Below are 113384 nucleotides of genomic sequence, written 5' to 3'. Positions count from 1 at the left end.
TCAGTCCGGTGAACATAACTACAGGGTATAGGAGTTGCAGGTTATCGGTTGCAGGTTGTGAGTTGAAAGACGACAACTGGCAACCTGCAACCTGTAACTGACAACTTATTTGCGGCTAGCTGAGCGTCTCCATCAGCTTGTTGATGGTGCGGTTGAGGTCCTTGTCGGCGCGGCGCTGCTCGTCGATCTTCGAGATCGAGTGCATGACCGTGGTGTGGTGCTTGCCGCCGAACTGACGCCCAATCTCCGGCAGCGAGGCCTCCGTCAGCTGCTTGGCCAGGTACATCGCGATCTGGCGCGGGACGACTATCTGGCGCGAGTTGTTTTTCTGCTTCAGCTCGCTGACGCGCATGCCGAATTGCTCAGCCACCGTGCGCTGGATGGCTTCGATCGTGATCTTGCGCACCTGCGTGTCGATGAACTGCTTGAGGCACTGCTGCGCCACGGCCAGCGTGATCTCGACGCCATGCATCGAGCACCAGGCGATGAGGCGGACAAGCGCGCCCTCAAGCTCGCGGACGTTGGTGCGGACGTTCGACGCGATGAAGAGCGCGACGTCGGTCGGGAGCTGCGTCTGCTCGTTCTCGGCCTTCTTCTGCAAAATGGCGACCTTGGTCTCAAGGTCGGGCGGCTGGATGTCGGCGATGAGGCCCCACTCGAAGCGCGAGCGCAGCCGGTCTTCGAAGTCGGGCAGCTCTTTCGGCGGCCGGTCGCTGGCGATGACAATCTGCTTCATGCTCTCGTGGAGCGTGTTGAAGGTGTGGAAGAACTCCTCCTGGGTACGCTCCTTGCCGGCCATGAACTGGATGTCGTCGATGAGCAGCACGTCCACATTGCGGAACCGGTCGCGAAAGCTGGTCATCTTCTGGTAGCGGACGCTGTCGACCATCTCGTTCATGAACTTTTCGCCGGAAACATAGCTGATCGAAGCATGGGGCATACGGCGCTTCACGTCGTGGCCGATGGCGTGCATCAGGTGGGTCTTGCCCATGCCGACGCCGCCGTAGAGGAAGAGCGGGTTGTAGGCCTTCGAGGGCCGTTCGGCGACAGCCTGCGCCGCTGCCATGGCGAACTGGTTGCCACTGCCGACGACGAAGGCGTCGAACTGATAGCGCGGATTGAGCTGCGAGGCGGTGTTCCAGTCGAAGCGCGACTGCTCGGGGCCGGGAGCTGCAGGAGCGGATGGAGACGCAAGGCGCGACTGCTGCGGCGCGTTCTGGCTGTGGCTGGGCAGAGGGGCGAAGCCGCCGTCCTCGCGAACCTTGGGCGCGCGGGGGTCCTGCTCAGGCGTGATGAGCACAACCGCTTCGACATCGAGCTCGAGATTTTCAATCGCTTCCTGAATCAAATCGGCGTAGCGATCACCGACATGCTGGAAGTCGGCGGAGGGGATGCGTACAAACAGCTTCTTTCCCTCAAGGTGGGAGAAGCGGGTCGGCTTGAGCCAGGTCTCATACGACTGACGGTTGATCTTCTTTTCGAGTGCCGCCAGGATGCGAACCCAGTAGTTCAATACGGCCGTTGCCGTTGGTACGAATGACATGCTTCCGATTCCTTCTATTGTTCTTTGTGCAGTTCCAGTGTTCAAAAAACCAGGCGCGCAACGCGCGTGTGGCGGCAGAAAAAATTCGCTGCCAAAACCAAATCGAGGGCCAAACGCCCACGGGTGAAAGAGCAAACAAAAGGCCGTCCCCGCCGGTCTGGCGAGTAGAGACAAACCTGGTGTCGCCGGAAAACTCTACGCAGGTGTTCGCTTGCAGCGCCCGCGAAGAGGAGGTTAGCTCAAAACCAAAGTCAGAGTGCAGAACAGTTGTTCTTCGGGAAAACGTCTTACTAAACGGAGTCGATGTTAGCACGGAATTCCGCGCGTTTTTCAAGCCCTTCTTCTAAAAAATTTTAGTTGCACCATCTGCGGTGAAGAACACAAAACCAGCGGCTGTAAGGGCAAAATTTTTCTGGTTTGTAGAATGCAAATGCTCTCCGCTACGCTTTCTCCTGTGGTATTGGAGGTGTGAACCGGAAAGCCATCGCAATCCTGTTCCACGCATTAATCGCGGCAACGGCAGAGGTGAGAAAAACAACCTCGTTCTCGGTGAACTCTTTTTTCACGGCTGCGTATGCATCATTTGAAACACCCTTAGACGTCACGCCTGTAAGCGTCTCCATCCATGCCAGCGCGGCCATCTCTTTTGCGCTGAAGATGCCTGCATCGCGCCATACTGCCACGAGGTCCAGCTTTGTCTGGACAACGCCGAGCCTGCGCGCATAGGTTAGGTGAAACTCCAGGCAGTAGGCGCAGCCGTTGATCTGGGAGGCGCGGATTTTAATCAGTTCGATGAGCTGGCGGTCGAGCCCCGAGGCACTGACTGCCTTGCTGAGCGCCGTCAAACCATCCCTTACTCCAGGTGCTATCTTCTCGAACTCCGCATACTCCATCCGTGCTTCGCTTGCCATTCCGCTCTCTCCTCATCTGTATGTGTAGCATGAAGGGTGTTCTGTGTTGAGATGCGCGTGAGGCGCCCTCTGCATCGGCTGTGAAAATCCCAGCCAATCAGGTATACTCAGAGATTGTTGCAACAGACCAAAAGATCGAGCAGGAGCGTTCTCCTGCCCAGGAGTTTTTTCCCATGCCGAAGCGTACCTTTCAACCCAACCGCCGTCACCGGTCGAAGACCCATGGTTTTCTGAGCCGTATGAAGACCAAGTCCGGTGCAGCCGTGCTGAGCCGCCGCCGCGCCAAGGGCCGCCACAAGATCGCCGTCAGCGCCGGTTATCGCGACTAGTTTACGAAAAAGTCGAGTTGCAGGTCACAGGTTACAAGTTGCCAGTTTCCAAAGCATTCCGCGGAACAGACTGACAACCTGTAACCTGCAACTGTCAACTATGCTTCCTTACTTCCATGACCTCCATCTCTTCGCCTGCGGCTGGCACCTCTTCAACCGATGCCCGGGCCTTCCGGCTTCGCAAACACGCTGATTATCAGCGTGTGTACAAGGCAAGCCGCAAGCAGTTCTCCAAGCAGATGACGTATTTCTTCATGCTGCGCGAGGGTGCGGAATCGCTGACGCCGCGCGTAGGCCTCACTGTCGGTAAGGTGATGGGCAAAGCCGTCGACCGCAACCGTATCAAGCGGCGCATGCGGGAAGCCGTCCGCAAGAACCTGTCGCTGCTGACACTTCCAGTCGATGTCGTACTGCATCCTCGCCGCAGCGTGATCGAGCTTGAGTTCAGGGTGCTCGACCGAGAGGTGGCGCTGGTCTTTCGTGCGATCCAGAAGGCTGGGGAAACTCAACAAAAATTCACCGACAACCGGCACCCTGCGACTGACAACTGACGTGCCTGATTCCGAACCCACGCTCGCCGTCCGCGTTATCTACCGCATTTACAAGTCATTTCTGTCTCCGGTGCTACATGTGTTCAGTCCGAGCCAGTGCGTGTATCTACCGACATGCTCGGAGTATGCGTATGTGGCACTGGTACGGTTTGGGCCCGTGCGCGGCTCGTGGCTTGCGTTGAAGCGGCTGGCGCGGTGCCATCCCTTCAGCAAGGGCGGACTGGACCCCGTTCCTGAACGAAACTCCCGCGCCGCGCCGTCCGTCACCAAAGCTGAAGACCATTTACCATAGAACGAGTGCTCGCCTGCGGGCGATTCAGGGCTGGGTCAACGCCCTCCACGTTTTTCGACGAAGAATAGGAAGCTTCTTTTGGCACAGTACACAAACCCTAATCAGCAGGGCGGCGGCGACAACAAGTCGTTCATGGTCATGATGCTCGCGCTGCTCGGCGTGCTGCTCGGCATGCAGTTCATCACCGCAAAGAAGAAGGCGGCCGAGCCGAAGCAGCCCACCGCCGTCACACAAAGCGCGAGCGCATCAAATCCTACGGAGGGCTCCCCGTCTGCGAACAGCGACCAGAATGCCTCTACGGTAGTACAACAGAGTGCGCCAGCCGCGGCTCCAGTTAAGACGAGCGTTCCGGTGGTCGAAGCCAAAGCCGCGTCGACTACGGTGATTGAGAACGAGCTCTACCGCATTACTTTTTCGAACAAAGGCGGACAGGTTACCAGCTGGATTCTCAAGAAGAAGCCCGCTGGCGGCGGCATCTTTGAGGACAACGATGGCAAGCCGCTGAACCTGGTGCATGAACAGGCCGCGGCAAAGTTCGGGTACCCGCTCTCACTGCACACCAGCGATGCTTCGCTGAATACGACACTGGCCAACGCAATGTATGTGCCCTCGGCCACGGGCAACCTCGCAGCACCTGCGACCTTGACCTTCAAGTATTCGAACGGTGACTTACAGGTCGTAAAGACCTTCAGCTTCGACGAGAGCTACGTGCTGCACTCCGATGTCGCGGTGACACGCAATGGCCAGCCCGTGCGCGCGTACATTATGTGGCCGGGCGGCTTTGGCGACCAGTATGATTCCTACGGCTACGCCAGCGCACAGATCGACACCAGCATCGACGGCAAGACCGACCACACGGCAGCCAAGAAGGTTGGCAACGATGCGACGATCAGCGGGCCGATCTCGTGGGGCGGGACGAGTGACTCATTCTTTGCCGCGGTGTTTCTGCCCGACTCACCCGACTCCTCTGTGCTGACGACGACGAAGAACGAACTCGACGTCAGCAAGACCATCAAGAAGTCGAGCTTCAGCGTGTCGAAGGGCCCGGTGATGGTGCCGATGGCCGGCGCCGGCCTGGCCGACACAAGCGGCCACACGCTGACGCGCATCTTCGTCGGACCGAAGGCGATCCGCGTACTCAAGGCCATTCACGCCTCGAACAATGGGCCAAACCTGGAGTCGCTGCTCGACTTCGGCTTCTTCGGTGTGATTGGCAAATACCTGTTCATCGTCCTCCAGTACATCCACTCGCACATGGCCTCGAACTGGGGCTGGGCGATTGTGCTGCTGACGATCTTCATCAACATTCTGATTCTGCCGTTCCGCATCTCGACCATGAAGAACGGGCTGAAGATGCAGCGCATTCAGCCGCAGATGAACGACATCAAGGCGAAGTACAAGAAGTACAAAGCGACTGATCCCCGCCGCAACGAGATGAACGCCGAGATCATGAAGCTGCAGAAGGACAACGGCGTAAACATGTTCGGCGGCTGCATTCCGACGCTGATTACACTGCCTCTCCTCTACGCCTTCTATGGCATGTTGCCGCGTGTCGTCGAGCTGCGCCACGCGCACTTCTTGTGGATGACCGACCTGCAGGCTCCGGACCCGCTGCACATTCTGCCGATCATCATGGTGGTGAGCCAGTTCCTGGTGCAGTTCTACACACCGTCTCCGGGCGTGGATGCGTCGCAGCAGAAGATGATGGCGTTTGTGATGCCGGCCATCTCGGGCTGGTTCACGTGGTACTATGGCGCTGGACTGGCTATCTACTGGGCGGTCGGCAACTTCATCGGGATCATCCAACAGGCAGTGATGAACCAGACGAGTCTCGGCAAAGAGATGCGCGCCGTCGCTCAAAAACGTTCACGCCGTAAGGCCGGGTTAGGCGCCGGCACAACTATCCAAGGGAGGCGTTGACAACCGCAGTGACCTCCCGGCAGGAAAGTAACATGACTACTCCGGGCTTAGCAGAAAAGAAGATTGCAGACTTTCTCGAAACGCTTACCACTACCGGTGGCCTGAGACTCAAGTCAAAAATCCTTGCCTGCAACGGCCAAGTGCAACCCAACCCCGGCGAATCCGCTGGGAAGGTTTCATCTGGCCCTGCGCCAGAGATCTCAGTCGAACTCTCTGGCCCTGATACTCCCCTCCTGCTGGCACGTAACGGTGAGCTCCTTCACGCCATCGAACACATCGCTGCCAAAATCCTCCGCTTTGAGCATGAAGAGCACGACCGCATCAGCTTCGACGCCGAGAACTTCAAGGTGCTTCGCCAGAGAGAGCTCGAGATGATGGCTGAGGTCGCGATTGATAAAGTCCGCACGACTGGACGCCCGCACGCCTTTCCTCCGATGAACTCGCGCGAACGCAGATTGCTGCATCTTGCGCTGAAGCCTTCGGGGCTGGCAACAGCCTCTACGAACGACGGACCACGCCGCTTTGTGGTGCTCTATCCAGAGGGCGAAGAGCCATCTGCACAGCCCTCAACCACCGATCGCTCGCAGGCCATTCGTAACGCATTTCGTCGACGCTAAACAAACGCTCTTCGATAACTGCGAAAGAGTTAAGTTGAAAGCCCCCGGCGCGGTCTGCTCGGGGGCTAAATTGTTATCGTGACAAAAAACTAGAGGGTGGGCTTGCGGTCGTTCACCAATGTTGTTGCACGCTCGATAAAAGATGCCAGCGGCGTGCTCCCTTCGTCGCCCTTGCCGCGTGTGCGGACGCTGACCGCTTCGCTCGCGGCCTCCTTGTCGCCCATCACCAGCACGAACGGCACCTTCTGCAGTGTGAACTCGCGGATCTTTGCGTTCATCTTTTCGTTGCGGGCGTCGAGCTCCACGCGCAACCCCGCAGCTTCGAGCTTCGCCTTCACAGCATTTGCGTAGTCCAGATGCTTTTCGCTGATGGGCACGATGCCGATCTGCATCGGCGCTAGCCACATGGGAAAGGCTCCGGCGTAGTGCTCAATCAGCACACCAAAGAAGCGTTCGACTGAGCCGAACAACGCGCGATGCACCATCACGGGGCGATGCTTCTCGCCGTCCTCGCCGGTGTATTCGAGCTCAAAGCGCTGCGGCAGGTTGAAGTCGAACTGCACCGTCGAGAGCTGCCACAGGCGCCCGAGCACGTCCACCAGCTTGATGTCGATCTTGGGCCCGTAAAAGGCAGCCTCGCCGGGAATCTCCCGGAATGCAATCCCCTTCGCGCTGAGCACTTTTTTGAGCGACGCGGCCGCGCCCTCCCAGTGCTCGGCCGAGCCGACGTAGCTTTTGCGGTCCTTCGGGTCCCACGTCGAAAGCTCGACCTTGAACTCGTTAAACCCGAAAGAGTGCAGCACACTCTCGGCAAACTCGACGCACGCTGCGATCTCGCTCTCAATCTGCTCAGGCGTGCAGAAGATGTGTGCATCGTCCTGGGTAAAGCCGCGCACGCGCAACAAACCATGCATCGTGCCCGAGCGCTCGTAGCGATAAACATTGCCCAGCTCCGCGTAGCGCTGCGGCAGGTCGCGGTAGCTCTTCGGCGAATTCTTGTAGATAAGGATGTGGCCGGGGCAGTTCATCGGCTTCAGCCGGTACTCGGCGTCGTCCAGCTCCATCGGAGGATACATGTTCTCGGCGTAGTAGCCGTCGTGGCCAGAGATCTTCCACAACTCGCGGCGCATAATGTGCGGCGTGAAGACCATCTGATAGCCGCGCCGGATGCACTCCTCGCGCATCCAGTCTTCCATCGTCTTGCGAATCAACCCGCCCTTCGGGTGCCAGAAGATGAGGCCTGCGCCGGCGACCTCTTGAATCGAGAACAGATCAAGCTGCTTGCCCAGCACGCGGTGGTCGCGCGCCTTGATCTCTTCAAGCCGCTTGAAGTGCGCGTCCATGTCTTTGGTGTTGAAGAACGCCGTGCCGTAGACGCGCTGCAGCTGCTGGTTCTTCTCGTTGCCGAGCCAGTACGCGCCCGCGACGCTCGTCACCTTGAACGCCTTCACGCGCCCGGTTGAAGGCACGTGCGGACCGCGGCAAAAGTCAGTGAAGTTGCCGTTCTTATACAGCGATATCTCTTCGCCCGGCTTGGTGAATCGCTCGATGAAGTGGACCTTCATGAAGTCGCCATTCTTCTCGTACTCAGCAAGGCCCTTCTCGCGCGGCTCTTCTTCGCGCGTGAACTTCTCATCACGCGCAACCACGTCGGCCATGCGCTTCTCGATCTCGGCCAGGTCGGCTTCGCTGAACGGAGTCTCGCGGTAGACATCGTAGAAGAAGCCTGAATCCGTCGCAGGACCGTGACCCAGTTTCGTCTCCGGAAACAGCTCAAGGATAGCCGTCGCCATGACGTGCGCGGCAGAGTGGCGCACTACGCGCAGCGCGGCTTCGTCAGACTCTTTGAGCAGCTCCAGTGCAACGTCCTCATTCAACGGAGCGGCCAAATCGACCAGACGTTCGCCGTTCGACGAGGCACTGTACATCGAGGCCTCCGATGCCTGCTCCTCAGCCGCTGCCTGTTCGGTGTTGGCCGTTGCCCGAAGCGGGCGAATCCTCGCCACCACAACCGCCGCTGCCAGCCGCGGTGAGATGCTCGTTGCCACATCGAATGCTGTTGTGCCGCGCGGCACCTCGCGCACGGAGCCATCGGGAAGCTGAATCTTGATCATCTGCTCACTCATATCGGTCTTACCAGCATATTTCCTTTGCCCCGGTCGCACCAAACCGCATCCCCCGCACGTTGTAGCGGCACTCCCCGCGATGGCCATTTCGCTGTCCGCCTCAGACGCTGAAAATATCTTCAGTTGTTCGTATGGAAGCGAAGGCGTAGCAACGCTCCCGACCGATGGCACCGATCAAGATGCGGCTCATCAATTGGCCGAACGGAACAAGCCAAAGCTAAACGGCACTCAGGTCTTGGTTCTCTTGTCATTGAAATCCGCGTTTCCTGAAATCGCGGTTGTTCTCCATCGGTGCCATCGGTTCGGATTGATGCCACGCCTTCGTGCTTCCAATACAGCGGAATTTCAGCGCAGCGGAAAGCAGGTCTCCCCATGCATCTCGTCGCACACCAGCCCAAACTCTCCGGCGAAATCCGCTGCCCCATCTGCGGCCAGGGTTTTCTGATCTTCGAAGAGCTGGCCGCGCACGCGAGCCTGTTCGAGAGCCGCCGCATTATCCAGCAGACGCTTCGCAGCCAGCACACCTCCCAGGGCAGGCTCGCCAATGCGCACCCGGAGAATACCTTCGACATCCCAAGCTGGCAGGGTGAACCACCATTCTCCGCTTCCGCCTCGCTCAGCGACCTGATCGACAACTCGATCTAGGCGCAGTTCCTTCGACGGCTCAGCCAGATTCAGGTAACATCCTGAGTAGGATTGAATCCTATTCGAGGATCGTCATGCGTTCCACACAACAGCTCAGCATCACACTGCCAATCGAGATGGCCAACCTTGTCCGGGCAAAGGTCGAAGCGGGCGAATACGCGACCGAAAGTGAAGTAATCCGCGACGGCCTACGGGCGCTCGCCGCGCGCGATCGCGCCGTAGAAAGCTGGCTGCGCCACGAGGTGGCCCCAGCCTATGATGCACTGAAGGCGAATCCCTCCCACGCCGTCTCCGTCAGAAAAGTCCGCGCTACACTCGCAGCCGAGCACAGAAAGGCAACAAAAAAACACTGATGGCCGCGACCGTCGTCTTTTCTCCCGAAGCGGAGAAGCAGTTGGCCGAACTCTATCGCTATATTGCAGAGGTCTCTTCTTCTGATACAGCAGCGCGCTACACCGAAGCTATCGTTGTCTATTGTGAAAGCCTGCGAACACTGCCGCGGCGGGGAACCAGACGCGACGACATCCGTTCCGGATTGCGCATCACGAACTTCCGCAAGCGCGTTGTCATCGCTTTCAGCGTCGATCAGGAACAGATTGCCATCCTCGGCATCTTCTATGGCGGACGCAACTACGAAATAGCCATGCAGGACGAAGCTGAACTCTAATGCTTCACGGCCTCGCGGTAAGCCTGCACCTGCTGCGCGTGTTCAGCCAGCGTGGCCGAAAAACGGCTGTGGCCTGAAGCATCGCTGACAAAGTAGAGATAGTCCGTCTGCGCCGGAGCAATCGCCGCGCGCAGAGAAGCAATCCCCGGATTGCAGATCGGTCCCGGCGGCAGCCCTGTGTGCTTATAAGTGTTGTACGGCGAAGGCGAGGCCAGGTCTGAGGCGTAGATCGTCCCGCGCCAGCGGTTATTGAGCAACGCTGCATAGATCACCGTCGGGTCGGTGGCCAGCGGCATCCCCTTTGCCAGGCGGTTCATGAAGACTCCCGCCACCAGCGGGCGCTCATTCGGCTGGCTGACCTCCTTTTCAACCAATGAGGCCAAAATCACAGTCCGGTTGACATCCCCGGTCATGCCAAGCTGCGTTGAGACCTGCCTGAAGCGCCGCACCATCGCCGTAAGAATCTGGAGCGGCGTCGCCTTACGCGGGAAGTAGTAGGTGTCGGGGAAGAGATAACCTTCGAGCGAAACGGGTTGCGGCCCGTCCTTCGGCGCCCACGCAGCAATCAGCTCGGTATGCTCGCGTTCGGCTGCCAGAAAAGCCTCGCGTGTGCCGAAGCCCTGGTCCTGAACCGCCTGCGCGATATCGAAGATGTTGTAACCCTCTGGGATGGTAAGTGCTTTGGTATAGATATCGCCACGGGCGATGCGCTCGTAGACCTCGGCCATTGGCACCGGGTGGTCGAAGCGGTACTCGCCAGCCTGAAGCCGGCCGCGCAGCAGAACACGAAGCAGCTCGAAGCCATAGCGGCTACGGATAACTCCAGCATGCTCAAGCTGGGCGGCGATGGCGGGCGTGCCAGTGTGCGGGGCGATCTCGACGAAGGTCTCCTGCGAGGGCCCGTAGGGCGTCCGAAGGACAAAGGCGACCGCGCCCAGAAGAAGGAGACCGAGAAGCAGCAATGTCAGGAAAAACTTCAAGGGGGACACACCTCCGCCAGGATCGTCCGGCGCTTTCTTCGGTGTCTATTCTACGGTGTCGCCGGGGGTCTCCCCAGTACCCCACAGGGCACCACCCAGGCTGCTGAAAACCATTGATTTATCAAGCAACGAGCAGGCTCCACGCAGTCTCCGGACCACCCGCATCGTATAATAGTGTTTTCACCCCAACGCACCTCGGATGGCCGTCTGCGCACTGGCCGCGGAGGTCCTGGAAGGTTCCATGCCCGAACAAGTCATGAAACGGCTGCAGGAAGAGATCAAGCTGCTCGAATACGAGCTGACGACCGAACTTCCCGCCGAAATCAAAAAAGCCGTCGCCCTGGGCGACCTCAGCGAGAACGCCGAGTACCACATGGCCAAGCAGCGGCAGGAGTTCGTCAACGCCCGCCTTGGTCAGCTAAAAAGGCGCATGGGCGAGCTCGCCATGGTGAACCTGGTCAACATCCCGGCCGACAAAGTCGGCTTCGGCTCAACCGTCACCGTATACGACACGAGCAAGGACGAGGAGCTGAAGTACCAGCTCGTCACCAGCGAAGAGTCCGACGTGGCCAAGGGATTGATCTCGACCACTTCACCCATCGGCCGCGCCCTGCTCGGCAAAAAGATTGGCGACACCGCCACCGTGGTGACGCCGAATGGGAAGCGCGAGCTCGAGGTCCTAAAGCTCGTGACGATTCACGATTCTCCGGAGTAGGATTCTCCAGAGCAATTGCAGCAGTTCTTCGACACAGAGACGAGAAACAGAAGTGGGGACCACCGGGTCCCTGAGGGTTGGTTGTGACCTGGACAAGAGCATTCGGTAAGGGCAGTGGGTGGCTGTTGCAGAAGATCGTCAATGGCCTTGCGCTGACCCGCATCTCGCCGAACGCGCTGACCTTCATCGGCCTGATTATCAACATCGTAGCGGCCTGCTTCTTCGGCTTTGCCCGCGTCTCGAACGCCAACCGCATGTTCCTTTACGCCGGACTGATTATCATCGGCGCCGGCATCTTCGACATGGTCGACGGCCGCGTGGCCCGTCAGACCAACCAGGTCTCGGTCTTCGGCGCGTTCTTCGACTCGGTGATGGACCGCTACTCCGACGTGGCCATCTTCTTCGGCCTGATGATCTTCTACGCGCGCGGCAATCGCCTCTTCTATGTCGGCCTCGTGGCCTTCGTGATGACGGCCTGCGTGATGGTCAGCTATACCCGCGCCCGCGCCGAGGCGTTGATCGGCACCTGCAAGGTCGGCTTCATGGAGCGGCCCGAGCGCATCGTCTGCGTCATTCTCGGCGCGCTGTGCAATCGCTGGGGCGTGATGGGACCAGCGCTGTGGGTACTGGCTGTCTTCTCCACCCTGACCGTCATTCACCGCATCCGCTACACCTACCTCGAAACCGAGCGCCGCAGGCTGGCCGAGCTGCAGCAATCCAGCTCCGTCCGGTAGACTCGGTTGCGATGCAGAGGACTCCTACTCTTCTGATTCATGGCGGCGCCTGGGCTATGCCCGACGATGCCGTTGCCGCGAACGAGGCAGGCATTCGCAACGCGCTCGCCGCCGGCTATCGCCTGCTTGAACAAGGCGCGAGTGCGGTGGATGCCGTGGAAGCCGCCGTCGCCGTCATGGAAGACGACGAGACCTTCGACGCCGGACGTGGCTCCTTTCTGACCAGCGACGGCCGCGTCCAGATGGACGCCCTGCTGATGAATGGAGAAAACCTGCGCACCGGCGGTGTGGCCTGCGTCGAGCGGCTGCGCAACCCGATTCGTGCGGCCCGGCTTGTGCTCGATCGCAGCCCGCACGTCTACTTCGTCGCGCAAGGAGCGGAGCAGTTCGCCAAAGAGCAGGGAATGGCGCTCTGTGACAACTCCGAGCTGGTCGTTCCACGCGAACGCGAGCGCCTGCTGAAGGCCCAGGCTGCCGCGCTGGCAGGCCACGGTGATACCACCTTTTCAGGCCCGCCCACTTCGCATGACACCGTAGGCGCAGTCGCGATGGACGCGCACGGCAATCTTGCCGCAGGAACCAGCACCGGCGGCACCTTGAACAAAGCTCCCGGCCGCGTCGGCGACTCCTCTCTTATCGGCTGTGGCTGCTACGCCGACAACCACTCCGCCGCCGTCTCGCTCACCGGCTGGGGCGAGCCCATCATGAAGCTGGTGCTGGGCAAGTGGGCCGTAGACCGCGTCGCTGCCGGGGCAAGTCCGGACGAAGCGGCGCACGCTGCGATTGGCTACCTCTTCGACCGCCTCGGAGGCCACGGCGGAATCATCCTCCTCGGACCCGATGGCCGCATCGGCATGGCGCACAACACGCCGCGCATGGCCTGGGGGCTGAGGACCCCGATGGGCGTTCAAGTTGGCGTCACCTGTAAATAACGGGCTTTTCTCTTGCGCACTGAATCTCTATTCATGTAGAACATCGCGGTGGAACAATTGCCCTCCCCGCCTTCATCCACCGCGCGCCGGAGGGTCCAAGGGAGCTCCCTATGCTGCTGCGTACCAGGCGCCCTCCTTCCTGTGCCGGCTTTGCGCTTGTGCTGGCCTTAGCCTTTTCCCCAACCTGCCTGCCCGCGCAAAACATCGCCACCGCACAGCTTCACGGCACGGTCCAGGACCAGACCGGCGCGGTCGTGCCTAACGCCGCCATCACCATTACAGATGCCTCGAAGGGCTTCTCGCGTGAGACCGTCAGCGACGCCGAAGGCAACTATCAGCTTCTACTGCTGCCCCCGGGCCGATACACCGTCACGGCAACCGCACCCGGCTTCGCCACGCTGACTGAGACCAACATCGTCCTCACGGTCGGCGAGCAGGCCACGCTGGCGCTTCCACTCACAGCAGGCGCCGTACAGGCCGTCACCGTCAGCACCGGCACGGACATCGTCGAGACACAGCGCAGCTCGCAGTCCACCACCGTCGATCAGGAGCGCATCAACAACCTGCCCATCAACGGCCGCAACTATATCAACTTCACCTTGACCAACTCGCAGATCGCTCGCGACGCCGCGCCTTCCATCGGCGCCATCCCCACCTCAGGGCTGAACTTCGGCGGCGCACGCGCGCGCTCAAACTCGATCAACGTCGATGGCGCCGATGCAGGCGACTACATCTCCGGCGGTACCCGCTCCACCGTCTCGCAGGACGCGGTCGAAGAGTTCCAGATCATCACCAACGGCTTCGACGCCGAGTACGGACGCGCCTCGGGTGGTGTCGTCAATATCGTAACCAAATCAGGCACAAATAAAACCCACGCCAGCGCCTTTGGTTTTCTGCGCAACCGCTACATTCAGGCAACGAACCCGTTTTCGACCGTCCACCAGCCCGCGTACACGCGCGTCGAGGCAGGGTTCACCGTCGGCGGCGCAATCGTTCCTGACAAAACCTTCTACTTCTTCTCGACCGAGATCACGCGCCGCCAGGAGACAGGCTTCTCCGACATCGGCGCAGCCAACTTCGGCCTCACCGGCATCGACGTCAGCAGGTTCTACGGCGCGCCCACAGGCACGCTCAGCATCGAAGGCACTCCGCAGCAGGCAGGGTTCCTTAGCGCCGTACCCGCCGCAACACCCGGCATCCAGCAATACATCGCGCTGGTCGGCTCCAGCTCGTCGCTCGCAACCACCGGCCAGAACCCTCTCTTCCTGCAACCCACAATCGGCGCGAATCGCTTCGTGACCTCGGGCGCGCCCACGCCCGCGTCGTTCGTGCCGCTCAACAGCCTGATCGGCAACTTCCCCGTCACCGAGAAGACCGAGATCTACTCGCTGCGCCTCGACCACAAGCTCACCGCGAACCAGCAGCTCTTCGTGCGTGCCAGCGTCAGCCCCAGCTTCGTCAGCGGCATCGAAGAGAGCGCGGCCAACCAGAATCTCGGCGAGAACTCCTTCTCCCGCACAGCCACGCAGACTTATCACGACGTCACCATCACGGGTCAGCACACGCTTTTGATCGGCAGCAACAAGGTCAACGAGCTGCGCGTACAGTTCGCACGCCACCCGGTCAACTTTTCGCCAACAACATCAGCCGGAGGCAGCGGTGTAGCCGTCAACATCCCCGGCTTCGCCTACTTCGGCAAGACGCCGTTCTCCGTCGTCGACCGAATCGAAGACCAGAGCCAGTTGCAGGACAACTTCACCTATACGCGCGGACGCCATACCTTCAAGACCGGCATCGACCTGCGCTACATCCCCATCAACCTCAAGCAGGGCCAGCTCTACGGCGGCGGCGACTACACCTTCGCCGCATTGAACTCGACCGACGTCTCGGCGCAGCTCGTGGGCCTGCCTGGTTTTTCGCCGATTCAAGCCTACGGACTTGGCATCCCGCAATCGTTCGTGCAGGGCGTCGGCCTGACGAAGTACAAGTACGACCTCAAAGTGCTGGGCGCGTTTCTCGAAGACAGTTGGCGCATGACCAACCGCCTCACACTCAACGCAGGCGTGCGCTACGACATCGAAGCTTACCCAACGCAGGGCGCGCTGAACGCTGACACCTACGCGGCGGAGCGCGCGTTCGGCATCCGCGAAGGCATCCGCTTGCAGGACAGCAACTGGGCCCCGCGCATCGGCCTCGCCTACGACGTGTTCGGCAATGCCAAAACCGTGCTGCGGGCAAACTACGGCATCTTCTACGACCGCGCGCCAGGCAATCTCGATGCGCAATCGAACGTCTTCAACTCGGCCACCGTGCCGCTGGTCATTCTTGCCGGAGGCTCACCCTGCACGGCGGCAAGCTCCATCAGTCCGCTGAACCTGAATGCAACCAACACCTTTCAGGGCACGCTCGGCGACGCGAACTGCCTGCCTCTGGCAGGGCTCAACTACGAGGCAAACCAACAACGCTTCGACCAGAACAACTCCGCATCGGTCTTCGTGAACCAGAACTTCCTTGCCTCGGGCTTTCCGCTGGCAATTCTGCCGTCGGGTCTGCCTGCCGACCTGCACTACACAACGCCCTACGCGCAGCAGATCTCCTTCGGCATCGAGCAGGACCTCGGCCACAACCTCTCCATCAACATAGCCTTCAACTCCACCGGTGGCCGTCACCTCAACCGCCCCATCAACGTCAATCCGGTGAACCCACAACTACTCGTGGCCAACTGGCGCAATGCTGTCGCCGCTGTGAACGCGGGCACAGCGGGCGTCTTTCCCGGAACGCCCGTCACCGCCGTCGCCAGTGCCACATCGAACCCGCTCACCGTGGCCACAGCGAGCGGCACCATCCCCTGCGGTGTTGGTCCGGCTGGGCCGTACGTCGCGCCACCGCTCTTGAACTTCTTCCGCCGCTCAGGGTTGAATGAATCGCTCGCGCCGTTCCTCGTCAGCCAGGGAGCAGGGCAGTGCGTCGCACTCGCCAGCGAGATCGCCGCGACCGAGGGCCTTGGCGTCGGCGTACCCGTTCCCTTCGGCGACATGACGCCCAACTTCACCACCGGCACCTCCAGCTACAACGGCCTCAGCGTGAATCTGCGCAAACGCCTGTCGGCCAACTATGAATTTCTCGTGAGCTACACCTGGTCGCACGCCATCGACGACTCGACCGACCTGGTCTCGAACTCCGACGCGCCGCAGTCGAACTTCGCGCCCAACGCCGAGCGCAGCGTCTCCTCCTTCGACCAGCGCCATCGCTTCGTGCTCTCCGGCGTCTACAACTCGGGACAGGTTGGCGGCAGCGACTTCAGGCGCGCCGTCTTTTCCAACATCACCTTCGCACCCATCTTCGAGGTCTCGTCTGGCCGACCGTTCAACATCCTCACCGGCACCGACACCAACTTCGACTTCGACCCCCTGACCGACCGACCGAACGCCGTCGCACCCGGCAGCGGCGCAACCGGCTGCGGCACCACGCCTGTCGTGTCGAAGTACTCGCCCACCGGCGCACTGAATCTGCCCTGCTATATCGACGCCCCCCTCAGCGCTGGACCAGCGAGCAGCTTCTACGCAGGTTCGCTCGGCCGCAACGCTGGCATCAGACCTTTCGTCGCCTTCACCGACATGCGCCTCGGGAAGGACTTTCACTTCTCGCATGAAATGATCCTCCAGACGACGATGGATGTATTCAACCTCATCAACAAGAACAACGTCCTCGACGTCAACCTGCTCTACACCGCAGCGGGCACGCCAACAGCGTCGTACGATCCGCGCCAGTTCCAATTCGGCGCGCGCCTCTCCTTCTAGTGCAAAGACCAACGGCGGATTACGGGATCAGAACGGATTTTTTTGCCGTTCGCACGATTCTGCCGAAACTACGGGTAGACATTTTTAAAATTCGCGGCCATCCGCGTAATCCGTGGTCGGTTTTTATAGCGGTCCCAACTGACATATAGAATGGAGCTATGCCCATTGATCTGAACGCCTCTCTGTCCGCCGCGGACCCGGATGTTGCCGCGCAGATTGCCCTCGAAGTGAACCGTCAGCACGAGGGCCTCGAGATGATTGCCAGCGAGAACTTCGTCAGCCGCGCCGTTCTTGAAGCCGCAGGTACCGTCTTCACTAACAAGTACGCCGAAGGCTATCCCGGCAAGCGCTACTACGGCGGCTGCGAGCACGCCGACGTGGTTGAAAACATTGCGCGCGACCGCTCCAAACAGCTCTTCGGCTCCGAGCACGTCAACGTGCAGCCGCACTCCGGCTCGCAGGCCAACGCCGCCGCGTACATGACGCTGCTCCAGCCCGGCGACTGCATCCTCGGCCTCGATCTCGCACACGGCGGCCACCTGACGCACGGACACAAGCTCAACTTCTCCGGCAAGCTCTACCGCATCGTCGGCTACCAGGTGCGCAAGGACACCGAGGTCGTCGATTACGACGAGCTCGAAAGCATCGCCCTGCGCGAGAAGCCCAAGGTCATCGTCGGCGGAGGCAGCGCCTACCCGCGCCAGTTCGACTTCGCCCGGATGCGCGAGATCGCCGACAAGGTGGGCGCGTACCTGATGATCGACATGGCCCACTTCGCCGGACTGGTCGCCGGTGGCGTGCATCCGTCGCCCGTACCGCACGCGCACGTCGTCACCACCACCACGCACAAGACCCTGCGCGGCCCGCGCGCCGGCATGATCCTCTCCAAGCAGGAGTTCGCCGCCGGCATCGACCGCAGCGTCTTCCCCGGACAGCAGGGTGGCCCGCTTGTCCACATCGTCGCGGCCAAGGCCGTCGCCTTCAAAGAGGCCCTGCAGCCTGAATTCGCCACCTACGCGAAGCAGATCGTCGCCAACGCGAAGGTGCTGGCAGACGAGCTGGCGGGCCACGGCTACCGCATCATCTCCGGCGGCACCGATACCCACCTGATGCTGGTCGATGTCTTCCAGAAGGGCATCCTCGGCTCCGAAGCCGAGTCCGCTCTGGGCGAGGCTGGCATCACCGTCAACAAGAACGCCATCCCCTACGACACCAACCCGCCCATGAAGCCGAGCGGCATCCGCATCGGCACTCCGGCCCTGACCACGCGCGGCATGAAAGAGGCCGAGATGCGCGTCATCGCCGCCTGGATCGCCCAGGCGCTCGAACATCGCAACGATCCGGGCAAAATTAAGCAGATTCGCGCTGAAGTTTTGGCGCTGGCTGAAAAATTTCCGTTGTATAGTTGGCTGCGCAAGTAGTTTAGAGCGTCTCTGTAGTCAGGGACGCTCTTTGTTCCACCTGCGAAGTGCGCTATGGCAATGGAGGTCATCTCGTGGCTGATTGCGCTGCCCCTGCTGGGCACCGTGACCGGCCTGCGCACGTTCACGCCATTGGCCGTCCTCTCGTGGTTCGCTTACTCCGGTGCGCTCCAGGTCCAATACGGGTGGGACCTCTGGATGGCGAAGCTGCCGGTGGCTATCTTCTTCACAGTAATCGCTATCTGCGAGCTGATTGCCGACAAGCAGCCCTGGATGCTCGACCGCATCATCCTGCCGTCGGTGCTGTTCAAGGTAGTTCTGGGCGCGTTTGTCGGCGCGGTCGTTGCCGACGGGCTGAACGGTCCGGAGCTAGAAGGAATCATCCTCGGCGTACTCAGCGTCTTGGTCGGCACCTACGGCGGATACCTGATCCGTAAAGAGCTCGTGGTGCGGCTGCGTTATGCCGACTGCAATGTCGCCCTGGTGGAAGACGCGGTGGCTGTGCTCTGCGCGATCTTCGCCTTGCGCGTCGTTACGGGATAGATTCTTCCGGCCTGGCCAACGCTCATCTCCACGCTGAAAGCATCCGCCCAGCCGTGCCCATCAGTCTCAACGCATCGGGTCGTCCGGTAAAGAAGCGGGCATTCAACTCAGCGGAGCCCAGGTCTTCGATGCTCGAGAACCCGCGCAACTCGTGCGCGATCTCCTCTGGCGTGAAGAAGAGCTGAAACGGCTCGCCGGCCAACTGCACGCGCGAGGCCAGCGAGTCGAAGCCCAGCCGCTCGAGCGGAGACAGCGCGTGACGCGGCAGGGAGTAGTCCAGCGCGAGGCCTGTACCAACAGGCAGGGAAGACACAAAGCCAATCGTCGAGCGAAAAGCTTCAAGCGTGAGATACGGCACGACGCCCAGCCAGGAGAAGAATGCGGGCCGGGCAACATTAAAGCCTGCGCCAGCGAGCTGCTCGGCAAGCGTCTGGCTCTCGAAGTTCACCGGCACATACGTGTGGCGATCCGGCTCGGGCAGGCTGCTTGCCGCAAGCAGCTCGCGCTTCCACTCCTGCGTCGCGGGGTGGTCCACTTCAAAGACATGCAGCGCAGGAAAGTGGTTGCGGTGCGCAAACGTGTCGAGTCCGGCTCCCAGCAGAACATATTGCTCAACACCATCGGCAACCGCGCGGGCAAGATTGTCCTCCGCATAGCGGCTGCGCGCCACCATGAACGCACGCAGTCCCACCGACCAGGGGCGATCCGGACGCTGCGGCGTGCGACGAACTTCTTCGGCGTAAGTATCGCCGAGAATGGGCACGGCAATGGGATCTTCAAAAACGAGCGGCTGCGCGTCGTAGAGCTGATGCGCGGCGCGGCGCATGGCGACGCGAAGTGCAGTGCGGGATGGCGTGGCGTGTTGCATCGGTAAGATACAAGACCAGGGTAGCGCCAGGGCCAAAGGCGCTTACTACCTTGAAATTTCAACTGTTTGAATCATGCAGCCAGCAAGATGCTGTTCAGCCGGTAGAAGTCATCCAGCTGATTGCTTCCCAGATGTACTGCTTCATGTCCTTGCGCGAGACGATCGCGTCGAGGAACCCGTGCTCCAGCAGAAACTCCGAGCGCTGGAAGCCCGCAGGCAGCTTCTGGCGAATGGTCTGCTCAATCACCCGCGGCCCGGCAAAGCCAATCAGCGCACCCGGTTCGGCGATGTTCAGGTCGCCCAGCATGGCAAAGCTGGCGGTAACGCCGCCCGTGGTCGGATCAGTCATGACCGAGATGTAGGGAATCTTTTCCGCCTCAAGCTTCGCGATGCCAGCCGAGACCTTTGCAAGCTGCATCAGGCTGGCGATGCCCTCCATCATGCGCGCGCCGCCCGAGGCCGAGATGATAATCAGCGGACGCCGCGACTCAAGCGAGCGGTCCACCGCGCGCGCGATCGTCTCGCCGACCACCGCGCCCATGCTGCCGCCGATGAAGCTGTACTCCATCACGCTCAGCACCACATCGTGCGGACCGATCCTGCCAACTGCATTGATGATGGCGTCGTTCAGCCCGGTCTTCTTCCGTGCCTCGGCCAGCCGCTTTTTGTAAGGCTTCAGATCGGTAAACTGGAGCGGATCAGTCGAGACCAGGTTCAGATCAACCAGCTCGTAGCCCGGTTCCAGCAGGCTTTCAATACGCGAGCGCGCGTCGATGCGGAAGTGATGGCCGCACTTGGGACATACCCGCAGGTTGGCTTCAAGGTCTGCCTTAAAAATGACCTGGCCGCAACCTTCGCAGCGCACCCACAGTCCCTCTGTACGGACGGTCTTGCGGTCATCGTTGACGATCTCGTTGTCTTCGCGCTTAAACCAGCTCATGAGTATGCCCTGCCTATTGTACCGGTTAGAGCGGGCAAAGGCGTACTGAGAGGACTAAGCAAACCGTCTCTCTAAGATTTACCTTTCGGTCAGGTGATGCCGCGAAAAAAGATGCATCAAAAATGTCGAATGACAGAAAACTCGTTCGACGTATAGGCAGAAGCAGGAATTTTAGCCGCGGCAAGCCTCCGGCAAACCCTGCCCTACTACTGAATCAACAGGAGATGTGCAATGCGCGTAATGGTAATCGTAAAAGCGGACAAGAGCTCTGAAGCAGGCGTGCTTCCCAACACTGAGATCCTCGCTGCAATGACGAAGTACAACGAAGAGCTGGTGAAGGCCGGCATCATGCAGGCTGGTGAAGGCCTGAAAGCCAGCTCACACGGAAAGCGTGTCAAGTTTTCCGGCGGCAAGCGGACAGTGACCGACGGACCCTTTGCCGAGGCGAAGGAGCTGATTGCGGGTTTCTGGCTCTGGAAGGTGAAATCGATGGAAGAGGCAGTCGAGTGGCTCAAACGCGCTCCGTTCGATGGAGGCACAGAGATCGAGTTGCGCGAGATCTTCGATCCCGCCGACTTCGGCGAAGTGCTGACCCCGGAACTCAAGGAGAAAGACAAGAAGCTGCGCGAGCAGTTAGCCAACCAATAGGCTACATGTCATCTGTCGACCCATGTCGCAACAACTCGCGGCATGGGTCTATTCATTTTTCACAAGCTTCAAAACATTCGACTTGGCAAAAATCAGGAACCTGATTGTTCTTAATTTCCCGTCGAAGCAACCATTTTCGCCGTATGAAAATTGCTTTCGCACCACAACATTTCCTCTCGCCCGCTGCTCTAACCAGGTATGTGCATTTCGACCAAGAGTCTGCGGGCTGTCCTGATTGTCTTTGCTCTATTGAGCATCGCAGCAGGAGGAACTCACGCAGTGGCCGATGCCGCGCTGCTGATGGAGCAGCCCTACGGGCAGTTTGGCGCCATGAACCCCACCGGGCACGCCGCCATCTATCTCGACCGCATCTGCGCACAATCGCCGACTGAGCTGCGCATGTGCGCGCCCGACGAAGACGGTGTCGTCATCAGCCGCTACCATCGCGTAGGAGGCTACGACTGGATTGCCATTCCTATCGTCCCCTATCTTTACTCGGTCGAGCGCGTAGAGGACATCCCCTCCGAAGCAACGCCCGCGCTCGAAGCGCAACTCCGCGACGACTACCGCCGCCAGTACCTGCTCAATATTGCGCCCAACACCACGGCAGCCGAAGCGGCTGGCGAGCCGCCGCCGGGTGACTGGACACAACTCGTCGGCGCCTCCTACGACCGCAAAATATACGGCTTCCAGATCGAGACCACGCGCGAGCAGGACGAGCGCCTGGTCGCGCTGCTGAATGACCGGCGCAACATTGCCGGCTTCAACCTGCTCTACCGCAACTGCGCCGACTTCTCGCGCAACGTGCTCAATATGTATTACCCGCACGCCGTCCGGCGCAACTTCCTCGTCGATCTCGGCATCACGACGCCGAAGCAGGTAGCCCGCTCGCTTACCAGGTACGCGCACCGTAACCCTGGCCTCGAGTTCACCACCTTTGTGATCCCGCAGGTTCCCGGCACCATTCCGCGCAGTCATCCTGTGTATGGGGTGGTCGAATCGATGATGAAGTCGAAAAAATATGTGGTGCCGCTGGCCGTGCTCAGCCCCCACGTGACAGCAGGTATGGCAATTGCTTACTTCACCGATGGTCGCTTCAAGATTCCGAAGAACGCCGAGCGCGTCCTTGTGCCGGGCGAGCCTGCGGAGAAGCCTTCGGCTCCCGTACTTGTGCCCGCTGCCGAATAGAGTCAGTCCACGTTCAGGTCCCCATCTGCATCCATCACCAGCGCATCGCCCTCAACCAACAGTGAATGCATCTTGAGCGTGCCGAGCGTGCAGCTATAGCCTGTGACTTCTTTTGAACGCGCCAGGACTTGCCGCACCAGGTCCGCAGCGTTCACCTTCATCTGCGCGGGCAGCTTGCCGCTGAGGAAGGGAACCAGAAGGAAGTTAAGCTCGCGGGACTCACTCATGTGCTCGATGCGCGCGTCGCGAAAGCCGATCGACTCTTCCTCCGCATCGGGGACCAGCGACACCCGCGCGTTGGTCGAGAGCGAGACGCCCAGGCACCTGCCCATCACCGACGCACCGAGCCTCGACCGCGTGTGTACATCAACCACGATGCGGTCATCAGCGAAGCTCACGTGTGGCGAATCCGCATACACATAGCAACTCGAATGTGGATTGCCCCGCAGATAATATCGCCCATCCGGCCCATTGAAGAGCTGCGTGACGAGCGTGCGCTCAAGCGCGCTGGCGGAGATCTTCACTTCAACCGCCGCAGCCGGGCGCGCAGCCGCAAGCAGGATCAGGAGCAATGCAAAGACGAACAGCAGGCTATTCAGAGTGCGGCGCATGTCGAGTTTAAGCATAACGGCTGTCGCCCTCGTCTACACTGGTCAGCATGGACCTCGCCCAGCTCGTTGAACACTTTGCCATCCCCGGCGTGCTCGCCTTCAACCAGACCCCCACCGGCCTTATCTACGCTTCGATCACCACGCCCGCTGCCAGCGCCACTATCTATCTGCTGGGAGCGCACGTCGCGCACTGGCAGCCCGTCGGCGAGCGGCCCGTCATCTTCCTCGGCCACAAGAGCGACTTCGCTCCCGGCAAGCCCATCCGTGGCGGTGTACCTCTCGCCTTTCCCTGGTTCGCCACGCGGCACGACGGCAAAACCGGCCCCTCGCACGGATTCGCCCGCATCCAGCCCTGGACGCTCGCCTTCGCCGCGCTCACCGGCGACGAGCTGCACCTGACCTTCACCCTCGGGCCCACGCAGATGAGCCGCGACCTCGGCTTCGACAACTTCCGTCTCGCCTACAAAGTCACCGTTGGCCGCACACTCACATTGCAGCTCACCGTGGCCAACGAAGCCAGCACCCCACTCGTCTTTGAAGAAGCCATGCACACCTACTACGCCATGGCCGATGTGCGCGAAGCCACCATCACCGGTCTCGACGGTGTGACCTACCTCGATAAGAACGACCACTTCGCGCCCAAAGTGCAGCACGGCCCCGTCATCATGGCGGGTATGACCGACCGCGTCTACCAGAACACCGCAGCCACCTGCGTGCTGCACGACGCAGCAGGGAAGCGCCGCATCACAGTCGAGAAGACCGGCTCAAATACTACCGTCGTCTGGAATCCATGGGACAACGGTTCGTCCGCCTTCACCGACCTCGAACCGACCGAGTGGCGCGAGTTTCTCTGCTGCGAAACCGTCAATGCAGGCGTCAACACAATCACCCTCGCTCCAGGCGCAGTTCACTCCATGCAGGCGCACATCTCCGTCGAGAAGGTCTAGAACGGCCGCTCATCTGCGCCGCACATAGATCCGATAGCTGTACGGGACTGCAGAATTATCCGCCCAGCGAACCGGCCCGGGTGGAGTGACTTGCTTCACCAGAACATAGTCATCTTGGATAAACTGCTCAAGCGCAGGCCAGCGATCGATGTCGCCAAAACTATCTGGATGGCCGCAGTCCTGATCGCTCAAAACGATGACCTCAGGCGGACGCGCCAGCAATGCCGCGTGAAACTCCTCGCGGTACTCGCGCACGACAGCATTCGCAGCCGGCTGGAAAGCATAGCAGTCATAGAGAAATCCGGTGCTTTCTCGAAGCCTCATGCGATAGAGCGTCGTCGCGCATCCGGCGGTAAAGTCGATGCACTGCACCTGCCCATCAAGCGAAGCTCCGCCGAAAGACGCGCCTTCAAGATGCGTGAGGTCGCCCTGGAGCAGTGTGCTGAAGTCGTCAGCACTGGCGCGAAGCCGCAGCGTGCGCGCAAGCGACTGCGGCGCAATGACAAGCGAGGCAAACAGCAGCCCAGCCGCTCCGGTAAACACCAGTGCCTTCGATACCTGCCGCTCATTGACGGCGTGAAAGAAGATCAGGCACAGGAGCAGAATCAGAAACGCATCGGCAGGATAACGATGATACGGCAGCGCCTTGCGCTGAATAAAAAACGAGAACAGCCCACAGAGAAAATTGATCCCAACCAGCGCCTCAATCGCACTGAAGAGCCTACTGCCCTCGTGCCGCCGAAGCGCAACGGCAACCACACCAATCACCGTAAGCGGTAGCAGCGTCGATGGTAGCGGGTGCGCCAGAAAATACCGGCCTGGCACACGCAGCAGCGTGTTGTGCAGCGGATCAAGCCTCGCCACAACAAACCAGAACCTGCTCCACGCTCCTTCGCGATCAATTACCAGCAGCTCTACCACAGGAGCAATCAAAAACGGCGCAAGTCCCATACCCCAAAGCCACACGCGCCGCCACATCCGCGCCGTCGGCGAGAGCGCCACAAAAATCAACGTAACCAGCCAGAAGACCGCAGCCGTTGGCTTCACCGTTGCCGCAAATCCAGCAAGCACAGCCGCGACAGCAACGAAAGCAATCCGTCCACGCTGCATCGCCGCCAGCACAAGCGCCACCGCCCACAGCAGCAGCACAGCCATCAGCAGATCGCGCTGACCCAACTCTGCAATGCCATCGCGTCCATGAATCAGAAAAAAGAGCGCACCAGCAAGCGGCCCTGCCAGCCGGTCCACTGGCCACGCAATCCAGGTCATCGCGCCAGCCGCAGCCAACCCAAGCGCAATATCGTACAAACGCCACGCCAGCGCGCCCGTGCCGAAGATATGCATCACCAACCAATTCACAGCGTACGTGCCTGGAAGGTTCACATCGACGATGTCCTTATAAGGCGTCAGCCCACGCCCAGCGAGGAAAACAACGTAGTGCATCAGCGAAGCGTCACCCACCAGCGGCCAGTGCAGCGACATAACTGCAAACACTACGGCACAGGCCACAGTGATGAGCGCGGCAGATCGGCGAAGGAGCAGAAGCAAAAGTTCTTCCTCAGTGACTGTGCTGAACAGACTATCGCACGCTCAGTCGCGAAGAACTTCAAATATTCAGCTTCCTAATATAGCTATAGCTCTCCTTCAAACTGTCGAGCACAGGAATCGCCGTCTCATCCTGATCGACAAACGCATAGCGAATGCCCTGCCGCTTCGCCTGATTAAGAATGGCTGGCCAGTCGATCGTGCCCTTGCCCAGCTCGATGAAGTGGTCTGCATCGGGGTCAGGCGTGTAGCTGATAGGAACGTTCGGAAGCCGATCCTTCAAGTGAATCAGCCGCACACGCGCCGCATGCCGCTTCAGCATCTCCAGCGGATTCTGCCCCGCCTGCGTCAGCCAGTACATATCAAATTCGAGCTTGACCAGCGCCGGGTCTGTGTTCTTCATCAGGACTTCAAAGCCGGTGGTCGAGCCCTGCGGTTTGAACTCGTAATCGTGATTGTGAAACGCAAAGGTCAGCCCAGAGTCCTTCGCCAGCTTGCCCCACTGATTGAACTTGCGCGCTGCCTCCTCAAATCCCTCCACCGAGTTCCACTGCGCGCGCGGCAGCATGGGGCACACCATATACTTCAGCCCAAGCTCGCGCGCGTAGCTCACCTTCGTCTCAAAACCGTCATAGTCGAAGTGGCCCGAGACCGCACCCAGCCCCGCATCCGCGACGATGCGCCGCAACTCCGCCGCAGGATGGTTGTACACAATGGGATACAGCTCAATCTGCGTATAGCCAATCTGATGAATCGCCTTCAGAATCCCGGCAAGGTCCTTCACTGCTTGTCGCCGCACCATGAAGAGCTGCACCCCATAAATCAGGTGGCCCTCATCGGCAAACGCGCGAGGTGCACGCAGCGTGCATCCAGCAGCAGCAGCAAGCGCAGAGAGGCGGAGAAATTTGCGGCGCGTCGTCATCTATCGAACTCCTATCGGTCTTCAACATCGCCGGGTTGCTTGCCGGTAAACGGCGAGCAGCAGGTAGTACCCGAGGGCTTGAACTCCATAAACTCAACGCGCGTCAGGTCGGGATCGAACAGGTTGAGCTGCACTTTGCCATCGCGTCCCATCTGCGTCTTCGTGCAATTTGGGCCTTCGCAGTGGTTGCGTGCGAGCGCGGCAACAGCGTCAGACATGTGGTCAATGCCAAGCGAGAAGTGATAGTCGCTGCCAAGCTGATGCGCGTTCGGCGCAGGTGCCTTCGGGTCGCGCATCATGTACTCAATCCAGTCCGTACCATCGGGCACCTGGCTGGAGACATAATCAAGCTCGCCATTGACGCGGCCCCCGTACCAGTATGGCTTGAAGCCAAGAATGTCGCGCCAGAAGCGGTCTTCCGCCGTGCGGTCGTGAACCATGAAGCCCGTGTGGATGATGCGATGCGACGCCCCACGCGGTGAGATCGTCTTCGTCGAACCAGCCCGCTGCTGCACGAAATAAACCAGGTGACCTTCCGGATCGCGCACAGCGAAGTCCCCATGCCTGAGCGGCTCGACGATCTTGACCGAGTGCGCCTCCAGATACTTCTCCAACCCGCCCGCATCGCGCGTTGTAAAACCGATAGCTGCCACACGCGCTTCAGGCGCAGGCGTAGGCAGCGGCACTAACTCCAGCGACTGCTGATCGTTGACCGGATAGGTCAGGATGCCGTTCTGCATGGTGTGGTCGAAGCCCAGCGTCTGGCCGTAGAAGGCCTCTGACGCAGCCATGTTCGACGCATACATCCGCACGAACGCAATACCGGTGATGGCAGGCCGCTTTGTTTGCGCAAAGCACGTGGCCGCCATTAGAAGGAGGAGAAATCCAACTCTTCGCATAGGCGGCCACTTTAGCGCAGGTCAAGGCCGAAGTCAAAACTAAAACGTTATAGGACGAGAAAGCTGCTAGCTACAGATTTTTAAGTTGAGATGACACAGCTTCAACTGACGACCTGCAAACTATCAACCCGCAAGTGATTTATTGACGATCTCCAGGTGCATCACGAGATAATCCTGCGGTAGCTTGTGACTGATACCGTGCTGCCGCACCAGCGTCGTAAGCTGCGCATAGTGCCGAATGCCGTGCGTCAGAGCATGAAACAGCACCGCCTTGCGCGTAGACCGCGCCTGGCCAAATGAGCGTGTCGTAAACTCAAACTTCGCATCCCAATCGATGGTGTCCGAAGCGAGAAGCTCGCGGAAGAGCGTCATGGCATGCTCGTGCGTTGCATAGATCGCATCAACCGAATCGTACGGAATATCCTTGTAGTCGGCGATGGGCAGGCCGGAAAGCTGCTGCGCGTAGCGAATCTCTGGCGCAATGATGTGCTGCATCAGCTCCGCAACGTTCTTCGTCCCTGTAATATCGCAGGGAATCGCCAATGCCTCAGGGTGTTCGGTGAAAAGCTTGCGCCACTCAGCGTGCGTGCGCTCGTTCCAGGCCATCACATCTTCGACAGTCAATACAGGCTGCGTCATGAACGTCTCCTTGAATGATTTGCAGATTCGATGACAGCGCTGTGGATGAAGGCGCAAAATTTGCGCGACCTCGTCCAAGCCATCCGGCCACGGATTTGTGGATTGGGCACAAATTTAAAAACGGAAGAGAGCATGTTGGTGTGCTTCTTATCCGTGTTGATCCTCGAAATCCGCGGCCTGCCTTACCTCAGCGCCCTATGACCGATGTCGCGGCGGAAGTGCATCCCATCGAAGCTGATCTTCCCCATCTCTGCATAGCATTTGTCCAGCGCAGCGCGCAGATCCGCAGCCACAGCAGTCACAGCAAGCACGCGGCCTCCGGCAGTAACGATCTGCCCATCCTTCGCCGCCGTGCCCGCATGAAACACGACGAGGTCCTCGCGCGAGCCATTCGGCCGAAGCCCTTCAATCACCTTGCCCGGGACATACTTCCCCGGATACCCACCGCTCGCCGCAATCACACACGCACTCGCGCCGGGTTTCATCTTCACGGCAAGCTGGCTGGCTGTGCCATCGATCGAGGCATTGACGAGATCAACGATGTCCGTCTCCATGCGCAGCAAAATGGCCTCCGTCTCAGGATCGCCAAAGCGCGTGTTGAACTCCAGCACCATCGGCCCATGCTGCGACATCATCAGCCCGCAGAAGAGAATCCCGCGAAATGGCGTACCCTCCGACGCCATGCCATCGACCACCTTCTGCGCAACATTCTTGAGCAGCCACTCGCGCATTGCAGGCGTCGCCAGCCCATCGGTCGAATACGCGCCCATGCCGCCCGTGTTCGGCCCGGCGTCGCCTTCGCCGACGCGCTTATGGTCCTGCGCCGAAGCGATCTCCACAGCCCGCTTGCCATCGCACAGCGCGAAGAACGAGAGCTCGTCGCCAGTCAGAAACTCTTCAATCACAACCTCGCGCTCGTGCGTGCCCAGCAGCGCGCCCGAAAACATCTCCGCCGCAGCCTGCTCGGCCTCCAGGTGCGTATTCGCAATCACGACGCCCTTGCCCGCGGCCAGCCCATCCGCCTTCACCACCACCGGCGCGGCAAAGCGGCGAAGCTGCTCCCGCACCTCATCCAGCGTCGAGCACACCGCATACGCAGCTGTAGGAATCCCCTGGCGCTGCATGAACGACTTCGCAAACGCCTTACTCGACTCCAGCCGCGCAGCCGCCTTCGTGGGCCCAAAGACACGCAGCCCGCGCCGCTCCAGCTCATCGACCAGCCCAAGCGCCAGCGGAACCTCAGGCCCAATCACGGTCAGCTCCGGCCGCTCAGCTTCGACCAACGCAACCATCGCCGCAAGACTGTTCACATCCACAGGCAGGCAGCGCGCAATCTCAGCGATGCCGCCGTTACCGGGCGCGCACAGCACCTCCGTAACCGCAGGCGACTTCTTAAGCGACCAGACCAGCGCATGTTCGCGGCCACCGCCGCCGATGACAAGTACCTTCATTGAGTAACGTTGCTCCCGTATGCCGTATCTCTCTGATTATCGCTTGTTTCAGCGAAGCGCGGCGTCGGAACGCCGTTCCAGCGCCTGCGCAGCCAGCGGTTGATCGGTTCGGAGTAAAAGCGCGCGACCACCTCGCCAAGCACGCCAGAGAAGACAATCGATCCAATGAACAGAACAGGAACATAGCGCACGGATTTGCCCGCCGCAAGAAACAGAGAGAAGAGCCCCAGAACCACAAGCAAGTGTGTGAGGTACGTCTCATAGCTGCGCCTGCCAAGCACCAGCAGAGGCGCAAACGCGCGCGGCGCCTTCCATTCACTCTGCGCAAACACCGCGATGAGCATACAGGTACCCACAGCAAGCACCGTCATATTCAGCCCGTTGCGTCCCAGGCCCCAGGCATAAGCGCGAACCGAGAAGCACAGGCTGAAGATCGTCAGCACTGCGCCGCCAGCTCCACATATCCAAAGCGCCGCCCGCGACACGCGCCGCCCCGCCAAAACCAGCGCGGTAAGACAGCCGAGCGCAATCGCATCCATCCCACCCAGATACGAGTACTCGCGCCAGACCGGGTTGTGGTTAAAGGCATGAGACCGCGCAAACGGCCCCAGCACAACAAACAGCAGTAACGGTGCAACCAGAAATCGTGTTCGCCGAAAAAGCAGACAGGCCAGCGGGAAGAAAAGATAGAACACCTCTTCCACCGAGAGCGACCAGAGAATGTCCCACCCCGCCGGAAGATATCCTCGACGCGCCTCCAGCAGATTGACGTGAAATGTGAGCGCGGCAAAAAGCGCTCTACCCAGGCCACCGGTCTTCGACGAAACGACAAAGTCCCGCACATGAGCAAGGTGCAGCGCACTCAAAACCGCGAGCAGCAATAGCAGCAGCGGAACGATACGCGCAAAACGCAGCCAATAGAAGCCGCGCAGATTCACAGTGGCGGGCGAACCCCAGCGCCGCAACGTCATCGCTGTAATCAAAAATCCGGAGACCGCAAAGAACATCTGCACGCCAAACTGCCCGTTCCAGAACAGCGAATAGACAACCTGAAGCCGCAGGCCATGCATATACGGAACATGCGCACCCAGCAGCCGCATGTTCACGTGGTTCATCAGCACAAAGAAGATGGCGAAGCCACGGAGAAGATCGACACCATCAAGCCGTGTCCAGCCGTGGGAGGGATTTGTCATTTCCTTGAAGGCCACGCCCCATTATGAACGAAGCCCGGAATCCCCCACCTGCCTCCGCCATCTCTCCGTCATCTACCGCGACCGATCCAAATGCACCAGAATCGGCCCCAGCAGATACGCGACGAAGAATCCCGCGCTCCATACCACCGCCGACACCCACAATAGGACCTTGCTCAAACGGCTCACCTCGACGCACGTTGCCGGATCGTCCGCATCACAGACCGTTCCCTGCCGTAATCGCGGCGCGACAACATACGTCACAACAAAGCTCGCTGCAATCAGTGCCCCGGCGATGCTGAACGTCCACACCTTGTGCCTGGAAAAGCCCACCAGCCATGGCGCGGCCGAGAGCAGCGAAGCCACCGCCGTCCCCATGCCCAGCAGCACCAGCACCGAAGGCAGCGCACAGCAGATCAACGTGCTGAACGAGCCAAACAACGAGAAGTAATTCAACAGCGCCGCCCTGCGCGCACGCCGCTTCACGTCCGGCAACAAAGGTCTCGTGCTCATTGCGCCTCCTTAATCGCCGTGTAGCGCAGCGTGCCCGACACCTTGCCCCGCCCCGACTGCGGCACCGTTCCCTCCACCGTCACCGTTTTGCCGAGCAGGCCCGAGATATCCGCGCTCGCGCCAAGCGGACTCAGCGCATAGCGGTCCTTCGTTCCCGAAATCTCCAGATACGGCGCAGCAGCAGTGCCCGAAATCGTGCCACGAACCACCACCTTCGCGTCCCTGTGCGTGAACCCGTTCTCCTCGACGGCCTTGTTGAACTGGCGCATGTCCGCCCCGTTGCCCGGCGCCAGCGTAATGTCCACCAGTCCCGTATTCAGATCGACCGTGACCGCCGTCACACCCTGAATTCCCATCATCGATACGTGAATGGCATGAGCGCACGGCGCGCAGTCCATGCCAAAGACGGTCATATTCACCTGCCTGTACTCCGCCCGCCCCGCGGCAGCGGACACGGCAAACAGCAAAACGGCAATCATCTTGATAGCTTTCATAACATCGCTCCTTTCAGCGAAAAACGTGTCAGCAAAAGAATTGTCAGCGAGAACTCGCATGGGAGGAATACTTCAGGTAGCTGATATTGATCGCGAAGCGAATCCGCTCGTGCCCGTACAGCGATGTCGAAACATCGCGATACAGCGGCCCCTGCACGCCGCCTTCAATTGCCACATCCTTGAAGATGGCGAGCACCGAAGGCCCCAGCCAAAGCGTCGTCGTGCTGCTGTCGGGAACCGAGCTGCCGCCACGAAGCACGCCGCCGGTATGCTCTCCCGTCAGCTCGGCGAAGCCGCGATAGTCCCACTGGTCAACACCGCGCCTCAGCCGCGCCGGACGATATCCATAAACCGCGCTCCACGAGACCGTCGAAGGTCTGCGGTCCTGGTCCGCCTCGGCAAACCGCGTATAGCCGCCGCCCAGCCACAGGTACTGGCTCCGCGAAGCCAGCCCCGAAGCCACCGTAGCAGCAACCCCCGGCGCGCGATGCAGCCCCGCCAGCACGCCCGAATCACTTTGCGGCCCCGGCACCACCAGGCCCAGCGACGCCGTCGATTCCAGCCGCTTGCCCACCGACGTCACCGAGTGCAGAAAGCGCCACGACGCACCCGCCTCCCACTCGCCACCGCCCGCCATGCGCGTCTCCGGCAACGACCCGCTCCCAATCGTTCCCGGCAACACCGCCGTCACCGTAATCTGCGGCGTAATTCCGTATCCAATCTGCGACACCGAAGTCGCCTGCGTCCCCAGCGACCCATACCGGCCAATCACTCCCGTATCAAAGCTGAACTCACGCGCCGAATTCACCGGCGTCGCATAGCTGAAGACCGGCCCATGATCGGCAGCCAGCGCCGCTCCGGGCAAAGCCAGCGCCCAGAGAACTACCATCAGTGATTTCATAAAAAACTCCTTCAATCCAATCAAGCGTGAACAGCGTCAGGCGCACACAAACATGCGCCCCGTCAGTCTTGGGATCGAAGGAGAATCAGATTCGGAGTACGGTACTTTGCGCCGCCAGCAACCCAGGCGGCGAATGCGACATCGGCGCTTCACTCACGGTAACCGTCACCGGTGTCGGCACACCAGAAGCTACGCGCAGAGCGACAAACCAGTGGATCGGTAAAGCTGCCGTTGCAGTAGCAAGCTGCTGGAGGTCATGCCGAACCACCTTCCGGCAACACCCCATACTGGCCATCTCGCCGCACTGGTGATGCATGGCCCGGCAACACGCGCTCTCCTGCTGGCTCATAGCCTGACCCGTCACACAGGCCATAATCGGCCCCGTCGCGCCCAAAAGCACAAGCAAAGCGACGATGCCGGCAAGCCTTCGCATAGGCGTCAGTATACTCTCCGTTCTGGGTCATTTCCGGGTGCTGGTGTCCTGCCTCTGAACTTCGTAACCTAAATCAAGTTGTCATCCTGAGCGGAGCTAGCCGCGTTTTTTGCGGGTTGCGGAGTCGAAGGATCTGCGGTTGTTTTTCGCAAAGGATGTCACGAACTTCACATTCATCCCGCTCGTGCTACTTCACCGCAACCGAGATCGCCTCAGCCAGCGGATGGCTCAGCAGCGCAGTTTTTTTCTGCGTGCCGATGCGAACGTGGAACGCGCCCTGAAAGGGGAGTTGCTCAGTGAGCGTGAGCTTCACACCCGGCCGAATCCCCTGCGCCGCCAGATACCGCAGCATCTCCGGGTCTTTGTCCGACACGCTCGCCACCTTCGCCGACTGCCCCGGCTTCAGATGCACCAGCGACCTCCTCTCCGCCATCGGCAGCGAGCCATCAAGCGCCGGAATCGCGTGCCCATGCGGGTCGAACTCCGGATTGCCAAGCTTCGCCGCGATGCGTTCTTCAAATCTCTCCGAGATGAAGTGCTCCAGCCGCTCGGCCTCCTCATGCACCTCGTCCCACGGATACCCCAGCACCAGATGCAGAAACGTCTCAATCAGCCGATGATGCCGCACAATCTCAAGCGCGCGCTTCCTGCCAGCCTTCGACAGATACACACCATGATGTTTTTTGTAGACGACCAACGCAGGATCAAGTCCAGCCAGCTTTTGCAGCATGTTCGTAGCTGAAGCTCCGCTAATTTCCAGATGCGCCGCAATCTCAGTCGACGAGACCTGCCGTTCCTCCGCGCCGCCAAGCGTGAAGATTGCCTTCAGGTAGTCGTCCATCGCCTCGCTGCCGCCCTTCGTCTCCGGCGGCGCCGAGAGCTTGTTCGCTCGCTTTGTCATGGCTCTCTCTTGACTTAGCCTACCACTCCGATATTATTTAGGTGTGGCTAATTTATTAATTGGCGAAGAGAAGAAGTTCTGGAAGAGCTTCCGGAGCAATGAAATCTGGGCCTACTTCGGTCCCGCCTTCGTCGCCTCGGTCGCCTACATCGATCCAGGCAACTTCGCCACCAACATCGAAGGCGGCAGCCGTTTCGGCTATCGGCTGCTCTGGGTGCTGCTGTGGTCGAACGTCATGGCCATCCTGATCCAATATCTTTCGGCGAAGCTCGGCATCGTCACCGGCCTCACCCTGCCGCAAAACTGCCGCAAGCACTTCTCGCGTCCCGTGAATCTCTTTCTCTGGATCACGGCCGAAATCGCCGCCGTCGCCACCGACCTCGCCGAATTCCTCGGCGCAGCACTTGGCCTCTATCTGCTCTTCGGCCCCGCGATGATGGCTCACGGCTGGTCACGCACCGAGACGATGGTCATCGCCGCGCTTATCTCCGCCGTGCTCGTCTTCGTCATCCTCGCGCTCGATCTCGCCGGATACCAGTGGCTTGAGCGCGGCATCATGGTCTTCGTCGGCGCCATCGGCATCTGCTACGCCTTCGAAATATTCCTCGTTCACCCCGACTGGAAGCAGACCGCACTCTACACGCTCCTGCCCACGCTCGACCCCAAGCACATCCACGCAAGCCTCTACGTCGCTGTTGGCATGCTGGGAGCGACGGTGATGCCGCATGTCGTCTATCTTCACTCCGCGCTGGTGCAGCCGCGACGCAGCGAGGTCCTCAAGCAGCCCCTGATCGAGGGCGGCTCGCGCCGGCGCAACTACCTGCACTTCGAACTCATCGACGTCTTCGCCGCCATGAACGGAGCCTGGCTCATCAACTCCGCCATGATCGTCATGGCCGCTGTCGCCTTCGGCCACCTCGCCAACCCGGTCACGACCATCGAAGGTGCGCACCAGACACTCGGCCCACTACTCGGCGAAGCCTCAGCCACCGTCTTTGCCGTAGCGCTGCTCTGCTCGGGGCTGTCATCGTCCACCGTCGGCGTCATGGCGGGCCAGGTCATCATCGAAGGCTTTCTCGACATTAAGTTCTCCATCTTCCTCCGCCGCCTCATCACCATCATCCCCGCGCTCATCGTGATCGCTGTCGGCCTCGACCCTCTAAAGATCCTCATCCTCTCGCAAGTCGTGCTGAGCTTCGCCCTGCCATTCGCCCTGGTGCCGCTGCTCATCCTCACCAACCGCACCTCCGTCATGCACAGCTTCGCCAGCGCCCGCCGCACCCGCATCGCCGGATGGGTCACAGTCGCCATCATCGTTGTGCTCAACGTTGTCCTGCTGGGCCAGATCGCCCTGGGGCAGTAAGGACAGAAGACAGCAGCCACAGACTCTGCGGATCGACATGGATGAGAAGCACACACCGTTCTCTCCCTCGTTTCTGAATGCATACAAATCCGTGTAATCCGCGGTCGCTATATCCTCAAAGCATGCCGCCCGATCGCAACCCAGAGCAAGACGAGCGCTTCATGCTCCGAGCGCTTGAGCTTGCGCGCGAAACGACGGCGCTTGCCAGCCCCAACCCGCAAGTCGGCTGCGTGCTCGTCCGCGAAGGCAGCATCCTCACCGAAGGCGCGCACCGTTACGAAACCCGCGACCACGCCGAGATCGTCGCTCTCAAACAAGCAGGAGACGCGGCGCGAGGAGCCACCGCTTACGTCACGCTCGAGCCCTGCGCCCACCACGGCCGCACCGGCCCCTGCGCCGACGCGCTCATCGCAGCAGGAGTCGCCCGCGTCGTCGCGGCAACCGAAGACCCCAACCCGCTCGTCAGCGGTCAGGGCTTCGCCAAAATCCGCGCAGCAAACATCGAAGTCGAAGTGGGCATCCTGCAGCAAGAGGCACACAACCTCAACGACGCCTTCGCGCACTTCATCCAGCACCGCACGCCATTCGTCACGCTTAAGGCCGCGCTCTCCGCCGACGGCTATCTCGCGCCCCCGCCCGCATCCCGCACCGCCACCGAGCCGTACTGGCTCACCGGCCCCGCCGCGCGCGCCGAGGTGCAGCAGCTTCGTCACGCATCCGACGCCATCCTCACCGGCATCGGCACCGTGCTCGCCGACAACCCCGCCCTCACCGACCGCACTGGCCAGCCACGCCGCCGACCTCTGCTCCGCGCCATACTCGACACCCGCCTCCGCATCCCGCTCGACTCCGCGCTCGTCGCATCGGCAGCAGACGACCTCGTTCTCTTCACCACCAGCGCCGCCCCGCAGGAGAAAGTCCAGGCGCTCCAGCGAAAAGGCGCCGCCGTCGAGATCATCGCACCAAACCGCATTGATCTTCGCGTTGTACTCAGCTCACTCGCCGCGCGCAACATCATCAGCGTTCTCGTCGAGGCGGGCCAGCGCCTCAACTCCACACTGCTTCGCGAAGACCTCGTAGACAAAGCCGTCCTCTTCCACTCATCAACAAAACTAGGCCCAGGCTCCATCCCCTTCGCTGACGAAACCTCGCAAGCCCTCGAAGCGCGTCTGATCCGCACCACGCGCGCGCAATATGCACCCGACACCTGCACCACCGGCTACCTGCACGATCCATGGCCCGCAAGTTCCGTGCGCTAGCCGGAGCAGCAAGCAATCGATATTCTGCAACTGTTTTCATACTGCCCAGCCCACGAGCACACAGCGTAGAATTGCTCGCCAGTCCAAATCAATAAATCGATTCAACCAAGGAGCCGCTATGAGCACACCCGCTCAACCTGTCACACCTGAACGCATCATGCAATTTGCCTGGGGATATGTTCCGCCTCTGGCGCTCGAGAGCGCCATCCGCCTTCGCGTCTTCGACGTGCTCGACTCCGGTCCCAAAACCCTCGACGAAACCGCAGCCGTCACCGGAGCATCCGTGCGCGGCCTGCGCTCCATCATGAACGTGCTCGTCGGCCTGGGCTTTCTTGCCCGCGAAGGCGACAAATACGCGCTCACGCCGGAGAGCAGCGCATTCCTCGTCAGCACAAAGCCCAGCTTCCAGGGCGGCCTGCTCCGGCACACCAGCTCGCAGTTGCTGCCCAAGTGGCTTGGCCTGACCGAGATCGTCCGCACCGGCAAGCCATCCGCGTCCGTCAACCAGGAGAGCACCGGCACAGCTTTCTTCGAGGAGTTCGTCACCGACATCTTTCCCATGAGCTACCCTGCGGCAACTGCGCTGGGCAAACATCTGGCCATCGGCGACACCGGCGCGCCCTTCCGCGTGCTCGACCTCGCCGCCGGCTCCGGTGTCTGGGGCATCGCCATTGCGCAAAGCTCTCCTCGCGTCACGGTCACGGCCGTCGACTGGCCCGGCGTCCTACCCACCACCAAGAAGACCGTCGCCCGCTTCGGCCTCTCCGACCGCTACAACTTCGTCGCCGGAGACCTGCTCACCGCCGACTTCGGCTCCGGCCAGAACCTCGCCACACTCGGCCACATCCTGCACAGCGAAGGCGAAACGCGCAGCCGCAAGTTGCTCCAGAAGACCGCTGCCGCCTTGGCCTCAGGCGGCACCATCGCCATCCAGGAGTTCCTCGTCAATCAGGACCGCACCGGCCCGGTCGGCGGCCTGATCTTCGGCGCCAACATGCTGGTCAACACCGATGACGGCGACACCTACTCATTCGAGGAGATCTCCACCTGGCTCAAAGAGGCCGGTTTCACCAACCCGCGCCTGCTCGACTCGCCTGGCCCGTCCCCGCTCGTGCTTGCCACCAAAGCGTAGGTTCACCCGTCACAGATCGAATCTGCGGGTTGTCGGCATGAAAGCCCAAACTGACAACCCGCACATCCGGACGACTTTTCCTTCGCCTCAATCCACATCTGTGAAAAATGCGGACTCGCTAAGCTCCTTCAATCTCACAAACTTGGCCACTATTCCCACGAAACACAGCTAGTCTTCTCGCCGTCAGAACCTGGGCAGTTGTGAAGAAGTTGGAGAACCTGGGACCGAAAGCCTCGCCGCTCACATCTCTTCCCACTTCTCAGTTTCTCCACAACCCACTTTTCTAAATCCCGTCACCCACTCAACTCCGTTTCCTGCAAGCACATCCACCCTTTATCCACTTTTCCAGCGACAACGACTACTGCTACTAGTTTTTTGTTCTTTTAAGTCTTAATACTTAGAAGCAGTATTCGCACTCTGACCATCACCCACCGCAACATTGTCTAAAGACTCCAGTCCCCATGTCTCACACAAGGTACAAACTTTCCACAGACAATTCATTCGCAGGAAACCACGCCTGACCCCTAGAATCAACCTGAAGACCTACGTGCACTGAAACGCCCATTCGGTGTACAGTTTGGCAACAGCCCAATTCTGGAGTGAACCGTGACGACAGCGACCCAGGAGTCCCAGATGACCGAGACCGCAGCCCCCACCGGCAACCTTGAAATCTCTGTTTCGCGCGCGGAACTGCTCCGGGAGCTGACCGCCGCGCAGAGCGTTGTCGAACGCAAAACCACGATTCCCATCCTGTCGAACTTTCTCTTCGAAGCCAGTGACGATCAGCTCACCATCACCGCAACCGATCTCGACCAGAGCATGAAGACAAGCTGCTCGGCGAAGGTCAAGAAGCCCGGCGCCTGCACCATTCCTGCACGCAAGCTCTACGACTACATCAAGCTGCTGCCCGACGGCGATATCTCCATCAAGCTGATGGACAACCACTGGGTCCAGATTCGCGCCGGTCGCTCCAACACCAAGATGGTCGGCATGGCCCGCGCCAACTTCCCGCAGGTCCCCGAATTTCCCGCCTCAGGCGCAGTCAAGCTCTCCGTCGCATCGCTAAAAAACATGGTCGCCAAGACCACCTTCGCCATCTCGAACGAAGAGAGCCGCTACACGCTCAACGGCGCGCTGCTCGTCCTCAAGGCCGAGTCGATGACGATGGTCGCCACCGACGGCCATCGCTTGGCGCACATCGAAAAACTCGGCGAGACGCTCGACGGCATCTCCGGCGAGAAGAAGACGCTCATCCCGCGCAAGGCCCTCAACGAGCTTGCCTCGCTGCTCGGCGCAACCGACGCCGAGACCATCGACTTCGCAGACGATGAGCAGACGCTCTACTTCCGCGTCGGCGGCCGGGTCCTCACCAGCCGCAAGCTCACCGGCCAGTTCCCCAACTACGAAGCCGTGCTCCCGCGCGACAACAACAAGTTCGTCATCGTCCGCTCGGAAGACCTCATGGGCTCCATCCAGCGCGTCGCCCAGTTCGCCGACGAACGCTCCGGCGCCATCAAGATCCGTCTCGAACAGAACGAGCTGAAGTTGTCGTCGTCATCGACCGACTCAGGTGAATCAGAAGACTCCATCGAGACGCCATACAACTACGACCCGCTCGTCGTCGGCTTCAACAGCCAGTACCTGATCGACTTCCTGAAGGCCATCGGCAACAGCGGCGAAGTGCGCCTCGAATTCAAGGACGCCCAGAGCGCCGGCCAGATGCGTCCCGAAGACTCGAACGAAGACATCAAGTACCGTTACATCCTCATGCCCATGCGCATCTGACTCCTTCGCGGAGGGCGAGACGCGCCTCCGGCGCAAAGACAAACACAAAGGCCCGGCAATCACGCCGGGCCTCTTCATTGAATTTTCACTCTGAACCCCGAGCGCTCTCCCTTTTGCATTTCCATTCCGTAGCGTAGCGAAGGAATCTGCTTTTCTCCCAATCCGCCACCATAGCTCGGGTGGGAATGTACACACTCACCAGCCATCGTCCCTACACAAGCTGCACATACGTGCTGTACTTCTCCTCTTTGATCGCCGTGAACGGCCGCAGGTGAACATCCCCAGCAGGCGCATGAACAAGCCACTCCGCCGGAGCAGTCTGTTCCGCGCCCAGCAGCGTCTTCTCCGGCAGCTTCTGCAATCCGCCACCCAGCACAAACAGCACCAGCGGCCCATGCATCAGGGCCACCATGTTCGGCGTCTCCGGATCGACCTGCTCGAGTCGTGTCGTCAACGGCAACGTAAGTTCAACGCGATCATTCGCGCCCCACGTGCGATCGATCACGGCAAACCTTCCCGCTGTCACCCCGCGCACATGTTTGCCATTGACGGTGACGCGCGCACCTTTAGCCCACGCCGGAATCCTCAACCGCAGCGCAAACCGCGCAGGCCCAGCCGCCCGCACATCGATCGACACGCGCTCATCGAACGGATAGCTCCCCGTCTGCCGCAGCAAAACCTCGTGGCCCGCGTGCTTCCACTTGAGCGTCGAAGGAATATAGAGGTTCACATACACGCCATCTGAATCCCGCAGATACGTGCTGATGCGATAGTCCGCGGCGATCTGCGTAATCGTCCCCGAGCAGCAAGGCCACTTGTCCGGGTGGTACACCTTCTGCCCCTCAGGGTTGTAGTCCGAGTAGTAAAACGCCTGCCCGCTTGTCTGCAATGGCTTGGCTCCGAGAATGGTGTTGTACATCACCGTCTCCATCGCGTCGCCGTAGCTCGCGTCACCTGTGATGCGCAGCAGATACCTGGTCAGCTTGAACTCGCCATACGCACCACAAGGGGTCTCGAAGCTCGCATGCGTCTTCGTCAAGCTCGTCGCCAGCTCACCCTTGCCCGGTGTGACGAACGCCTCCTGCGGTCCCCAGCCGCCGGTCGCATAGCTCTGCTGCTGCACAAAGTTGAAGCCGTTCACCGCGGCCTTCAAGTACGTTGGGTCCTTCAACACGATGTAAGCCATCGCCGCCGAATTCATCGAGTTCAGGTGGCTGTACGCATGGTTCCCCGGCAGCACGTTATCGCCCGCCGCCAGCGGCTTGAAGAACTCGTCATACAGATAAGCCACCGCCATCTCCCGATAGCGCTTGTCGCCCGTGCGCTGCCACGCCAGAAAAAGGTTCTCGCCCAGCGTGTAGCTCTCGTCCCACGTGTACGAGACGTCTTTATGCGGACGCGCCGCCTGCTCAGGTCGCGTCAACGCCTTGCCCGGTAGCGAAGGCTGCGCCGACCGAAGCACATAGTCCAGCGTATCGGCTGCCTCATGGCAGTCTCCAAACGTGTACGCATCGCTCAGCCCGCAGTTCAGCTTGTCGAAGATGTACGCCGGGAAGCGATTGCCAAAACCATTCCCCTTGAAGAACACGTCCAGGTCTTTGACCTGCCTGAGCCCCTGCACCATGCTCCTAATCTTTGCCTTCGTGCTCGCATCTCCGCTGATCGCGTAAGAACGTGAGAGCGCCGAGAGCCACTGGCCATAGGTGTGTCCAGGGCAGAAGGCATCGGCGTCATACCAACCGCCCAGGTTCGCCCCTGGAGCAGGCTGGCCTGCGCGCACGCGGTACGGCTTCAATAACTCGTCCATCCCCAGGCTCATCAGCACAGCCTGCGTCTCCAGAAGCTGCGTCTCATGGACGCCCGGCTCGAAGGAGACCTCACCGTAGCCGAACGTCTCGAGCAGCTCGGGAGCGGTATTCGCTGCGGGCTCGGCCGCAAGCGCGGAAGGAACCATCCGTGCTCCGACACCCGCCGCTGCTGCAACGGCAGAGGCGCGAAGAAATTCGCGGCGATCAAGGCGGAAACTATTCTGCTGGAACGACATCGTGCTGTGTCCTTACCGGGATGAGACCCATGAATATGGCTGAAGTCTAAAGCGCAGACAGCAGGCAACTCCGTGTGAGTAAACGATTTCACAACCGGAAATCCTGCTCCGCTCCTCGCGGCCAAAGTATAGCAGTCCAGCCTTCCCACCCGCTTTGGGGCAAGTACCGGCCCCTCTCGATACCCCCTTTGACACTTCAGTTGTATCCGTTTCGGCACATTCCTCTGTTATCCCAGTGGTAGCCCTCAGTTTTGGGTGGCATTGCATTGGATTCTTCCTCGGAGAGCTCCTCCCGATGCAAGGTTCGTATAACTACTATCTCGTCGCTCTCTCGCTGCTGGTGGCGATGTTCGCCTCCTACACGGCGCTCGACCTAGCTGGCCGCATCGGCTCGCTGCACGGCTCCCGAAAGCGATTTTTCTGGCTCTGCGGCGGCGCCGTGGCAATGGGCATGGGCATTTGGTCGATGCACTTCATCGGCATGCTCGCCTTTCGGATGCCGATCCAGCTCGGCTACGATGCGCCCATCACCATCTGCTCAATGCTGATCGCCATTGTCGTCTCGGGTTTCGCGCTCTTTGTGGTCACGCGCGACGAACTCAGCCGGACACGACTCGCTATCGGTGGCGTGATCATGGGTCTCGGCGTTGCCGCCATGCACTACACCGGCATGGCCGCGCTCCGCATGAGTCCTGCCATCGTCTACACGCCTGTTCTCCTGTGGGCATCCATCGGTGTCGCTATCGTCGCATCCTGGGTCGCGCTTTGGATCGCCTTCCAGCTGCGTGACGGCCAACAGTCTTATGTTTTGTTGAAACGCTGTGCTGCTGGCCTCGTCATGGGACTAGCCATTGCCGGCATGCACTATCTGGGCATGGCCGCGGCGAACTTTCCCATGGGGTCTGTCTGTGATGCAGCCAACGGCGTCAGTACAGGCTGGCTGGCATTCACAGTCGCAGGCGCAACCTTGCTCGTCCTGCCCATGACGCTGATGTACTCCATGCTCGACGCACGCTACGACCTGCAGGAGTTTCAACTCAATGCCTCACTCGAAAAGGCCCGCCTCAATGCTTCGCTGGCTGAAGCCAATGAACGTCTTCTCGCCATGGCCACCGAAGACGCCCTGACCGGCCTGCCCAACCGCAACTCCCTGATCGAACGCATCGAGATAGCGATTGGCGAGGCCCGACGCACCAACAGCAGTTTCACCCTGCTGTTCATCGACCTTGACGGCTTCAAGACCGTCAACGACTCACTCGGCCACCCCGCAGGCGACAAGCTGCTCCGCAAATTCTCCCGCCGCCTCATCCGCTGCGTGCGCGAAGAAGACACCGTGGCCCGCCTTAGCGGAGATGAGTTCGTCATCCTGCTCGAAAGACTCAACCAGCGCAGCGACATCGAGCAGATTACCGAAAGTATTCTCGAGCGGACCCGGCAGGACTTCCTCATCAACGGCTCGCCCCTCCGGCTCACCGCGTCCCTCGGCAGCGCAACCTATCCGCAAGACGGCGCCACAGTGGATGATCTGCTCAAGAACGCCGACACCGCCATGTACGATGCCAAGCAGAGCGGGCGCAACGCATGCAGCTTCTTCGACATCAAGATGAGCGAAGCGCTCAGCAGGACCCTCATGATCCAGCGCGGGCTCTCCGAAGCGCTCGAGTACAACCAGCTCTCCCTCCGTTTCCAGCCAAAGTTTGGCATGAGGCGCGAGATGCTCGGTGCCGAAGCGCTCATCCGCTGGCGTCATCCCGTCCTGGGCGAGATCTCGCCGCTCGAGTTCATCTCCATCGCTGAGCGCACAGGCCAGATCATTCCCATCGGCAACTGGGTCATCGCCGAAGTCTGCCGCTATATCGGCCGCTGGAAGCAGGCGCGCGTGCCCGTCATGAAGATCGCCATCAACCTCTCTCGCGAGCAGCTTCGCCAGCCCGATTACGTCCGTCAGGTCCTCGACATCACCAACCCCGCGGGAGTCGACCCCAGTTGGATCATGTTTGAGATGACGGAGACCGTAGCCATGCGCGACGCCGAGCTGACCTCTGAAGTCGTGCGCCAGTTCCAGAAAGCTGGCTTCGACGTGGCTATCGACGACTTTGGCAAAGGCTACTCCAGCCTCGCCCACCTCCAGCAGTTCCGCGTCAAGCAATTGAAGATCGACCGCTTCTTTATCGACGGCCTCGACCGCCACGGCGAAGAGGGCTACGCGATGGTCTCGGCCATCATCTCACTCGCGCACGCACTCGACATGGTTGTTGTAGCCGAAGGCGTCGAGACCAACAGCCAGCTCGAGCAGTTGCGCCGTCTCAGGTGCGACGAGCTGCAAGGCTTCCTTCTCGCCAAACCGCTCAGCGCCTCGAAGTTTGAAGAGATACTCCACAGTCCAGCGAAGACCGAAAGCCGCATCACCGAGCGCCTCACCTCGCGTTGGTACGTCTCCCGCTGGCGCCAGCAGGAATAGCCTCTGTTGCAATCGTCTTTTGTATTTCCATTCCGCAGCGCAGTGGAGGAATCTGTTGTTCCTTTTGCGGAGGCAAACGCACCTCGCGCCGGATGTTACTTCAATCTCGTCTCGCGCCCCATCTTCCCATCCGCCCACATGATGAAGTACTTCACATTCGGCGCATCCGTGTGTCCGCCGGCATCCTGACGCCACGCCAGCTCGCCATCCAGCAGTCCATCGAGCACCGGAGGCATCTTCGCCGTCTTGTAGTCATCGCCAAGACTCTGACCGTTTGAGCTGAGTCCCTTCACACCCAGCAGCCGGAACACCGGCCCCGCCGCCACCGCAGCCATGTAGCTGCCCTCGTGATCGAGCCACTTCGCATCACCTTGCTCCGGCACGCCATAGCTGACAAACACCAGCCGCGGCGCGCACAGCGCAATCAGCTCATGCGAATCCACCGGCAGATCGCCCGGATTCAGCGGCCGCGCGCCCGACTTCAAGCTCGCCGCCGCATATTTAATGAAGTTCCCCGCCATCCAGTGATACTCGCCCGAACTGGCCAGGTTCTCGACCGCCTCGCCGAAGTTCCTCCTCAGCAGCGTCGTCCCGCCCTTGCCCGACGAGCCGATCAGCCCCATGTAAAACCGCGGTTCAAACGCCAGCGTCACCAGCGCAGCCTTCCCGTAGCGCGACACGCCCTCGATCCCCACATGCTTCGCATCCACCGCCGGATCGGTCTCCAGATAATCCAACCCGCGCGCCGCTCCCCACTCCCAAGCCCGCAGCGAGCCCCAGTCATCCGGCCTGCGCGGCTGCCCATGGTTCACCAGCCCGATAATCCCGCGCGTCAGCCCCGCGCCATTGTCCGCCTGAATACTGGCCGGATCGATCATCGCGTAGCCCCAGCCATCGGCCAGCAGCTCTTCGTGCGGCGGACGGTCCTCACCCGGATTCAGCCGCGTCGGAAAGCTCAACAGCTTCGCAGGCACCGGATCATACCCCGGATACTTCTTGAAGATCTCCGCAATCTCAGGATCGTCCTTCGCCAGCAGCTCCTTCAACTTCGCATTAATCTTCTCCACATCTTCCACCGGAGGCTGTGTCGGATTCGGCAGCACACTCTGGCCAAACATCATCAACACCGGCACCGGGCCCTTTGCATTCGCCGGCACAACCAGCGTCATCTGAATATCGACATGAATCTGCGGACACGATGAGTTGTCCACATGTCCCACCAGCCGCTTCGCAATCACCGGCGTGAACCCTACATACTCGTGGTCCGTCACAGCTACTGTCCACGTCACCTTCGGCGTGTGCTTCGGAATCCGCCCATACACCTCGCGCTCGAAGTCCTCCACAATCTCCGGCCGTCGCAGCTTCCACCACATCTCCGCCGTCGTCACCTTCCTGCCGTCGTTAAGCGCAAGCACATCGGGCAGCTCCGGATAAGGATTCGCCTTCGACTCGTCATAGTTCGCATGATTCGGCGCGTTCTCATCGCCGCTCGGCCCCGGCCGCAACGCCACAATGCCAAGCTGCTCCATCATGTCCTGATGGTCCTGCTCCGCAGTGAACGTGACCGGTGGTTTCCGCGATGCGGTCTGCGCAAGCGTCGCGCAGGAGCAGCCAGCCAGCGCCACTGCCAGAAAAACTCGAAGACCCGAATTTAGTGTGGACAAATCCGCCTCCAGCGGTGCTATTTTTAGAGCGCGCCTATATAAACGATTTAGTTCGACACCCATAATAAGACACCCATGCACCCAGCAGGAAGAATCTTCACCCTGATCGCCGCACTCGCCCTCACCGTGCCATCGCTGGCGAAGACGCCTCATCCCCAAACAGACCCGCAGACACACTGGGTCGGCACCTGGGCCGCATCACAAGAAATTCCCCTCCGCGTAAACTCGCTCCCGCCCGAAGACCTCACCGACGCAACCCTCCGCCAGATCGTCCACATCTCCATCGGCGGCACCGAGCTGCGCGTGCATCTCTCGAACGCCTTCGGTACAGAGCCGCTCCACATTACCGCCGCGCACATTGCCGTGCCGCTCTCACCCGCAGCCGCGCAGATCGATCCCGCAACCGACCGCGCCCTCACCTTCGCAGGTAAACCCGACGTCATCATCCCCGCTGGCGCCGAGTACATCTCCGACCCCATCCCCTTCACCGCAGCCCCGCTCTCGAACCTCGCCATCACCATCCACTACGACCAGCCGCCCACATGCGAGACAGCCCATGCCGGCTCACGCTCCACGTCGTACCTCGTCCACGGCGACGAAGTCTCCGCCGCAGATCTACCCAACGCGAAAAAATTCGATCACTGGTATCAGCTCGCCGGTGTCGATGTCGAAGCCCCCGCCAACACCGCCGCCATCGTCACCCTCGGCGACTCCATCACCGACGGCCACGCCGCCACCACCAACGGCAACGACCGCTGGCCCGACGTGCTCGCCGCCCGCCTCCAGGCCGCACCCGCCACACGCAACTTAAGCGTGCTCAATCAGGGCATCGGCGGCAATCATCTCCTCACCGACGGCCTAGGACCCAACGCCCTCGCGCGCTTTGACCGCGACGTGCTCGCCCAGCCAGGCGCAAAGTTTCTTATCGTCTTCGAAGGCGTCAACGACATCGGCGGCCTCACGCGCCTCAACGAAGTCAGCCCCGCCGAGCACGCCGCCTTCACCGACCGCATCCTCGCCGCCTACCAGCAGATCATCCTGCGCGCCCACGACCGCGGCCTCAAAGTCATCGGCGCGACCATCACGCCCTACACCGGCTCCGATTACTACCACCCCGGCCCACTCAGCGAAGCCGACCGCCAGGCCATCAACCAATGGATCCGCACCCCCGGCCACTTCGACGCCGTCATCGACTTCGACCGCGCCATCCGCGACCCCGCACACCCCAACCGCCTGCTGCCCGCCTACGACTCCGGCGATCACCTGCACCCATCTCCCGCAGGCTACCGAGCCATGGGTGACGCCATCCCCCTCACCCTCTTCACGCGATAGACCTGAGCCGAGCGGCCAGCATCGCGAGAAACCTAACACCGATTGACACCGATACCACCGATTAAAAAAGACCGACCACGGATTTCGCGGAAGAACACGGATGAAATCTAAAGATAAAATCCGTGCAACTCCGCGAAATCCGTGGTCGTCCTGCGCTTTTAAATCGGTGTTATCGGTATCAATCGGCGTTAAGTTTTCAAAGCTACTTCATCGTCTGCACCGGATACCCTTCAGGAATCTTCAGCTCGAACTGGTCATCATCCAGCTTCTGATTCAGCGTCAGCTTCGTAATCACAACGTCCAGTCCATAGTGGTCCTGCGGCCGCTCGATCTTGATGTGCATCGGAAAAGGCGTGTTGTTGAAGTACTGGTAGTCGCTATAAAACGCCTTGGTCGAGATGTTCCCCGCCGCGTCATAAATATCCTGCTGGTACGGCAGCAGGTCCATGCTGCTGATATGAATCACCCGCAGCGTATGGGCATGTTGCCCCTGGGGCTGGTCCAGAATCTGCACCGCATACGCAGGCTCCTCCACCAGGTCATGCTTCTTCTTGCCCTCGTCCACAATGCGCGTGTCCGAGGTCATCGAGATAATCTGGTTCGACGCCGGCCCCTGCACAAACATCGAGTCAAAGAACACCACCGGCCGCAGGTTCTCCAGCCCGTTCTTCGAAGGATGCGTCACCTCGTTGGTCCCCACCATCGCCTCATGCCGCGAAGGAATCAGCAGCTTGAAGTTCGTGCCGTCCGTCACCATGTCGATCGCCCGCGTTCCCACCACCGGCACCAGCAGCAACACGCGCAGGTCTGCCGGCTTGCGCATCAGAATGTAGCCGCGCAGGCTGGTCGTCTCCGTCACCTTGCCCTGCAGGTTGCCACCGGTCGAGGCCGAAATCTCCACCGCCGCATTCATGCTCTGGATCGAGTCGAACCGCTGATTGATCTCCAGTGCCAACTGGTCCAGCGACGTGCTCATGACAACGCTCGGCAGCCGCGTCTTCACAACCGCGTGCGTATGGGTCAGGCATCCGGTCAACGCCGGAGCCAGGCCAAGCAATCCCGCCGCAAAAGCCTGTCGTATCCTCATTTGCACAAAATTCAAGTATATCTGTCAGACTGCCCAAAGGCAGCCAGACACACCGGGGCCTCAAGCCGCTCCTGACTTCTCCATGTGATATCAGTTGGATGCACCGGCCTCCCGCTTCGGTGCGCAGCTTCAACCGCCAGGAAACCTAACACCGATTGACACCGATACCGCCGATAGAGCAACGCGACCACGGATTCCGTGGAAGAACACGGATGAAATTTAAGAAAGGATAAAATCCGTGCAACTCCGCGAAATCCGTGGTCGTCCTGTGTTTTTAGATCGGTGGCATCGGTGCCAATCGGTGTTAAGCCTTTTGAAGGAAATGAGTTGCGACCTGGCACGCCCCTGCCGCACACCAAAAAAGAGGGCCATGCCATCGCTGGCACAGCCCTGGAGCTAGGAAGATCAAACCTCTTTGGTTACTTCTACTGCCACAACAGCTTGCTGATACAACATCCGATGATTTTTATGCCGCCTCCGCCAGGCTTTTGCCCTTAGCCGTCAGACGCTCAGGCATGTTCTTCTTCAACCACACGTTCGCCCTCCAGCGCCCGAAGAATGGGGCGATGGCGACCAGTGCAAACGCTATTGCCAACGCAATTCGCATATGTTTCTCCTTTGCTGGTACCGGGCGTCAAAAAGGGGCCCGGAGATGAACCGGCAGTGCAACAAAGTGCAAAGCAGCAACCTTACCGCTCGACTAGTGCAAAACTTTGCACATTTGCCGCTGAACTCACTATCCTCCGCCCGTATCTCTCTCGATATCCCCCAGAGGTGGTATCGCACCGACCTTCGTATCAGCGCATCCCATCGCTCAACTCACCCATCGGTGCGTTACCCGATACACTCGCAGACAGCTCGTAAGTGGTTGTCGGCTTAGAACCAATAACCTACAACCTGTAACAGGTAACTGACCTAAAATAGCCCCATGTCCTACACCGCTGCGGTCGATCACCTCTACGCCTTGGGCCACGAGCTGGCCCCGGCCTCTGCCGCTACGCGCCGCAAATTCGATCTCGCCCACATGCGCATCCTCGCCGAAGCCCTCGGCGACCCGCAAGCCAGCTTCCCATCGCTCCTCATCGCCGGAACCAACGGCAAAGGCTCCACCGCCGCCACACTCTCAAGCATCCTCACTGCTGCTGGCTACCGCACCGCGCTCTACACCTCACCGCACCTTATCCGCGTCAACGAGCGCGTCCAGATCAACGGCCTTCCCATCTCCGACGACGACTTCGCCCGCCTCTACTTCCAGGTCGACTCCGCCGGCTCCGCGCTCGTCACCGAGGGCCGTCTCCCCCACCACCCCAGCTTCTTCGAGGCCCTCACCGCGGTCGCTTTCCTTTATTACGCTGAGCAGAAAGTCGACATCGCCGTCCTCGAAGTCGGCATGGGCGGCCGTCTCGACGCCACCAACATCGTCGACCCGCTCCTCTCGATCATCACCGACATCTCGCTCGACCACCAGGAGTACCTCGGCCACACCATCACCGAAATCACCCGCGAAAAAGCCGGCATCCTCCGCTCCAACGGCACCCTCATCACCCTGCCCCAGCACCCCGAAGCCAACGAAGCCATCGGCGAAGTTGCCACACGCCTGAACATCCGCGCCATCAACGCCGCCCAATTTATCCCACCCACTACCGTCAACCAGACCCAACAAGCCGTCATTCTGACCCTGAGTGAAACGAAGGGGAAGAACCCCCGCATTTTGTCTGAAGAGCCGCGAGTCCATCCGGAGAGTCAGCTCACCCCCAATCACTACACCCTCACGCTCGACAACCAGCCTCTCGAAGTCCATTCCCCGCTCACCGGCCACCACCAGCAGCGCAATATCGCCTTAGCCATCGCGGCCGCCATCGAATTACGTAACCAACCAAGTTACAACCTACCCCCAAAAAGCAACCAAACCAGTTACAAAATCACCCATCAGGCAATCGAGACCGGCATCCGCCACACCCGCTGGCCCGGCCGCCTTGAGCTTCTGCCCACCGCGCCGCCCATCCTGCTCGACGTGGCCCACAACCCCGCCGGCGCCTGGACACTCCGCGCCGCCATCGCCCAGCTCCCCGACGCCCAGCCCCGCACCCTCATCTTCAGCTGCCTCCGCGACAAGTCCCTCACCGAGATGGCGCAGATCCTCTTCCCCCTCTTCGACCGCAGCAGCTACCGTCCCTACGACAACATCCTCTTCTGCCCCATCAACAGCCCTCGCACCTCCAGCGTTGAATCGCTCCTCGAAGCCGCCCGCGCCCTCGACATTCCCGCACACGCCACCCCCGACGTAGCCGCAGCCCTCGAGCGCGCCCGCGAACTTACCCCTTCCAACGGCCTCATCCTCGTCACCGGCTCCGTCTACCTCGTCGGCGAAGTCCGCTCCCTCGCCCTCACAAACAACGCAACACCGACCTACACCGATCAAGCACAGACAAACAGCACAACCACGGATGACGCGGAGAAGCGCGGATGAAGGCAACCCAGTCAGCGGTTCAATCTTTAGAGCATTCTCCCCACGACCATCGCTTCTATGTCATTCTGAGCGCAGCGAAGAACCCCCGCATTTTGCCCATGCTGTCACGAATATTCGCTTTGGAGAAGGACTACACCCATACAAAAAACGGTACAAAGTTTCCCATCCACGACGAGGAAACTCGACCCTTCCGCAAACTCTGCCATTCCACCGGCAGCAAATCCGTTCGTATCCTCTCCAATCCGTGGTCGCACTTAAATCGGTGTCATCGGTGAAAATCGGTGTTATGCCTTCTTCCGAGCCCGCTCCCGCCGCGCCTGCAAGCGAGCCATCGCCCCCTCGTGGCCCATCCTTCTTCATGCGCTGGCTCACGTACCTGGTCCTGCTGCCGCTGATTGGCCTGGCCACGGCCTTCTTCGGCGCCATCTCGCTCATCTGCGGCCTCTGGGACAAATCCGGTCGCCAGCAACACTTCATCGCGCACCTCTGGGCACGCACGCTGCTCATCCTCAGCCTCTCGCGCGTCAAAGTCATCAACCGAGAAAAGCTCCACCTGCACGAGACCGCCGTCTATGCCTCCAACCACCTCAGCTACATGGACACCCCGGTCCTCTTCTCGCATCTCCCCTTCCAGTTCCGCATCCTCGCCAAGCAAGGCCTCTGGAAGGTCCCCTTCATCGGCTGGTATCTCAACCGCTCGGGGCAAGTGCCGGTCGATCAATCCAGCGCCCGCAACGCCGTCGCCAGCCTCAACCGCGGAGTAGCCACACTCAAACACGGTCTCCCGCTGGTCATCTTCCCCGAAGGAGGCCGCGCCCACGACGGCGAAACCAAACCCTTCGTCTCCGGCGCAGCGTACATGGCCATCAAAGCCCAGGTCCCGCTGATCCCCATCACGCTGATCGGAACCTACGAGCTGCTCCCCATCCACACCTACGCGCTCAACCCGCGCCCGCTGGCCATCATCATCGGCGACCCAATCCCCACCACCAACCTAACCACCCGCGACGCCGACACCCTCACCCAGCAACTCTTCCAAGCAATCACCACTACCTACATGCAGCACTCGGCTCAATAAGTATCACTGGGCAGCTTGCGCGAATTGTTTCTCTGGATCACTCATCACAATGCTAAAGCGGCTTACCGATCTCCCAGCGATGACCGAAAGGGTCCTGGACTGAGCCGTCACGCCATCCATAGTCACGATCCTGCATGGGCGAACGAACGACCGCACCAGAAGCCACGGCCTGATCGAAGACCGCATCCGGGTCGTCTACGATGAGCATCAACCGCACCGCTGTTCCACCGAGCTGAGCCGGCGACGGATTGCCGATCGCTTCTCCCTCAGGATGCACCCAGAACTCTGCACCATGCACCAGAAGCTGCGCCACCATATCTTCAGCAGGAGGCGTACTCCACCCAGTCGTAGCGCCAAACGCACGTTCATAGAAGGAGACAGCCTCGCGAACATCGCCAGGAATATGCAGCATCGCGGTAAAACGGTAGCTCATACACCTAAAGCTACTCCTCCCGGCTTACAAGAACGAATAGGGTGTTCAATTAAGCTAGAACAGTGAAACTCCGGTAAGCGCGCTGGAAGAGGGGCCGCAGGATGCGAAAAGGGTTTACAAGAAGACCTAAGTTTGAGGAGCCAGCAGCGAATCATGCCAAAAACTACATCACTCCAGGCGGGCTCCAGCGCCTGAAAGATGAGCGCCTTTTTTTGCTCAACAAGGATCGCCCGGCGGTGGTGGAGGTAGTGGCGTGGGCTGCGGGCAACGGCGATCGCAGTGAAAACGCCGACTATCAGTACGGCAAGCGGCGACTGCGGCAGATCGACGGACGGATTCGTTTCCTGACGAAGCGAATAGAAGCCGCGGAGGTGGTAGATCCGCAAGCTCCGAGAACGGGGCTGCGGGCAACAAGAGCGTTCTTTGGAGCCACCGTGCGCTATGCGAATGCCGCGGGAGAAGAACGCGTGGTGAGCATCGTCGGCACGGACGAAGTCAATCTCGATCTCAACCACATCAGTTGGGCCTCACCCCTGGGCCGCACATTCATGCGAGCAGCAGAGGGTGACGAAGTTGTTCTTCATGCGCCGGGCGGCACTGAAACCCTGACCGTGCTGGAAGTGCGGTACGAGCACATTGCTGTAGAACCGTTCCGCGAACCACAGGGGCTCGAGCTCTCGCCAAAACTTGATCGCTGACATGAGCGAACCTATCGCATCCGAAGAGAACGTGAGCCCTGATAAAGCGCTTCTCATCAGTGAGCGGTATGATTACTTCCCATAAGCCGACTTATGAGGACTAATCGAGAAGCGGCGGCTTTCCAATATAGTCAGAAGCACGATGAAATTGACAGACAGTGTACTCGAAGAGATTGCCCGAATGGTCGTCGGAGATGCTGCTCACTTTCCGTACCGCAGTAGCTATTACATAACGCGTTTCTTCAAGCGTTGCGGCCTCCCCTTTACCCATGACGGAACGACCCGGCCGAAATGGGCGAACGAACGCCTTCAAGAACTCAATCTTGGGCCAGCTACCTCTGTTGATTTACCGCCTGACGACCTTTGCCGTGTGATTTCGGAGCTTTTCGAGCAGGACGATTTCGACCGGCACAACCGTCAACTGCGGCGGCGGGGCGAGACAAATCCGGAACACTTTGCAGACATCGCGAAGGCTCTTGAGAGCTTTAACAACATCGTCAAACGTCATGGCATTACCGCATACCTTGACGAATCGGGCCGATGTTTCCTGCGCACCACCGGCACTGGAATCAGCAGTGCCTCCTATTCACAGACCAGCAGGCCACTCTCTCAGGAAGAGATTGAACAACGCAAAAAGCTCAACATCTTTCTTGATGGAGCAAGCGAAGACGAATTCATCGAAAAGATTCTTGTTCCGCTCTTTCAACGGTTGGGATACAGGCGCGTGACCCCGACCGGCCATAGTGACCGATCGCTCGAGTTCGGCAAGGACTTATGGATGAAGTACCAGTTGCCGACCGGGCATTGGATTTACTTCTGTGCTCAAGTCAAGAAGAACAGGATCGACTCCAATAACGCCTCAGCCGAGAAAAACGTAGCGAACATTCTTACGCAGGCTCGCATGGCGATAGATCATCCCATCCATGATCCGGAGATCAACCGTATGGTTTTGCTGGATCACTTGTATTTGATTTCGGCGGGAGACATTACAAAAGCTGCTCGGAGTTGGCTGGCTCAGCAGCTTGATGCCTCCCAGCGCCGACACATCATCTTCATGGATCGCGAGGAATTTCTCGAGCAGTCAGCAAGGATACTTCTCGATTTGAGATTCGAAGCTACCGAAGCAGCGGAAATCTCTGACGACGATATCCCGTTCTAGTCCGATTAGTCACCATAAAGGCCGTTCTCATCATTTAGACCAGCAAGCGAAATCGCAGTTGGAGTTACCATCTTCATAGAACCATTCCCAGCCACTGGTTCCTGATCCTGCCTATGAAGCCCCGCATCGCCATTCCCGTTCCGACCAGCACCAATCCCGAGTACAACCAGCGCTCCTGGCCTGTCTACGCGCAGGCGGTCGAGCGCTCCGGCGGCGAGCCGGTCGAAATTCCTCTCACTGGAACCCCGGCTACTATTGTCAATTTGATTAACACCTGTCAGGCCGTCCTGCTCCCCGGCAGCCCCGCCGACATCAACCCGCACAAGTTCGGCGCGGAACCCATCCCCGAGTGCTCGCCCGCCGATCCGGCCCGCGAAAACGTCGACGAGCTCCTCATCCAGGACGCGCACAACCTCTACAAACCCATCCTCGCCATCTGCTTCGGCACCCAGTCGCTCAACGTCTGGCGTGGAGGCACGCTCGTCCAGCACATCGACCCAACTCATACGCCGATCAACCACCGCGCAGGCCGCGACGTCCCCGTCGCCCACACCGCCAACATCGAACCCGACTCCGTCCTCGGCGGCATCCTCAAAAAGGACACACCTGAAGAAGCGCCCGAACAGACCGGTCACCTGAACCTCCGCGTCAACTCCAGCCATCACCAGGCCATTGAAACCCCCGGCGACGGTCTCCGCATCACAGCCCGCTGCCCCGAAGATGGCGTCATCGAAGCTGTCGAAGGTGGCTTAGCCACCGAAACCGGCAATCCCCACTGGGTCCTCGGCATCCAGTGGCATCCCGAGCGCAGCTACGACATCAGCCCCGCCTCGCAAGCCATCTTCCGCCGCTTCATCAACGAAGCCGCCGCCTGGACCCCTCGCGCCATCCACACCTCCGTTGCCAAAAGCCAGTAGCCATCAAAAATGCTCCACGTGGAGCATTTCAGCAGCACGCGAGTCGTCACCGCGCTTCAACCCATCTAACTGAGCCATGGAAAAGGTAAAGCTTGGTTCACAAGGCGCAGTCGTCTCTCGCATGGGACTCGGCTGTATGGGTATGAGCGAGTTCTACGGAGAGCGCAATGACCAGGAGTCGGCCGCGACCATCCTCCGCGCACTCGATCTCGGCATCAACTTCCTCGACACCGCCGACATGTACGGCATCGGCGACAATGAAGAGCTCATTGGCAAAACTATCCGCAACCGGCGCGACGAGGTCTTCCTCGCCACGAAGTTTGGCAACAAGCGCAGCAAGGACAATCCCGCGAGCGTCGTCGTCGGCACCCCTGAATATGTTCACTCCGCCTGCGACGCCTCGCTCAAGCGACTTGGCGTGGACCATATCGACCTCTACTACCAGCACCGCGTCGATCCCAACACTCCCATTGAAGACACGGTAGGGGCGATGGCCGAGCTGGTAAAGGCTGGCAAGGTCAAATACCTCGGGCTGTCCGAGGCGTCTCCCGCAACCATCCGCCGCGCCCACAAGATTCACCCCATCACTGCGCTTCAGACCGAGTACTCCCTGTGGGAGCGCCACGTTGAAGCCGAGATACTCCCAACCGTCCGCGAGCTAGGCATCGGGTTCGTTCCGTACAGCCCGCTGGGACGTGGATTTCTCACCGGGGCCATCAAAAACACTCAAAACCTGGGTGCCGAAGACTTTCGTGCGGCGCGCTATCCTCGCTTCGCCCAAGGAGCCTTCGACAAAAATCTCGTTCTGGTCGAGCGGCTGGAGGCCATTGCACAGCGGAAAGGCATCAAAGCCAGCCAGTTGGCGCTGGCGTGGGTGTTGGCAAAGGGCAAGGACATGGTGCCAATCCCGGGGACCAAGCGCAGGAAATACCTCGAAGAGAACGCTGCTGCCGTGGATATCCACCTGTCGTCGGCAGAGATCGCCGAGCTCGAAGCCGCCGTGCCGGAGTCCGAGATTGCGGGTGACCGATACAACACGGCTGCCCTCAAGTCCGTTGACCGCTAGCGAAATTGCTCCACGTGGAGCATTCTGCCCTCTGGCGCGAGAGGCTGAACACGGATCTACACCGATAACACCGATCTAAAAACCAGAACGACCGCGGATTTCCTGGATGGCCTCGGATTTTTCCTTTTTGGATTTGATCCGCGCTGATCCGTGAAATCCGTGGTCGGATTGCCTTTATCGGTGGGGTCGGAGTAAATCGGTGTTAGGTTTTTCGAGAATGCTCCACGTGGAGCATTTCTGACCTTAAAATGTTCCACGTGGAACAATCTGACATCTCTGAAGCCCAAATCGAAGCACTTCTCGCCCCTTACCTACCCGAAATACCAGCCGGGCTTGCGGCAAAACTCTCGCAGTATCTCAATCTGCTGTTCAAGTGGAACGCTCGCACGAATCTGACCGCTATTCGTGACCCGGGTCAGATAGTCCAGCGCCACTTCGGCGAGAGCTTGTTTGCAGGCCGCCACGTTGGCTTCGAAACCAAGACTTTGCTGGATTTAGGCTCAGGAGCGGGTTTCCCAGGGCTTCCCATCGCCCTGCTTCGTCCAGAGATCGCTGTTACGCTGGCCGAATCGCAGAATAAGAAGGCTACTTTTCTCCGTGAGGCTGTTCGGACACTTGGGCTTCAAAATGTTGAGGTGTGGGCCGAACGGGCGGAAGCTCTACCTGAGACAAGACAGTTCGATATCGTTACCCTGCGGGCCGTCGATCATATGGCTGCTGCCTTCGCGGCTGCAGTGCCGCGCGCATCCCGGGAAATCCTTTTGCTAGCGGGCGCTCATCCTGAGCTCCCAGCGGATTTTACCGTCGAGCCACCTGTTCTTATCCCCGGGAGCCAGTCCAGTTATCTCATCAGGGCTATGAAGTCTATTCCCGACTGACAAAATGCTCCACGTGGAGCATTCTGCCCCCTGCCGTGAGAGGCTTACACGGATTTACACCGATAACACCGATTTAAAAACATAGGACGACCGCGGCTTGCGCGGATGGACACGGATAAAAGCGAAAAGGAGAATCCGCCCCGATCTGTGAAATCCGTGGTTGGGTTGTTCTATCGGTGAGATCAGTGTGAATCGGTGTTAGGTATTTCAAGAATGCTCCACGTGGAGCATTTTGGACGTGCTGACGAGGTAGAAATGCATTTAAGTTTTCCACATTGGCTCGGGCAGAAGCCTTCTATATCCAGCGGAAAGCGGAGCTTCCACACGTTCTCCACAGGGGTGGTAACTTCTCCACAACCCTTTGGACGTTGCCATGATTTTCACGTCCCGATAACCTGCTTCTACGCCGATGATTACCATTCATCCTGCCGATAAACCCGCATCTGAGGCCAAACCGAATGGCGAGGCCAAGCCTGAGGCTGCGCCTGCACCCTCGAAGGTCCTTGCTGTTGTCAATCAGAAGGGCGGCGTGGGCAAAACAACCACAGCCATCAACTTAGCTGCGTCGCTGGCGCTCGAAGGATTGCAGGTTCTGCTGATTGACTGCGATCCGCAAGCAAATTCGACCGGCGGGCTGGGTTTTGCCAGACCGAAGGATGACGACGAGACGCGGCAGAGTACATACGAGTTATTGCTGGGTCAGGCCACGATTGCCGAGGCGACAGTTCCGACTGAGATCGAGAAACTGAAGCTGGTTCCGAGCAGCAAGAACCTGATTGGCGCGACGATCGAGTTGATTTCGGCTGAGAAGCGAGAGTTTCGGCTGCGCGAGGCAATCGAGCCGGTTCGCGCTCAGTACCCTTTCATCATTCTGGATTGCCCGCCGGCGCTGGATTTGTTGACCCTGAATGCTTTGGTTGCGGCCGATGGGCTGTTGGTGCCGATGCAGGCCGAGTACTTTGCTCTGGAAGGTATTTCGGAGTTGATGAGCACGCTGGACAAAGTGACGCAGGCGTTCAATCCGAAGCTGGCGCTTGAAGGCGTGTTGCTGACGATGTATGACGACCGCACGAACCTGGCGATGCAGGTGACAGAGAATTTGAAGGCGTTTTTCGATGACAAGCTGCTGAAGACGTCGATTCCGCGCAATGTAAGGCTGGCGGAGGCGCCGAGCCACGGCAAACCGGTTGCGCTGTATGATGCCAAGTCGCGTGGGGCCGAGGCTTACCGGGAGCTCGCGCTGGAGCTGCTGGCGCGGAATGGCATGGAGAGCCCTGAGGTCAAGCGGCGCAAGGCTGCTGCGGCCGCGGCTGCGAGTTCGCTCAAGTCGTTTCAGCAGCCGGAGAAGAAGAGATTCTGGTCGAAGAAGAGCAAGGAAGCATAAAGATGCCTACAGCTACGCATGATCCGAAACGCCGTGCCCTGGGGAAAGGGCTTGAGTCACTGCTGCCTTCGCGCCCTGCGGTCGTGCCGCAGATTGCCGCTACTGCCGTCGAGGTGCTGGGCAAGCCGATTGATCTTCCGCTGGACTCGATTGAGCGGAATCCTTACCAGACCAGGACGCACTTCGATGAGACGCAGCTGGACGAGCTGGCGCAGTCGATCTCGGCAACCGGCGTGGTGCAGCCGATTGTGGTTAAGAAGATTGGCGAGGACCGTTACCAATTGATAACGGGGGAACGACGCTGGCTGGCGAGCCGCAAGGCCGGCGAGAAGACGATTCCGGCAGTGATTCGCTCGGCCAACGATGAGCAAACGTTGGAGATGACGATTGTCGAGAATCTGCAGCGGGCTGACCTGAACCCGATAGAACAAGGGAAGGCGTTCGAGCGGCTGAGCCGGGAGTTTAAACTGACCCAGGAGCAGATGGCTTACCGAACGGGCAAGGATCGGGCTACGGTTGGTAACTTCATTCGTTTGTTGCGATTGCCTGAATTTGTCCAGAAGAAAGTAGAGTCGGGTGAGCTGTCGTTTGGCCATGCGAGGGCGATGCTGGCGTTGGAAGGCGATGCTGCGACTTCGGCGGCGCAGAAGATATTGGCGCTGAATCTGTCGGTGCGGCAGACGGAGAATTACGTTCAGGGGCTGATCAACCCGGAGAGCAAGCCGAAGCCTGAACAGAAGAAGGATGTTCAGCCGGAGGACCCGAATGTTCGCGAGGCGCAGGACCAGCTGCAGCGGAAGCTGGGGCTGAAGGTGCGGATTGAGGACAAGCACGGCAAGGGCAAGGTGGTGATCGAGTATGCGAATGTTGAAGACTTCGACGCGATCATTGCCGCGCTGGGGTGAAGGCAAGGATGTGGAGGCCTAACGCCGATTCGCACCGATGACACCGATCTAAAAATCGACCGCGGATTGTCTGGATGGACACGGATAAAAACGAAAATCCGTGCTGATCCGTGGAATCCGCGGTTGCTTTATGCTGCGATTAGAGTCGGGTGTGCCGAAGGGTTTGAGGAGTGGTGATGGAGAGGACAGTTCAGATGGAGCAGCCGGGGTTGATGCCGTTTCGGGCGACGGGGCTGGAGTTTCGGTTTCGGCTTCTGATTCATGCCGTGATTATTGTTCTGGGGTTCTGGGCGCCCTGGGACAAGTGGCTGCATCTGGATTCGGATGGGCCGAACCCGCATGTGTGGGGTGTATTGGCAGACCATCTGTATAAGCTGGCGCCTGGAACGATTTCGATTGGTGCGGCGTTCAATTGGCTGCTGATCCTGGCGGCGATTTGTGCGTTTGTGGCGGCGGCGCTGCGGACGTGGGGTTCGGCCTATATTGGAGCGCCGGTGGTGCAGTCGGGCGCGATGCATGGCGCGGAGCTGGTGGCGGCGGGGCCGTATCGTTTTATGCGGAATCCGCTGTATGCGGGGCTGGTGATTCATTCGCTGGCGTTGGCGCTGCTGATGCCGCCAACGGGCGCGGTCTTCTGCGTGGTGACGCTGGCGCTGTTTCAGCTTCGGCTGATTGGTGGCGAAGAGGCGTTTCTTTCGGCGAAGCTTGGTGAGCCTTATCGGGCGTATTGCTCGCTGGTGCCGCGGATATTTCCTGCGCTGAGGCCGCGGGTTGCGGCTTCGGCGACAAGGGCGCGGTGGGGGCTGGCGTTTCTGGGCGAGATTTATATGTGGGGCGTGTTTGTGACCTTCGTGGCGCTTGGGTATCGGTACAACGCGTTTTTGTTGATGCGTGGCGTGCTGGTGTCGTTGGGGTTGATGCTGATCATAAGAGCGATGCTGCCGCGGACTAGTCAAGCGACCGAGGGCTAATAAACGGCTGCATCCGATTGAGTGTTGGATGATGGCTCCGCTATTTTTCGAACCAGATCTCCATTCCTACGTCGTTGGGGTGGATCTCGGTTTTGGTGAAGCCGATGCTTTGGAGCATGTTTTCGAACTCCGGAATCGTGTAGGCGCGTTTGAGGAGCATGAAGCGGAAGGTCAGTTTGGTCAGGATGCGTCTGGATGTGCTCAAGTCCATGCTGCGGACGTGCTTTCCAATCTTGCACATGCTGGCATCGCGGCGGAGGTCGATGATGACACCTCTGGCACCGGGGCGGAGGACACGGCGCATCTCGCGGAGCGCGCGTTCTGGCTGGGTGAAGTTTTTGAAGGCCGCGCGGCAGACTAAGAAATCGAAGGTGCTGTCGGGGAACGGCATGACGGAGGCGTTGCCCAGACGGAAGTCGACGGTTACGCCGGCCTGCTGCGCGTTCGTTTTGGCGATCTCGACGAAGGTCTTGCTGATGTCGAGGGCGGTGACGTGGAACTGCTTTTTGCGGGCCAGCTCGATGGAGAGAAATCCCGGGCCGGGGGCGACTTCGAGGATGCTGCTGTTGGGTGACAACAGCATGTCGGCGAAGCGGTCGGCGTCGTTTCTGAATTCCGGGAGATATTGGCGGGTGGTTTTCTCGTACCAGCGGGCGATTCCGCCTTCCATGCCGATACCTTTGTAGGCTTTTTGGGTTGCGACTGCCATAATGGATGCACCTTCTATCACGGAGAATAAGTATCTTATAAAATAAGATACTTATTTAATAAGTCTACTATGGCGACAAAGTCAAGTGAAAACCGCGCAAATCTTCATGCGGCGTTTGTGGTTCAGATACGGCAGTTTATTGCTGGAACGATCCTTTTCAACCAAAGAGTGGCGGACCAGGTGGGGTTTAGCCTGACGGATATGCAGTGCATTAATGTGCTGGAGATTCTGGGGCCAGCTACGCCGGGCCGGCTGGCGGTATGCACGGGGCTGACTACGGGTGGCGTAACGGTGATGCTGGACCGGCTGGAGAAGGCTGGGTATATCAAGCGCGAGGCCAACCCGGATGACCGGAGGAGTGTGCTGGTGCGGGTGAATCCGAAGAAGCTTGAGAAGATCAATTCGTATTACGACGGGATCAATCAGCGGTTGGGAGCGTTTCTGTCGACGGTTCCTGAAGAGGAGCTGGAGTCGGTGGTGCGATTCTTTGCGGAGATGAATTCGATCCGCACGAGCGAGGCGGATGCGCGAGGCGCTGGTCGTGCGAGTGATGTGGGCTCGGCTGCTGAAGCGGGGAAAAGAGCTCGGCGATCAGCAGTGAGTGCGCGTGCCGGAACGAGGGAATCCTAGAATCCTAGCGCCAAAGTTGCTTTGGATTGGCAACCAGTTATGGGCAATCTGCAACTTTGATAGTTATGCGGAATTGGGCGATGAGTGTGGCGGCGGTTGCGGTTGTGCTGCTTTCGCTGGATGGGTGCAGGAAGGCTGCGACGGCGGAGTCAGCGCCGAGGACGCTTGTGGTGACGAGCGCGGATATTCAGCAGGGCACGGAGATTCCGAAGCAGTTTACGTGCGATGGGGAGGGTGTTTCGCCTGCGCTGGGGTGGGACCAGCCTCCGGCAGGGACGCGGAGCATGGTGGTGATTGTGAGTGATCCGGATGCGCCGTCTGGGACGTTTATTCATTGGGTGATCTATAACCTTTCGGCCGAGACGCGTGGCCTGGCGCGAGGTGTTGTGGCGAAGGAGATGCTGCCGGATGGGTCGCGGCAGGGGGTGAATTCGGGCGATAAGGTTGGGTACTACGGACCTTGTCCACCGGGTCATTCGCAGCACAGATACTTCTTTACGGTTTATGCGCTGGACCAGGTACTTGCGCTGCCATCGGGCGCAGATGAGAGCCAGGTGTCGAAGGCGATGCATGGACATGTGCTCGCACAGGGGCAGTTGATGGGTAAGTATGGGCGGTGAATGATGACAGCTTTTGTAGGCCGGGAGAGTTCATGCATTCCGCCCATGCCGCGGTTGGTGGCTAAAAGGGAGCAGAGGTGTGGGCTACCGATACGGCCTCGGGGTCCTTCGACTTCGCTCAGGATGACGGCGGATTTGGTTTGGTGAGGGTTCCACCCGAGCGTTTATGGCTGGGCAGTGAACAGCAGATTCCTCCCCCTTCGACTTCGCTCGAAATGAAAAAAGCTGCGGGAAGGTCAGTGGCGCTGGAGGATGGTTTTCACTTCGGCGGCTGCGGCTGGGGAGATCATTAGGCGCAGTGCCGGTTCGGCGTGGGGGATGAAGTTGGGTGGCCAGAGCGGGTCGGTGGGAGAGACGGTCGAGAGGCTGACGTCGGGAATGGTGGTGTGCATCGATGAGTTCATGGCGTCGATGAAGGCGTTGGCGACGACGGCGTAGCCGGTGTTGGTGGGGTGGATGCCGTCGAGTGAGAAGAGGCCGCCGAGGAAGCTGAAGGTGCCGGTGTAGCCGTTGACCGTGACGCCGTTGGCGGCGGCTTGTGAGAAGAGCGAGTTGATGTCGACGAGCGTGGCGCCGACGGATTGTGCCTGCTGAGAGATGACCTGGTTGTAGGCGGCGATGTTGGTGCGGACGGTGGCGGCTTCGGCGGCGGTGAGGACGCCGGCGTCGGAGAGTGGGGTCTTCTGCGCGCCGCTCAGGATGGCGGAGATCTCGGTGAGGCCCTCGGGCGTGACGAAGTCTCCGGGCGCGATGCCGAATAGGGCGCTGAGGGTGGCGGTGGGAAGGTGCGTCGCGGCGGAGTACTCGGCGAGGATGAGGGCGGCGGGTTGGAGGTAGGGGACGAGGGTGACGTCGGGGATGTTGCCGATGACGAGGTGCGCGGTGGTTTTGGTGGAGAGCAGCGTGATGAGCGCGGTGTATTGGGTGGTGAAGTTGGAGAGCGACGTCATGGAGCTGGGCGTGCCGGTGAGGTCGGCGACGAGGGCGTCGTTGTTGCCGATCCAGAGGAAGATGGTGGTGGGCTGGGCGGCGATGGCGAACTGTGCCTGGCTGTAGTCCTGGCCGTAGCCGAGGCCGGGGAAGCCGAGGACGAGCTGGTTGAGTTGTTGTTGGCCGGGAGCAGGGTTGGTGAGGGGGATGGTGTTGGCGACGTCGTTGACGTATGCGCCGGGGACGGCGAGGTCGGTGGGCTGGGTGGCGAAGTTGTCGCGGCCGGTGGTGGTGCCGCTGACGGCGGTGATGACGGGCGGCGGACCGAGGCTGACGAGGTGCAGGACGCTGGGCGCTCCAGGGTACGCGATGAGCGGTTGCACGATGGTGAACTTGGCCTGCGTGGCGACGAGTGGGGCCCAGCCGTGGACCTGCTGGGTGTCGAGCAGCGAGCCGCTTTGGTAGCCGGCGGTGAGCGAGTCGCCGAGGAAGACGGTGTTGGAGAAGTTGCCGATGTTCTTCTGCTGCGCGGCCTGGACGGAGGCGAGCGGGTTGGATGAACTGCTGCTGCATCCGGCGAGTGCAAGGATGGCAGTCGTGGCGAGGAGGGCCAGGAAGAGGCTAGGTGTTGAATGTCCGTTCATTTTCATGGCGGCACACTGCTCCCTGTTATGACGCCGCGGGCGGGGATTTGCGGTGCTCCGGGCGGCATTTCTTCGGACGAGGTTTTGTATCACAGAGAAGGGTCGACGGACTAGGGACAAGATCGACCACGGATTTCGCGGAGGGACACGGATTTTTCCTTTTGTACTTTTGATCCGTGTCGCTCCGTGAAATCCGCGGTTGGTTTTTGGTGTCGGCTCGCGCGGTTAGGATAGGGAGTGTGAAGAGCTGGGTGGAGATATCTGCGGCGCGGCTGGTGGGGAATCTGCAGGTGCTGGTGGAGGCCGCCGGCGCGGATGTAGCTGTGTTGCCGGTGGTGAAGGCTGATGCGTATGGGCATGGTGCGGAGTTGTGTGCGCCGGTGCTGGCTCGGGCTGGAGTGGAGTGGCTTGGGGTTGCGGATGCTTTGGAGGGTTTGGCTGTGCGGCGGGCTTTGTCGGCTGCGGGGATTGCGGTTGCGGAGCAGCCTCGGGTGTTGGTGATGTGCGGGCCGCTTGGGGAAGATGATGCTGTGCTGGAGCATGGGCTGACGCCGGTGATCTGGACGCGGGAGCAGGTGGAGCGGCTTGGGGCTGCGGCGCGGCGGCGTGGTGCGGGGCTAGTTCGGGTGCATCTGGAGGTGGATTCGGGCATGACGCGGCAGGGTGCGGCGGTTGAGGGTGTGGCTGCGCTGCTTTGTCTCATGAAGGAGAACGGCCTGGTTGTGGATGGCGTGATGACGCACTTTGCTTCGGCGGAGTTTGCGGGGTCGGAGCAGACGCGGGCGCAGCGGGAGCGGTTTGCTGCTGCGGTGCGCGTGGTGGCCGAGGCTGGGGTGCGGCCGGAGTGGGTCCATGCGGGCAATTCGTCCACGATCGACAATGATGCGGCGGAGGATTCGTTGTGCTGGCTGTGGGAGCTTGCGGCGAGTGTGGGGGCGCGGGCGATGGCGCGGCCGGGGATTGCTCTCTATGGATACTGTCTGCCGATTGAGGGCGAGGGGCGGGCTTTGGTGCGCGAGCGTTTGCGGCCGGTGATGACGTGGAAGACGCGCGTGATGGATGTGCGCGAGGTGCGGGCGGGCGACGCGGTTGGGTATAACGCGACGTTTGTTGCGAACGAGCCGATGCGGCTGGCGCTGTTGCCGATTGGGTATTCGGATGGACTGCGGCGCGAGTTGAGTTCGACGAACGGGCGCGCTGGCGGATGGGTGATGGTGCGCGGGCAGCGGGCGGCGATTGTGGGGCGCGTGTCGATGAACCTCACCGTGGTTGACGTGAGTGGGATTGACGGCGTGAGTGTGGATGATGAAGTTGCTGTGCTGGGGGATGGCGTGACGGCGGACGATCATGCGCGCGTGGCGGGGACGATCTCGTATGAGATTTTGTGTGGTGTGCGCGCGGAGCGGCGAGTGCTGGTGTAGTCACTGTTGGTTTGCGGATTGAGAAGAGAGAAGCAGATTCCATCCCCTACGCCTTCGCTTAGGGTTCGGAATGGAAATGCAAAACAGACTGCTGCGAAAAGCAGATGGCTCTGTGTGATTTGCGTGGGCGGCGTGGGGACATTAACATCGGTTGAAGGAAATGAGGGACGAGTCCATGGAATTGAATGCAGGAGCGCGGCGGACGGAAGACATCGCGCTGGATTTGCTGAAGTTTATTGCGTCGCAGGCGAATGTTGGGTCGAAGTCGACGGGGAGCACGGGGTTTGTTGCGGCGTCGGCGGCGAAGGCTGAGGACCATGTGACGGAGCTGCTGGCGCTGTACTCGCGCTGCCGCGAGGCGGTTGAGGCGCCGGGCGAAAAGTAGTGGCGGGAGCGGCGCCGCTGCGGGTTGTTATCGTTGGAGCGGGTGCGTTTGGGCGCAACCATCTGCGCGTGTATCGCGAGCTGGAGCAGGCGGGGCGCGATGTGCGGCTGGTGGGCGTGGTGGATGCCAATGCTGCTGTCGCCGCTGAAGCTGCGGCGCGGTTCGGTGTTCCTGGTTTCGACAGCGTGGATGCGTGCTTTGCTGCGGTGGGTGGCGTGGATGCGGCTTCGGTGTGTGTGCCGACGGTGCATCATGCGGTTGCAGCTCAGCCGTTGCTCGAGCGCGGCGTCGATCTGCTGATTGAGAAGCCGCTGGCGGCGAGTCTTGCCGATGCGGATGCGATTCTTGCGTTGGCGAAGAAGCATAACCGCATCGTGCAGACAGGGCATCTGGAGCGGTTCAATCCGGCGGTGACGGCTGCGCGCGGTGTGTTGAATCGGCCCATGTTTTTTGAGGCGCATCGGTTGAGCGTGTTTACGCCGCGCTCGCTGGACGTGGATGTGGTGCTCGACCTGATGATTCATGATCTCGATATTGTGCTGAGCTTTGTGGGCTCGCCGGTACGCGAGGTGCGGGCGGTGGGGCTGCCGGTGCTCTCGAACAAGGTGGACATTGCGAATGTGCGACTGGAGTTTGAGAACGGCTGCGTGGCGAACTTCACGGCAAGCCGCGTGAGCACGGAGCGTGTGCGGAAGCTGAGGTTCTTTCAGCCGCATCAGTATCTGTCGCTCGACTTTGCGCGGCAGGATCTGCTGATGATTGATGTGACGGCTGCTGCGGGGATGGACCCGGCTGCGCTGGCGAAGCTTGCGGTTGCGGGTGCGCATCCTTCGGAGGGATTGTCGCTGCGTAAGGTTCCGGTGACGGAGGGCGAGCCGTTGCGGCTGGAGATTGAGTCGTTTCTGGATGCGGTGCGGCGGAGAGGGCGGCCGGTTGTAAGCGGCGATGACGGGCGCGCTGCGCTGGCGCTGGCGCTTGAGATTAATGGTGCGATTCGGGGACATGCGGCGCGTGCCGGGTTGTGAGCGAATTTGTACTCCGGCTGGATTTTTTCAAACGCATGGTGCGGAAGCGGCTCCCATGCATCTAGAGAGCGGGCCTTCAGAGGCCACTGAAAAGTGGCAGCCTTATTGAAGGCTGTCCCAGGGGCTAAAGCCCCTGCTTCTTTTTGCGTCGGTATTGCCCGGACTGAAGTCCGGGCCTATCTCAGAGACAACGACAAAGACAGAGCAACGACAACAGCAACCGCAACGACAACAGTTGTAGCAACCGCGACGACAACAGCAACCGCAACAGCAACCGCGACGACAACAGTTGCAGCAGTAGCAAACTGCAAAAGCAGATTCCTTTGCTACGTTGCGGAATGCAAAAGCGGAGAGTTGAGTCTCCTTGCACCGAAGCTAATTTGCACTGACAACTTCCTTCCAGCGGGTACACTTCTTCTGCGGAGGATGGAGTGCTGCGAAAAAGTTTTTGTGGATTCGTTCTGGCGATGGCGTTTGCTGTTGCTTCTCCTGCTTTGGCGCAGAGCGCGGCGGCTTGTGTGGGTTTGACGAAGGTGGTGGTGGCCGATACGACGATTGAGTCGGCGATGATCGTTCCGGCGGGGACGTTTCATGTAACTACACCGGCGCTGGCGATGTTCAACATGCCCGAGTTCTGTCGCGTGGTGGCGGTGACGAAGCCGGCGATACGGTTTGAGGTGTGGCTGCCGACGCAGATATGGAATGGCAGGTTCGAGGGCGTGGGCAATGGCGGCATGGCTGGGTTCATTGGCTATCGCGCGATGGGGCTTGCGCTGCGGCGTGGGTATGCGACGGCGAGTACGGATACGGGGCATGTGAATCATCCGCTGGGCAATGGGTTTGATTCGATGTGGTCTGAGGGACGGCCTGATCTGGTTGCCGACTTCGGCTATCTCGCGCTGCATATGACGACGGTGAATGCGAAGCAGATTGTGGCGGCGTTCTATGGGCACAGGGCGGCGCACTCGTATTATGTGGGCTGCTCGAAGGGCGGCGGGCAGGGACTGATGGAGGCGCAACGCTATCCGAAGGACTACGACGGGCTGCTGGTGGGCGATCCTGCTTACAACTGGACGGGGCACTATGCGGGCGCGCATCTGTGGTATTCGATTGCTACGCTGAAGGACCCCGAGAGTTATATTCCGGCGAGCATGGTTCCGCTGCTGGCGAATGCGGTGAACAAGGCCTGCGATGCGGCCGATGGTGTGCGCGATGGCGTGGTGAGCGATCCGCTGGCGTGCAGATTTGATCCTGCGGTGCTTGAGTGCAGGGCGGGCGAGGATGCTTCGCGGTGTTTTACGGCGAAGCAGGTGAAGGCGATTAAGGACATCTGGGGTGGGGCGCATGATGCGAAGGGAAGGTTGATCTATCCGGGGCTTGTGCCCGGCGGCGAAGATGGGCCTGGGGGCTGGGCGAGCTGGGTGACGGGGCACGCGCCGTTCCAGTCGACGCACTGGAGGGCGGCGGATGGGTTCTTTCGGTACATGGTGTTCAGTCCGGAGTTCAAGCCGCTGGACTTCAATTACGACACGGACCTGTCGCGGACGGTGGCGAAGGTGGGCAAGTCGCTCGATGCTGTGGACCCCAACCTGCTGCCGCTGGAGCGCGCGGGTGGGAAGATGATTCTGTATCACGGATGGAGCGATCCGGATATCTCTCCGCTGAGCACGATTGACTACTACGATGCGGTCGAAAAGATATCGGGCCCGCAGACTACGAATTTTTTGCGGCTGTTCATGGTGCCGGGGATGCAGCACTGCGCGGGCGGGCCGGGCGCGACGACGTTCGATGGGGTGACGGCGCTGGAGCGATGGGTGGAGAACGGCGAGGCCCCGGGACAGATGCTTGCGGCGAAGATTGTTGACGGTGCTGTGGAGATGACTCGGCCGCTGTGCGCGTATCCGAAGGAGGCTGAGTATCGGGGCAAGGGAGATACGAACGACGCGGCGAACTTTGCGTGCGTTGCTCCTCGGCGTGGACGCGATACTATATCCGCGTTGCGGTGAAGGGGCGTGATGAAGTGGCGGTCGGCGTGGGTTAGCTCGCCACTGCCCTGCCCTGGTGCCATTCGTGTTTCGTGGCGGATGCTGGCGGCTTGGATACTGGTTTGACTTCGAGGAAGTTGCGCCAGGCGGCGGACTCGGCGACTTGCTTGATGATGGCGTTGCGGCGTCTGAGCATCTTGATGAGATAGCGGCGAAGCAGGGGTTCGATGAGCCAGGCAAACGGGCCAGGCGCGGAGAAGCGCACCTCATCTCTCATGCGGGTGCCGTCGTCCATGACGGCGAAGTGATGGTCGTGCTCGAAGGAGCGGAACATGCCGTCGACCATGACGTCGCGGAAGTAGGCGCACGGGCGGAGAGCGTCGATCAACGCGGTGTGGCGAAAGCGCATGCCGAAGTGGCGCCCGGTCCAGGTGACGGAATCGCCGAGGCCGAGCAGGCCGGACTTGACGCCGCTTGCGACGCGCTCGTGAGTTCCGCGGGCAGAGACCAGATGAAGATCCACGCTTAACGACAACTTGAAGCAGCGCGGCACAGGTGCATTAATCCGTGTTTGCAGGCGAATCGTCTTCATCATCCGGAGCCCTTATTCAAAATAGACGCAACGTACGCAGAAACAGCAGCGCTGAAGAGTGTAGTCCTCTCCAGGTAGACATGCTGTAGGAAGTTTGATGCGTCGTGGTTGTAGTGGGTCGTCCGGAGGCGAGTAACATTCTGAGGACAAAGGGTTTGAGCTTTGCCCTTTGTTCAGCTTGCCTCGGCAATGATTCCGCTTGGATGGGCCTCTTCGTGGCTCTCTTCAGCGAGATAGAGGCGCCACTGGCCGTTCTCGGCAACCTGCTTGAGCAGTTCGAGCCGCTTGCGCACGAGAGCGGCGATGGCGGGCAGCACGAGCCGCTTGCCAATTTTTTTGCCCAGCCAGCCGAATGGCAGCGAGAAGCGCAGCTTGTCGATGATGAGGGTCTGGCCGTCGATCTCGATGAACTGGTGATCGTAGTGATAGCGGCTGAAGCGGCTGCGCTGCATGGAGTGCTGCAGGAAGCCGGGGCGCTCGTAGCGGGTCACGACGCTCTCGTGCACATGGGGCAGGCCGAACCGCCAGCCGGCGAAGATGACGCGATCGCCAGGGCCGAGCGTTCCCTGCACCTTGCCGCTGACGGGTTGCATTTCGAGTGTGAGGGCTGCCAGGCCAACGTGGGTTGAGAGTAGAAAACACCGGTCGGCTGGCGCGTTGACATGGATAGAGTCGCTTACAGTGAACAAGGCATAACCTCGGTCCCGCATTCTCTGCTTCGATCGCCTAAGGCTGCGCTGCACAGTGCTGCCGCGGCCCGCGCCGTTGAATGAGTTCAGCGGGTTGAGGGCCGCACAAACGAAATCAAGGAAGTGTACATAAATTTTCCGGGATGCCCAAGTACTCTTTTGGGGTACCGCGCTTGTCGCGTGAGGCTCCTATCACCCGGTATGCTGCTTCCGTAACTTGACAGGTTGACAATGCTACCGGAACTGCAGAGCTACTTCCTGTAAACACAACAGATAATAGCTGGGGTAGTGGGACTACATCGATCTCATGGAATCTGCATTAGGAGAGGCTATGAAGATATCGCTGATTCTGATGGCTGTGCTGCTGGGAGGGTTGATGCACCTCGCTTCGGCTGAGGAATGCACAGCCCTTGCATCGCATTCCGGCAAGGAAGCTATTGAGTATCTGCAAACAGTAAACGGGGACGCGCGTACTAGGTCTTGTGTCTTCGCGGCGTTTCAAGATATAGCATCGTTGCCGCCCGAACAAGCCACTCCTTTGCTGATTAAGTACCTCGACTATGAGCGCCCGCTCACTGATTCTGAAAAGCAAGGAGTTTTTTTAACTAGCGACCGGGGAAATCTATACCCCGCAGTGCAGGCTCTTTTTAACATTGGCAGCCTCCATCGAGGTGCAGTAGAACCGTTGCTCATTACCTATCTGGGAGAAGATCACAGCGGAGATGAACAGGGTTTCAAGAGCGGCGTATATCTGCTCTATGTATTAAGACACACCCCTGCAGCTATAGAAGACCTGAAGGCCAGGTGGACCAAGACAACCGATCCGGCGGTGAGCCAGAGGCTTCATGCGGCCGCGCAAGCCCTGTTGAAGTGGTGTCTCCCACGGGAGACGTGCGAGGATGCGGCTAAGTAGACAAAGTTCTACCGGAGCGGAGTCCCCTTAGGCACGATAAATGATACGGGCAATTTGATAACTCAAACTCCTGTTTCTGGAGAAGTCTTAAATCTGGATGCACCCGGATCTATACTCCACACCCAAGCACAGGATATTGTTCGAACAAGATTCGATTTTGAAATTTGGGTAGTGGAGCCAGATAGCAAAACGGTTATTTCACCGATTCTCAGGTATTACACGAGAACCTCATGCCATTATTACTCAACAGACAACCAGTCAGTCCCTACAACGGACGTAGGCGGAGACAATAAAGCGAGCTTGGGCACGTCGGCCATCTCATGGAATCTGCAATGAGCATCTATTCAAAAACGTTCATAGCAGCTGCGGTAATGGTGAGTTTTTGTCTCCCTATCCATTCTCAGACATCTTGTGACGCGGTGAAGTCGATGGCGCCAGATGCCGCGATCACTTACATTCAGAGAGCCAAGGAGAACCATATATCGGAGAGTTGTTTCCGTGCGGCCTTCAATATCTTTTTGCCTCTGCCTACGGAGAAAAAGATCCCAATCCTGCTCGAACTCCTTTCGGCTCGAATACCCACAGAGCGCAACGACGGAGATCCAGAATTTGTTACGAGGATTCCTGGCCCTGACCTCTACTATCCTGCCGTGGAGGCGCTCATTAACCTTGGCGAAGTTGCCGAGCCGGCGGTTCTCGACTATATCGCATCCGACCCCTATGGTGATCGAGTTGGATGGGAGAACGCGGTCTTCGTTCACTTAATGCACCAGACACAATTTTTCAACATCGTTCATGCCATCACTACGCTGAAGGTAAAACGCGCTGAACTGAAAGATACCGCCAAAATCAGCCGCATCTCTGAGGCCATCAAGTATATCGACGACAAGTATTGCCAAAATTCCCTTGGCGCTGCCTGCAGGGCTGCTGCGGAATCCCCTTAGCCACGATAAAATTCTGCGTTGCCCGCTACTGCCTTAGCTCGACCTCGGTTGCGCCCTGGCCGCCCTGGTTGTGTGGGGGTTCGGTGACGGAGGTGACGTGGGGGTGGTTGCGGAGGTATTCGCGCAGGGTGCGGCGCAGGATGCCCATGCCTGTGCCGTGCACGATGCGGATGCGGGGCAGGCCGGCGAGGAAGGCGCGGTCGAGGAAGCGTTCGACTTCGTCGTGGGCCTCGTCGGCGGTGCGGCCGATGACGTTGATCTCGGAGGGCACATAGTCGGGCTCGATGGCGGTGGCGATGGTGACTCCGCCTCGGCGGCGGGCGGCCTGGAGCGGGGTCTCGGATTTCGATGATTCGAGCGCGGCGATGTCGTCGAAGGCGGCGCGCATCTTCATGGGGCCGATGGAGACTTCGAAGGTCTTTGTGTCGATGATTCTTTCGACGCGTGCTTCGCGGCCCAGGGATTTGAGCTTGACCTTGTCGCCGGGCTTGATTTCGCTGGCTTCGATGGGATGCTCGGCTGTGGGCGCGGCTTTGTCTGCGCCGGTGGTGTGGGCGAGGACGGTCGTGTTGAACTGCTCTGAGAACTCGCGGCGGGCGCGGGCGACTGCGGATGCGGAGTCGCGCGTGAGTTTTTTGGCGATGGCTTTGTCGCCGATGCTTTTGACGCTCTCTTTGAGCTGCGACTCGAATTCGGCGAGGAGCTTGTTGAGCCTGGCTTCGAGTTCTTTGATGCGGGCTTTTTGTTCGGCGCGACCTTCGAGGTCGAGGCGCATCTTCTCGCGGGAGACTTCGCGCTCGCGCTGCTGGAGGGATTCGCGCTCCGCTGTGGCTGCGACGAGCTGCTCGTGGAGATGGTCGAGGAAGGCGCCGATGTCGGCCGTTTGCGTGGTCATCTGCGCGCGTGCGGCGGCGATGATTGCGGGTTCGAGGCCGAGACGCTGCGCGATGTTGAGGCCGGCGGAGGCTCCGGGTACGCCGAGGCGGAGTTGATAGGTCGGCGTGAGTGTCTGCTGGTCGAAGCCGACGGCGGCGTTGAGCACACCGGCGTGGTTCGCTGCGTAGACCTTGAGCGAGGTGAGGTGCGTGGTGATGGCGCACCAGATGTTGCGCGTGAGGAAGTGTTCGGCGACGGCGACGGCGAGGGCTGCGCCTTCTTCGGGGTCGGTGGCGGAGCCGAGTTCGTCGAGCAGGACGAGCGAGGATGGCGTGGCTTCGCGCGAGATGCGGTCGAGGTTGACGACATGCGCGGAGAAGCTGGAGAGATTGCGTTCGATCGATTGGGCGTCGCCGATGTCGGCGTAGATGCTGGTGAAGAGCGGCAGCGCGGCTTCGTCGGCGGGGACGGGGATGCCTGCCTGCGCCATGAGAGCGAGCAGGCCGAGGGTTTTGAGTGAGACGGTCTTGCCGCCGGTGTTGGGGCCGCTGATGATGAGCTGACGCGTGCCGGATGGGAGCGTGATGGTGAGCGGGACGGGTGTGGATGCTTCGTTTCTGCCTGCGGCTCGCGCTTCGGCTTTCATGCGGAGTTCGAGCAGCGGATGGCGTGCGTTGATGAGGGTGAGCTGTGGTTGGGTTAGATCTGTCGCTTCCCATCCTTCGCGGTGAGACTGCGAAGGATGGGGCACCTGCAGGATCGGTGCTGCTTCCGGCGAAATGCGGGGGTTCTTCGCTGCGCTCAGAATGACAGCTTTGGTGCCAACCGGGAGGAACTGAGGGCGGGTGCAGTTGAGGTCGTTGGCGAAGCGGGCGCGGGCGAAGTGGGATTCGACTTCGGCGAGGATGCATGCGCCGGCGTGAATCGCTGCGGCGTCTTCGCCGAGCGCGTGCGTCATGGCGACGAGGATGCGGTGGATTTCGGCTTGCTCTTCGTCGAGCAGGCGGACGAGTTCGTTGTTTTGCTCGATGGTTTCGAGCGGCTCGACGAAGACGGTGGCGCCGGAGGAGGATGAGCCGTGAATGACGCCGGGGACCTTGCGTTTGAACTCGGCTTTGACGGGGATGACGAAGCGTTCGCCGCGAACGGTGATGAGATCTTCTGTACTGGACTGGGTGCTGCCTTCTTCGCGGAGGCGGCGGGCGGCGCGGCGAAGGCTCTCTTCGATGGCGCGGTGCTGCCGCTCCATGGTGCGGCGGATGCGGCGGAGTTCGGGCGAGGCGTCGTCGTTGAGCGAGCCGTCGGGTTCGATTTTGCCGCGCAAGAGACGCAGCAGCGGGGAGAAGTCGTGATCGCGTAGCGGAGCGGAGAGTGCGACGATGCCTACGTCCTCTGCCGATTGCGATGAGAGCGGGGTAAATCGGGCGCCCGCGCCTGCATTTGGGAAGACGAGGTTGCGCCACTGCGCGATGCGCTCGATGAGGTTGAGCAGGCTGAGAATCTGGAGGGCATCGAGTGCAGAGCCTTCGATGCGGGCCTCTTCGAGTGGAGTGGTGGGATCGAAGAGGCCGTGGAAGTCGAAGCTGCCGCCGCTGGTGAGAAAGGCTCGAACTTCGGCGGTGCGCTGTTGCTGGCGCTCGATCCAATTGAAATTGGTGGAGGGTTCGAGCGCGAGCACCCAGGTGCGGCCCAGTGACGACGAGGTGCGTCCGGCGATGTGTTCGCGCAGACGCGGCCACTCAAGCGCCTGTGCGCTGGATTCAGTGAGCGGCGAAGGGATATGCGGCAATAGAGCTTCGGAGTTCATGGAGTTCGCTTGCTCTATCGTAATCGTCTATGGTTATGGGGGGTTATGGGGAACCTTGACGGGCGTGGGTGCGTAGCAGATGTCGGATTCAGACGAGCTGCCTGAGCGGAGATGCCAGGTTCGGGCGGCGATGGAGGTGCGCGATGGTTTGTCAGTCATGTGGAACGGAAGTGAATGCGGATGCGTTCTGCTCGAAGTGTGGAGCGCAGATACCTGTGTCGCCGCAAGCGCAGCCTGGGTATCCGCCGTTTCCTCCGGCGATGTATATGTCGCGCGTTTCGCGGCATCTGCGAACACTGGGCATTCTCTGGTGTGTGTATGGCATTTATCACCTGGTAAAGGGGCTGCTTGCTCTGACGTTTTTAAGCGCGTTTACTGTGCGCGGCTTCACGGGAGAGTGGCCGTACTGGTCGTATTATCATGGGCCGTCGCCAGCGCCGTGGATGCATGCGTTGGTGCCGGTGATTGCGACAACGACTATGGTGTGGACCGCGCTGCTGCTGCTGACGGGCTACGCTTTACTCACGCGTAGAATATGGGGCCGTGTGTTGGCCATTGTGGTGGGTGTGCTGTCGTTGATTGCAATTCCGTTCGGCACGGCAATGGGGATTTATACATTGTGGGTGCTGGCGTCGAGCGCTTCAGGCATGGAGTACGAAGCAATTGCCGACCAGAGCTGAAGCAGCGCGCGAAGCCTTCGATTGAGAATCGAAGATGTGGCCTGAGTTAGGCGGATGTGGCCTGGCTAAATGCATCAGTACCGCATGTTAGATATCCTTCCTTCGGTCCGGGAGCATCCCACGAAGTGTGACCAACAGGTCAGGAGGGCCCTCCCCATGCGGAAGACATCGTTGTTTTTACTTCTTGCAGCTCTCGCCGTTGCGCCTCTGGCGCTGCGCGCAGATTCCTACGACTACACCATTAGTGCTGCCGCTGCGAATGGCGATCCGAACATGATGTTCAGCGCCAGCGGCACGATGACTGGCACAACCGATCCATACAACAGCGCTGCCGTTGACGTGACTGCAATCACGGGCAGCGCCAGCGGGTACAACTTTCAGAGCGTGGTTGACCCCGGCACGACGAACACGCAAACGCAGGGCAATGCGTTCGGCTTTACGTTCGACAATGTGCTGTACCCTGCCAGCGGCGCTGCTCATGCCGATTCGACCGGCTTTCTGATTGATCTTGGCAGCCCGCTGGGAACGAGCCTGGCGCACGTGTACTACACGGGCGTGACGAGCCAGAACCCAGGCGGGTATGAGGTAGATGTGGTGGATCCGAATGAGCCGGGGGCCTCGACTCCTTTTGGCGTCGCGAATCCATTTTCAGTGAGCAGGTTTACCGTTACGCGCGCGCCCTCTGCCGTACCGGAAGCTGCGAGCGTGTGGCTGCTCGGGACCGGGCTTGCGTGCCTTGCTGGCCTGGCCATATGGAGAGTGAAGCAGAGAGAAATCGTCTGACATTCGCGACACAAATGTAGACTGGGTGCATGAGCTTTCCTGTTACGCGAATGCGCCGGCTACGCCGCACGGAGGCGATGCGGGCGCTGGTGCGCGAGACGCATCTGCGCCCTGGGGCGATGATCTATCCGCTGTTTATCTGCCCGGGTGAGAGTGTGCGCAAAGAGATCAGCTCGATGCCGGGATGCTTCAACTTGTCGATTGACGAGGCTGTGAAAGAGGCAGAGCAGTGCGCTGCGCTGGGGCTGGGCGGGCTGCTGCTGTTTGGGCTTCCGGCAGAGAAGGACGAGCAGGGTACGGGCGCTTGGGCTGACGACGGGATTGTGCAATCGGCGCTGCGCGAGCTTAAGAAGAATCGCAAACTGGACTCGCTGGTGATGATGGCCGATGTGTGTCTGTGCGAGTACACGTCGCATGGGCACTGCGGCGTGGTGGTGCGCGATGGCAATCACTATGAGGTTGCGAACGACGCGAGTGTGGCGCTGCTGGCGAAGACGGCTGCGTCGCTGGCTGCGGCGGGCGCGGACGTGATTGCCCCGAGCGACATGATGGATGGCCGCGTGGCGTCGATTCGCGCGGCTCTCGATGCGGGCGGGCATGAGCAGGTGCCTGTGTTGAGCTACGCGTCGAAGTTCGCGTCAGCGTTTTATGGGCCGTTCCGCGAGGCGGCGGATTCGGCCCCGCAGTTTGGCGACCGGCGCAGCTATCAGATGGACGGCGGGAATCTGCGCGAGGCGATGCGCGAGATTGAACTTGACCTAGCCGAGGGCGCGGACATGGTACTGATGAAGCCGGCGATGCCTTATCTGGATGTGATTCGCGCGGCGCGGGAGCGGTTCGATGTGCCGATGGGCGCGTACCAGGTGTCGGGCGAGTTCTCCATGCTGCACGCGGCGTTTCAGCGCGGATGGTTGGAGCCGGAGCGCGCGATGATGGAGTCGCTGATCTCGATTCGGCGTGCGGGCGCGGACTTTATCGTGACGTACTTTGCCAAGGATGCGGCGAAGGTGCTGGCGTAGCGATGGCAAAGATTGCGATTGTCGGTGTGGGCGCGATTGGTGGGGTGGTGGCTTCGCTGTTGCAGTTGGCGGGGCGGCATGAGCTGGTGTTGTGTGTGCGGCGTCCGTTGGCGGAGCTTGTGGTTGAGACGCCGGATGGCGCGGTGAAGGTCGATGCTACAGTGCTGACTCGACCGGAAGATGCGCGGCCTGTCGATTGGGTGATGGTGGCGACCAAGGCGTATGACGTTGCCGGTGCGGCGAAGTGGCTGGAGCGGCTGTGCGCAAAGGGCGCGCCGGTTGCGGTGTTGCAGAATGGGGTCGAGCATCGTGAGCGGTTTGCGCCGTTTGTTCCTGCGGAGAAGATTGTGCCTGTTGTTGTGGATTGTCCGGCGGAGCGGGTGTCGCCGGAGCGCATTGTGCAGCGTGGGCCGATGAGTCTGAAGGTGCCGGAGGATGCGCTGGGCGCGGAGTTTGTTTCGCTGTTTGCGGGTACTGCTGCGGATGCGATGACTGTGCCGGAGTGGACGACGGTGGCGTGGCGCAAGCTGTGTCATAACGCTGCTGGGGCAATCTCGGCGCTGACGCTGCTGCCGAATGGCGTGATGCGGGATGAGGCGATTGGCGAGGTTGCGCTGGAGATGGTGCGCGAGTGCGTGGCTGTGGGCAGGGCAGAGGGTGCTGTGCTTGGCGATTCGGTTCCTGAGGATGTGCAGGCGGCGTATCGGCGGTCGGCTCCGGATGGAGTCAACTCGCTGCTTGCGGACCGGAGCGCGGGCAGGCCACTGGAGATTGACGCGCGCAATGGAGTGATTGTGCGGATGGGGAAGAAACACGGGATTGCAACGCCTGCGAACAGTATGGCGGTGGCGCTGCTGCAGGTGATGGCTCAGGGTGCGCCGGAATAAAAACTACTTTGCTTCGGACGCGGTGCAGGTTTGTGTACCGGATAATTTTTGATTCAGCAGCCGCGGCATGAGCAGGTTGAAGAAGGCGTCGGTGTGGGGTTTGAGGCAGGCGTTTGCGTTGGCCGCGCCGGGTGTGACGCGCGTGAAACCCTTGTCGTCGACTTCGATGTGCAGCGGTGTGGTGGGGCATGTTGCGGGATCGATGGCGTAGGCCATGGCGACCGGGTCGTAGAGCGTGGGTGTGGTCTGGCCGGTGCTGCGTTGCCACTCGGCGGTGAGGAGCTGGAGCGAGTCGGTCAGCGGTGTGCTGATGGAGGCGAGCAGCGAGCGCTTCACTTCGTCGAACTTCTGCTGCGTGGAGTCGAGCGGCATCATGTAGATCGGTACGCCGGAGCTAAAGAGTTTTTTCGCGGCGGGAACGTCGGAGTAGATGTTGTACTCGGGTTCGGGATTGTGGATTGTGGTGTAGCCGAAGTCATCGTAGCCGCGATGGATGGAGCCGCCCATCATGACGACGCGCTTGAGCTTGCGGAAGGTCGCTGGGTCGCGGTCGATGGCCGCGCCGATGTTGGTGAGCGGCGCAATGGCGACGAGGGTGATCTCGCCAGGGTTGTGGCGGATTTCGTCGAGCAGGAAGGTGACGGCGTCGGTGTGCGGGTGTTCGCGGCCTGCTTCGGCCCACGGCTTCTGCGTGAACTTCGTCATGGTTTTGGTCGGGACGCCGGTGTAGACGGGGATATCGGCGCGGCCGGTCTCGCAGAGGATGCGGTCGAGTAGGCGGCTGCGTAGGTCGGTGTCACCCCAGGCTGAGGTGATGCCGACGATCTTAACCTCGGGGCTGGAGAGCGCGAGCGCGACGGCGAAGGCGTCGTCGATGTCGTCGCCGATGTCGGTGTCGATGATGATCTTTTCGGCGGCTGGCCTGGACGGCGCGGGTTGTGCAGGGCTGGTTCGTGAGGAGAGCGTGAGCAGCAGGGTTGCAATCAGCGCGGCGGTGCCGAACGTGAGTTTCATAGACAGGCAAAAGCTTAACACCGATCTGCACCGATGCCCCGATGCAGATCGATGTTTGCCAGCGCGGGGAGAGAATCTGCTTCTACTGCGGAACGTAGCTCAGGTCTGGGCGGTAGACCCACAGTTCGGTGGTGATTTTGGAGCAGCTATGGTAGAGCTGATCGAGCACTTGCGGGCCGGAGTCGCCATAGGCTTCTTTGAGTGCGTCTCTCAGCGGTTTATCGGGCGCCTGCATAGCGGCCCAGGATGCGTCGTCGATGACGTGCACATACGCGGGTGCCTCGCCACCATTGGCGAGCTCATAAACGCGGGAGGGTCTGGCTGGATATTTGGTTTTCTGGATGGCCGCGTTGATCTTCTTGACGGCGTCGGCGAAGTCTTTCCCGTGTCCGGGCAGGACGTTGTAGATGTGGACGGAGATCATCTTGGTAGGAGTTGAAGACGGCTTGTCGAGACTGAGATCGTCGCGAAAGATGTAGAGTGCCCTTGTGTTTCCGGCTGAGTAAGGGAGGATGCTCTTCGCGATCTCGGGCTCGTCGAGTTTGTCGAATGATTCGTGAGCGTCGAAGTCGCTCCAGTGATGTTCCGGCTCTACCGAGGCATAGGAGCCGGTGAGGTCCCCGGTCAGAATCTGGTAGACGTAGACAGGCCAGGCGTCCTTTTGCGAGGCGTGGAAGGTCGAGTGTTCTTTCCGGCCGGCTTCCCATTGCTGGCTCATGCCCGGCTTGGCGGTTGTGACGTTAACGACTGTGACCATATCGGGCGACGATTGCGCCAGGATGGAGGCGGGAACAAGAAGCAGAGCACACAGCATGAACTTACACATGGTGAATCTCCTTGGATGTATGTTGTGCGCCTCGGGGAGTAGGCGTGTCCGAATGGCCCGGTGAAGCGGTGTGGCGCAAATGGCCCGTGGAGCGAGTGCTGAGGAGACTTGCGGGGAGTAGCGCCGAACGATATAGGGAGGAGTTGCGGAGTGTCAATCGGCAAGATATTTCAAACATGCAGCATTCTGCCATCGAAAGCTTGTGGCGGCGGCAGGCTCGGCCGGTGGCTCGGCAGCCGGCGTAGGCTAGAATTTTTGTAGAGCAGACAGATTGGAGACTTACCTTGGCAGACACGATCTTTGATGTAGTGGTGGTTGGCGGCGGGCCGGCTGGATACACGTGCGCGATTCGCTCGGCGCAATATGGACTGAAGGTTGCGCTGGTGGACGCGAACGACCGGCTGGGCGGTACGTGCCTGCTGTGGGGCTGCATCCCGACCAAGGCGATGCTGTTCTCGGCCGAGCTGTGGGACCACATGCAGCATGCCTCGAAGTTCGGCATCGATGGCGTCGAGCCAAAGCTGAACTGGAAGGGACTGCTCGCGCGCAAGGATGATGTGATCTCGCGCCACACCAAGGGCCTCGACTTCCTGATGAAGAAGAACAAGATTACGACCTTCAAGGGATTTGGCCGCCTCACCGGACCGGCGAAGGATGGCGTGCATACAGTGGACGTGAAGCTCGCCGACGGCAAAGCCGAGACGATTAAGGCGAAGAAGGTGGTGTTGGCGACCGGCTCCGACGCGCGGATGCTGCCCGGCTATAAGGCTGATGACACGATCCTGACGAACTTCGAGATTTTGAAGATTGCCGAGATGCCGAAGTCGCTGGTGGTGATTGGCTCGGGCGCTGTGGGCGTGGAGTTTGCGTCGATCTTCAAGACCTTTGGTGCGGACGTGACGGTGCTCGAGATGCTGCCGCGCGTTGTGCCCGCCGAGGACGAGGACATCAGCAAGGAGCTGCTGCGGCTGTTCAAGAAGCGCGGCATTGATATCAATCTGTCGATCAAGGATACGAAGATTGAAAAGAATAAGGACGGTGTGCTGGTCTCGTGGACAGATTCGAACGGCAAGCCGCAGTCGAAGCAGGCAGAGAAGGTATTGGTGGCTGTGGGCCGCGCGCCGCGCACGGCTGACATTGGGCTCGACAAGACGAAGATTACGCCGGACCGCGGCTACATCGTCGTGAACGAGTGGATGGAGACGGCGGAGCCAGGCGTGTATGCGATTGGCGACATCGTTGCCGGACTGCCGCAGTTGGCGCACGTCGGCTCGATGGCCGGGCTGGTGGTTGCGGCGCGGATGGCGGGCAAGTATGCGCGCGCCGTCAACAAGACGCGCATTCCGGGCTGCACGTACACGGAGCCGCAGATCGGCAGCGTGGGCTTGAGCGAGGCCAAGGCGAAGGAAGCGGGCTACCAGGTGAAGGTGGGTAAGTTCCCGTTCGTGGGCAACTCGAAGGCGACGATTCTCGATGCGCATGATGGGTTCGTGAAGGTGGTTTCAGACGCGAAGCACGGCGAGATTCTGGGCGTGCACATCATCGGGCCGTACGCGACGGAGATTATCGCCGAGGCCGTGACGGCGCTTGAGTTGGAGGCGACGGTAGAGGAGATGATGTTCACGATCCACGCGCACCCGACGGTGGCCGAGGCGCTGTTGGATGGGTTCTCGAGCGTCGAGGGCCTGGCGGTGAATGTGTAGGCTTTTGTCTAGTCAAAACAGAAGCCCGGTCAAATGATCGGGCTTCCGTTTTCTTAAATTCTGCAATGTACATTTATCTCCTCCATCTCGGCCGGGTTGCTTATGCTGAAGGGCTGGCGATTCAGCAGCGTGTTATTGCTGCGCGGAAAGCTGGCGTGATTGGCGATACGCTGCTGCTGCTGGAGCATCCGCCGGTGCTGACGCTGGGGCGCAATGCGCATCGCTCGAATGTGCTGGCTTCGGATGAATTTCTGGCTTCGCGTGGAATCGAGCTGCATGAGATCAACCGCGGGGGCGATGTGACGTATCACGGGCCGGGACAGCTTGTAGGCTATCCGATCATTGATCTGCGTGGAGATTTGCCCGGCAAAAAGGGACCACATCTAGGGCCGGTCGATTATGTGCGGATGCTCGAAGATGTGTTGATTCGTGCATGCGGCGAGTTTGGCGTGATGACGCAGCGCATCTGCAAGCTGACCGGCGTGTGGACGCTGGCCGGCGGCAGCGTGCCGGAGAAAAAGATTGCGGCGATTGGCGTGCATGTCTCGGCGGGCGTGACGTCGCATGGCTTCGCGCTGAATGTGACGACGGACCTGCGCGACTTCGAGTGGATCGTTCCGTGCGGCATCTCGGACAAGCCGGTGACGAGTCTGGAGTTGGAGGCCGCGCCAGGACGCCAGCCGACGATGGAGGATGCGATCCACGCGGTGGCGCGCAACTTCGGGCGGGTCTTCGAGCGGCAGATGCTGTGGGGGGAGTCGCTGGATGAATTGCTTGTCGCGCGAAAGACTTAACACTGATCTACACCGATGCCACCGATTTAAAAAACCGACCGCGGAATTCACGGAATGTACGGATCAAAAGAAAGGTCGATCGGAACAGCGTGGCTGAGCACGGTCTGTCTTTTCATTCTTTTAACCTGTTCCATCCAAATCCGTGATCCTCTGCGCTATCCGTGGTCGGGTTTTTTAAATCGGTGTCAATCGGTGTTAGGCCTCTCGTTCGCTTACCGACCGTTCGAGGCGGGCGAGAGGCTTGTCGCCGTATAATCCGATACGGATGTGTCTAAAATGCGCAACCGGCTGCCTTTGGGCGGAGAGGTTGTTTTGCGCGCCGCAACTGATTGGAGAAAGAACCACATGCCGACCGACGTAGTTATGCCCCAGATGGGCGAGTCCATCACCGAAGGCACCATCACCAAGTGGCTGAAGAAGCCCGGCGACAGCGTCGAGCGCGACGAGCCGCTGTTTGAGATCTCGACTGACAAGGTGGACGCGGAGATTCCGTCGCCGGTCGCGGGAACGCTCAAGGAGATCAAAATCGCTGAAGGCGCGACGGTGCAGGTCAATACGATTGTTGCCGTGATTGATGGTGCGGGCGCATCGTCTGCTCCTGCCGCTGCCGCTCCAGCACAGACTGAGCCTGCTGCTGCTCCCGCTGCCGCGTCGAGCGCGGCGCCTGCTGCTGGTCCTGGAACCGATGTGCTGATGCCGCAGATGGGCGAGTCGATCACGGAAGGCACGATTACGAAGTGGCTGAAGAAGGTGGGCGATAAGGTCGAGCGCGATGAGCCGATCTTTGAGATTTCAACCGACAAGGTGGACGCGGAGATTCCGTCGCCTGTTGCCGGTACGCTGACTGAGATCAAGGTTGCTGAGGGCTCGACGGTCACGGTTAATACGGTGGTCGCGGTGATTGGCGGAGGCGCGGCAAAAGCTGCTGCCGCACCTGCTGTTGCTGCTCCTGCCGCACCCGCTGCTGCACCTGCGCCGGTGGCTGCTCCAGCTTCCGCTGCGGACGCGAAGGAAGCGGAGCGCGTGCGTTCGTCGCCGCTGGTTCGCAAGATTGCCAAGGAAGCGAACGTTGATCTCTCAGCGGTTGCTGGTACGGGGTCTGCGGGCCGCATCACAAAGGCCGATATCCTTGGACATCTTGAAGGTGGAGCGAAGCCTCTTGCTGCTACATCTGCACCGGCGGCTGCACCCGTTGCCGCTAAGTCTGCCGCACCTGCTGCTGCTCCAATGCCCGGCGAAGTTGTCCCGATGACGAAGATGCGCGCCATCATTGCGCAACGCATGGTCGAGTCCAAGCGCACCAGCCCGCACGTCCACACGGTCTTCAAGGTGGACATGACGCGCATCGTCAAGCTGCGTGAAAAAGAGAAGTCGAAGTACGAGCAGCGCAATGGCATCAAGCTGACGTACATGCCTTTCATCACGCGGGCGGCGATTGCGGCGCTGCGCAAGCACCCGATTGTGAATGCTTCGGTCGAGGGCGACGCGATCCGTTACAACAAGAACATCAATATAGGCATTGCAGTTGCGCTGGAGTGGGGCCTGATCGTGCCGGTCATCAAGCAGGCGGAGGAGCGCAACTTCCTCGGCGTGGCGCGGGCTATTGTCGATGTGGCAGAGCGTGCGCGGGGCAAGAAGCTTGCTCCGGATGAGATTGCCGGTGGCACCTTTACGCTGACTAACTCGGGCATCTTCGGCGAGCAATTCGGCATGCCAATCATCAACCAGCCGCAGGCGGCGATTCTCGGCATTGGCGGACTGAACAAGGATGCCGTTGTCCTGACGGACAAGGAAGGTAACGACACGATTGCCATCCGCTCGATTCAGCACTTCACGCTGGGCTTCGATCATCGCATCGTCGACGGCGCCGATGCGGGCAAATTTATGTCGGACTTCAAGGCCTATCTGGAGAACTGGAACGAAGACATCGGCTAGCGCTTCGCGGACAGCGGGACGCGCACTTTGTGCGCCAATGCAGCAAACATCAGCGGCGGTTCCTTATGGAGCCGCCGCTTTGTTTTTCTGACGGTCTATTGTTGAAGTGAGAGGTCTCTACAGAAGCCCTTCAGCCTGCTGGACTAGCTTTACCGCTTCATCTACGGTGGCACCAACTGCGGAGAGGTGGCCCATCTTGCGGCCTTTGCGTGGCTTGTGCTTTTCGTAGAGATGCAGCCTGATGCCGGGTACAGCGAGAGCTTCGGCGAACTTCGGTTCGCGTGGCGATCCGTCGGGGTTGAGCCATCGGTCGCCGAGCAGGTTGGCAATTGCGGCTGGCTGCACGACGTCTACATCGCCGAGCGGAAGATCACAGACGGCGCGTACGAGCTGCTCGAACTGGCTGGTGACGCAGGCGCGCACACTTGCGTGGTAGCTATTATGCGGGCGCGGCGCAAGCTCGTTGATCAGCAGCTTGCCGTCAGTGGTGACGAACATTTCGACGGCGAGAATGCCTTCAAGCTGGAATGCTTCGGCAAGCGCTTCGGCAAAGCCGCGCGCTTCGCGGGCCATCGCGTCAGTGAGCGGCGCAGGGATCGCGCTCCATGCGAGGATCTGATTCTCGTGGTGGTTCCATGCGGGAGGGTATGCCTTGGTCTCGCCGTTTGGTGCGCGTGCGACCAGCACGGAGATTTCGCGCGCAAGATCGACAGCCTTCTCGACGACGCCGGGGCCTTCGCCCAGCGCCTGCCATGCGCCGCGCGCTTCGTCCTCGATGCTTGCTCCAGGCGTGAAGCCGACTTTGCCTTGGCCGCGTCCGTCGTAGCCGCCGGTTGCGCTCTTGCAGAAGCATTTGCCGCCGAGTTCGCTGATGGCTGTGCGGAGCTCGTCGAGCGAGCGTACGGCGCGATAGTCGCCGACGGGGAAGCCGTGCTCGCGCAGCCAGTCCTTCTGTACAACCCTGTCCTGAATGATGGAGAGCATTGCTCCGCTAGGACGTACAGGTGCGAAGTTTGCAGCAGCAGCCATGCTGGCTGGAGCAATCTGCTCGATCTCTAGCGTGACAACGTCACAACCGCGGGCAAGGTTTGCGGCCTCACGTGCGTCGTCCCATGCAGCTTCGATGCAACTATCCACGACGAAACGCGCAGGGCACGCGGGGTCGGGGTCGAGCACTTGCACGCGGTAGCCCATCTCGCGCGCGGCCATTGCTGTCATGCGGCCAAGCTGGCCGCCACCGAAGATGCCGATGGTTGCGCCGGGAAGAATTGGCTTCGCAGGCTGCTTGTTCGATGCTGTGCTCACGCGCCTGCCTCGTCTTCGCCGACGGTCTGGGCCAGTACTTCGTCGCGGCGTACGCTGCGCCATGCGATTAATTTCTTTTGCAGCGCGGAGTCGGTGGTGGCGAGCATCGCCACGGCGAGCAGGCCGGCGTTCATCGCGCCCGCCGCGCCGATTGCCAGCGTTCCGACGGGAACACCCTTCGGCATCTGCACGATGCTCAGCAACGAATCCTGGCCTTGCAGCACGGTCGCGGCCACGGGCACGCCGAGCACGGGCACGACGGTCTTGGCTGCGAGCATTCCAGGCAGGTGCGCTGCTCCGCCTGCTCCGGCGATGATGACGCGCAGACCGCGCGGCACAGCAGCTTCGGCGTATTCGAAGAGAAGGTCGGGCGTGCGGTGCGCCGAGACGACGCGCACCTCGTGCGGCACGCCAAACTCGCGCAGCACCTCGACGGCGCTCCGCATCACTGTGTAGTCATTGCGGCTGCCCATGACTACCCCAACCAATACTGATTTGTCTGCTTTATCTGCCGAACCGGCGCTCATGGCCCGATTATACGGTCTTGACGCAGAGCGCCGAACCGACGCAGTCCTCAGAGGCCAAAGCCTCAATCATGCTGCGACATTTACGGCATCCCTCGGCTTCTTTGCGCAGGAATTTCTGCTTGCTCTTCTTTATCTGCGAAAGTAGTCGATGGCGAGGTTGAAGATTGTCAGCAGTCCACCCATGGCGCTGAGAACGCCCTTCATCCGTTGCACGCTGCGCTCGTGCCGCTCGACGCGCTCTTCGAGTTGCGCCAGGCGGCCTGGCTGGCCGAGGCGCACATCTCAAATTTTTTAAACCGTCGGCGATCGCTCTCGCTCGAAGGACTTGACCGCGTGCTGGCCGCACAAAACATCACCATCGACCAGTTGCTGCCTGTGGAACTTGCCGCCTCAGCAGCTCCGATGAGCAGGCAGGTATCGAGCGACCCGATGGAGGCTGTTCCTGTGGTCTCGGCCTCTGCTGCGATGGACGATGCGCACATTCTGCCCTCGGCGGTTATCGAAACCATTCAGGTCGCGGCCTCGCGGCTGGATGACAACCGCGCGAGGCCCTCGACGAAGCATGCGCATTGGCAGCGCTTCGTAGCCATCCGTACCGATGCGCAACAGGCTGCGGCGATGGACCCAGTGCTCCTGCCGGGCGCCATCGTCGTACTCGATCGGCACTATAATTCGCTGGCGCCCTATCGCGCCTATCAGCAGACGCTCTATGCCGTGCGCTGTGGCGCTGCTCTGCTGGTGCGCTTTGTCGACTTCAATGAAGGCCGCCTGATTCTGCGGCCGTATTCGCGCAACTTTCCTGTGCAACTGCTTCCGCTGGCTGCACACGAGTCGCCGGGTGATTACCTCGTGGGGCGCGTCTGCCTGGTGTTTTCGGAGCTGTGACGGTTAAAACAGCGGCCGTTTGGGCTTTGGCGCGAGCGGCGCGTTGAGCAATGCAACGACAGGCGCGGCCACTTTGAAGCGTTCGATGATGTCTTTGAGCAGCGTCGGCTGAAGCGCGGTCTCTGGCGGCAGGTGGGCGGTTATGCCCCACTGCTGGCACATGAGTAGATCCAATGCGGGGTCGTCGGCTGCGAATCCTTTAGGCGGGCGCGTTAAGCGTCTGCCGTCGAACTCCTGCATGAGCGAACGCAGTTTTTTGCCCGCGAGCAGGCGCCGCATCTCGGTATGGTGATCGACGAGATAACGCCGGATGGCCAGCAACTGTTCGCGCTCGGGCATGTAGACGCCCGCGGCGATGACGACCTCATCGGGGCTGAAGTGGAAGTAGAACCCGCCGCCTGAGGTTTTTTCGAGCCCGGCTCGTGCCCACCATGCGGCCACATTCGTTTTGTACGGGCGTTTGTCCTTGCTGAAGCGGATGTCGCGGTAGATGCGCATCATGGCCTTCTGTGGTGGCTGTACATTCTCGGGCGCGAAGCGGAGCATCGCTTCGTTGATCTCGTTGACGAGCGCAAGCATCGGCGTCTTCAGCCCACGCTCGTAGATGTCTTTGCGTGCCTGGAACCACTCGCGGTCGTTGTTGCGCTTTAAACCCTTCAGGAACTTCAGTGCATTCGAGGAGAAGTATGTCGCCATGCATTCATCCTAACGCTGGTAAGTTCCGCTCGATTCGCACTTTGTGAAGGCCTCATGTATTCTCGCTTGCGAGGTGGCCGTTATGGACGCACTGAACACATTTCTGCTGATAGTTCTTTTTATTGTTCTCGTAATTGCGCTCGTTACCATCGCCAAAACCCTGTACACGGTGCGGACTTATACGGCGGGCGTCGTCGAGCGATGGGGCAAGTTCAATCGCATCGTGCGGCCTGGCCTGCATGTGCTGATCCCGTACGCCGAGCGCGTCTTCTTCGTGGACCTTCAGGTCAAGCAGGCACAGTTCCAGGTGGAGACCAAGACGCACGACAATGTCTTCGTCCAGATTCCTGTCTCGGTGCAGTACCAGGTGCTTGATGACAAGATATATGACGCCTTCTACAAGCTCAGCACACCGCAGAAGCAGATCGAGTCGTTCGTCTTCAACTCGATCCTTGGGCATGTGCCGAAGCTCTCGCTCGACGAGACGTTTGAGCAGCAATCGGGCATCTCAGTTGCCGTGAAGAATGAACTGGATTCGATCATGTCGGGTTTCGGCTACAACATTCTGACGGCACTTGTCACTGACATCATTCCTGACGTTAAGGTGAAGGATGCGATGAACGATATCAACGCCGCACAGCGCGCGCAGGTAGCGGCACAGGCACGTGGCGAGGCCGACAAGATTCTGAAGGTCAAGCAGGCTGAAGCGAAGGCGCTGCAAGGCAAAGGTGTTGCAGCGGAGCGGCAGGCCATCATCGACGGTCTGCGCTCATCGATTGAGAACTTTCGCGAGTCTGTGCCTGGTGCAACGCCGGACGACGTGATGGCGCTGGTATTACTCACGCAGTACTTCGACACGCTGCGCGATGTGGGCACCCGCAGCGGCTCGAGCACTATCTTTTTGCCAAATAATCCCGGTGCGGCCAATGACTATATGACGCAGATTATCGCCGGGCTCAAAGCCACAGTGGGAGCGTCGGCAAATGGGCTTGCTGCACTACATGCCGGCATTGCGTCTTCGCAATCGGGTTCTTGAAAAACAAGGTTGCCTGCTTGATGCTGCTGCGTAGCAGTAGGCTTAAGGGAGCATGATTCACGACGACACAATCGTTGCCATCTCCACGCCACCGGGCCGTGGAGGCATCGGCATCGTCAGGCTTTCGGGCCCTGGCGCGCGCTCTATTGCAGAGCCCGTGCTGCGCCTGAGGAATCCGCTGGCTGCCGGCCACGCTCGCTTTGCGGCGGTCATCGAAGCAGAGACCGGCGATGTGTTGGACGAAGCCGTGGTCACGTTCTTCGAGGCGCCGAATTCGTATACATCAGAAGATGTTGTGGAGATCGCCCCGCACGGCTCGCCCGTGCTGCTCGACTATCTTCTGCGCGAGGCGATTGCACACGGTGCGCGACTGGCTGAACCTGGCGAATTTACGCAACGCGCGTTTCTCTCCGGCCGTCTTGATTTGACTCAAGCGGAAGCCGTTCACGATCTAATTGAATCGACTACGCTGCACCAGGCGCGCATCGCCGCCCAGCAAATGCGTGGATCGCTGTCGCGCCGAGTCGCTCTCATCAAAGAAAAACTAGTCGCACTAATCGCTGCGCTCGAAGCCGGCATTGATTTTGCCGAAGATGATATCGACCTTTTGCCGAACGGGCAGATCACCGCGCAGATCGATACTGTTGTGACTCCGCTTCAGGAGCTGGCGGAGACGTTTGCCTACGGGCGCATCGTGCGCGATGGCCTGACGCTGGCGATTGTGGGCCGTCCGAATGCGGGCAAGTCGTCGATCTTCAATCGACTTGTGCAACGTGATCGCGCTATCGTCACAGCGACTCCGGGTACGACACGCGATCTTGTCACAGAGCGCGTCTCACTGGAGGGGATTCCTGTTGAGCTTGTCGACACGGCAGGACTGCGACACACGAATGACGAGGCAGAGTCGATTGGCATTGCGAAATCGCGAGAGGCCATGGCGGAGGCTGATATCGTCCTGTTGGTACTTGATGCTACGGCTCCATTGCACGCAGAAGATGAGGCCACGCTTGCCGAGCACGGCGGCCGCCCGCTAATCGTTGCGATCAACAAGTGCGACTTGAGCAACGGCTCCCCTCGTAAAGATGGATTGACGCGAGCCGCGATTGCAACGTCGGCCCTTACTGGAGAAGGTATTGTGGATCTTCGTGCAGCGATGGTTGCGCTGATAACGAAATCGTCTCCTGCTTCGGAGTCTGCTTTGGTCACAAATGTTCGTCAGCAGCAGGCAGTCAATGAGGCGCTTCATGCTCTTGCCCAGGCACGCCAGGCAGTCGCAGCGGAGATGCCGCATGAAATGGTTCTGCTCGATCTGTATGAGTCGCTTCGTGCGCTCGACTCGCTCACAGGAGCGACGGCAACTGACGACATCCTGAATCTGATCTTCAGCAGATTCTGCATCGGCAAATGATCATGGGATGATAGAGCGCAGCCGCACGGACAAGGCCAGCAGTGGCTTCGGCATTGGAAGCATTCGCCGTAGCCATCTTCAGGCATCGGTTTGTGTGCGGGAAGACTACTGTACTTTGACGCGGGTAGATGAGTCGGTATGGGCGCGATGGCGTCCAGACCAGCCGTGCGAAGCGGGGCGCTTTTTCGAAGGTGCAGTAATCTCACCCAGGCAAACGCGATTGCGTCCAGTGCGCTTGGCTTCATAGAGCGCCCGATCAGCGGCATCTATCAGGTCTTCTCTGTTGGAAGCGTCTGCGGGCCAGGTGGAGGCGACGCCACAACTGACAGTGGAAAGCGGCGGCAGGTCCCCGGACTCGTGCATCGCCGGGGAACCGGCTACCTCCACAAGTTTGCGGATACGCTCGGCGACAATCATTGCGCCCTCCTGCGTAGCTTGCGGCAGCAATACGACGAATTCCTCGCCACCGAAGCGGGCCGCAAAGTCGTCCTTACCGCGTAGGCCCTGCACGAGCAAAGATGCGACGCGCACCAGTACGCGGTCGCCATAAAGATGACCGCGTGTGTCGTTGACCATTTTAAAGTGATCGATGTCAATCACGATGGCCGAAAGCGGAGTCTTTGCGGCAGCGGCCTCGCGCCATAGTCTGCGAAACTCCATCTCGTATGCGTGCCGGTTAGCCAGGCCTGTCAGACTGTCCACGTTGGAGATGCGTTGCAGCCTGGCGTTGGAAGCAGAGAGCTCGCGGCTCTGCAAGTCACTGCGCAGGCGAATCAGATAGGCAAAGCGTTCTTCGCGGTTCACGCTGTAGTTGGCGATCACGGTCATCGTGATGGCGCAGATCGCCAGCGCAATTCCCAGCAGTTTGTCGGGCGGCTGCAGAAAGCGGTCCTGATAGACAAAATAGAAATCGCCCGTCATGAGCACGATCGACGAGACGAGGGCGTAGGGAAATTGCAGCCGCATCACCACGTTGGCGAAGATGACGGCAACAATCAGGCCAACCTGTGCGTAAGCCGAGGAAGCTGCGCTCTTGTTGCTCTCCAGGTAGAGATGTGTCAGGCCGATACCGCAACTGACCACCGCAATCACTGTCTCGCGATAGATCTTGTTCGGGTTCCACCGCATGCTCGCGTTGACGATCAGCGCGATGGGCGTAATGAGGCACAGGCGTACTTCGAGGGCAAACCAGGCGGTCCCGCCACGAATGAAATAGTCGATGATGACGAACGCATTGAAGAGCGCGATAGCAATCAGGCCCTCAATCCACAACCGCATCGCACGCTGTCCCGCAGTCGCTTTTTCGAAGCTGTCTTCAAGCGGCGTGGGCAGTCCCAGCTTCTGATACCCGTGCTTGGCAAGCCGCTCAAGCTGTTCGATGACGAGTTCGTATTGTGAGGATGGTGGCATTCTGCTGATCGAAGTCCTTGCCTGACAACCGGTGTGGTTACTTCCGGCCCCTTGTCTTTCAATCTTTTCGGCCAAATCCGGCGAAAGACGCTACGCCTTTGATGTTACTAGCGCGGTAAAAGAATGCACTCTGAAATTGCGGGAAACACTGGCACTTTCGTGTAATCCGAGCCATAACCCTTCGTCCGCCGGAGTGACTCGACCCGGCTACATGCAGACAGACACGCAGTGACGCTCAAAGTTGCGAAATGCGGCATGAAGACGAGATGCAGGTTTTGCACAGGCAGACGAAGGCAGGTGTTGTTGCAATTTGAGGCAGAGCAACTACCGCACAACGAAGTTGTCGATCAGCCGCGTTGAGCCCACCCAGGCCGCAATGGCGACAAGCCTTCCTGTTTTCGCAGCCTCTACCGGCAACAGCGTATCGGCGTCGACCACTGCCAGATAGTCCAAGCGAACGCCAGGCTCTGCTCCGAGTACTTGCCTTCCTCGCGCAATCAATGCATTACTGTCGCGCTCGCCGCTCGAGATCATCTGCTCCATCGCCAGCAGGCTCCGCCGCAGCGCCAGTGCCTGTTGCCGCTCGGTGACGCTCAGATAGGTGTTTCTGCTGCTCATGGCCAGACCGTCGGCATCGCGGACGATAGGGCAACCCACCAGCTTCACGTCGAAGTTCAGATCGCGCACCATTCTTCGCAGCACGGCCAATTGTGCCGCGTCCTTCTGGCCAAAGTAGGCGCGAGCCGGACCAACGATATGCAACAGTTTCGCCACTACTGTGGCGACACCGCTGAAGTGTCCCGGTCGCGACGCGCCATCCAGCCGATCGCCGACACCGGGCACGGAGATTGTCGTGACTGCGTCTGCCGGATACATCTCGGCTGCATCGGGTGCAAAAACCAGACCTACGCCTTCGCGCTCCAGAGCCGCGCAGTCCTCAGCGAAGGTGCGCGGATACTTGGCGAAGTCTTCACTCGGACCAAACTGTAGCGGGTTTACGAAGATCGAGGCCGTTACAACGCTGCACTCGCCGCGTGCTCGCCGCACCAGCGAAAGGTGGCCTTCGTGCAGCGCGCCCATCGTCGGGACGAGCCCCAGAACGGCACCGCCCGAGCGCAGCTCGCGGCACACCCACTGCATCTCTTCTGCTTTTGTAACAATCCGCATCGGCTGCTTGCTTACCCCGCCAATCCGGTCATGACTTCAAGCGACTTCCGGGTCTCGCGCGGCAGGTGGTAGCTCTCCTCGTCCGAAGGGAACGTACGCGCTTCGACGTCGCGCTTGTAATCTGCGAGTGCCGTGCGCATCACGTCGGCAACGTCCGCATAGCGGCGAACAAACTTCGCCGGCTCGGAGAAGGTCATCGTCATCATGTCGTGCAGCACCAGAATCTGCCCATCGCAATCCGGCCCGGCGCCAATGCCGATCGTGGGAATGTGCAGCTCTTCCGTCACCAGGCGCGCAAGCTCTCTAGGGACTCCTTCCAGCACGATGGAGAAACAGCCCGCGTCTTCCAGCGCCAGCGCATCCGTTCGCAACTCTTCCATCGCGGCCGTCGTCTTGCCCTGCACCTTGTAGCCGCCCATGCGGTGAACGCTCTGCGGAGTCAGGCCGATGTGGCCCATCACAGGAATCTCCGCTGCCGTCAGACGCCGCACCAGCGCAGCGCGCTCGCGGCCGCCTTCGAGCTTCACTGCCTCGGCTCCCGCTTCTTTCACAAACCGGATTGCGTTCGCGACGCCCGTCTGTTCATCAGCCTGATAGCTACCGAAAGGCATGTCTGCCACAACCAGCGCGTGACGCACAGCCCGTCGTACGCCGCGCGTGTAGACCAGCATCTCGTCCATCGTGATCGCCAGCGTGTTCTCGTAACCCTGCATCACCATGGCCAGCGAGTCGCCCACCAGCACGATGTCGAGCCCGGCTTCGTCCAGCAGACGCGCGCTGGCATAGTCATACGCCGTCAGCGAAACGATGGGCTGCCTCCGTGCTTTTTTCTCAAGCAGCGAAGGTACTGTTACTTTGCTGAGGGGAATTTCTGTGGTGCGCGTCTCACGCGCGACACTCTCACTTCCAGCTCCGGCAGGCGCCGTGCGAAACGTCGTCAGACTCATGGTCATCTCCAGTGCAGCTCCACCGCGCGCCGCCGAAGTATCGGACGGCTTTGGCCGGATGCCACCTGTTGCCAGCAAACCCTGGCAGCAGTTAAAGCCTACGCGCCGCGAATCCGCACTGCAAGCCCGTCTCAAGCGGCCTACAATCAAAGCTATGCCGGTCTATGTCTGTGCCATCCTTGCCCTGGGGTGGGCGCTGTGGTTTGCACCATTCCTGCGCAAATGGAACCAGCGTGCCGCAAAAAAGAGCGACAGCCGTTCGCGTTGGGGAATGCTGCTGGAGTTCATTGCCTACGCGCTGCTCTGGATGAGGCACTCGTGGTCTTATCATCCTGCGTTGTGGAGGATATTTGTTTCCGTGGCGTTGTTTGCGGTGGGTGCGCTGCTTTCGTGGGCTGCGACGAACGCGCTCGGCATCCATCTGCGCTTTGAGGCCGCCATCAGCGACGGACACAAGCTCATCCGCACCGGCCCCTATGCGCTTGTGCGGCATCCCATCTATGCCTCGATGCTCGCGGTACTGTTGGCGACGGGCATCGTCGTGACTCCGTGGAGATTGTTTGTCGTGGCGCTCGTTGTCTTCCTGATCGGCACCGAGATCCGCGTCCAGACCGAAGACAACCTGCTCGCCAACCACTTCGGCAGCGAGTTCAGTGAGTACCGGAAGAGCGTCCCAGCCTATATTCCGCTTGTTCGATGAGCGACTGTTGCCACAGTCCGCAGCCGCCGGACCTCGTCGAGAATCCGCCCGGCCATTTCGACCTTGCTCATCACAGGAAGCTCGGTCACGCCGTCCCGCGTGAGAAAGCTTCCAGCGTTCTGGTCCGAATCGAATCCCGTCTCCGATGACGAGACATCATTCACGACAACAGCATCGACGCCCTTGCGCTCCAGCTTCGCGCGGCCATTGGCCAGAACATTCTCTGTCTCCGCGGCGAAGCCGACGATCAGCGTTCCTTCGCGCCGGCGCTTAGCCGTCTCGGCCAGAATGTCTTCTGTTGGCTCAAGCTCAAGCATGCGCTCACCAGTGCGCTTCAGCTTCTGCTCTGCGACATGCTTCACGCGATAGTCACTCACTGCCGCAGCCATGACAACAATAGTCGCTTCAGCAAGTCGCAACATCACCGCCCCGCGCATCTCCTCCGCGCTGACGACCGGAACGATCTCGCAGCCAGCAGGCGCAGCCAGGCTCACGGGCGCGCTCACCAGAATCACCCTCGCTCCACGACGCCGCGCAGCTTCGGCGATGGCATATCCCATTCGCCCGCTCGACCGGTTGCCGATGAACCGCACCGGATCGATCGCCTCGCGCGTACCGCCCGCCGTTACCAGGACCGTCTCACCCGCAAAGTCATCTTTCTCGCCAGAACGCGCCAGCACTTCGGCCACAGCCGCCGCAATTGCCGCAGGCTCCGCAAGCCTCCCGCCGCCGGTCATGCCGCAGGCCAGATATCCGCTGCCCGGTTCGACGATCTTCACGCCGCGAGCGCGCAGAGTGGCGACATTGGCCTGTACCGCCGGGTGTTGCCACATATTCACGTTCATCGCCGGTGCGACAACTACCGGAGCAGTCGTCGCCAGAAACATCGTGCTCAGAAAATCGTCGGCGAGTCCGTTGGCAAACTTTGCCAGAATGTCAGCCGTCGCCGGAGCCACAACCAGCGCCTGTGCTGTCTGGGCTTCATTGATGTGCTCCATCGCAGACACCGCGTCCTCTGTGCGCTCCGCACTAGCGCCGGCATCTTCACCCCAGAGATCGGTAATGACCTTGTGGCCTGTAATTCCCGCAAAGGTCAGCGGGCCTACAAACTTCGTGGCTGCGCGCGTCATCACGACATGCGGATCGAGACCAGCCTCCTGCAGCAACCGCACCAGCTCGACGGACTTGTAGGCTGCAATGCCTCCCGAAACTCCAACCGTCACCTTCACCCGTTCGGCGCTCATATGCGAGTTCCCCTGCTCAAAATGGTCTCATAATTGGAGTGCCGGTGAGGCTACGCGGATGCAGCAACAAGGCAATAACAAAGGCCCCGGCATATGCCAGGGCCTTTGTCCCAGAACAGGGAGCAGCTTACAACTCAGCGCAATGGCTCCATTCCGGCAACCTCCTGAGATTCACCCGGTACGGGAGACATGATGCTCGACATCATCTGTTGTTTCCGCCCATTTACGGGAAAGCTGTAGCTTGCGTCGAGCAGGCCGTCGGCGTCCTCGCCGTTGAGCGCCCAGACCGTCCAGCCCACTTCCTGGTTCCGGCTCAGGTATACAACCAGGCTGTCGAACCATTGGCCTTCGCTGCCTGGATTGCTGTTTTCAATATCTCCAGCGTCGTTCGTTGTGCCGAACTCTCCAATCCAAACCGGAGCAATGCCCCACTCACTGATGTAGGCCCACTGCCTGTGCCAGACATCTTCAAGGCTCCGCGAAGTCGTCTTTCCATTGAACCAGGGCTGCTGATAAACCTTCGGGCCGTAGACGTGTGGCGAATACACCAGCTGGTGCGCAACCGTCAGCGACACCGGCGAAGCTTTGACGCCTTCAAGATTGCCGCCCCACCACGTCGAGTCGCCACGGTAGGAGTCCGTACCTTCGACAAAGATCAGCAGTCGAGGATTAATCTTCAGAATCGCGTCTCCAGCTCGCTCTGCCGCAAGGTGCCAGTCGCGCGCGCCACCGCAGTCCCAGCAGGCGCCGTTGATCTGGGCATTATGCGGCTCATTGCGCAGGTCCATGCCGATGACGGCCGAGTTGTCTTTGTACCGTGTTGCCAAAGCAACCCAGTCGGCGATCCACGAAGACTCGGGATATCGCGCGGTATACCAAAGCCCACTTGGCTCAGCGCTGTCTCCTGCTTCAGAGCGATGGTCATCCAGAATCACCTTCAGGCCAATCTGTCCTGCATACGCCACAATCCTGTCCATAATCTGGAGCGAGTTCAGCCCGCGCAGGTCCTGGTTGATCGCGCCATTCGGGCTGCCGAATGCAATGTCCTCCGGCACAGCAGGCACAATCGGGTCTTCAATCATCTGGTTGGAAAAAGGCAGCCGGACAGTGTTGTAGCCTTCACGCTTCACCGTATCGAGAATGGCGTGATAATCCTGCACCGCGAGTCCGCCCGGAACCTCGCGCCGGGTCTCGAATCCATACCAGTTGATACCTTCAATGCGCACAGGCCTATTCCACGAGTCCAGAATCTGGGCCTCGTCCGTGTGCCAATACCCCATATCCGGAGCGCGCATTGCTGATTTCGCAACACGCGTATCCGCATCGGCGCTAGCGTCTCTGTGTCTTGCGGCCCATGCCGTGTGCGCGCAAAGCAGCAGCGCAACAACGATCTGGCACATCGCACGAAAGACCGATTCAAGAAAACTCATTGCGGGACCTCTCAACTCAACCAAAGACCAGGGCGTCAGACAGGTGCCGGGAAAGTACCCGACACAAAGGTAATCGGCCTATAACGTAGCAGGATTTAGCCGCGAAGATGCAAAAAATTGCATAGTAATCCCACGAAAGACGCAGATTTCCCCCACCGATTCGCGCAAATCACGCGTGCAAGATGCACGTTGTTGCGAGCCAAGCCCTGTTACTTGATTTACCTGTTCATAAACATGGCATTTGAAACATGTTCTTCCTAAAAAAGTAACGACGCAGCAATCTCCTGTTCACCTCTCCGTCACGTTCGTCCGCCAAAGTCTTCTCAAGTCCTCACAAAAATTTTCTGAATGCTCGTCGCCGGGCACTTGTTTAGGAGAAGCCATGCCTTTGTCTCGAATTTGTTCGATTGCTTTTGCCATTCCTCTTATGCTCATCCCTGCCTTCGGAGCGCCTATCGCCGATCCACCACCGGCCAGCGCGCAGGCAACGGCGACCCTTACCGGCACGGTGCTCGATCCGAAGGGCGGTGCGCTTCCCGGCGCTACTGTCACGACATATAGCGAAGTCACACGGCTCACACGACATACCGTTACAGATGCACACGGGCACTTTTCATTGGCCAATTTGCCGGCTGGCAGCTACACCGTTGAGGCCACCTCTTCCGGCTTTGCTGTCGTAACGCGCACGGTGCAGCTTACCGCGAGCCAGACCCAGGACATCTCGCTATCCCTAAGCGTCGGCAGCGTCTCGCAGCAGGTCACCGTGCAGGCCGACGACTACAACTCCGTCGCCGCGCAACTTGCGCCGCTCGATGCTCCTCTCGATGAGCGCTCGGCACGCTCCGAGATTACGCCCGCCTTCATCCGCAACTTTGCGCCTCCGACGGCAGATTATGGTGAGCTGGTCGCTATGGTTCCGGGCGCCGTCACGACCAACTCGAATGGTGTCGGTCTGGGACAGAGCAGCACCACCTTTCGCGGCTTCTCCGACGGCCTCTACGATATCGACTTCGATGGGATTCCCTTCTACGACACGAACACGCCCACACACCACTCCTGGGCGTTCTTCCCGTCGCAGTGGATTGGCAGCGTTGACTTCGATCGTAGCCCTGGCACGGCGTCCACCATTGGGCCCACGCCCTTTGGCGGCTCCATCCATCTTTACTCCGAACCCATGCTGGCCGAGCAGAACATGCGCGGCGGCTTCTCGTACGGCTCCTTCAATACGGTTCTCTTCGACGGCAGCTACAACTCAGGCAACTTCGGAGGCGCAGCCAAGCGCTCGAACCTGTTCGTCGATGTCCATCACATGTCCTCGGATGGCTATCAGACCTTCAACTATCAGACGCGCAACGCAGGCTCGCTCAAGTACACCTACAAGCTCTCCAGCAACACGACGCTGACGGGCTTCAGCGGTGTCATCTGGCTCGATGCCAATTCACCGAACCTCTCTTCGACGCGTGCCCAGTTGCTGTCTGAAGGTGACAACTACCTTCTGCAAAACACCGATCCGACCCAGGCGAACTACTATCCGTACAACCACTACCACGTTCCCACAGACTTCGAGTATGTAGGCATCGACTCCAACCTCGGGCACGGCTGGACGCTCGACGTGAAACCCTACACGTACAACTACGACAACTCCGAGTTCTATGCGAAGCAGCCAAAGGGTGGGGCGCCGATCAACCCCACCGTCTGCGGCACACCTGTGAAAGGCATCAGCCCTTGCGCAGTGGACAAGTACAACAGCTACCGCAAGTACGGCGAGACCAGCGCCCTCAGCCAGGTTTCAAAGTTTGGGGTCTTTCGTACAGGCATCTGGTATGAGTGGGCCGCGACCAACCGGCACCAGTTTCCATCGAATCCCTTCACGCTCAAGGACGACGTGCTGCCGAACTTCAGCGAGAAGTTCTGGACCAACTCCTACCAGCCCTATGCTGAGTTCCAGTTCATGGCCACCAGCAAGCTGACTATTACACCCGGCATCAAGTTCGCCTACTACACGATGGACCTGACGCAGTATGCCGACAACGGTGGCAAGATCGGCAGTAAAAACCCGATCACGGGCCAGCCGTTCACTTCCACCAGTAACTCGGTCGATTATCACTCGTGGCTGCCTGCAATCGATGCCAGCTACCGCCTGCGTTCGAACTGGTCTGTCTATGGACAGCTCGCCACCGGCAGTGTGGTTCCGCCCAGCAGCGTCTATGACGTTGCCGGCGCATTGGTTGGCACGCCGCCGAAGCCACAGACCTCAACTACTGTTCAGACCGGTACCGTCGTCAAGCTGAATCGTGTGACCTTCGACGCCGACTTCTATCGCACGCGCTTCCAGAATACGTACTCGTCGTCTACCGATAACGACCCCAACTCGCCGCTCTATGGTGAGTCGATCCAGTACATCTCGCCCAGCTCAACCACGCTTGGTGTCGAGGGCGAGTCCAATATCTCGCTTACACACGGCCTGAGCATGTACCTGAACGCGACGCGCGGGCAGGCCACCTATGTCGGCACGCTCACTGCTTCCTGTGTCGCGAAGACTGCGGGCTGCACCTCTTCGTCTCCGACGGTCACAGTGAAGACGCCATCAGGCCTCTGGGTTGCCGGAACGCCGACCGACACCGAGGCCGAAGGCCTGACCTACCAGCAGCGCGGCTGGGACCTCGGCTTCTTCAACAAGCGTGTTGGCTCGCAGTGGCAGGACAACGGCGCCTACCACAACCAGCAGCAGACTCCCTCTTTCAGTGTGGCCAATCTCTTCCTGAACTACACACTGCATAACAACACGCGCTTCGATCAGACCAAGATTCGTCTGAGCGTCAACAACCTGCTCAACTCGCACAATGAGACTGGCGACAGCCTGGGCGGCCCGCTGACCGCAGCGACGTTCTCATCGGGCGGCCTTACCTATACCGATCCCTTTGCAGGCACGACTGCTTCTTCGCCGGGCTATACCGGAGGGTTCAATCTTGCCGATAACCCGAACCTGCTGCCTGGCCGCAGCATCATTCTGAGCATTACCTTCGGGTTCTCGCCTAAGCGCTAAGCCAATTCTTCCGACGCAACAAAATCTTCGGCTCCGGATAACCTCCGGGGCCGCTTTTTTGGCCTGAGCATGCATGCTCCACGTGGAGCAATTTGCACAAGCTCTCGTGACCTGATGAATCAGTCCACACGCTACAATCACGAGAAGCATGATTGCCCATCTGCGCGGACGCCTCTTCTCGAAGACACCCAATCAGGCCATCGTCGAATGTGGCGGAGTTGGCTATGACGTGAATATCAGCGTGGCGACCTTTTCGGCGCTGCCTGCGGAGGGCGCTGAGGCTTCGCTTCATATTCACACGCATGTCCGCGAAGATCAGTTTGCGCTGTTTGGTTTCGCCGAGCGGGACGAGAAGCGGCTCTTCGAGAAGCTGCTGACGATTTCAGGCATAGGGCCAAAGCTGGCGATTACGGTGTTGAGCGGCATCAGCTCGGACCGCCTGGTCGGGGCTATCCGTTCGGGCGACCACGGTACGCTCACGAAGATTCCGGGGATTGGGAAGAAGACGGCTGAGCGCGTTGTTCTGGAGCTCAAGGACAAGCTCGACGATCTGGCTGTTACGCTGCCTGCGACTGCGGCCGCGGGCCGCACTCCTGCCGGGGACGATGCGCTCTCGGCGCTGGTCAACCTTGGCTATGCGCGGCCGGTGGCGCAACAGGCCATTGAAACAGCGATTGCCCGCAACCCGGATATTATCAGCGACTTCGAAGCAATTTTCCGCGCTGCAATGGCTGTAATCCGCTGAAGATAAAAGCCCCGGAGCTGCATAGCAGTTCCGGGGCCTGGAGTTTGCAGACGGCCCGTAAGCCGAATTCTGTTTTAGACGATCATTCCTCTAGACTGCTCATTACTGGGCAGTTCCAGCAACCTACCCGCAGGTTTTGGCGCTCTTTCGAGCCTCTCCGCCTTGGCGCACCGGGCCGGTACGCGGTCTGCCGCCTGGAGAGCAGCGGTAGAGTCCCTGCCTATTTGGTCTTGCTCCGTGTGGGGTTTACCATGCCGCGGCCATTACTGGACGCGCGGTGCGCTCTTACCGCACCATTTCACCCTTACCCAAGCTGAATGAACAGCTTAGGCGGTATCCTTTCTGTTGCACTGGCCGTCCAGCCGCCTTGAAGCGGCCGTCCCGGACGTTATCCGGCACACTGCCCTGCGGAGTTCGGACTTTCCTCCCCTGCCCGTTGCCGGGCAGCAGCGATCGTCCAGCCGTCTGCTTTCCAAGTGTATCGCGGCGAACCAAACCGCGCATCCTCACGTACTTGTCTATGCGCACTTGCCTATGCGCACTAAGCCTCGCCTTGGGCGCGGCGGACTGGTACTCTAGCCTCTCCGGTAAACAGGAACGCGATGGAATTCAAGGAAGCCGTCAAGATTGCTCTGCAGTCGCTGTGGGCCAACAAGCTCCGCTCCATCCTGACGCTGCTCGGCGTGGTGATCGCCGTGACGAGCGTCATTGCGGTGGTCACGCTGGTCAATGGCGCGAGGACGTATGTCACGACGAAGTTCTCGCGGTATGGCGCTGACGTCTTCACGGTCTCGAAGATGCCGCAGATCATCACAAGCTCCGAGGAATATACGCGCTTTCAGAAGCGCAAGGACGTTCTGTTCGACGACTACCTTTATGTGCAGGAGAACTGCAAGCGCTGTGTGGCGATGGGCGCGATGCAGTCGACGGTGGGGCTGATTGTGCGGGGGACGCAGTCGGTGACGGACACACAGATTCGCGGCTATACGTGGCAGATGCCTTCGCTGCAGAATCTGAACATCGAACAGGGACGCGGGTTTACGGAGGCGGACGAGCAGCACGCTTCGCGGGTGTGCATTATTGGAACGGACATTCAGGACCATCTGTTTCCGGGGATCAATCCGCTGGGGCAGGAGATTCGAGTGGATGGCACTCCTTATACGATCATCGGGATCAGCGAGAAGCAGGGGAGCACGTTTGGGCAGAGCCAGGACAACTGGGTTGGTGTGCCGCTGACTTCTTATCAGAAGAACTATGGCACGCAGAAGACGCTGACGATCTATGTGAAGGCGGGGTCGTCGGGACCGGTGCTGGATGATGCGGCGGACGAGGTGCGCGTGCTGATGCGGTCGCGGCGGCATGATGCTCCGGGAGCGCCGGACTCGTTTGAACTGGATGAGAACAACACGCTGGTTGGCTTCTTCGATACGATTACGAACTCGTTTGGCGCAGTGGCGGGCGGCCTCGCACTGATTGCGCTGGTCGTCGGCGGCATCGTGATTATGAACATCATGCTGGTGAGCGTGACAGAGCGCACGCGCGAGATTGGCATTCGCAAGGCCCTGGGAGCGAAGCCGAGAGACATTCTGATTCAGTTTCTGATTGAGTCCGGAACGATTGCATTGGTCGGCGGTTTTTTTGGAGTCTTCGGCGGCATCGTGGTTGCGGAGCTGATTACGATTGTGGCTGGGTTTCCGTCGGCGATTGCGTTGTGGAGTGTGCTGCTGGGGCTGGTGATGGCTGCGGGCACGGGTGTTTTCTTTGGTGTTTATCCGGCGCGTAAGGCCGCGCTGCTGGACCCGATCGTGGCTTTGCGAGCGGACTAGGGACTGGTGAATGGGGAACAGGGAAGAAGCATAGGTCTTATGCGAATTGGCGATGTCAAAGAGACGGTGGTGATGGCGCTGGGCACGCTGCGGGCGAATAAGCTGCGCAGCGGGTTGACGATCCTGGGCATCGTCATTGGTGTGATGACGGTGATTGTGATCTCGTCGGTGGTGAATGGGCTGAATAGCCGCGTGTCGGACCTGGTGGAGTCGCTGGGATCGAATGTGCTGTTTGTATTTCGGTTTCCCGTGTTCGGGCAACGGCCTACGACGGAGATGCTGACGCGCAAGCAGCTGACCTATGACGATGCGATGGCGATGCGGGACCTGCCGCATGTGGTGGCGGTGTCGCCGGCGTTGCAGTATACGGACAACACTGCGCCCGGGCGGGCGGGCAATACGGCGATTCGCGGCAATGGGAAGACGATGCAGGGGACGATCCTCGAGGGCGATACGCCTTCCACGCAGGATGTCTATGAGCTGGACATGCTCGAAGGCCGCTTTTTCAACGATGAGGACCAGGCGCGCGCGGCGAAGGTGACGGTGCTGGGTTACGACACGGCTGCTCAACTGTTTCCCGGCCAGAGCGCGGTCGGCAAAGAGGTCCAGGTAGCGGGAATGGTCTTCACCGTGGTCGGCGTACTCAATAAGCAGAAGCAGGCGTTTGGCGGCGGCAAGAACCCGCAGGACAACCACGCCTACTTTCCCATCTCGACCTTCCACTACATCCACCCGGAGCAGTTGGACTATTGGATCTCGCTCAAATACGACAACGCGAAGAACCGCTCGCTGGTGCAGGATGAGCTGACCGAGCTGTTGCGGAGGCGCAGGAAGGTCCGCAACGAGCAGCCTGACAACTTCGCCATCTTCGGCACCGATTCGCTGACGCGGCTTTGGAACAACATCACCAGCGGATTGTTTTTGCTGCTGGTGGCGCTGTCGAGCGTTGCGCTGCTGGTGGGCGGTGTGGGTGTGATGAATATCATGCTGGTGAGCGTGACGGAACGAACGCGCGAGATTGGTGTGCGCAAGGCCATTGGTGCGTCCCGGCAGACGATCCTGACGCAGTTCACGCTGGAGGCGATTACGCTGTGCGCAGTCGGCGGGGTTATCGGTCTTCTGGCAGGCAGTGCAATCGCAATCGGCGTGAGCTATGTCTTCCCGGCTGCGTTGTCTTCTATCTGGATGGCCGTGGCGTTTTTGAGCTCGTGCAGCATTGGATTGATCTTCGGAATCTACCCGGCGTGGAAGGCCGCGAACCTGAACCCGATTGATGCGCTTCGGTATGAGTAGCGGCCCGGCGGGAAAGGCTTAACACCGATCTGCACCGACAGGCACCGATTTAGAGACGACAAGGGCACCTTTCAAGATAAGACATCCGATCCTGACTAGTAGACTAGCGAGATGGCCGTTGTAATCGAGGCAATCACAGCCCTGCTGACGCTCAGCGGTCTGGCATACCTGCTGCTTGCGTTGTGGGGGGCGCGGGATTTTTCGCACACCTGGCGGCGGCAATTGCGCGGCGAGGATTTCGCACCGGATGTCAGTATTCTGAAGCCGGTCAAGGGTGTGGACCCGAGCATGTACGCGGGCCTTGTGAGCCATTGCAAACAGGATTACGCGGGCCGTTTCGAGATCATCTTCGGCGTTGGCAGCATGGATGATCCCGCTGTTGCTGAGATCGAGCGACTTCGTATGGAGTTTTCGGAGTGTGCTATCCGGCTGGTTGAATGTCCGGAGCGGTTGGGGACTTCGGGCAAGGTGAGCAATCTGATTCAGATGCTTCGCGAAGCCAGCTACGACTACGTTCTTATCAATGACAGCGACATTCGCGTTTCGTCGCGGTATCTCTCGCGCGTGATGAGCGGCTTTGCAGACGCGAGTGTCGGCATGGTGACTGCACCTTACATCGGACGCACCGGTGAAGGGCGGAGCGCAACAGTATGGTCACGGCTGGAAGCGCTGGGAATCGCAACGGATTTCTTTCCGGGAGTGTTAACAGCGCGGAAGCTTGAGCGCGGGATTCGATTCGGGCTTGGGTCTACGCTGGCTATGCGGAAGGTTGCTTTGATTAAAGCTGGCGGGCTGGAGCCGCTGGTCGAGATCCTGGCCGATGACTACGAGATGGGTGCGCGGATATGGAAGGCAGGTTATCGCATTGAGCTTTCCGATGAGGTGGTTGAGACGACCGTGCCCCCATATAGTTTTCGCGGCTTCGTTGAGCATCAGCTTCGTTGGGCGCGGACCGTGCGCGACTCGCGCAAGCTGGGATATGTGGGATTGTGCATTACGTATGCCGTGCCATGGGCGATAACGACCTGCATTGCCAGCGGCTTTGCGTTGTGGAGCTTTACGCTGCTGAGTCTGGTGTTGCTGGCGCGCGTTGCTGTGGCTCTGTCGGTTGGCGTGGGTATCCTACGCGACGGCCAGGTGCTGCGCGACTTCTGGCTGTTGATCGTGCGCGATTTTTTCGGGCTCTTTTTCTGGGCGTGGAGCTACGCCAACGACACAATCGTCTGGCGTGGCGAGCGGTTTCGGCTGCACGATGGCCGGCTGATTCGCGTCGATTAGTCAGGCTTAGCGGCGGCGATAGCGGATGGCGAATTCGTAGCCAGCATTGGGCGGGAAGAGTTGCGCTATGAGGCGGAGACGCTCGGCAAGCGGCTGCGGAGCCAGTAGCGGGTACTCACGCTCGCGCAGCTCGGAGTAGTCGAAGTCCAGGGCGAGCGAGAGCAGGTAGATGGCGATTGCGTCGGAGAATGCGGCTTCGAGATAGCTCGACTTGGCCTTCTCGTCGATGGTGGTCTTTCCGGCGGAGTTGCGGCTGATGGCCTGGCCGCGTGCCTCCCATGCATCGACGCTGGTCTCGCCGCGCACGTCTGAGAGCACCTGGTTCCAGACAGCGGTGTTGAAGTCTTCGGGGACGCCGGCGGCATCGACGAAGGCATGGCCCACGTTGATGAAAAACTCAAAGGCAAGGGCGAAGCGGTCGCCGAGCAGGCGCGTGGAGATGAAGACACCGTCGGATGTGCCGAGCGCAACGTTGCGATGGCAGATGGCCTGGTCGGCCAGGTCCGGCGTGCTGGCTGGTGCGACGAGCGTGGACTCGCCGCCGTGGCCTTCGCTGAGCGCAAGCGGGACGAAGTAGTAGGACTTGCCGAAGAGCGCAGCGGCAACGGCTGCGGGCACGGCCTGGACCATGCGATCGAGGTCCGTGTCTTCGACGCCGGTGTCGCCAAAGATGGCGTAGCTGATGCTGTTAGGAGCCCTGCGGAGCGCGGCTTCGCGGGCCACGTGCTCGGCCTGAAGCAGACCTGCCAATCCGGTTTGAACGTTTTCTGCCATAAAGCAGTATTCTACTGGTATGACGCAGGAAGCACAGGGTGGGAGTTCTGCAACCCCGCATACGTTTGCAGAAGGATATCTGTTTGGCGCGCCAATTCACGGGCTGGGCTGGTTTGCCAGCCTGCTGATGAGTCTCGCGGCTGGTTTCGCGGCGTTCTTCGCATCGACATTTCTTGCGATCTTCGCGCTGCTCTTCTACAACTCGTTTGCACGCCATGCGATTGACTTCAACGTGACCTACCGGGATGTTGGGTTGCCGGTGGGACTGGTGGTCATGGCGTTCGCCTTTATTTATATGGGCAGGCTTTGGGTGAAGGACCTGACGCGAAAGAAGTCGTAACGCCACTCAGTACGGGCTGGGATGGTTACTGAGAATCTCTTTGCCGCCGCTTTGTGCAATCAGATACGTCTCACCCGGCAGATTCGGAAGCGGATCGCTCAAGTCCTGCCAGAGGAAGACGCGGCGGACACCGGCCCATTCGAGTGCAATGGATGAGTTGTCTTCAAAGATATGCGGCGCGTCCGGAAAGAAGCTGCCATACCAGAGATTCGAGCTGCGGCCGTTAAGGATATGGATGTCGTTGCGCTGGAGATAGAAACCGAGCGTGCTGCCCGCTTCATATTCACCATGGATGACGATGAGGTCGTCAGGGTGGAGCTGCGGCGCGATGGCTTCGGCCAGATGGTATGAGCTCAGCACGGGGGCGAAGGTCTGCAGACCCATGTGGGCGGCGACTAGAAATCCTATGGCGGCTGCTGTAAGCCAGAGGTTGGCGGCGTGGGGTTTGTAGTTGCGGCGAAGGAGCCAGTTGGTGAGTGCTCCGCCGAAGAGCACGATGGCTGTGAGGATGAGTGGGCGCTCGAAGGCGCCCATGGCACGTGTGTCGAGATCGAGGAAGTGTCCGAAGCTGAGCGCATAGTCGCCGGGGTTTTGTTTGAGCAGAGAGGCGAGATCGATGTTCGGTCCGATGGGCTGTCCGTGCAGGGCGAAGAATCCAGCGGCGAGTGAGGCGATTGCACCGAGCACGAGCAGCACGATTGAGATGCGCTGGCCACTGCGAACGAGCAGGTTTGGAACCGCGAAGGATTCGGCTTCATCGGCTTCGTCGGTGAGCCATCCGGCGATAAGCAGAGCGAGCGGTGGAAGCGAGGGAAGGACGTAGTACTCCTGCCGTGTCGAGAAACTGAAGAAGATCATCGGCACGGCTGCCCAGATTCCCAGCAACAGACGTGTGCTCTCGGCTTCGGTAAGGGTGCGGACGGAGACGCGCGGGCGCAGGGCTTTGCGTAATGGCACGCGGCTGAGCGCTTTGAAGATGAAGGCGCTCCACGGCATCAGCCATATCAGCATGAGGCCCCAGAAGAGCGCGAGCGGCACGGTGTCGTAGTCGCGCGGCACACGCAGATTGAGGTAGCGAAGCACTTGTTCGTTAACGAAGTAGAACCAAAGCCAGCCGTGAACGTTGCCGTCAGTGGGCAGTGGGACGGTCCAGTGTCCATGCATGAAGGCGAGGTGGCCGGGGTGACCCTGTGTGGGGTTCGCAAGTGCGATGAGGATGTGCCACGGCGCTGCGATTGCGAAAAAAATGATTGCACTGGAGACAGGATGAAGCTGGCGGATTCGCTGGAGGATCGTGCGGAGATTTCGGCGTGTGCAGGCGAGATGGAGCAAGACAATCAGGACAGGAAAGACAATGCCGATCAGCCCCTTGGTCAGCACGTTCAAAGCGCAGGCGGCAGCGAAGACCCATGAGAGCAGGTGAGAAGGCCTGGGTTGTCGCTCGCTCAACCAATAGGCATAGAGCGCGAGGGTGAGCCAGACGCAGACAAGGATGTCGGGGATGTTGATGCGGCTGAAGATGAAGATGCCGAAGCTGGTGAGCAGAATGAGTGCGGCATAGAGTCCCGCGCGTGTGGTCTGGAAGGCGCGGCGTGCGAAGGACTCAAGTGCAAGAGCAAGCGCAAGGACTGCAAGAGCAAGTGGCAGGCGTGCGGCGGCGGTATGCGGGCCGAATATCTTGAAGCTGATGGCCATCAGCCAATAGTGCAAGGGGGCTTTTTCGAGATAACGGATGCCGTTGGCGTAGAGTGTTGTCCAATCATGACGCACGAGCATCTCGCGGGCGACTTCGGCGTGAACTGAGTCAGCGTCATCGAGCAAAGGCGGAGTGAGCAGGGTAAAGCTCGCGTAGAGGAAGAACCAGACAGCGATCAGGATGGCGCGGTTCCGGGAGACTCCAGGTCTGGTAAAGAGTTCGGTTGTGTCCATGTTCGCGGGCCGCGGTATCTGGCGATATTACTTGAGTAGATTGGCCACTTCAACGATGCGGTGATTGAGGGCAACAAAGCTATGATGGGTTGAGAACGGAGAGATCGAGTTGATTGAACTGTCCCGAGAGACGGCAGGACCTCCAGCGGAGTTGATCTTTGGCGATTGGTATCCGGCGCTGCGATCGAAGGAGTTGCGTGCGGGTAAGATGTCGCGCGCGCTGCTGCTGGGCGTGCCGCTGGTGCTGGGGCGTAAGAAGGATGGCCGCATCTTTGCCATGCGCGATCTCTGCCCGCATCGCGGGATTCCACTCTCGGCGGGATGGTTCGACGGTGAGACGGTGCAGTGCAAGTACCATGGTTGGCGGTTTGAACCGTGCTCCGGCCAATGCAAAGAGATTCCTTCGCTGACCAATCACGATGTGCTGGAGCCGGGAAAAATATTTGCAGGTGCGTATCCGTGCGAAGAGCGCGACGGCTATGCGTGGGTATATGTGCCGGAGCCAGGTACGGGCCGCATTGGCGATAAATTGCCTCCCGTGCCAGAGCTGCCGAAGTTTTCCGAGAGATACCGCTCGGCGCATCTGGTGGCTGACCTTCCCTGTAACGTGGACCACGGGATTATCGGATTGATGGATCCGGCACATGGGCCATTTGTGCATCAGGCGTGGTGGTGGCGCAGCAAGGCGAGCATTCACGAGAAGACGAAGCAATTTGAGCCGATTCCGCAGGGGTTTCGGATGTCGCCTCATGCGCCGTCGTCGAACAGCGCGCCTTACAAGCTTCTGGGCAAGCCTGTGACTACCATCGACTTTGTGCTGCCGAACCGGAGGTATGAGACGATCCGCGCGGGAAATCGATGGTTCACCAGCCTGACTACCGTGACGCCGGTGACGGCCTCGACGTGCAGGATCGATGTGCTTGCGGCATGGAACATCGCCTACTGGGTCCCATTTGTAACTTCAATTGCTACATTTTTTGGAGCGCGTTTTGTGCGGCAGGACCAGCAGACGATGATCGAGCAGGCGGAGGGACTGCGGTTCAATCCTGCGCTGATGCTGATTGACGACGCCGACCAGCCGGCGAAGTGGTACTTTTCGCTGAAGCAGGCGCGGCTGAAGGGGACGGGCGAGCACCCGTTGAGTGGGCCCGTCACGCTTCACTGGCGAAGTTAGTTAGTTGGCGGAGGGATGACTGATCTGGTCGATGACGACCGTTTCGATGACGCCTGCGGCTGGCTGGAGTTTGAGGCCCAGCTGTTCCTTGAGGACGGTGAAGAGCGATGGGTAGGAGGAATCGGGAGTCTCTTCGGTCGCCCATTCGATACGGAAGTCGAAGGTTCCTTTGAGATCAGTATGGTCCTCGATGGGGCGGCCAGCTTGACGATGAAGAGCAGCGGCAATGTCAGCCATGGATGCCTTCGAAACCGTCATGACGGCGCTTGAACCGTTGGAGTTGACACTCATGCCCGGTTTCGAGGCGGGCGTGCTTAGCTTGAGGGCTGGCCCGGTTTTTCCCGGCTTGTCGAGTTCGAGCCAATAAACGGGTCCCTCCCTCTGATCACGATGAAATTTGAACTGGAAGCGGTCTTCGAGCAACGCGAGAATAAGCTGCTGGAATTGTTGTGGAGTAGTGATTTCGGCATGGTCAGCGGTGATGGCATTGATGTCGAACATTTCGTTATCGATCCAACCGGGCGCACCGGACATGCGATTGTCGTCGGTATCGAGGGCGATGCGGATGAGGGTACGGACGGTTGTTGCAGTAGCGACGAAACGACCGCCGGGAAGGACGCGGCGGTCGGAGGGTTCGTCGCCGGCAAATTTGTGCGGGTGGATAGAGACGACTTCAAATCGGAGGGGAGACTGGGTGGCAGAGGGCGGTACGTTTGCAGATTGAGCTTGCGGGCTGGCTACTGATTGCGATTGAGCAGAGAGACGCATCGAGGCGATGCCGAGTGAAAGCAGGAGGACCAGGATAGCGGTTGTATGACAAGGCTTCATCGTCGACATCGTCATCACCATGCTTACGGAGAGTTGCATGTAAAAGTTCCGGCTGGGCAAGAGGCGGCGATTCGAATGGATAGCGAGAAACAAAATGGGTATCGTCGCCTCCCAAAGCTGCGACACCACGGGGCGCCTTCAAAATGCCGAGACACCTTCTTCGATGACGAGCTGGTCGACGGCGATGTTCATAGCCTGACCAAGTTTTTTGAAACCCTCTTTCCATTCGGCGGACCAGTAGTTGGTATCGCTGCGGCGTAGCAGGTCGTTCCAGATGTTTTGCGCCTGCCAGATGTTGACTTCAAAGGGCAGTGTGCGGATGGAGTTGGCGAGGTCGAGTGCTGCGGCGAGCGCTCCATTGGCTGCAGGGTCTCCTGCAACTGCGGCTTCCAGGCGAACCATGGCGCGCTTCATCCGCTGGCCAGTGGTGAAGCCGAGGAGCTGAGTGTCGATCTCAATCTGGTCCGAGTCCGCATGCTGAAGCAGCGAGGCGACCTCACTGGGATCGAAGTTGTCGGCCTCGATGGCGTGGCGCAGGCTTGAATTAATGGCGAAGGTAGCCGCTGTGGCCAGCGCTGGTGGCGCCGCCATGCCGCTTTCGGTGAGAAAACGCAACAGGCCGGCATGGTCTTCGTAGATCTTGCGCAGCGAGTCCTCCATCTCAGAGACGGTACGGTTGAGAATGATGTTGAGAATGCGATGCTGCTCATCGGCGAAGAGCGAAGTGAGTGAGTACGCGCTCTCACCGAAGTCGCGATCGATCAGGCGGATGACCTCGGGCAAGTTGGCATGGCGCATGGCCTGGCCCACCACGGTTGAGAAGGCGGTGAATTTCTCAACCTCAGCGGGATCGTTTGCAGCATAACGCTTCACGGCGGCAGAGAGATTCTGATCGCCAAGATGGAGCACGGCGAAACAAATCTCCTCCGTCTCTTCTGTAATGCGCGAAGCGATGGCGGCACGGCCCAGAGCAATGCGTCCTCTTCCCGAGCTAAACACCTCGTAGCCCTCGCGATGCACGTCAAAGCAGAACAGTTCACCATCTTCGGGATAGGGACGGAAGATGGAGCTGATCGCATAATGTGCGCCAACTTGTTCCAGGCCGATCCTCATGCTGGTGACGTAGCGGCGATAGACTTCAGCGCCGTCGCTTATCTCTGGAATGTTGCTCCTGGCTTTAGCGAGAATATCGAGGAATGAAACTTCAAGAGCCGCGCCGGGTTCGCCGAAGAGCCGCGCTGCGAGCTGGAGAACACGCCCTGCATAAGCGATAATCTGCACCGTCTCGATGCCGGAGATCTCGTCGAAGAACCAGCCGCAACTGGTGTACATAAGCTGCGTGTGGCGTTGCAGCTCAAGCAATTCGAAGACGGTGACGCGCTCGTTCGGCGTAAGCCCATGCGTGGCGTGTTCGTCGAGAAATTTTTCAATTGTGTTGGCTGAACGGTCCAGAATCACATGGACATACGCGTCACGTGCAGCCCAGAGATCTTTGAGGAGCGGTTTGGCCAATTCTTCACAAAGTGGAGCCGTCGCGTCACGAAGGTGGTCGAGCGCTTCGCGAAGAGGAGCGCGCCACTTCTGGTTCCATCCGGCACGACCACCGTTGCATCCGCAGTTGGAGCGCCAGCGTTCAACTCCGTGTGGGCAGCTCCATGAGGAGTTGTCGATCACTTCAGCTTCGAATTGTGGAGGGAAGCGTTCGAGGAACTCGGCATAGTTCGTAAGCCGAGCGTGATGGTTCTCCTCGATCCAGTGCATGGCATAGGAGAGCGCCATCTCGCCGTGCTTGTGGTGGTGACCGTAGCTCTCTCCATCGGTGGCGATATGGATAAGTTGTGCGGATGCGGGCTGGCCTGGAGGTGTCTCGTTATAACTACCGATGAGGCGCTCGCCGAACTCGCGCCCGCTATTGAGCAGTCCCTCAAAGGCGACGGCGCGTGAGACAGGTCCGTTGTAGAAGAAGACGGCGATGGAACGGCCCTCGTTGAGCCGCACAAGGTATGGGTGAGTGGCATCAACGGTTGCATTGGGCGTTTCTGTCCAATTTGGAACGGAAGCGTTTTTAGTTGCAATCGGGCGGGTGCGGGCGCACTGAGCAGGAGCGAGGATGGTGAATTTTATGCCTTCCTGGGCAAGCACATCGAGCACTTCGCGATTGACGGCCGTTTCCGACAGCCACATGCCTTCGGGCTTGCGGCCAAAGCGCGACTCGAAGTCGATAATGCCCCAGCGGACCTGTGTGCGGGTGTCGCGTGCGTTGGCCAGCGGAAGAATCATGTGGTTGTAGACCTGGGCGAGCGCCGATCCATGTCCACTGTAGTGCTGCGCGCTGGCCTTATCGGCGTCGATCACCATGCGGTAGGTGCGCGGCGCATAGTCCTTGAGCCAGCTCAACAAGGTGGGGCCGAAGTTGTAGCTCATCCGCGCATAGTTGTTCATGATGCGGATGATCTCGTCTTCCTTGTTGGTGATGCGTGATGCGCCATTGGGCGCGTAACACTCCGCGGTGATGCGGTCGTTCCAGTCGTGATACGGCGCAGCGGAGTCCTGCACCTCAATCGTCTCCAGCCAGGGGTTTTCACGCGGAGGCTGGTAGAAGTGTCCATGCACGCAGACGAAGCGCGTCTGCTCTTCGGCAGCCGGCTGCGAGGGAGCGGCGGTATCTTCAGCAAGAGTGGGGCTAACCATTAGTCCTCAAAATAACAGTTGCAGATTCAAGGCGACAGTTGAGGCAATGGTAATCCGAGCGTCTATAGGAACAGTATCGTGTTCCGTTTCATCACGGGACGAAAACATAACACATGATGCATGATTCATTGGATTCAATTCGGCTGCGGCAGTTTGCCTTGTGCGAGGTCGCAGGCGCGCCATAGATACCAACTGGCGACTGAACGCCAGGCACCCCAACGCTTCGCGCGTTTGTGCATCACCTCAGGCTTGGGCAGAAGATCGGGTGTGACTTTCTGGGTTGGCTTCAGGCCTTCGAACGTCAGTGCAAAGCCTTTGCGTACACCATAATCCGAAACGGGAAAAACATCCGGACGTCCGAGGCGGAAGATTAGGAGCATCTCAACAGTCCATCGCCCGATGCCGCGGACTTGTGTCAGATGCTCGATGATGTCTTCGTCAGACATGCGGCGGATACGCTCAAGCGTCGGCACTGTGCCATCGAGTGTCTTTGCGGCGAGATCACGCAGCGCAAGCATCTTGTTTTTAGAAAGACCTGCGGCGCGAAGTTGTTCGTTGGGACAGTCAAGCAGGTGCTGCGCGGAAGGGTGATTTCCAATGCCGCAGATATCGTGGAAGCTCTCCAGCATTCTGCGATGAATGGTTGCGGCGGCTTTGCCATGCAATTGCTGATAAACGATGCTCTCGACCAATGCTTCAAAGGGGGATTGCGTACTGGAAACCCGCAGGGTGAAAGGCCCGGCGCGTTCAATGAGGCGGCCGAGTTTCGTGTCAGCAGAAGAAAGTTCGCTGCAGGCGAGCGTGAAGTCGTAGCGTGGCGGGCGTGGGCTATTCGAGGGACGCGGCATAGGTTGACCTTATCGCAGCCGTGTGTTTGATGTCTTTCAAATGGAAAAGAAACTCGGACTGGAATGGTTCGGATTTACAAACGCGATACCTTTCGTGCAGGGTAGATATTGTATGCATTTGTGGCGCACGCGCGATGATGCACG

103 protein-coding genes and 1 other RNA gene (1 of these 104 cut by a window edge) are annotated in these 113384 nt (G+C 59.9%); 59 read left to right on the top strand and 45 right to left on the bottom strand.

What is annotated here, in order from left to right:
• The 3 genes from IEX36_RS11965 to IEX36_RS11955 all read right to left on the bottom strand — a co-directional run.
• Positions 1-16, bottom strand: partial view of a riboflavin synthase gene (locus IEX36_RS11965; RefSeq protein ID WP_188759511.1) — the 5' end (the start) only. It extends 644 nt beyond the left edge of the window; the window shows 16 of its 660 coding nt (coding positions 1-16); the start codon lies at positions 14-16; its stop codon lies beyond the left edge, outside the window.
• Positions 17-115: 99 nt separating this feature from the next.
• On the bottom strand, positions 116-1543 hold the full coding sequence (gene dnaA, locus IEX36_RS11960; RefSeq protein ID WP_188759510.1) for a chromosomal replication initiator protein DnaA: 1428 nt from the start codon (positions 1541-1543) through the stop codon (positions 116-118).
• 440 nt (positions 1544-1983) lie between these two features.
• Positions 1984-2454: a carboxymuconolactone decarboxylase family protein gene (locus tag IEX36_RS11955; RefSeq protein ID WP_188759509.1), complete on the bottom strand. Its 471-nt coding sequence runs from the start codon at positions 2452-2454 to the stop codon at positions 1984-1986.
• Positions 2455-2627: 173 nt separating this feature from the next.
• Here IEX36_RS11955 and rpmH point away from each other — a divergent pair, with 173 nt between their 5' ends.
• The 5 genes from rpmH to IEX36_RS11930 all read left to right on the top strand — a co-directional run bounded on the left by rpmH (position 2628) and on the right by IEX36_RS11930 (position 6163).
• Positions 2628-2783: a 50S ribosomal protein L34 gene (rpmH, locus tag IEX36_RS11950; RefSeq protein ID WP_188759508.1), complete on the top strand. Its 156-nt coding sequence runs from the start codon at positions 2628-2630 to the stop codon at positions 2781-2783.
• Between the two features lie 116 nt (positions 2784-2899).
• The gene (rnpA, locus tag IEX36_RS11945; RefSeq protein WP_188759507.1) at positions 2900-3334 is read left to right on the top strand and encodes a ribonuclease P protein component; all 435 of its coding nucleotides are present in this window, start codon (positions 2900-2902) and stop codon (positions 3332-3334) included.
• A 1-nt stretch (position 3335) separates the two neighbouring features.
• The gene (gene yidD, locus IEX36_RS11940) at positions 3336-3626 is read left to right on the top strand and encodes a membrane protein insertion efficiency factor YidD (RefSeq protein WP_188759506.1); all 291 of its coding nucleotides are present in this window, start codon (positions 3336-3338) and stop codon (positions 3624-3626) included.
• 78 nt (positions 3627-3704) lie between these two features.
• Complete coding sequence (yidC, locus tag IEX36_RS11935; RefSeq protein WP_188759505.1) at positions 3705-5546, top strand: membrane protein insertase YidC; 1842 nt, start codon at positions 3705-3707, stop codon at positions 5544-5546.
• Between the two features lie 32 nt (positions 5547-5578).
• A complete protein-coding gene (locus IEX36_RS11930; RefSeq protein WP_188759504.1) occupies positions 5579-6163 on the top strand; it encodes a Jag family protein in 585 nt (194 codons plus the stop codon).
• 89 nt (positions 6164-6252) lie between these two features.
• Here the strand turns inward: IEX36_RS11930 and thrS are convergent, their stop codons facing one another.
• Positions 6253-8289 carry a threonine--tRNA ligase gene (thrS, locus tag IEX36_RS11925; RefSeq protein WP_188759503.1) on the bottom strand — a complete coding sequence of 679 codons (2037 nt, stop codon included), beginning with the start codon at positions 8287-8289 and terminating at the stop codon, positions 6253-6255.
• 372 nt (positions 8290-8661) lie between these two features.
• On the opposite strand from thrS, the gene IEX36_RS11920 reads away from it, so the two are divergent.
• The 3 genes from IEX36_RS11920 (at position 8662) to IEX36_RS11910 (ending at position 9601) form a co-directional block, all read left to right on the top strand.
• The gene (locus IEX36_RS11920) at positions 8662-8934 is read left to right on the top strand and encodes a hypothetical protein (RefSeq protein WP_188759502.1); all 273 of its coding nucleotides are present in this window, start codon (positions 8662-8664) and stop codon (positions 8932-8934) included.
• A 74-nt stretch (positions 8935-9008) separates the two neighbouring features.
• The gene (locus tag IEX36_RS11915) at positions 9009-9287 is read left to right on the top strand and encodes a ribbon-helix-helix domain-containing protein (protein ID WP_188759501.1); all 279 of its coding nucleotides are present in this window, start codon (positions 9009-9011) and stop codon (positions 9285-9287) included.
• Positions 9287-9601 carry a type II toxin-antitoxin system RelE/ParE family toxin gene (locus IEX36_RS11910; RefSeq protein WP_188759500.1) on the top strand — a complete coding sequence of 105 codons (315 nt, stop codon included), beginning with the start codon at positions 9287-9289 and terminating at the stop codon, positions 9599-9601. Before IEX36_RS11915 ends, IEX36_RS11910 begins: the two co-directional genes overlap by 1 nt.
• Here the strand turns inward: IEX36_RS11910 and mltG are convergent.
• Positions 9598-10590, bottom strand: a complete 993-nt coding sequence (gene mltG / locus IEX36_RS11905) for an endolytic transglycosylase MltG (protein ID WP_308422301.1) — start codon at positions 10588-10590, stop codon at positions 9598-9600. The genes IEX36_RS11910 and mltG overlap by 4 nt on opposite strands.
• 232 nt (positions 10591-10822) lie before the next feature.
• Here mltG and IEX36_RS11900 point away from each other — a divergent pair, with 232 nt between their 5' ends.
• The 6 genes from IEX36_RS11900 (at position 10823) to IEX36_RS11875 (ending at position 18726) form a co-directional block, all read left to right on the top strand.
• Complete coding sequence (locus IEX36_RS11900) at positions 10823-11296, top strand: GreA/GreB family elongation factor (RefSeq protein WP_188759498.1); 474 nt, start codon at positions 10823-10825, stop codon at positions 11294-11296.
• Positions 11297-11379: 83 nt separating this feature from the next.
• On the top strand, positions 11380-12030 hold the full coding sequence (locus IEX36_RS11895) for a CDP-alcohol phosphatidyltransferase family protein (RefSeq protein ID WP_188759497.1): 651 nt from the start codon (positions 11380-11382) through the stop codon (positions 12028-12030).
• A gap of 11 nt (positions 12031-12041) precedes the next feature.
• A complete protein-coding gene (locus IEX36_RS11890) occupies positions 12042-12962 on the top strand; it encodes an isoaspartyl peptidase/L-asparaginase (RefSeq protein WP_188759496.1) in 921 nt (306 codons plus the stop codon).
• Between the two features lie 110 nt (positions 12963-13072).
• Positions 13073-16762: a TonB-dependent receptor gene (locus tag IEX36_RS11885; protein ID WP_188759495.1), complete on the top strand. Its 3690-nt coding sequence runs from the start codon at positions 13073-13075 to the stop codon at positions 16760-16762.
• A gap of 158 nt (positions 16763-16920) precedes the next feature.
• The gene (gene glyA, locus IEX36_RS11880; protein WP_188759494.1) at positions 16921-18183 is read left to right on the top strand and encodes a serine hydroxymethyltransferase; all 1263 of its coding nucleotides are present in this window, start codon (positions 16921-16923) and stop codon (positions 18181-18183) included.
• A gap of 54 nt (positions 18184-18237) precedes the next feature.
• Positions 18238-18726, top strand: coding sequence for a DUF4126 family protein (locus IEX36_RS11875; RefSeq protein ID WP_188759493.1), 489 nt, complete (start codon positions 18238-18240; stop codon positions 18724-18726).
• Between the two features lie 22 nt (positions 18727-18748).
• On the opposite strand, the gene IEX36_RS11870 is transcribed toward IEX36_RS11875, so the two are convergent.
• Positions 18749-19594, bottom strand: coding sequence for a class I SAM-dependent methyltransferase (locus tag IEX36_RS11870; protein WP_188759492.1), 846 nt, complete (start codon positions 19592-19594; stop codon positions 18749-18751).
• 94 nt (positions 19595-19688) lie between these two features.
• Positions 19689-20534 carry an acetyl-CoA carboxylase, carboxyltransferase subunit beta gene (gene accD, locus IEX36_RS11865; protein WP_188759491.1) on the bottom strand — a complete coding sequence of 282 codons (846 nt, stop codon included), beginning with the start codon at positions 20532-20534 and terminating at the stop codon, positions 19689-19691.
• A gap of 231 nt (positions 20535-20765) precedes the next feature.
• Between accD and IEX36_RS11860 the strand changes: the two genes are divergently transcribed.
• A complete protein-coding gene (locus IEX36_RS11860) occupies positions 20766-21182 on the top strand; it encodes a YciI family protein (protein ID WP_188759490.1) in 417 nt (138 codons plus the stop codon).
• Positions 21183-21380: 198 nt separating this feature from the next.
• Positions 21381-22370: a hypothetical protein gene (locus IEX36_RS11855; protein ID WP_188759489.1), complete on the top strand. Its 990-nt coding sequence runs from the start codon at positions 21381-21383 to the stop codon at positions 22368-22370.
• A 2-nt stretch (positions 22371-22372) separates the two neighbouring features.
• Here IEX36_RS11855 and IEX36_RS11850 read toward each other — a convergent pair whose 3' ends face one another.
• Entirely contained in the window at positions 22373-22996 is a 624-nt protein-coding gene (locus tag IEX36_RS11850; RefSeq protein ID WP_229668918.1) for a hypothetical protein, read from the bottom strand.
• Between the two features lie 32 nt (positions 22997-23028).
• Here IEX36_RS11850 and IEX36_RS11845 point away from each other — a divergent pair, with 32 nt between their 5' ends.
• Positions 23029-23928 carry a D-hexose-6-phosphate mutarotase gene (locus IEX36_RS11845; protein WP_188759488.1) on the top strand — a complete coding sequence of 300 codons (900 nt, stop codon included), beginning with the start codon at positions 23029-23031 and terminating at the stop codon, positions 23926-23928.
• Positions 23929-23937: 9 nt separating this feature from the next.
• Here IEX36_RS11845 and IEX36_RS11840 read toward each other — a convergent pair whose 3' ends face one another.
• The 11 genes from IEX36_RS11840 to IEX36_RS11790 form a co-directional block, all read right to left on the bottom strand.
• Positions 23938-25476 (bottom strand): glycosyltransferase family 39 protein, encoded by a 1539-nt coding sequence (locus IEX36_RS11840; RefSeq protein WP_188759487.1) that lies wholly within the window; start codon positions 25474-25476, stop codon positions 23938-23940.
• Between the two features lie 58 nt (positions 25477-25534).
• Positions 25535-26395, bottom strand: coding sequence for a sugar phosphate isomerase/epimerase family protein (locus IEX36_RS11835; protein WP_188759486.1), 861 nt, complete (start codon positions 26393-26395; stop codon positions 25535-25537).
• A gap of 11 nt (positions 26396-26406) precedes the next feature.
• Positions 26407-27264, bottom strand: a complete 858-nt coding sequence (locus tag IEX36_RS11830; RefSeq protein WP_188759485.1) for a VOC family protein — start codon at positions 27262-27264, stop codon at positions 26407-26409.
• 153 nt (positions 27265-27417) lie between these two features.
• The gene (locus IEX36_RS11825) at positions 27418-27933 is read right to left on the bottom strand and encodes a DinB family protein (protein ID WP_188759484.1); all 516 of its coding nucleotides are present in this window, start codon (positions 27931-27933) and stop codon (positions 27418-27420) included.
• A gap of 182 nt (positions 27934-28115) precedes the next feature.
• Positions 28116-29384, bottom strand: a complete 1269-nt coding sequence (gene purD / locus IEX36_RS11820) for a phosphoribosylamine--glycine ligase (RefSeq protein ID WP_188759483.1) — start codon at positions 29382-29384, stop codon at positions 28116-28118.
• The gene (locus IEX36_RS11815) at positions 29381-30577 is read right to left on the bottom strand and encodes an acyltransferase family protein (protein ID WP_188759482.1); all 1197 of its coding nucleotides are present in this window, start codon (positions 30575-30577) and stop codon (positions 29381-29383) included. Before IEX36_RS11815 ends, purD begins: the two co-directional genes overlap by 4 nt.
• A gap of 72 nt (positions 30578-30649) precedes the next feature.
• Positions 30650-31087, bottom strand: coding sequence for a hypothetical protein (locus IEX36_RS11810; protein ID WP_188759481.1), 438 nt, complete (start codon positions 31085-31087; stop codon positions 30650-30652).
• Complete coding sequence (locus IEX36_RS11805; RefSeq protein ID WP_188759480.1) at positions 31084-31581, bottom strand: heavy-metal-associated domain-containing protein; 498 nt, start codon at positions 31579-31581, stop codon at positions 31084-31086. Before IEX36_RS11805 ends, IEX36_RS11810 begins: the two co-directional genes overlap by 4 nt.
• A gap of 43 nt (positions 31582-31624) precedes the next feature.
• The gene (locus IEX36_RS11800) at positions 31625-32482 is read right to left on the bottom strand and encodes a hypothetical protein (protein ID WP_188759479.1); all 858 of its coding nucleotides are present in this window, start codon (positions 32480-32482) and stop codon (positions 31625-31627) included.
• A gap of 85 nt (positions 32483-32567) precedes the next feature.
• A complete protein-coding gene (locus IEX36_RS11795) occupies positions 32568-32915 on the bottom strand; it encodes a hypothetical protein (RefSeq protein WP_188759478.1) in 348 nt (115 codons plus the stop codon).
• Between the two features lie 187 nt (positions 32916-33102).
• Complete coding sequence (locus tag IEX36_RS11790) at positions 33103-33816, bottom strand: metal-dependent transcriptional regulator (RefSeq protein ID WP_188759477.1); 714 nt, start codon at positions 33814-33816, stop codon at positions 33103-33105.
• Positions 33817-33859: 43 nt separating this feature from the next.
• On the opposite strand from IEX36_RS11790, the gene IEX36_RS11785 reads away from it, so the two are divergent.
• The 4 genes from IEX36_RS11785 to dnaN all read left to right on the top strand — a co-directional run bounded on the left by IEX36_RS11785 (position 33860) and on the right by dnaN (position 39355).
• On the top strand, positions 33860-35179 hold the full coding sequence (locus IEX36_RS11785) for an Nramp family divalent metal transporter (protein WP_229668917.1): 1320 nt from the start codon (positions 33860-33862) through the stop codon (positions 35177-35179).
• 77 nt (positions 35180-35256) lie between these two features.
• Positions 35257-36438, top strand: coding sequence for a bifunctional diaminohydroxyphosphoribosylaminopyrimidine deaminase/5-amino-6-(5-phosphoribosylamino)uracil reductase RibD (gene ribD, locus IEX36_RS11780; protein ID WP_373283037.1), 1182 nt, complete (start codon positions 35257-35259; stop codon positions 36436-36438).
• A gap of 118 nt (positions 36439-36556) precedes the next feature.
• Complete coding sequence (locus IEX36_RS11775; protein WP_229668915.1) at positions 36557-37570, top strand: methyltransferase; 1014 nt, start codon at positions 36557-36559, stop codon at positions 37568-37570.
• 633 nt (positions 37571-38203) lie between these two features.
• The gene (gene dnaN / locus IEX36_RS11770) at positions 38204-39355 is read left to right on the top strand and encodes a DNA polymerase III subunit beta (RefSeq protein WP_188759986.1); all 1152 of its coding nucleotides are present in this window, start codon (positions 38204-38206) and stop codon (positions 39353-39355) included.
• Positions 39356-39566: 211 nt separating this feature from the next.
• Here the strand turns inward: dnaN and IEX36_RS11765 are convergent, their stop codons facing one another.
• The gene (locus tag IEX36_RS11765; protein ID WP_188759475.1) at positions 39567-41399 is read right to left on the bottom strand and encodes a beta-L-arabinofuranosidase domain-containing protein; all 1833 of its coding nucleotides are present in this window, start codon (positions 41397-41399) and stop codon (positions 39567-39569) included.
• 295 nt (positions 41400-41694) lie between these two features.
• On the opposite strand from IEX36_RS11765, the gene IEX36_RS11760 reads away from it, so the two are divergent.
• A complete protein-coding gene (locus tag IEX36_RS11760) occupies positions 41695-43860 on the top strand; it encodes a putative bifunctional diguanylate cyclase/phosphodiesterase (protein ID WP_188759474.1) in 2166 nt (721 codons plus the stop codon).
• Positions 43861-43955: 95 nt separating this feature from the next.
• Here the strand turns inward: IEX36_RS11760 and IEX36_RS11755 are convergent, their stop codons facing one another.
• Positions 43956-45524, bottom strand: a complete 1569-nt coding sequence (locus IEX36_RS11755) for an alpha/beta hydrolase family protein (RefSeq protein ID WP_229668914.1) — start codon at positions 45522-45524, stop codon at positions 43956-43958.
• Between the two features lie 75 nt (positions 45525-45599).
• Here IEX36_RS11755 and IEX36_RS11750 point away from each other — a divergent pair, with 75 nt between their 5' ends.
• Positions 45600-46856, top strand: a complete 1257-nt coding sequence (locus IEX36_RS11750) for an SGNH/GDSL hydrolase family protein (protein WP_188759473.1) — start codon at positions 45600-45602, stop codon at positions 46854-46856.
• Between the two features lie 202 nt (positions 46857-47058).
• Here IEX36_RS11750 and IEX36_RS11745 read toward each other — a convergent pair whose 3' ends face one another.
• Both IEX36_RS11745 and IEX36_RS11740 read right to left on the bottom strand, forming a co-directional pair.
• Entirely contained in the window at positions 47059-47943 is an 885-nt protein-coding gene (locus IEX36_RS11745) for a DUF4292 domain-containing protein (RefSeq protein ID WP_229668913.1), read from the bottom strand.
• A 466-nt stretch (positions 47944-48409) separates the two neighbouring features.
• Positions 48410-48550 (bottom strand): hypothetical protein, encoded by a 141-nt coding sequence (locus tag IEX36_RS11740; RefSeq protein WP_188759472.1) that lies wholly within the window; start codon positions 48548-48550, stop codon positions 48410-48412.
• A gap of 321 nt (positions 48551-48871) precedes the next feature.
• On the opposite strand from IEX36_RS11740, the gene IEX36_RS11735 reads away from it, so the two are divergent.
• Both IEX36_RS11735 and IEX36_RS11730 read left to right on the top strand, forming a co-directional pair.
• On the top strand, positions 48872-50413 hold the full coding sequence (locus tag IEX36_RS11735; protein ID WP_188759471.1) for a bifunctional folylpolyglutamate synthase/dihydrofolate synthase: 1542 nt from the start codon (positions 48872-48874) through the stop codon (positions 50411-50413).
• A gap of 286 nt (positions 50414-50699) precedes the next feature.
• A complete protein-coding gene (locus IEX36_RS11730; RefSeq protein WP_188759470.1) occupies positions 50700-51491 on the top strand; it encodes a lysophospholipid acyltransferase family protein in 792 nt (263 codons plus the stop codon).
• A gap of 52 nt (positions 51492-51543) precedes the next feature.
• Here the strand turns inward: IEX36_RS11730 and IEX36_RS11725 are convergent, their stop codons facing one another.
• Positions 51544-51924, bottom strand: coding sequence for a VOC family protein (locus tag IEX36_RS11725; protein ID WP_188759469.1), 381 nt, complete (start codon positions 51922-51924; stop codon positions 51544-51546).
• A gap of 101 nt (positions 51925-52025) precedes the next feature.
• Between IEX36_RS11725 and greB the strand changes: the two genes are divergently transcribed.
• The 8 genes from greB (at position 52026) to IEX36_RS11685 (ending at position 59902) form a co-directional block, all read left to right on the top strand.
• On the top strand, positions 52026-52622 hold the full coding sequence (gene greB, locus IEX36_RS11720; RefSeq protein ID WP_188759468.1) for a transcription elongation factor GreB: 597 nt from the start codon (positions 52026-52028) through the stop codon (positions 52620-52622).
• 142 nt (positions 52623-52764) lie between these two features.
• The gene (locus IEX36_RS11715) at positions 52765-53781 is read left to right on the top strand and encodes a hypothetical protein (protein WP_188759467.1); all 1017 of its coding nucleotides are present in this window, start codon (positions 52765-52767) and stop codon (positions 53779-53781) included.
• A gap of 113 nt (positions 53782-53894) precedes the next feature.
• The gene (locus tag IEX36_RS11710; protein ID WP_188759466.1) at positions 53895-54698 is read left to right on the top strand and encodes a gamma-glutamyl-gamma-aminobutyrate hydrolase family protein; all 804 of its coding nucleotides are present in this window, start codon (positions 53895-53897) and stop codon (positions 54696-54698) included.
• 76 nt (positions 54699-54774) lie between these two features.
• Complete coding sequence (locus tag IEX36_RS11705) at positions 54775-55764, top strand: aldo/keto reductase (protein WP_188759465.1); 990 nt, start codon at positions 54775-54777, stop codon at positions 55762-55764.
• A gap of 248 nt (positions 55765-56012) precedes the next feature.
• Complete coding sequence (gene rsmG, locus IEX36_RS11700) at positions 56013-56642, top strand: 16S rRNA (guanine(527)-N(7))-methyltransferase RsmG (protein ID WP_188759464.1); 630 nt, start codon at positions 56013-56015, stop codon at positions 56640-56642.
• Between the two features lie 409 nt (positions 56643-57051).
• The gene (locus IEX36_RS11695) at positions 57052-58026 is read left to right on the top strand and encodes a ParA family protein (RefSeq protein WP_188759463.1); all 975 of its coding nucleotides are present in this window, start codon (positions 57052-57054) and stop codon (positions 58024-58026) included.
• A gap of 2 nt (positions 58027-58028) precedes the next feature.
• Positions 58029-58931 (top strand): ParB/RepB/Spo0J family partition protein, encoded by a 903-nt coding sequence (locus IEX36_RS11690; protein WP_188759462.1) that lies wholly within the window; start codon positions 58029-58031, stop codon positions 58929-58931.
• Between the two features lie 176 nt (positions 58932-59107).
• Positions 59108-59902 carry a methyltransferase family protein gene (locus tag IEX36_RS11685; RefSeq protein WP_229668910.1) on the top strand — a complete coding sequence of 265 codons (795 nt, stop codon included), beginning with the start codon at positions 59108-59110 and terminating at the stop codon, positions 59900-59902.
• Between the two features lie 40 nt (positions 59903-59942).
• On the opposite strand, the gene IEX36_RS11680 is transcribed toward IEX36_RS11685, so the two are convergent.
• Positions 59943-60611, bottom strand: coding sequence for a class I SAM-dependent methyltransferase (locus tag IEX36_RS11680; protein ID WP_188759461.1), 669 nt, complete (start codon positions 60609-60611; stop codon positions 59943-59945).
• Positions 60612-60680: 69 nt separating this feature from the next.
• Here IEX36_RS11680 and IEX36_RS11675 point away from each other — a divergent pair, with 69 nt between their 5' ends.
• Positions 60681-61241, top strand: a complete 561-nt coding sequence (locus IEX36_RS11675) for a MarR family winged helix-turn-helix transcriptional regulator (RefSeq protein ID WP_188759460.1) — start codon at positions 60681-60683, stop codon at positions 61239-61241.
• 80 nt (positions 61242-61321) lie between these two features.
• The gene (locus IEX36_RS11670; RefSeq protein ID WP_188759459.1) at positions 61322-61861 is read left to right on the top strand and encodes a YbhB/YbcL family Raf kinase inhibitor-like protein; all 540 of its coding nucleotides are present in this window, start codon (positions 61322-61324) and stop codon (positions 61859-61861) included.
• Between the two features lie 236 nt (positions 61862-62097).
• On the opposite strand, the gene IEX36_RS11665 is transcribed toward IEX36_RS11670, so the two are convergent.
• Complete coding sequence (locus IEX36_RS11665) at positions 62098-63441, bottom strand: SGNH/GDSL hydrolase family protein (RefSeq protein WP_188759458.1); 1344 nt, start codon at positions 63439-63441, stop codon at positions 62098-62100.
• A 233-nt stretch (positions 63442-63674) separates the two neighbouring features.
• On the opposite strand from IEX36_RS11665, the gene alr reads away from it, so the two are divergent.
• The 4 genes from alr (at position 63675) to IEX36_RS11645 (ending at position 68272) form a co-directional block, all read left to right on the top strand.
• Positions 63675-64856, top strand: a complete 1182-nt coding sequence (gene alr / locus IEX36_RS11660) for an alanine racemase (RefSeq protein ID WP_188759457.1) — start codon at positions 63675-63677, stop codon at positions 64854-64856.
• 175 nt (positions 64857-65031) lie between these two features.
• Positions 65032-65241 (top strand): hypothetical protein, encoded by a 210-nt coding sequence (locus IEX36_RS11655; protein ID WP_188759456.1) that lies wholly within the window; start codon positions 65032-65034, stop codon positions 65239-65241.
• A complete protein-coding gene (locus IEX36_RS11650; protein ID WP_188759455.1) occupies positions 65241-66266 on the top strand; it encodes a Gfo/Idh/MocA family protein in 1026 nt (341 codons plus the stop codon). Before IEX36_RS11655 ends, IEX36_RS11650 begins: the two co-directional genes overlap by 1 nt.
• 467 nt (positions 66267-66733) lie before the next feature.
• On the top strand, positions 66734-68272 hold the full coding sequence (locus tag IEX36_RS11645; protein ID WP_188759454.1) for a tannase/feruloyl esterase family alpha/beta hydrolase: 1539 nt from the start codon (positions 66734-66736) through the stop codon (positions 68270-68272).
• Between the two features lie 31 nt (positions 68273-68303).
• Here IEX36_RS11645 and IEX36_RS11640 read toward each other — a convergent pair whose 3' ends face one another.
• Together IEX36_RS11640 and IEX36_RS11635 are read right to left on the bottom strand one after the other, a co-directional pair.
• Positions 68304-68846 (bottom strand): SRPBCC family protein, encoded by a 543-nt coding sequence (locus IEX36_RS11640; RefSeq protein WP_188759453.1) that lies wholly within the window; start codon positions 68844-68846, stop codon positions 68304-68306.
• Between the two features lie 170 nt (positions 68847-69016).
• On the bottom strand, positions 69017-69553 hold the full coding sequence (locus IEX36_RS11635) for an SRPBCC family protein (protein WP_229668909.1): 537 nt from the start codon (positions 69551-69553) through the stop codon (positions 69017-69019).
• Positions 69554-69863: 310 nt separating this feature from the next.
• On the opposite strand from IEX36_RS11635, the gene IEX36_RS11630 reads away from it, so the two are divergent.
• Both IEX36_RS11630 and IEX36_RS11625 read left to right on the top strand, forming a co-directional pair.
• A complete protein-coding gene (locus tag IEX36_RS11630) occupies positions 69864-70445 on the top strand; it encodes a hypothetical protein (RefSeq protein ID WP_188759452.1) in 582 nt (193 codons plus the stop codon).
• Positions 70446-70777: 332 nt separating this feature from the next.
• Positions 70778-71389: a hypothetical protein gene (locus IEX36_RS11625; protein WP_188759451.1), complete on the top strand. Its 612-nt coding sequence runs from the start codon at positions 70778-70780 to the stop codon at positions 71387-71389.
• Positions 71390-71414: 25 nt separating this feature from the next.
• Here the strand turns inward: IEX36_RS11625 and IEX36_RS11620 are convergent, their stop codons facing one another.
• Entirely contained in the window at positions 71415-74072 is a 2658-nt protein-coding gene (locus tag IEX36_RS11620; RefSeq protein ID WP_188759450.1) for an endonuclease MutS2, read from the bottom strand.
• A 143-nt stretch (positions 74073-74215) separates the two neighbouring features.
• Here IEX36_RS11620 and IEX36_RS11615 point away from each other — a divergent pair, with 143 nt between their 5' ends.
• The 4 genes from IEX36_RS11615 (at position 74216) to IEX36_RS11600 (ending at position 77441) form a co-directional block, all read left to right on the top strand.
• Complete coding sequence (locus IEX36_RS11615) at positions 74216-74752, top strand: zinc ribbon domain-containing protein (RefSeq protein WP_188759449.1); 537 nt, start codon at positions 74216-74218, stop codon at positions 74750-74752.
• A 156-nt stretch (positions 74753-74908) separates the two neighbouring features.
• Positions 74909-75535 carry a hypothetical protein gene (locus IEX36_RS11610; RefSeq protein WP_188759448.1) on the top strand — a complete coding sequence of 209 codons (627 nt, stop codon included), beginning with the start codon at positions 74909-74911 and terminating at the stop codon, positions 75533-75535.
• Positions 75536-75564: 29 nt separating this feature from the next.
• The gene (gene hemB, locus IEX36_RS11605; RefSeq protein ID WP_188759447.1) at positions 75565-76554 is read left to right on the top strand and encodes a porphobilinogen synthase; all 990 of its coding nucleotides are present in this window, start codon (positions 75565-75567) and stop codon (positions 76552-76554) included.
• Between the two features lie 2 nt (positions 76555-76556).
• Positions 76557-77441, top strand: coding sequence for a 2-dehydropantoate 2-reductase (locus IEX36_RS11600; protein ID WP_188759446.1), 885 nt, complete (start codon positions 76557-76559; stop codon positions 77439-77441).
• Positions 77442-77444: 3 nt separating this feature from the next.
• Here IEX36_RS11600 and IEX36_RS11595 read toward each other — a convergent pair whose 3' ends face one another.
• Both IEX36_RS11595 and IEX36_RS11590 read right to left on the bottom strand, forming a co-directional pair.
• Positions 77445-78455, bottom strand: coding sequence for a nucleoside hydrolase (locus IEX36_RS11595; protein WP_188759445.1), 1011 nt, complete (start codon positions 78453-78455; stop codon positions 77445-77447).
• A gap of 82 nt (positions 78456-78537) precedes the next feature.
• A complete protein-coding gene (locus tag IEX36_RS11590) occupies positions 78538-79281 on the bottom strand; it encodes a hypothetical protein (protein WP_188759444.1) in 744 nt (247 codons plus the stop codon).
• Positions 79282-79565: 284 nt separating this feature from the next.
• Here IEX36_RS11590 and lpdA point away from each other — a divergent pair, with 284 nt between their 5' ends.
• The 3 genes from lpdA (at position 79566) to sucB (ending at position 83713) form a co-directional block, all read left to right on the top strand.
• Entirely contained in the window at positions 79566-80984 is a 1419-nt protein-coding gene (gene lpdA / locus IEX36_RS11585) for a dihydrolipoyl dehydrogenase (protein WP_188759443.1), read from the top strand.
• 65 nt (positions 80985-81049) lie between these two features.
• Positions 81050-81778: a lipoyl(octanoyl) transferase LipB gene (lipB, locus tag IEX36_RS11580; RefSeq protein ID WP_188759442.1), complete on the top strand. Its 729-nt coding sequence runs from the start codon at positions 81050-81052 to the stop codon at positions 81776-81778.
• 345 nt (positions 81779-82123) lie between these two features.
• Positions 82124-83713, top strand: coding sequence for a 2-oxoglutarate dehydrogenase, E2 component, dihydrolipoamide succinyltransferase (gene sucB / locus IEX36_RS11575; RefSeq protein WP_188759441.1), 1590 nt, complete (start codon positions 82124-82126; stop codon positions 83711-83713).
• A gap of 117 nt (positions 83714-83830) precedes the next feature.
• On the opposite strand, the gene purK is transcribed toward sucB, so the two are convergent.
• The gene (gene purK, locus IEX36_RS11570; protein WP_229668908.1) at positions 83831-85018 is read right to left on the bottom strand and encodes a 5-(carboxyamino)imidazole ribonucleotide synthase; all 1188 of its coding nucleotides are present in this window, start codon (positions 85016-85018) and stop codon (positions 83831-83833) included.
• Positions 85015-85545 carry a 5-(carboxyamino)imidazole ribonucleotide mutase gene (purE, locus tag IEX36_RS11565; RefSeq protein WP_188759439.1) on the bottom strand — a complete coding sequence of 177 codons (531 nt, stop codon included), beginning with the start codon at positions 85543-85545 and terminating at the stop codon, positions 85015-85017. The genes purK and purE overlap by 4 nt, the downstream gene beginning before the upstream one ends.
• A gap of 207 nt (positions 85546-85752) precedes the next feature.
• On the opposite strand from purE, the gene IEX36_RS11560 reads away from it, so the two are divergent.
• On the top strand, positions 85753-86430 hold the full coding sequence (locus IEX36_RS11560; protein ID WP_188759438.1) for a hypothetical protein: 678 nt from the start codon (positions 85753-85755) through the stop codon (positions 86428-86430).
• A 3-nt stretch (positions 86431-86433) separates the two neighbouring features.
• On the opposite strand, the gene IEX36_RS11555 is transcribed toward IEX36_RS11560, so the two are convergent.
• Positions 86434-87126, bottom strand: coding sequence for a DUF2461 domain-containing protein (locus tag IEX36_RS11555; RefSeq protein WP_188759437.1), 693 nt, complete (start codon positions 87124-87126; stop codon positions 86434-86436).
• An 82-nt stretch (positions 87127-87208) separates the two neighbouring features.
• Between IEX36_RS11555 and IEX36_RS11550 the strand changes: the two genes are divergently transcribed.
• Both IEX36_RS11550 and mnmE read left to right on the top strand, forming a co-directional pair.
• Positions 87209-88162, top strand: a complete 954-nt coding sequence (locus IEX36_RS11550; RefSeq protein WP_188759436.1) for an SPFH domain-containing protein — start codon at positions 87209-87211, stop codon at positions 88160-88162.
• Positions 88163-88214: 52 nt separating this feature from the next.
• The gene (gene mnmE, locus IEX36_RS11545; protein WP_188759435.1) at positions 88215-89570 is read left to right on the top strand and encodes a tRNA uridine-5-carboxymethylaminomethyl(34) synthesis GTPase MnmE; all 1356 of its coding nucleotides are present in this window, start codon (positions 88215-88217) and stop codon (positions 89568-89570) included.
• Between the two features lie 105 nt (positions 89571-89675).
• Here the strand turns inward: mnmE and IEX36_RS11540 are convergent, their stop codons facing one another.
• From IEX36_RS11540 to panB, 3 genes are all read right to left on the bottom strand, one after another.
• Positions 89676-90980, bottom strand: coding sequence for a GGDEF domain-containing protein (locus tag IEX36_RS11540; protein ID WP_188759434.1), 1305 nt, complete (start codon positions 90978-90980; stop codon positions 89676-89678).
• A 324-nt stretch (positions 90981-91304) separates the two neighbouring features.
• Complete coding sequence (gene panC, locus IEX36_RS11535; RefSeq protein WP_188759433.1) at positions 91305-92147, bottom strand: pantoate--beta-alanine ligase; 843 nt, start codon at positions 92145-92147, stop codon at positions 91305-91307.
• Between the two features lie 11 nt (positions 92148-92158).
• On the bottom strand, positions 92159-93094 hold the full coding sequence (panB, locus tag IEX36_RS11530; protein ID WP_188759432.1) for a 3-methyl-2-oxobutanoate hydroxymethyltransferase: 936 nt from the start codon (positions 93092-93094) through the stop codon (positions 92159-92161).
• Here panB and IEX36_RS11525 point away from each other — a divergent pair.
• Positions 93072-93794, top strand: a complete 723-nt coding sequence (locus IEX36_RS11525; RefSeq protein WP_188759431.1) for a methyltransferase family protein — start codon at positions 93072-93074, stop codon at positions 93792-93794. The genes panB and IEX36_RS11525 overlap by 23 nt on opposite strands.
• On the opposite strand, the gene coaBC is transcribed toward IEX36_RS11525, so the two are convergent.
• Together coaBC and IEX36_RS11515 are read right to left on the bottom strand one after the other, a co-directional pair.
• The gene (gene coaBC / locus IEX36_RS11520; RefSeq protein WP_188759430.1) at positions 93773-95038 is read right to left on the bottom strand and encodes a bifunctional phosphopantothenoylcysteine decarboxylase/phosphopantothenate--cysteine ligase CoaBC; all 1266 of its coding nucleotides are present in this window, start codon (positions 95036-95038) and stop codon (positions 93773-93775) included. The two genes, IEX36_RS11525 and coaBC, sit on opposite strands and share 22 nt — an antisense overlap.
• A gap of 134 nt (positions 95039-95172) precedes the next feature.
• Positions 95173-96468, bottom strand: coding sequence for a glycoside hydrolase family 5 protein (locus IEX36_RS11515; protein ID WP_188759429.1), 1296 nt, complete (start codon positions 96466-96468; stop codon positions 95173-95175).
• A 382-nt stretch (positions 96469-96850) separates the two neighbouring features.
• Here IEX36_RS11515 and IEX36_RS11510 point away from each other — a divergent pair, with 382 nt between their 5' ends.
• Entirely contained in the window at positions 96851-99514 is a 2664-nt protein-coding gene (locus tag IEX36_RS11510; RefSeq protein WP_188759428.1) for a TonB-dependent receptor, read from the top strand.
• A gap of 148 nt (positions 99515-99662) precedes the next feature.
• On the top strand, positions 99663-100259 hold the full coding sequence (gene ruvA / locus IEX36_RS11505; RefSeq protein WP_188759427.1) for a Holliday junction branch migration protein RuvA: 597 nt from the start codon (positions 99663-99665) through the stop codon (positions 100257-100259).
• A gap of 42 nt (positions 100260-100301) precedes the next feature.
• Here ruvA and rnpB read toward each other — a convergent pair.
• An RNA gene (gene rnpB, locus IEX36_RS11500) (RNase P RNA component class A) lies at positions 100302-100728 on the bottom strand.
• Positions 100729-100861: 133 nt separating this feature from the next.
• On the opposite strand from rnpB, the gene IEX36_RS11495 reads away from it, so the two are divergent.
• The 3 genes from IEX36_RS11495 (at position 100862) to hpnI (ending at position 104656) form a co-directional block, all read left to right on the top strand.
• Complete coding sequence (locus IEX36_RS11495; RefSeq protein ID WP_188759426.1) at positions 100862-102085, top strand: ABC transporter permease; 1224 nt, start codon at positions 100862-100864, stop codon at positions 102083-102085.
• 39 nt (positions 102086-102124) lie between these two features.
• Complete coding sequence (locus IEX36_RS11490) at positions 102125-103378, top strand: ABC transporter permease (RefSeq protein WP_188759425.1); 1254 nt, start codon at positions 102125-102127, stop codon at positions 103376-103378.
• Positions 103379-103489: 111 nt separating this feature from the next.
• Positions 103490-104656, top strand: a complete 1167-nt coding sequence (gene hpnI / locus IEX36_RS11485; protein ID WP_188759424.1) for a bacteriohopanetetrol glucosamine biosynthesis glycosyltransferase HpnI — start codon at positions 103490-103492, stop codon at positions 104654-104656.
• 6 nt (positions 104657-104662) lie between these two features.
• Here hpnI and IEX36_RS11480 read toward each other — a convergent pair whose 3' ends face one another.
• Positions 104663-105430: a hypothetical protein gene (locus IEX36_RS11480; protein WP_188759423.1), complete on the bottom strand. Its 768-nt coding sequence runs from the start codon at positions 105428-105430 to the stop codon at positions 104663-104665.
• A gap of 19 nt (positions 105431-105449) precedes the next feature.
• Here IEX36_RS11480 and IEX36_RS11475 point away from each other — a divergent pair, with 19 nt between their 5' ends.
• Positions 105450-105770 (top strand): hypothetical protein, encoded by a 321-nt coding sequence (locus tag IEX36_RS11475; RefSeq protein ID WP_188759422.1) that lies wholly within the window; start codon positions 105450-105452, stop codon positions 105768-105770.
• A gap of 6 nt (positions 105771-105776) precedes the next feature.
• On the opposite strand, the gene IEX36_RS11470 is transcribed toward IEX36_RS11475, so the two are convergent.
• Complete coding sequence (locus IEX36_RS11470; RefSeq protein ID WP_188759421.1) at positions 105777-107699, bottom strand: glycosyltransferase family 39 protein; 1923 nt, start codon at positions 107697-107699, stop codon at positions 105777-105779.
• 109 nt (positions 107700-107808) lie between these two features.
• On the opposite strand from IEX36_RS11470, the gene IEX36_RS11465 reads away from it, so the two are divergent.
• Positions 107809-108873 (top strand): Rieske 2Fe-2S domain-containing protein, encoded by a 1065-nt coding sequence (locus tag IEX36_RS11465; protein ID WP_229668907.1) that lies wholly within the window; start codon positions 107809-107811, stop codon positions 108871-108873.
• Here IEX36_RS11465 and IEX36_RS11460 read toward each other — a convergent pair whose 3' ends face one another.
• The 3 genes from IEX36_RS11460 to IEX36_RS11450 all read right to left on the bottom strand — a co-directional run bounded on the left by IEX36_RS11460 (position 108874) and on the right by IEX36_RS11450 (position 113240).
• Positions 108874-109740: a TIGR03435 family protein gene (locus IEX36_RS11460; RefSeq protein ID WP_229668906.1), complete on the bottom strand. Its 867-nt coding sequence runs from the start codon at positions 109738-109740 to the stop codon at positions 108874-108876.
• Between the two features lie 99 nt (positions 109741-109839).
• The gene (locus IEX36_RS11455) at positions 109840-112392 is read right to left on the bottom strand and encodes a DUF3536 domain-containing protein (protein WP_188759420.1); all 2553 of its coding nucleotides are present in this window, start codon (positions 112390-112392) and stop codon (positions 109840-109842) included.
• Between the two features lie 134 nt (positions 112393-112526).
• Positions 112527-113240: a DNA-3-methyladenine glycosylase family protein gene (locus tag IEX36_RS11450; RefSeq protein WP_188759419.1), complete on the bottom strand. Its 714-nt coding sequence runs from the start codon at positions 113238-113240 to the stop codon at positions 112527-112529.
• Between the last annotated feature and the right edge of the window lie 144 nt (positions 113241-113384).

Source organism: Edaphobacter acidisoli (assembly GCF_014642855.1).
GTDB classification, from domain to species: Bacteria; Acidobacteriota; Terriglobia; order Terriglobales; family Acidobacteriaceae; genus Edaphobacter; species Edaphobacter acidisoli.
The sequence above is the reverse complement of the archived record's forward strand: the minus strand, read 5'-3'. Positions and strand labels throughout refer to the sequence as shown.

Bases quoted from the DNA above. Each gene is read 5' to 3' on its own strand.
- dnaA (WP_188759510.1), bottom strand. From the start codon at position 1,543: ATGTCATTCGTACCAACGGCAACGGCCGTATTGAACTACTGGGTTCGC.
- IEX36_RS11955 (WP_188759509.1), bottom strand. From the start codon at position 2,454: ATGGCAAGCGAAGCACGGATGGAGTATGCGGAGTTCGAGAAGATAGCA.
- rpmH (WP_188759508.1), top strand. From the start codon at position 2,628: ATGCCGAAGCGTACCTTTCAACCCAACCGCCGTCACCGGTCGAAGACC.
- rnpA (WP_188759507.1), top strand. From the start codon at position 2,900: ATGACCTCCATCTCTTCGCCTGCGGCTGGCACCTCTTCAACCGATGCC.
- IEX36_RS11930 (WP_188759504.1), top strand. From the start codon at position 5,579: ATGACTACTCCGGGCTTAGCAGAAAAGAAGATTGCAGACTTTCTCGAA.
- thrS (WP_188759503.1), bottom strand. From the start codon at position 8,289: ATGAGTGAGCAGATGATCAAGATTCAGCTTCCCGATGGCTCCGTGCGC.
- IEX36_RS11920 (WP_188759502.1), top strand. From the start codon at position 8,662: ATGCATCTCGTCGCACACCAGCCCAAACTCTCCGGCGAAATCCGCTGC.
- IEX36_RS11915 (WP_188759501.1), top strand. From the start codon at position 9,009: ATGCGTTCCACACAACAGCTCAGCATCACACTGCCAATCGAGATGGCC.
- IEX36_RS11910 (WP_188759500.1), top strand. From the start codon at position 9,287: ATGGCCGCGACCGTCGTCTTTTCTCCCGAAGCGGAGAAGCAGTTGGCC.
- IEX36_RS11900 (WP_188759498.1), top strand. From the start codon at position 10,823: ATGCCCGAACAAGTCATGAAACGGCTGCAGGAAGAGATCAAGCTGCTC.
- IEX36_RS11890 (WP_188759496.1), top strand. From the start codon at position 12,042: ATGCAGAGGACTCCTACTCTTCTGATTCATGGCGGCGCCTGGGCTATG.
- IEX36_RS11885 (WP_188759495.1), top strand. From the start codon at position 13,073: ATGCTGCTGCGTACCAGGCGCCCTCCTTCCTGTGCCGGCTTTGCGCTT.
- glyA (WP_188759494.1), top strand. From the start codon at position 16,921: ATGCCCATTGATCTGAACGCCTCTCTGTCCGCCGCGGACCCGGATGTT.
- IEX36_RS11875 (WP_188759493.1), top strand. From the start codon at position 18,238: ATGGCAATGGAGGTCATCTCGTGGCTGATTGCGCTGCCCCTGCTGGGC.
- IEX36_RS11870 (WP_188759492.1), bottom strand. From the start codon at position 19,594: ATGCAACACGCCACGCCATCCCGCACTGCACTTCGCGTCGCCATGCGC.
- accD (WP_188759491.1), bottom strand. From the start codon at position 20,534: ATGAGCTGGTTTAAGCGCGAAGACAACGAGATCGTCAACGATGACCGC.
- IEX36_RS11860 (WP_188759490.1), top strand. From the start codon at position 20,766: ATGCGCGTAATGGTAATCGTAAAAGCGGACAAGAGCTCTGAAGCAGGC.
- IEX36_RS11855 (WP_188759489.1), top strand. From the start codon at position 21,381: ATGTGCATTTCGACCAAGAGTCTGCGGGCTGTCCTGATTGTCTTTGCT.
- IEX36_RS11850 (WP_229668918.1), bottom strand. From the start codon at position 22,996: ATGCTTAAACTCGACATGCGCCGCACTCTGAATAGCCTGCTGTTCGTC.
- IEX36_RS11845 (WP_188759488.1), top strand. From the start codon at position 23,029: ATGGACCTCGCCCAGCTCGTTGAACACTTTGCCATCCCCGGCGTGCTC.
- IEX36_RS11835 (WP_188759486.1), bottom strand. From the start codon at position 26,395: ATGACGACGCGCCGCAAATTTCTCCGCCTCTCTGCGCTTGCTGCTGCT.
- IEX36_RS11830 (WP_188759485.1), bottom strand. From the start codon at position 27,264: ATGGCGGCCACGTGCTTTGCGCAAACAAAGCGGCCTGCCATCACCGGT.
- IEX36_RS11825 (WP_188759484.1), bottom strand. From the start codon at position 27,933: ATGACGCAGCCTGTATTGACTGTCGAAGATGTGATGGCCTGGAACGAG.
- purD (WP_188759483.1), bottom strand. From the start codon at position 29,384: ATGAAGGTACTTGTCATCGGCGGCGGTGGCCGCGAACATGCGCTGGTC.
- IEX36_RS11815 (WP_188759482.1), bottom strand. From the start codon at position 30,577: ATGACAAATCCCTCCCACGGCTGGACACGGCTTGATGGTGTCGATCTT.
- IEX36_RS11810 (WP_188759481.1), bottom strand. From the start codon at position 31,087: ATGAGCACGAGACCTTTGTTGCCGGACGTGAAGCGGCGTGCGCGCAGG.
- IEX36_RS11805 (WP_188759480.1), bottom strand. From the start codon at position 31,581: ATGAAAGCTATCAAGATGATTGCCGTTTTGCTGTTTGCCGTGTCCGCT.
- IEX36_RS11800 (WP_188759479.1), bottom strand. From the start codon at position 32,482: ATGAAATCACTGATGGTAGTTCTCTGGGCGCTGGCTTTGCCCGGAGCG.
- IEX36_RS11795 (WP_188759478.1), bottom strand. From the start codon at position 32,915: ATGCGAAGGCTTGCCGGCATCGTCGCTTTGCTTGTGCTTTTGGGCGCG.
- IEX36_RS11790 (WP_188759477.1), bottom strand. From the start codon at position 33,816: ATGACAAAGCGAGCGAACAAGCTCTCGGCGCCGCCGGAGACGAAGGGC.
- ribD (WP_373283037.1), top strand. From the start codon at position 35,257: ATGCATACAAATCCGTGTAATCCGCGGTCGCTATATCCTCAAAGCATG.
- IEX36_RS11775 (WP_229668915.1), top strand. From the start codon at position 36,557: ATGAGCACACCCGCTCAACCTGTCACACCTGAACGCATCATGCAATTT.
- dnaN (WP_188759986.1), top strand. From the start codon at position 38,204: ATGACCGAGACCGCAGCCCCCACCGGCAACCTTGAAATCTCTGTTTCG.
- IEX36_RS11765 (WP_188759475.1), bottom strand. From the start codon at position 41,399: ATGTCGTTCCAGCAGAATAGTTTCCGCCTTGATCGCCGCGAATTTCTT.
- IEX36_RS11760 (WP_188759474.1), top strand. From the start codon at position 41,695: ATGCAAGGTTCGTATAACTACTATCTCGTCGCTCTCTCGCTGCTGGTG.
- IEX36_RS11750 (WP_188759473.1), top strand. From the start codon at position 45,600: ATGCACCCAGCAGGAAGAATCTTCACCCTGATCGCCGCACTCGCCCTC.
- IEX36_RS11745 (WP_229668913.1), bottom strand. From the start codon at position 47,943: ATGAGGATACGACAGGCTTTTGCGGCGGGATTGCTTGGCCTGGCTCCG.
- IEX36_RS11740 (WP_188759472.1), bottom strand. From the start codon at position 48,550: ATGCGAATTGCGTTGGCAATAGCGTTTGCACTGGTCGCCATCGCCCCA.
- IEX36_RS11735 (WP_188759471.1), top strand. From the start codon at position 48,872: ATGTCCTACACCGCTGCGGTCGATCACCTCTACGCCTTGGGCCACGAG.
- IEX36_RS11730 (WP_188759470.1), top strand. From the start codon at position 50,700: ATGCCTTCTTCCGAGCCCGCTCCCGCCGCGCCTGCAAGCGAGCCATCG.
- IEX36_RS11725 (WP_188759469.1), bottom strand. From the start codon at position 51,924: ATGAGCTACCGTTTTACCGCGATGCTGCATATTCCTGGCGATGTTCGC.
- greB (WP_188759468.1), top strand. From the start codon at position 52,026: ATGCGAAAAGGGTTTACAAGAAGACCTAAGTTTGAGGAGCCAGCAGCG.
- IEX36_RS11715 (WP_188759467.1), top strand. From the start codon at position 52,765: ATGAAATTGACAGACAGTGTACTCGAAGAGATTGCCCGAATGGTCGTC.
- IEX36_RS11710 (WP_188759466.1), top strand. From the start codon at position 53,895: ATGAAGCCCCGCATCGCCATTCCCGTTCCGACCAGCACCAATCCCGAG.
- IEX36_RS11705 (WP_188759465.1), top strand. From the start codon at position 54,775: ATGGAAAAGGTAAAGCTTGGTTCACAAGGCGCAGTCGTCTCTCGCATG.
- rsmG (WP_188759464.1), top strand. From the start codon at position 56,013: ATGTTCCACGTGGAACAATCTGACATCTCTGAAGCCCAAATCGAAGCA.
- IEX36_RS11695 (WP_188759463.1), top strand. From the start codon at position 57,052: ATGATTACCATTCATCCTGCCGATAAACCCGCATCTGAGGCCAAACCG.
- IEX36_RS11690 (WP_188759462.1), top strand. From the start codon at position 58,029: ATGCCTACAGCTACGCATGATCCGAAACGCCGTGCCCTGGGGAAAGGG.
- IEX36_RS11685 (WP_229668910.1), top strand. From the start codon at position 59,108: ATGGAGAGGACAGTTCAGATGGAGCAGCCGGGGTTGATGCCGTTTCGG.
- IEX36_RS11680 (WP_188759461.1), bottom strand. From the start codon at position 60,611: ATGGCAGTCGCAACCCAAAAAGCCTACAAAGGTATCGGCATGGAAGGC.
- IEX36_RS11675 (WP_188759460.1), top strand. From the start codon at position 60,681: ATGGCGACAAAGTCAAGTGAAAACCGCGCAAATCTTCATGCGGCGTTT.
- IEX36_RS11670 (WP_188759459.1), top strand. From the start codon at position 61,322: ATGAGTGTGGCGGCGGTTGCGGTTGTGCTGCTTTCGCTGGATGGGTGC.
- IEX36_RS11665 (WP_188759458.1), bottom strand. From the start codon at position 63,441: ATGAAAATGAACGGACATTCAACACCTAGCCTCTTCCTGGCCCTCCTC.
- IEX36_RS11655 (WP_188759456.1), top strand. From the start codon at position 65,032: ATGGAATTGAATGCAGGAGCGCGGCGGACGGAAGACATCGCGCTGGAT.
- IEX36_RS11645 (WP_188759454.1), top strand. From the start codon at position 66,734: ATGGCGTTTGCTGTTGCTTCTCCTGCTTTGGCGCAGAGCGCGGCGGCT.
- IEX36_RS11640 (WP_188759453.1), bottom strand. From the start codon at position 68,846: ATGATGAAGACGATTCGCCTGCAAACACGGATTAATGCACCTGTGCCG.
- IEX36_RS11635 (WP_229668909.1), bottom strand. From the start codon at position 69,553: ATGCGGGACCGAGGTTATGCCTTGTTCACTGTAAGCGACTCTATCCAT.
- IEX36_RS11630 (WP_188759452.1), top strand. From the start codon at position 69,864: ATGAAGATATCGCTGATTCTGATGGCTGTGCTGCTGGGAGGGTTGATG.
- IEX36_RS11625 (WP_188759451.1), top strand. From the start codon at position 70,778: ATGAGCATCTATTCAAAAACGTTCATAGCAGCTGCGGTAATGGTGAGT.
- IEX36_RS11620 (WP_188759450.1), bottom strand. From the start codon at position 74,072: ATGAACTCCGAAGCTCTATTGCCGCATATCCCTTCGCCGCTCACTGAA.
- IEX36_RS11615 (WP_188759449.1), top strand. From the start codon at position 74,216: ATGGTTTGTCAGTCATGTGGAACGGAAGTGAATGCGGATGCGTTCTGC.
- IEX36_RS11610 (WP_188759448.1), top strand. From the start codon at position 74,909: ATGCGGAAGACATCGTTGTTTTTACTTCTTGCAGCTCTCGCCGTTGCG.
- hemB (WP_188759447.1), top strand. From the start codon at position 75,565: ATGAGCTTTCCTGTTACGCGAATGCGCCGGCTACGCCGCACGGAGGCG.
- IEX36_RS11600 (WP_188759446.1), top strand. From the start codon at position 76,557: ATGGCAAAGATTGCGATTGTCGGTGTGGGCGCGATTGGTGGGGTGGTG.
- IEX36_RS11595 (WP_188759445.1), bottom strand. From the start codon at position 78,455: ATGAAACTCACGTTCGGCACCGCCGCGCTGATTGCAACCCTGCTGCTC.
- IEX36_RS11590 (WP_188759444.1), bottom strand. From the start codon at position 79,281: ATGTGTAAGTTCATGCTGTGTGCTCTGCTTCTTGTTCCCGCCTCCATC.
- lipB (WP_188759442.1), top strand. From the start codon at position 81,050: ATGTACATTTATCTCCTCCATCTCGGCCGGGTTGCTTATGCTGAAGGG.
- sucB (WP_188759441.1), top strand. From the start codon at position 82,124: ATGCCGACCGACGTAGTTATGCCCCAGATGGGCGAGTCCATCACCGAA.
- purE (WP_188759439.1), bottom strand. From the start codon at position 85,545: ATGAGCGCCGGTTCGGCAGATAAAGCAGACAAATCAGTATTGGTTGGG.
- IEX36_RS11555 (WP_188759437.1), bottom strand. From the start codon at position 87,126: ATGGCGACATACTTCTCCTCGAATGCACTGAAGTTCCTGAAGGGTTTA.
- IEX36_RS11550 (WP_188759436.1), top strand. From the start codon at position 87,209: ATGGACGCACTGAACACATTTCTGCTGATAGTTCTTTTTATTGTTCTC.
- mnmE (WP_188759435.1), top strand. From the start codon at position 88,215: ATGATTCACGACGACACAATCGTTGCCATCTCCACGCCACCGGGCCGT.
- IEX36_RS11540 (WP_188759434.1), bottom strand. From the start codon at position 90,980: ATGCCACCATCCTCACAATACGAACTCGTCATCGAACAGCTTGAGCGG.
- panC (WP_188759433.1), bottom strand. From the start codon at position 92,147: ATGCGGATTGTTACAAAAGCAGAAGAGATGCAGTGGGTGTGCCGCGAG.
- panB (WP_188759432.1), bottom strand. From the start codon at position 93,094: ATGAGTCTGACGACGTTTCGCACGGCGCCTGCCGGAGCTGGAAGTGAG.
- coaBC (WP_188759430.1), bottom strand. From the start codon at position 95,038: ATGAGCGCCGAACGGGTGAAGGTGACGGTTGGAGTTTCGGGAGGCATT.
- IEX36_RS11515 (WP_188759429.1), bottom strand. From the start codon at position 96,468: ATGAGTTTTCTTGAATCGGTCTTTCGTGCGATGTGCCAGATCGTTGTT.
- IEX36_RS11510 (WP_188759428.1), top strand. From the start codon at position 96,851: ATGCCTTTGTCTCGAATTTGTTCGATTGCTTTTGCCATTCCTCTTATG.
- ruvA (WP_188759427.1), top strand. From the start codon at position 99,663: ATGATTGCCCATCTGCGCGGACGCCTCTTCTCGAAGACACCCAATCAG.
- IEX36_RS11495 (WP_188759426.1), top strand. From the start codon at position 100,862: ATGGAATTCAAGGAAGCCGTCAAGATTGCTCTGCAGTCGCTGTGGGCC.
- IEX36_RS11490 (WP_188759425.1), top strand. From the start codon at position 102,125: ATGCGAATTGGCGATGTCAAAGAGACGGTGGTGATGGCGCTGGGCACG.
- hpnI (WP_188759424.1), top strand. From the start codon at position 103,490: ATGGCCGTTGTAATCGAGGCAATCACAGCCCTGCTGACGCTCAGCGGT.
- IEX36_RS11480 (WP_188759423.1), bottom strand. From the start codon at position 105,430: ATGGCAGAAAACGTTCAAACCGGATTGGCAGGTCTGCTTCAGGCCGAG.
- IEX36_RS11475 (WP_188759422.1), top strand. From the start codon at position 105,450: ATGACGCAGGAAGCACAGGGTGGGAGTTCTGCAACCCCGCATACGTTT.
- IEX36_RS11470 (WP_188759421.1), bottom strand. From the start codon at position 107,699: ATGGACACAACCGAACTCTTTACCAGACCTGGAGTCTCCCGGAACCGC.
- IEX36_RS11460 (WP_229668906.1), bottom strand. From the start codon at position 109,740: ATGCAACTCTCCGTAAGCATGGTGATGACGATGTCGACGATGAAGCCT.
- IEX36_RS11455 (WP_188759420.1), bottom strand. From the start codon at position 112,392: ATGGTTAGCCCCACTCTTGCTGAAGATACCGCCGCTCCCTCGCAGCCG.
- IEX36_RS11450 (WP_188759419.1), bottom strand. From the start codon at position 113,240: ATGCCGCGTCCCTCGAATAGCCCACGCCCGCCACGCTACGACTTCACG.